The 115343-nt window shown below is 67.2% G+C and carries 95 protein-coding genes (2 of these 95 cut by a window edge); 61 read left to right on the forward strand and 34 right to left on the reverse strand.

All coding sequences use genetic code 11. The features are described 5' to 3' along the window. The 5 genes from mnmE to rpmH form a co-directional block, all read right to left on the reverse strand. A protein-coding gene (gene mnmE / locus ACUXVE_RS03190; protein WP_117311808.1) for a tRNA uridine-5-carboxymethylaminomethyl(34) synthesis GTPase MnmE crosses the window boundary here: on the reverse strand, positions 1 to 874 show its 5' portion. The gene continues 476 nt to the left of window position 1, outside the view; 874 of the gene's 1350 nt are visible here — the first part of the coding sequence; its start codon is at positions 872 to 874; the stop codon falls past the left edge of the window. Positions 875 to 877: 3 nt separating this feature from the next. Continuing rightward, a complete protein-coding gene (locus ACUXVE_RS03195; protein WP_445513814.1) occupies positions 878 to 3547 on the reverse strand; it encodes a polysaccharide deacetylase family protein in 2670 nt (889 codons plus the stop codon). A 129-nt stretch (positions 3548 to 3676) separates the two neighbouring features. Further along, positions 3677 to 5392, reverse strand: coding sequence for a membrane protein insertase YidC (yidC, locus tag ACUXVE_RS03200; RefSeq protein ID WP_093820380.1), 1716 nt, complete (start codon positions 5390 to 5392; stop codon positions 3677 to 3679). Beyond that, positions 5392 to 5886, reverse strand: a complete 495-nt coding sequence (gene rnpA, locus ACUXVE_RS03205) for a ribonuclease P protein component (RefSeq protein WP_445513815.1) — start codon at positions 5884 to 5886, stop codon at positions 5392 to 5394. Before rnpA ends, yidC begins: the two co-directional genes overlap by 1 nt. A gap of 5 nt (positions 5887 to 5891) precedes the next feature. Continuing rightward, positions 5892 to 6032 carry a 50S ribosomal protein L34 gene (rpmH, locus tag ACUXVE_RS03210; protein ID WP_006404565.1) on the reverse strand — a complete coding sequence of 47 codons (141 nt, stop codon included), beginning with the start codon at positions 6030 to 6032 and terminating at the stop codon, positions 5892 to 5894. Positions 6033 to 6286: 254 nt separating this feature from the next. Between rpmH and dnaA the strand changes: the two genes are divergently transcribed. The 15 genes from dnaA (at position 6287) to ACUXVE_RS03285 (ending at position 23349) form a co-directional block, all read left to right on the forward strand. Then, positions 6287 to 7618: a chromosomal replication initiator protein DnaA gene (gene dnaA / locus ACUXVE_RS03215; RefSeq protein WP_025875573.1), complete on the forward strand. Its 1332-nt coding sequence runs from the start codon at positions 6287 to 6289 to the stop codon at positions 7616 to 7618. A 276-nt stretch (positions 7619 to 7894) separates the two neighbouring features. After that, positions 7895 to 8995 carry a DNA polymerase III subunit beta gene (dnaN, locus tag ACUXVE_RS03220; protein ID WP_005411731.1) on the forward strand — a complete coding sequence of 367 codons (1101 nt, stop codon included), beginning with the start codon at positions 7895 to 7897 and terminating at the stop codon, positions 8993 to 8995. A gap of 931 nt (positions 8996 to 9926) precedes the next feature. Next, positions 9927 to 11021 (forward strand): DNA replication/repair protein RecF, encoded by a 1095-nt coding sequence (gene recF, locus ACUXVE_RS03225; RefSeq protein ID WP_222388073.1) that lies wholly within the window; start codon positions 9927 to 9929, stop codon positions 11019 to 11021. A 112-nt stretch (positions 11022 to 11133) separates the two neighbouring features. After that, entirely contained in the window at positions 11134 to 13593 is a 2460-nt protein-coding gene (gene gyrB, locus ACUXVE_RS03230) for a DNA topoisomerase (ATP-hydrolyzing) subunit B (protein WP_093820374.1), read from the forward strand. 67 nt (positions 13594 to 13660) lie between these two features. Next, positions 13661 to 14506, forward strand: coding sequence for a CPBP family intramembrane glutamic endopeptidase (locus ACUXVE_RS03235; RefSeq protein WP_032978482.1), 846 nt, complete (start codon positions 13661 to 13663; stop codon positions 14504 to 14506). A 71-nt stretch (positions 14507 to 14577) separates the two neighbouring features. Next, the gene (locus tag ACUXVE_RS03240) at positions 14578 to 15384 is read left to right on the forward strand and encodes a M48 family metallopeptidase (protein WP_025875555.1); all 807 of its coding nucleotides are present in this window, start codon (positions 14578 to 14580) and stop codon (positions 15382 to 15384) included. 131 nt (positions 15385 to 15515) lie between these two features. Next, entirely contained in the window at positions 15516 to 16703 is a 1188-nt protein-coding gene (locus tag ACUXVE_RS03245; protein ID WP_208083125.1) for a tetratricopeptide repeat protein, read from the forward strand. Positions 16704 to 16846: 143 nt separating this feature from the next. Then, positions 16847 to 17515 carry an energy transducer TonB gene (locus tag ACUXVE_RS03250; RefSeq protein ID WP_093820370.1) on the forward strand — a complete coding sequence of 223 codons (669 nt, stop codon included), beginning with the start codon at positions 16847 to 16849 and terminating at the stop codon, positions 17513 to 17515. A 94-nt stretch (positions 17516 to 17609) separates the two neighbouring features. Further along, positions 17610 to 18371, forward strand: a complete 762-nt coding sequence (gene exbB, locus ACUXVE_RS03255; protein ID WP_093820368.1) for a TonB-system energizer ExbB — start codon at positions 17610 to 17612, stop codon at positions 18369 to 18371. 56 nt (positions 18372 to 18427) lie between these two features. Next, entirely contained in the window at positions 18428 to 18853 is a 426-nt protein-coding gene (locus ACUXVE_RS03260) for an ExbD/TolR family protein (RefSeq protein WP_025875550.1), read from the forward strand. A 3-nt stretch (positions 18854 to 18856) separates the two neighbouring features. Continuing rightward, positions 18857 to 19270 (forward strand): ExbD/TolR family protein, encoded by a 414-nt coding sequence (locus ACUXVE_RS03265; RefSeq protein WP_025875547.1) that lies wholly within the window; start codon positions 18857 to 18859, stop codon positions 19268 to 19270. Between the two features lie 150 nt (positions 19271 to 19420). Then, positions 19421 to 20881, forward strand: a complete 1461-nt coding sequence (gene cls, locus ACUXVE_RS03270) for a cardiolipin synthase (RefSeq protein WP_093820366.1) — start codon at positions 19421 to 19423, stop codon at positions 20879 to 20881. Positions 20882 to 20921: 40 nt separating this feature from the next. Continuing rightward, the gene (locus tag ACUXVE_RS03275; RefSeq protein ID WP_093820363.1) at positions 20922 to 21182 is read left to right on the forward strand and encodes a hypothetical protein; all 261 of its coding nucleotides are present in this window, start codon (positions 20922 to 20924) and stop codon (positions 21180 to 21182) included. A gap of 9 nt (positions 21183 to 21191) precedes the next feature. Then, positions 21192 to 21935 (forward strand): pyridoxine 5'-phosphate synthase, encoded by a 744-nt coding sequence (locus ACUXVE_RS03280; RefSeq protein WP_222388071.1) that lies wholly within the window; start codon positions 21192 to 21194, stop codon positions 21933 to 21935. 301 nt (positions 21936 to 22236) lie between these two features. Further along, entirely contained in the window at positions 22237 to 23349 is a 1113-nt protein-coding gene (locus ACUXVE_RS03285; protein WP_445513816.1) for a PA0069 family radical SAM protein, read from the forward strand. A gap of 30 nt (positions 23350 to 23379) precedes the next feature. On the opposite strand, the gene ACUXVE_RS03290 is transcribed toward ACUXVE_RS03285, so the two are convergent. The 3 genes from ACUXVE_RS03290 to ACUXVE_RS03300 all read right to left on the reverse strand — a co-directional run bounded on the left by ACUXVE_RS03290 (position 23380) and on the right by ACUXVE_RS03300 (position 26698). Continuing rightward, entirely contained in the window at positions 23380 to 24090 is a 711-nt protein-coding gene (locus ACUXVE_RS03290; protein ID WP_222388069.1) for a 2OG-Fe(II) oxygenase, read from the reverse strand. 108 nt (positions 24091 to 24198) lie between these two features. Beyond that, complete coding sequence (locus ACUXVE_RS03295) at positions 24199 to 25215, reverse strand: class 1 fructose-bisphosphatase (RefSeq protein WP_093820351.1); 1017 nt, start codon at positions 25213 to 25215, stop codon at positions 24199 to 24201. 280 nt (positions 25216 to 25495) lie between these two features. Continuing rightward, positions 25496 to 26698, reverse strand: coding sequence for an amino acid aminotransferase (locus tag ACUXVE_RS03300; protein WP_445513817.1), 1203 nt, complete (start codon positions 26696 to 26698; stop codon positions 25496 to 25498). Positions 26699 to 26869: 171 nt separating this feature from the next. Between ACUXVE_RS03300 and ACUXVE_RS03305 the strand changes: the two genes are divergently transcribed. After that, positions 26870 to 28984, forward strand: coding sequence for a TonB-dependent receptor family protein (locus ACUXVE_RS03305; RefSeq protein WP_445513818.1), 2115 nt, complete (start codon positions 26870 to 26872; stop codon positions 28982 to 28984). An 85-nt stretch (positions 28985 to 29069) separates the two neighbouring features. Here the strand turns inward: ACUXVE_RS03305 and ACUXVE_RS03310 are convergent, their stop codons facing one another. Beyond that, a complete protein-coding gene (locus tag ACUXVE_RS03310; protein WP_222388066.1) occupies positions 29070 to 29396 on the reverse strand; it encodes a hypothetical protein in 327 nt (108 codons plus the stop codon). Positions 29397 to 29537: 141 nt separating this feature from the next. On the opposite strand from ACUXVE_RS03310, the gene ACUXVE_RS03315 reads away from it, so the two are divergent. The 3 genes from ACUXVE_RS03315 to ligD all read left to right on the forward strand — a co-directional run bounded on the left by ACUXVE_RS03315 (position 29538) and on the right by ligD (position 33489). After that, positions 29538 to 29936 (forward strand): hypothetical protein, encoded by a 399-nt coding sequence (locus tag ACUXVE_RS03315; protein WP_025875521.1) that lies wholly within the window; start codon positions 29538 to 29540, stop codon positions 29934 to 29936. 145 nt (positions 29937 to 30081) lie between these two features. Next, a complete protein-coding gene (ku, locus tag ACUXVE_RS03320; protein ID WP_445513819.1) occupies positions 30082 to 31008 on the forward strand; it encodes a non-homologous end joining protein Ku in 927 nt (308 codons plus the stop codon). A gap of 3 nt (positions 31009 to 31011) precedes the next feature. After that, positions 31012 to 33489: a DNA ligase D gene (gene ligD / locus ACUXVE_RS03325; RefSeq protein WP_445513820.1), complete on the forward strand. Its 2478-nt coding sequence runs from the start codon at positions 31012 to 31014 to the stop codon at positions 33487 to 33489. 78 nt (positions 33490 to 33567) lie between these two features. Here ligD and ACUXVE_RS03330 read toward each other — a convergent pair whose 3' ends face one another. The 3 genes from ACUXVE_RS03330 to adh form a co-directional block, all read right to left on the reverse strand. Further along, entirely contained in the window at positions 33568 to 33957 is a 390-nt protein-coding gene (locus ACUXVE_RS03330; protein WP_025875515.1) for a hypothetical protein, read from the reverse strand. 105 nt (positions 33958 to 34062) lie between these two features. After that, positions 34063 to 35091, reverse strand: coding sequence for an alcohol dehydrogenase AdhP (gene adhP / locus ACUXVE_RS03335; protein ID WP_093820343.1), 1029 nt, complete (start codon positions 35089 to 35091; stop codon positions 34063 to 34065). 74 nt (positions 35092 to 35165) lie between these two features. Then, on the reverse strand, positions 35166 to 36695 hold the full coding sequence (adh, locus tag ACUXVE_RS03340) for an aldehyde dehydrogenase (RefSeq protein ID WP_222388063.1): 1530 nt from the start codon (positions 36693 to 36695) through the stop codon (positions 35166 to 35168). 222 nt (positions 36696 to 36917) lie between these two features. Between adh and ACUXVE_RS03345 the strand changes: the two genes are divergently transcribed. Next, positions 36918 to 38768: a sigma-54-dependent Fis family transcriptional regulator gene (locus ACUXVE_RS03345; RefSeq protein WP_261311844.1), complete on the forward strand. Its 1851-nt coding sequence runs from the start codon at positions 36918 to 36920 to the stop codon at positions 38766 to 38768. A gap of 51 nt (positions 38769 to 38819) precedes the next feature. On the opposite strand, the gene eda is transcribed toward ACUXVE_RS03345, so the two are convergent. Together eda and ACUXVE_RS03355 are read right to left on the reverse strand one after the other, a co-directional pair. Next, a complete protein-coding gene (gene eda / locus ACUXVE_RS03350) occupies positions 38820 to 39458 on the reverse strand; it encodes a bifunctional 4-hydroxy-2-oxoglutarate aldolase/2-dehydro-3-deoxy-phosphogluconate aldolase (protein WP_445513821.1) in 639 nt (212 codons plus the stop codon). Further along, positions 39445 to 40464 carry a sugar kinase gene (locus tag ACUXVE_RS03355; RefSeq protein WP_099844521.1) on the reverse strand — a complete coding sequence of 340 codons (1020 nt, stop codon included), beginning with the start codon at positions 40462 to 40464 and terminating at the stop codon, positions 39445 to 39447. Before ACUXVE_RS03355 ends, eda begins: the two co-directional genes overlap by 14 nt. 285 nt (positions 40465 to 40749) lie before the next feature. On the opposite strand from ACUXVE_RS03355, the gene ACUXVE_RS03360 reads away from it, so the two are divergent. Together ACUXVE_RS03360 and ACUXVE_RS03365 are read left to right on the forward strand one after the other, a co-directional pair. After that, the gene (locus ACUXVE_RS03360) at positions 40750 to 43515 is read left to right on the forward strand and encodes a TonB-dependent receptor (protein WP_445513822.1); all 2766 of its coding nucleotides are present in this window, start codon (positions 40750 to 40752) and stop codon (positions 43513 to 43515) included. A 136-nt stretch (positions 43516 to 43651) separates the two neighbouring features. Further along, complete coding sequence (locus ACUXVE_RS03365) at positions 43652 to 47455, forward strand: LamG-like jellyroll fold domain-containing protein (RefSeq protein ID WP_445513823.1); 3804 nt, start codon at positions 43652 to 43654, stop codon at positions 47453 to 47455. Positions 47456 to 47621: 166 nt separating this feature from the next. On the opposite strand, the gene ACUXVE_RS03370 is transcribed toward ACUXVE_RS03365, so the two are convergent. The 3 genes from ACUXVE_RS03370 to ACUXVE_RS03380 are packed head-to-tail and all read right to left on the reverse strand — an operon-like array spanning position 47622 to position 50863. Next, on the reverse strand, positions 47622 to 48209 hold the full coding sequence (locus ACUXVE_RS03370; protein WP_222388058.1) for a cysteine dioxygenase family protein: 588 nt from the start codon (positions 48207 to 48209) through the stop codon (positions 47622 to 47624). A 51-nt stretch (positions 48210 to 48260) separates the two neighbouring features. Continuing rightward, the gene (locus tag ACUXVE_RS03375; RefSeq protein ID WP_445513824.1) at positions 48261 to 49883 is read right to left on the reverse strand and encodes a carboxylesterase/lipase family protein; all 1623 of its coding nucleotides are present in this window, start codon (positions 49881 to 49883) and stop codon (positions 48261 to 48263) included. Then, the gene (locus ACUXVE_RS03380) at positions 49880 to 50863 is read right to left on the reverse strand and encodes an alpha/beta hydrolase (protein WP_445513825.1); all 984 of its coding nucleotides are present in this window, start codon (positions 50861 to 50863) and stop codon (positions 49880 to 49882) included. The genes ACUXVE_RS03375 and ACUXVE_RS03380 overlap by 4 nt, the downstream gene beginning before the upstream one ends. Positions 50864 to 51020: 157 nt before the next feature. Between ACUXVE_RS03380 and ACUXVE_RS03385 the strand changes: the two genes are divergently transcribed. The 9 genes from ACUXVE_RS03385 (at position 51021) to ACUXVE_RS03425 (ending at position 60498) form a co-directional block, all read left to right on the forward strand. Then, entirely contained in the window at positions 51021 to 51848 is an 828-nt protein-coding gene (locus ACUXVE_RS03385) for a 2-keto-4-pentenoate hydratase (protein WP_445513826.1), read from the forward strand. Between the two features lie 39 nt (positions 51849 to 51887). Then, on the forward strand, positions 51888 to 52889 hold the full coding sequence (locus ACUXVE_RS03390; RefSeq protein WP_445513827.1) for a TRAP transporter substrate-binding protein: 1002 nt from the start codon (positions 51888 to 51890) through the stop codon (positions 52887 to 52889). A 10-nt stretch (positions 52890 to 52899) separates the two neighbouring features. After that, positions 52900 to 53433 carry a TRAP transporter small permease gene (locus ACUXVE_RS03395; RefSeq protein ID WP_445513828.1) on the forward strand — a complete coding sequence of 178 codons (534 nt, stop codon included), beginning with the start codon at positions 52900 to 52902 and terminating at the stop codon, positions 53431 to 53433. A 3-nt stretch (positions 53434 to 53436) separates the two neighbouring features. Beyond that, complete coding sequence (locus tag ACUXVE_RS03400) at positions 53437 to 54720, forward strand: TRAP transporter large permease (RefSeq protein WP_025875489.1); 1284 nt, start codon at positions 53437 to 53439, stop codon at positions 54718 to 54720. A gap of 17 nt (positions 54721 to 54737) precedes the next feature. Beyond that, positions 54738 to 56327 (forward strand): family 43 glycosylhydrolase, encoded by a 1590-nt coding sequence (locus ACUXVE_RS03405; RefSeq protein ID WP_445513829.1) that lies wholly within the window; start codon positions 54738 to 54740, stop codon positions 56325 to 56327. A gap of 38 nt (positions 56328 to 56365) precedes the next feature. Next, positions 56366 to 57424 carry a LacI family DNA-binding transcriptional regulator gene (locus ACUXVE_RS03410; protein ID WP_093820319.1) on the forward strand — a complete coding sequence of 353 codons (1059 nt, stop codon included), beginning with the start codon at positions 56366 to 56368 and terminating at the stop codon, positions 57422 to 57424. Between the two features lie 187 nt (positions 57425 to 57611). Then, entirely contained in the window at positions 57612 to 58460 is an 849-nt protein-coding gene (kduI, locus tag ACUXVE_RS03415) for a 5-dehydro-4-deoxy-D-glucuronate isomerase (RefSeq protein WP_445513830.1), read from the forward strand. An 82-nt stretch (positions 58461 to 58542) separates the two neighbouring features. Further along, positions 58543 to 59298 (forward strand): 2-dehydro-3-deoxy-D-gluconate 5-dehydrogenase KduD, encoded by a 756-nt coding sequence (gene kduD, locus ACUXVE_RS03420; RefSeq protein WP_033832661.1) that lies wholly within the window; start codon positions 58543 to 58545, stop codon positions 59296 to 59298. A 102-nt stretch (positions 59299 to 59400) separates the two neighbouring features. Next, positions 59401 to 60498 carry a GDSL-type esterase/lipase family protein gene (locus ACUXVE_RS03425; RefSeq protein WP_033832844.1) on the forward strand — a complete coding sequence of 366 codons (1098 nt, stop codon included), beginning with the start codon at positions 59401 to 59403 and terminating at the stop codon, positions 60496 to 60498. 29 nt (positions 60499 to 60527) lie between these two features. Here ACUXVE_RS03425 and ACUXVE_RS03430 read toward each other — a convergent pair whose 3' ends face one another. Beyond that, entirely contained in the window at positions 60528 to 61178 is a 651-nt protein-coding gene (locus ACUXVE_RS03430; protein ID WP_222388053.1) for a DMP19 family protein, read from the reverse strand. Positions 61179 to 61209: 31 nt separating this feature from the next. Next, positions 61210 to 62103, reverse strand: coding sequence for a phenylalanine 4-monooxygenase (phhA, locus tag ACUXVE_RS03435; RefSeq protein ID WP_059063088.1), 894 nt, complete (start codon positions 62101 to 62103; stop codon positions 61210 to 61212). A 125-nt stretch (positions 62104 to 62228) separates the two neighbouring features. Between phhA and ACUXVE_RS03440 the strand changes: the two genes are divergently transcribed. Both ACUXVE_RS03440 and ACUXVE_RS03445 read left to right on the forward strand, forming a co-directional pair. Continuing rightward, positions 62229 to 62711, forward strand: coding sequence for an Lrp/AsnC family transcriptional regulator (locus ACUXVE_RS03440; protein ID WP_025875473.1), 483 nt, complete (start codon positions 62229 to 62231; stop codon positions 62709 to 62711). A gap of 107 nt (positions 62712 to 62818) precedes the next feature. Further along, complete coding sequence (locus ACUXVE_RS03445; RefSeq protein ID WP_445513831.1) at positions 62819 to 64822, forward strand: hypothetical protein; 2004 nt, start codon at positions 62819 to 62821, stop codon at positions 64820 to 64822. A 27-nt stretch (positions 64823 to 64849) separates the two neighbouring features. Here ACUXVE_RS03445 and ACUXVE_RS03450 read toward each other — a convergent pair whose 3' ends face one another. Together ACUXVE_RS03450 and ACUXVE_RS03455 are read right to left on the reverse strand one after the other, a co-directional pair. Next, positions 64850 to 65842: a patatin-like phospholipase family protein gene (locus ACUXVE_RS03450; protein ID WP_025875469.1), complete on the reverse strand. Its 993-nt coding sequence runs from the start codon at positions 65840 to 65842 to the stop codon at positions 64850 to 64852. Positions 65843 to 66006: 164 nt separating this feature from the next. Beyond that, the gene (locus ACUXVE_RS03455) at positions 66007 to 67011 is read right to left on the reverse strand and encodes a TIGR00266 family protein (protein WP_222388051.1); all 1005 of its coding nucleotides are present in this window, start codon (positions 67009 to 67011) and stop codon (positions 66007 to 66009) included. A gap of 160 nt (positions 67012 to 67171) precedes the next feature. Between ACUXVE_RS03455 and ACUXVE_RS03460 the strand changes: the two genes are divergently transcribed. Continuing rightward, on the forward strand, positions 67172 to 69442 hold the full coding sequence (locus tag ACUXVE_RS03460; RefSeq protein WP_032978438.1) for a TonB-dependent receptor: 2271 nt from the start codon (positions 67172 to 67174) through the stop codon (positions 69440 to 69442). A gap of 145 nt (positions 69443 to 69587) precedes the next feature. Here ACUXVE_RS03460 and ACUXVE_RS03465 read toward each other — a convergent pair whose 3' ends face one another. Continuing rightward, positions 69588 to 70430 (reverse strand): acid phosphatase, encoded by an 843-nt coding sequence (locus ACUXVE_RS03465; RefSeq protein WP_445513832.1) that lies wholly within the window; start codon positions 70428 to 70430, stop codon positions 69588 to 69590. A 233-nt stretch (positions 70431 to 70663) separates the two neighbouring features. Here ACUXVE_RS03465 and ACUXVE_RS03470 point away from each other — a divergent pair, with 233 nt between their 5' ends. Together ACUXVE_RS03470 and ACUXVE_RS03475 are read left to right on the forward strand one after the other, a co-directional pair. Then, entirely contained in the window at positions 70664 to 71542 is an 879-nt protein-coding gene (locus tag ACUXVE_RS03470; RefSeq protein WP_445513833.1) for a hypothetical protein, read from the forward strand. A gap of 11 nt (positions 71543 to 71553) precedes the next feature. Further along, positions 71554 to 72753: a DUF4785 domain-containing protein gene (locus tag ACUXVE_RS03475; protein WP_445513834.1), complete on the forward strand. Its 1200-nt coding sequence runs from the start codon at positions 71554 to 71556 to the stop codon at positions 72751 to 72753. Between the two features lie 46 nt (positions 72754 to 72799). On the opposite strand, the gene ACUXVE_RS03480 is transcribed toward ACUXVE_RS03475, so the two are convergent. After that, complete coding sequence (locus ACUXVE_RS03480) at positions 72800 to 73558, reverse strand: ABC transporter ATP-binding protein (RefSeq protein ID WP_445513891.1); 759 nt, start codon at positions 73556 to 73558, stop codon at positions 72800 to 72802. A gap of 209 nt (positions 73559 to 73767) precedes the next feature. Between ACUXVE_RS03480 and ACUXVE_RS03485 the strand changes: the two genes are divergently transcribed. The 7 genes from ACUXVE_RS03485 to ACUXVE_RS03515 all read left to right on the forward strand — a co-directional run bounded on the left by ACUXVE_RS03485 (position 73768) and on the right by ACUXVE_RS03515 (position 81668). Then, the gene (locus ACUXVE_RS03485) at positions 73768 to 74970 is read left to right on the forward strand and encodes a DesA family fatty acid desaturase (protein WP_222388047.1); all 1203 of its coding nucleotides are present in this window, start codon (positions 73768 to 73770) and stop codon (positions 74968 to 74970) included. Then, entirely contained in the window at positions 74967 to 75302 is a 336-nt protein-coding gene (locus ACUXVE_RS03490; RefSeq protein ID WP_445513835.1) for a hypothetical protein, read from the forward strand. The genes ACUXVE_RS03485 and ACUXVE_RS03490 overlap by 4 nt, the downstream gene beginning before the upstream one ends. Before the next feature lie 43 nt (positions 75303 to 75345). Next, on the forward strand, positions 75346 to 75996 hold the full coding sequence (locus ACUXVE_RS03495; RefSeq protein WP_445513836.1) for a hypothetical protein: 651 nt from the start codon (positions 75346 to 75348) through the stop codon (positions 75994 to 75996). A gap of 85 nt (positions 75997 to 76081) precedes the next feature. Further along, on the forward strand, positions 76082 to 76894 hold the full coding sequence (mutM, locus tag ACUXVE_RS03500) for a bifunctional DNA-formamidopyrimidine glycosylase/DNA-(apurinic or apyrimidinic site) lyase (protein WP_222388045.1): 813 nt from the start codon (positions 76082 to 76084) through the stop codon (positions 76892 to 76894). A 69-nt stretch (positions 76895 to 76963) separates the two neighbouring features. Then, positions 76964 to 77530, forward strand: a complete 567-nt coding sequence (locus ACUXVE_RS03505; protein WP_222388044.1) for an ECF-type sigma factor — start codon at positions 76964 to 76966, stop codon at positions 77528 to 77530. 19 nt (positions 77531 to 77549) lie between these two features. Next, positions 77550 to 80015, forward strand: a complete 2466-nt coding sequence (locus tag ACUXVE_RS03510; RefSeq protein ID WP_445513837.1) for a protein kinase domain-containing protein — start codon at positions 77550 to 77552, stop codon at positions 80013 to 80015. A gap of 48 nt (positions 80016 to 80063) precedes the next feature. After that, positions 80064 to 81668, forward strand: a complete 1605-nt coding sequence (locus ACUXVE_RS03515; protein WP_222388042.1) for a glucan biosynthesis protein — start codon at positions 80064 to 80066, stop codon at positions 81666 to 81668. Positions 81669 to 81705: 37 nt separating this feature from the next. On the opposite strand, the gene ACUXVE_RS03520 is transcribed toward ACUXVE_RS03515, so the two are convergent. Both ACUXVE_RS03520 and ACUXVE_RS03525 read right to left on the reverse strand, forming a co-directional pair. Continuing rightward, positions 81706 to 82410 (reverse strand): sel1 repeat family protein, encoded by a 705-nt coding sequence (locus ACUXVE_RS03520; protein ID WP_093820291.1) that lies wholly within the window; start codon positions 82408 to 82410, stop codon positions 81706 to 81708. A 98-nt stretch (positions 82411 to 82508) separates the two neighbouring features. Further along, positions 82509 to 83129, reverse strand: a complete 621-nt coding sequence (locus ACUXVE_RS03525) for a thymidine kinase (protein ID WP_025875442.1) — start codon at positions 83127 to 83129, stop codon at positions 82509 to 82511. A 102-nt stretch (positions 83130 to 83231) separates the two neighbouring features. Here ACUXVE_RS03525 and ACUXVE_RS03530 point away from each other — a divergent pair, with 102 nt between their 5' ends. The 4 genes from ACUXVE_RS03530 (at position 83232) to ACUXVE_RS03545 (ending at position 87178) form a co-directional block, all read left to right on the forward strand. Next, positions 83232 to 85208 carry a UvrD-helicase domain-containing protein gene (locus tag ACUXVE_RS03530; protein ID WP_445513838.1) on the forward strand — a complete coding sequence of 659 codons (1977 nt, stop codon included), beginning with the start codon at positions 83232 to 83234 and terminating at the stop codon, positions 85206 to 85208. 107 nt (positions 85209 to 85315) lie between these two features. Next, on the forward strand, positions 85316 to 86056 hold the full coding sequence (locus ACUXVE_RS03535; RefSeq protein WP_222388040.1) for a DUF3592 domain-containing protein: 741 nt from the start codon (positions 85316 to 85318) through the stop codon (positions 86054 to 86056). A 38-nt stretch (positions 86057 to 86094) separates the two neighbouring features. Continuing rightward, complete coding sequence (locus ACUXVE_RS03540) at positions 86095 to 86562, forward strand: DUF3592 domain-containing protein (protein ID WP_445513839.1); 468 nt, start codon at positions 86095 to 86097, stop codon at positions 86560 to 86562. A 91-nt stretch (positions 86563 to 86653) separates the two neighbouring features. Continuing rightward, a complete protein-coding gene (locus ACUXVE_RS03545) occupies positions 86654 to 87178 on the forward strand; it encodes a GNAT family N-acetyltransferase (protein WP_445513840.1) in 525 nt (174 codons plus the stop codon). A 78-nt stretch (positions 87179 to 87256) separates the two neighbouring features. Here ACUXVE_RS03545 and ACUXVE_RS03550 read toward each other — a convergent pair whose 3' ends face one another. Next, positions 87257 to 87904: a YceH family protein gene (locus ACUXVE_RS03550; protein WP_445513841.1), complete on the reverse strand. Its 648-nt coding sequence runs from the start codon at positions 87902 to 87904 to the stop codon at positions 87257 to 87259. 100 nt (positions 87905 to 88004) lie between these two features. On the opposite strand from ACUXVE_RS03550, the gene ACUXVE_RS03555 reads away from it, so the two are divergent. The 6 genes from ACUXVE_RS03555 (at position 88005) to ACUXVE_RS03580 (ending at position 94950) form a co-directional block, all read left to right on the forward strand. Beyond that, the gene (locus tag ACUXVE_RS03555) at positions 88005 to 88925 is read left to right on the forward strand and encodes a 5'-nucleotidase, lipoprotein e(P4) family (RefSeq protein WP_445513842.1); all 921 of its coding nucleotides are present in this window, start codon (positions 88005 to 88007) and stop codon (positions 88923 to 88925) included. Then, the gene (gene pyrF / locus ACUXVE_RS03560; protein ID WP_025875430.1) at positions 88922 to 89647 is read left to right on the forward strand and encodes an orotidine-5'-phosphate decarboxylase; all 726 of its coding nucleotides are present in this window, start codon (positions 88922 to 88924) and stop codon (positions 89645 to 89647) included. The genes ACUXVE_RS03555 and pyrF overlap by 4 nt, the downstream gene beginning before the upstream one ends. Positions 89648 to 89866: 219 nt before the next feature. Beyond that, positions 89867 to 90691, forward strand: a complete 825-nt coding sequence (locus ACUXVE_RS03565; protein WP_222388036.1) for a S1 family peptidase — start codon at positions 89867 to 89869, stop codon at positions 90689 to 90691. A gap of 316 nt (positions 90692 to 91007) precedes the next feature. Further along, positions 91008 to 91961 (forward strand): hypothetical protein, encoded by a 954-nt coding sequence (locus ACUXVE_RS03570; protein ID WP_445513843.1) that lies wholly within the window; start codon positions 91008 to 91010, stop codon positions 91959 to 91961. After that, a complete protein-coding gene (gene plsB / locus ACUXVE_RS03575) occupies positions 91961 to 94597 on the forward strand; it encodes a glycerol-3-phosphate 1-O-acyltransferase PlsB (RefSeq protein ID WP_222388034.1) in 2637 nt (878 codons plus the stop codon). Before ACUXVE_RS03570 ends, plsB begins: the two co-directional genes overlap by 1 nt. Further along, a complete protein-coding gene (locus ACUXVE_RS03580; RefSeq protein ID WP_222388033.1) occupies positions 94594 to 94950 on the forward strand; it encodes a hypothetical protein in 357 nt (118 codons plus the stop codon). Before plsB ends, ACUXVE_RS03580 begins: the two co-directional genes overlap by 4 nt. A 140-nt stretch (positions 94951 to 95090) precedes the next feature. Here the strand turns inward: ACUXVE_RS03580 and ACUXVE_RS03585 are convergent, their stop codons facing one another. Further along, on the reverse strand, positions 95091 to 95294 hold the full coding sequence (locus tag ACUXVE_RS03585) for a YdcH family protein (RefSeq protein ID WP_093820272.1): 204 nt from the start codon (positions 95292 to 95294) through the stop codon (positions 95091 to 95093). A gap of 90 nt (positions 95295 to 95384) precedes the next feature. Here ACUXVE_RS03585 and ttcA point away from each other — a divergent pair, with 90 nt between their 5' ends. The 3 genes from ttcA to ACUXVE_RS03600 are packed head-to-tail and all read left to right on the forward strand — an operon-like array spanning position 95385 to position 98062. Beyond that, complete coding sequence (ttcA, locus tag ACUXVE_RS03590; protein ID WP_445513844.1) at positions 95385 to 96281, forward strand: tRNA 2-thiocytidine(32) synthetase TtcA; 897 nt, start codon at positions 95385 to 95387, stop codon at positions 96279 to 96281. Positions 96282 to 96317: 36 nt separating this feature from the next. After that, a complete protein-coding gene (locus tag ACUXVE_RS03595) occupies positions 96318 to 97223 on the forward strand; it encodes a recombination-associated protein RdgC (protein ID WP_025875418.1) in 906 nt (301 codons plus the stop codon). Between the two features lie 59 nt (positions 97224 to 97282). Beyond that, on the forward strand, positions 97283 to 98062 hold the full coding sequence (locus ACUXVE_RS03600; protein ID WP_059063103.1) for a M48 family metallopeptidase: 780 nt from the start codon (positions 97283 to 97285) through the stop codon (positions 98060 to 98062). Between the two features lie 442 nt (positions 98063 to 98504). Here ACUXVE_RS03600 and ACUXVE_RS03605 read toward each other — a convergent pair whose 3' ends face one another. After that, a complete protein-coding gene (locus tag ACUXVE_RS03605; RefSeq protein ID WP_093820268.1) occupies positions 98505 to 99374 on the reverse strand; it encodes a methylglyoxal synthase in 870 nt (289 codons plus the stop codon). A 163-nt stretch (positions 99375 to 99537) separates the two neighbouring features. Between ACUXVE_RS03605 and ACUXVE_RS03610 the strand changes: the two genes are divergently transcribed. Next, entirely contained in the window at positions 99538 to 101961 is a 2424-nt protein-coding gene (locus tag ACUXVE_RS03610; protein ID WP_445513845.1) for a response regulator, read from the forward strand. Here ACUXVE_RS03610 and ACUXVE_RS03615 read toward each other — a convergent pair. From ACUXVE_RS03615 to ACUXVE_RS03625, 3 genes are all read right to left on the reverse strand, one after another. Further along, a complete protein-coding gene (locus ACUXVE_RS03615) occupies positions 101947 to 103392 on the reverse strand; it encodes an FAD-dependent oxidoreductase (RefSeq protein WP_445513846.1) in 1446 nt (481 codons plus the stop codon). The two genes, ACUXVE_RS03610 and ACUXVE_RS03615, sit on opposite strands and share 15 nt — an antisense overlap. A 103-nt stretch (positions 103393 to 103495) precedes the next feature. Then, positions 103496 to 107950, reverse strand: coding sequence for a glutamate synthase large subunit (gltB, locus tag ACUXVE_RS03620; protein WP_445513847.1), 4455 nt, complete (start codon positions 107948 to 107950; stop codon positions 103496 to 103498). Between the two features lie 357 nt (positions 107951 to 108307). Then, on the reverse strand, positions 108308 to 108697 hold the full coding sequence (locus ACUXVE_RS03625; RefSeq protein WP_222388027.1) for an I78 family peptidase inhibitor: 390 nt from the start codon (positions 108695 to 108697) through the stop codon (positions 108308 to 108310). Positions 108698 to 108813: 116 nt separating this feature from the next. On the opposite strand from ACUXVE_RS03625, the gene ACUXVE_RS03630 reads away from it, so the two are divergent. Continuing rightward, positions 108814 to 109875: a DNA topoisomerase IB gene (locus ACUXVE_RS03630; protein WP_132826337.1), complete on the forward strand. Its 1062-nt coding sequence runs from the start codon at positions 108814 to 108816 to the stop codon at positions 109873 to 109875. Here ACUXVE_RS03630 and ACUXVE_RS03635 read toward each other — a convergent pair. Beyond that, a complete protein-coding gene (locus tag ACUXVE_RS03635) occupies positions 109863 to 110207 on the reverse strand; it encodes a hypothetical protein (protein WP_025876040.1) in 345 nt (114 codons plus the stop codon). The genes ACUXVE_RS03630 and ACUXVE_RS03635 overlap by 13 nt on opposite strands. A 196-nt stretch (positions 110208 to 110403) precedes the next feature. On the opposite strand from ACUXVE_RS03635, the gene ACUXVE_RS03640 reads away from it, so the two are divergent. Then, positions 110404 to 111519, forward strand: coding sequence for an SDR family oxidoreductase (locus ACUXVE_RS03640; RefSeq protein WP_445513848.1), 1116 nt, complete (start codon positions 110404 to 110406; stop codon positions 111517 to 111519). On the opposite strand, the gene ACUXVE_RS03645 is transcribed toward ACUXVE_RS03640, so the two are convergent. Beyond that, a complete protein-coding gene (locus tag ACUXVE_RS03645) occupies positions 111516 to 112574 on the reverse strand; it encodes a serine hydrolase domain-containing protein (RefSeq protein ID WP_445513849.1) in 1059 nt (352 codons plus the stop codon). The genes ACUXVE_RS03640 and ACUXVE_RS03645 overlap by 4 nt on opposite strands. Positions 112575 to 112803: 229 nt before the next feature. On the opposite strand from ACUXVE_RS03645, the gene ACUXVE_RS03650 reads away from it, so the two are divergent. Then, a complete protein-coding gene (locus ACUXVE_RS03650) occupies positions 112804 to 113190 on the forward strand; it encodes a BlaI/MecI/CopY family transcriptional regulator (protein ID WP_025876036.1) in 387 nt (128 codons plus the stop codon). A gap of 3 nt (positions 113191 to 113193) precedes the next feature. After that, positions 113194 to 115128 carry a M56 family metallopeptidase gene (locus ACUXVE_RS03655; protein ID WP_222388022.1) on the forward strand — a complete coding sequence of 645 codons (1935 nt, stop codon included), beginning with the start codon at positions 113194 to 113196 and terminating at the stop codon, positions 115126 to 115128. Positions 115129 to 115213: 85 nt separating this feature from the next. Here ACUXVE_RS03655 and ACUXVE_RS03660 read toward each other — a convergent pair whose 3' ends face one another. After that, a protein-coding gene (locus ACUXVE_RS03660; RefSeq protein WP_445513850.1) for an I78 family peptidase inhibitor crosses the window boundary here: on the reverse strand, positions 115214 to 115343 show its end. It continues 194 nt past the right edge of the window; the window shows 130 of its 324 coding nt (coding positions 195-324); its start codon lies beyond the right edge, outside the window; it ends in the stop codon at positions 115214 to 115216.

Consider the following 115343-nt stretch of genomic DNA (forward strand, 5'->3'; position numbering starts at 1 on the left):
GTGCGCGACGCATGCCTTCGCGTTCGATGGCATCGCCACCGTCGCGCAGGCCGGCGGTATCGACCAGGGTCAGTTCCAGCCCATCCAGGCGGATGGTCTCGCGCAGCGTGTCACGGGTCGTGCCGGCGATGTCGGTGACGATGGCACGCTCGCTGCCGGCCAGCGCGTTCAACAGCGAACTCTTGCCGGCATTCGGTGGGCCGATCAGCACCGCATGCAGGCCATCGCGCAGACGACGGCCACGCTCTGCGTCGCGACGCAGCAGGGCCAGATCGCTGCGCGCCTGTTCCAGGCCACGCCGCACCTGTGCACCGCCGAGTGTGTCCAGTGGCTCATCGGCGAAATCTATGGCCGCTTCCACGTGGATGCGCAGCAGCACCAGCTGTTCGACCACTGCCTCGATGCGGCGCGAGAACACACCATCCAGCGAACGGCGTGCAGCACGTGCCGCGCGGTTGTCCCCGGCCGCGATCAGATCGGCGATGGCTTCGGCCTGTGCCAGGTCCAGCTTGCCGTTGAGGAAAGCCCGTTCGCTGAACTCGCCGGGCCGCGCCTGCCGCGCGCCGAGCGCGATGCAGCGTGCGACCAGCTGCTGCAGCAGTACCGGGCTGCCATGGCCCTGCAGTTCCACCACTTCTTCGCCGGTGAAGCTGTTCGGCGCCGGGAACCACAGCACGATGCCATCATCGATCACCTCACCGTCTGCATCTCGCAGTCGCGCGTAGTGCGCGTGGCGCGGGCGCAACGTCGGTGCGCCGAGCGCGTTGGCAATCGCTGCGGCGCGCGGGCCTGACAGGCGCAGCAAGCCCACGCCGCCCGCGCCGGGCGCGCTGGCAATGGCCACGATGGTCTCGGTGCGCTTCATATTGTTCATCGCTCAGAGCTTCTCCAGCTGCGCGCGCGCCTGCGCCGCTCCACTACCCTGCGGCTGCAGCGCGAGGTAGGTGGTGTAGGCGTGCTTCGCCTTGGCCTTGTCGCCAACGTGGAAGTAGGCATCGCCCAGGTTGAGATGGGCCACCGCGCGCGACGGATCGATCTTCAGCGTGTTCTCCAGCCAGCGCGCCGCTTCGGCGTAGCGTTGCTGGCGGTAGTAGACGAAGCCGAGATTGTTGGCCGCCTGGGCAAAATCCGGGCGCAGCTTCAGTGCCTCGGCGAACTGCACGGCGGCTTCGTCGTAGCGCTTCTCGCGGTACAGCTGCAGGCCACGGTCGTTGGCCTGCTGCGAGCGCTGGCGGTCGGAGGCCGGTCCGGCCGTCGGCACCACCAGCTTGGCCTTGCCGCCCTGCAGGTCGGCCACGGTCACTGGCGCTTCATTGTTCTTGGCGTCCTGGGCAGCGTCGACCTTGTTGTTCAGGGCGATCGCATCGGCGGTCAGCTGGCGTGTATCGGCGTTGAGGTATTCCTGGCTGTCCGGCACCTGGAACACGAACTCGCCCCCCTGCGAGCCGGGCAGGCTGCCGAACGCCGGCGTCTGCTGCGACACCGCCGACACCGCTGGCGCCACATAGGCGGCCAGCTCGGTACCGGTGATCAGGCCATCGCCATTGAGATCGCCCTTGCCAGCCAATGCCTGCAGCAGCACCCAGGTGAACACCGAGTGGCCGTTCGGGCCGGCATCGGCCACCTGCTGGTCGGCACCGCCGGCGGTCAACATCTGCCGCGCGCTGCGGCGCGCGTTCTCGCGCAGGAACGACGACGACGACGGCCCGCCGCGGGTGAGGCCGAGACCGCTGTAGCAGGCATCCATCACGAACATCACATGCTTGGCCTGCATGCTCTCGGCAATGTTCTGGATGTCGGTCATCGCGATGGCATCGGTGGCGAATTCCTTCGGGTCCGAATCCACCGGGATGATGTAGCCGAGGTCGCGCCCGGAGGCAAGCTGGCGGGTGGCGCCGTGGCCGGCGAAGAACACGAACACGCGGTCGTTCTTTCCGGTGCGGTCGTCGGCCAGGCGGTCGTGGAAGGCGGCCAGGATGTTGTTGCGGGTGGCCTGCTCGTTCTTCAGCACGATCACCTGCGAGGACGGGAAGCCGAACTGTCCGGTGAGCGTATCGGCCACGGCCTGGGCATCGTGGCTGGCATATTCCAGCTTCGGCCACTTGGCGTAGTTGTCGATGCCGACCACGATCGCCCACGATTTTTCATAGCCGGTGGTGACGGTGGCATCGCGGTCGCTGCCCTTGCGCGGTCGGGCGACGCTGAAGTCGCGGCCATTCCAGCCGGCGAACTGGTAGCCGTCGGCGATCAGCCGATCGAGGATCTGCGGCAACGCCTTCACCGCGCGGTCGTGGATATCGTGGAACAGGATGATGCCGCGCTGCTCCTTGTTCACCTGGTCGAGCACGCGCTGCACGATCGATTCAGGCACCGGGTCGGCCCAGTCCATCGAATCGATGTTCCACATGATCGACTTCAGGCCCGCCTCGTTGAGCAGCTGCAGGCCTTCGGCGTTGCGTGCGCCATACGGGAAGCGGAACAGCGGCGCGCGCTTGCTGTCCACGTCCTTCAGCAGGGTGTCGGTGTCCAGCACCTGCTGTCGCAGCGCATCGCCGGTGGTGCGCGACAGCTGCGCATGGGTCAGGCTGTGGTTGCCGACGGCGTAGCCCTCTTCCATCAGGTTGCGGCTGATCTTGGCCATCGGCCCGAGGCTGACCTTGCCGTCGGTGTCGACCTTGCCCAGGTTGCGACCGACCTCGAAGAACACGCCCGGTACGTCATAGCGCTTGAGGATTGCCACCACTTCATCGGTATAGGCCTTGTGCGGGCCATCGTCGAAGGTCAGCACCACCGTCTTCGGTGGCAGGTCGCGGCCGAAGATCTCGCGGTCGCTGTCCTTCATCGACATCGGGTACGGCTCGATCACGCCGTAGTCGCGCAGGATCGCTTCGCGGCTGTAGTCCTTGTGCAGGTGCACGATGTAGTCGTCCCACTTCTCGCGCTTCAGGTCGATGGCACGGCTGCGCTCGAAGCGGCTGAAGATCCGGGTCAGCTCCTGGTTGTAGTTGCGCTCGATCTCGTCCAGCGCCTCCAGGTCTTCGCCGATGCGCTGGTGCAGCTTCACCGCCGGCAACGAGGAATCGGCGCCGATGCGTTCGTGCAGGTCACGCAGCACCTCGCGGAACGCCAGGCGATCGGCATCGAACAGTTCCGGTGCCGACTCGATGTAATCCAGCACCGTGCCCAGGGTAGCGAAGCGCTGCGGGCTGGTGCCGCGCAGCAGGGTGTCGAACTGCGTGGCAATGGCGCCGCGCTGCACCAGTCCGTCGTGGAACAGCTGCTGGCCGATGCGGGTGGAGGTGGTGCGATCGGCCGCGGACTGCTGTTCCTCATCGGCCAGCAGCACGATGATCCGGCGATAGCCGTCGAGCTGCTTCTGCAATGCGCCGAGCAACGGCGCGGCGGCCGGGTCGGCGGCAGCGGCAGCCTGTGCGCTCGGCTGGGTGACTGCCGTCGGTGCCTGCGCGTCCTTGTCGCCGCAGCCGGCTACGAGCAGGGTCAGCAGCAGGCTGGGCAGGAACAGGCGGAACGACGGCGCACGCGGCATGGCGGACTCGAACAAGGGGGAATGGTGTGCCGGCGATTCTAACGCCGCATGCGAAAAGCCCGCCTTGCGGCGGGCCTTTGCTGGGCCAGCCGGCCAGCGGCCGGCTCTACCCCTCGGCGCAGACGCGCCTTACTTCTTCTTGGCCGGAGCGGTGGCTGCCGTGGCCGGTACCGGGTCGCTGCCGTGGCGCTTGGTCATCCACCACTGCTGCAGCAGGCCCAGGCCACCGTTGACCACCCAGTACAGCACCAGGCCGGACGGCATGAAGGCCATCATGACACCGAACACCAGCGGCATGAACTGCATCATCTTCTGCTGCATCGGGTCCATGCCCGGTGCCGGCGTCAGCTTCTGGGTGAACCACATCACCGCCACGTTGATCACCGGCAGGATGAAGTACGGGTCACGGGCGGTGAGGTCCTGGATCCAGCCGAACCAGGGCGCCTGGCGCAGTTCGACCGATTCCACCAGCACCCAGTACAGGGCGAAGAAGATCGGCATCTGGATGAGGATCGGCAGGCAGCCGCCCATCGGATTGATCTTTTCCTTCTTGTACAGCTCCATCATCGCGGTCTGGAACTTCTGGCGGTCATCACCATAGCGTTCCTTCAGCTGTGCGATGCGCGGCTGGAAGCGACGCATCTTCGCGCCACTCTTGTACTGCGTCGCCGACAGCGGGTACAGCACGATCTTCAGCAGCACCACCAGGCCGACGATGGCCCAGCCCCAGTTGCCCACCAGCTTGTGCACCTGGTTGAGCACCCAGAACAGGCCCTGGCCGATCACCGCCATCATCGAGAAGCGGCTGTAGTCGACCACACGGTCCAGACCCGGCACGTCTTCCTTGGCGATCAGGTTGACCAGCTTCGGGCCGACCCACAGGCGGGCCTCGGTGCTGGTGGACTGGCCCGGGGCCACGGTGAAGGCCGGGCCACGCGCTTCGATCAGGTCACGACCGGCCACCTGCGACAGCACGTAGTGTGCGGTCTGGTCCTTCTGCGGGATCCACGCGGTGAAGAAGTGGTGCTGCAGCATCGCCAGCCAGCCGCCGGTGATGTTCTGGTTCAGCGCGCCATCGTCCAGGTAATCCTTGAACGCGCGACGCTGGTACTTCTTGTCGTTGTCGTACCAGGTGGCACCGTTGAAGCTGAACGAGTCCGGGTTGGTCATGCTCCGCGACAGGATCGTCGGGCTGCGGTCCAGGGTGCGGTAGACGTAGCCGTTCCACGGCGCGGCACCGGCATTGCTGACTTCATCCTTGAAGCGGATCGCATACTCGTTGCGGCCCACGATCAGGGTGCGCTTGATGGTCACGCCGTTGTCGGCGGTCCATACGAACGGAACCTGCAGTTCGTTCTGGCCCTTGGCCAGCACGAAGTCGCGGGTCTCACCAACCAGCTTGAAGCCGTCGGCACCCGGCACCGGGGTGTTCTTGTCCTCGCTGGCCCAGCCGCTGATCGCGCTGTAGGGATGGGCGGGATCTTCGGTCAGCAGGCGCACCGGCGGGCTGCCTTCGTCCTTGCTCTGCGGGAACTGCAGCAGTTCGGCGTCGAGCACGCGGCCGCCATCGAGCTTCAGGCGCAGCACGTCGGTGGTGATGGTCACGGTCTGTGCGGACGGGGCGGCGCTGGCCTGGGCCTGTGCAGCGGCCTGACCCGGGGCACCGGGAACCTGCGCGCTGGGGATGCTGCCCGGGGACGCACCGGGGACGCTCTGGGCGGCGGCCGGGGCCGAGCTGGTCGTCGGCGCCGGGGTCGGGGCGGACTTTTCACGGCTCCACTCCATCCACAGCAGCACGGCCACCATCAGCCAGGCAAAGATCAGGAAAACACGGGTCTGGTTCATCAGCAGGCAGGCTCAGCGGGGCCGGGACGCGGTGCCGGCTCGGTGACGGAGGGAATGGCAATGCCATCAGGCGGCGGCATTGTGCCGTCCACGCCCGGCGCGGGCAATGCGCGCAGGCGCCGCAGCAGGCGCAGGAAGGCCTGGCGGATATCTTCGTTGCTGGCATGACGCGCAGCAGTACGAGCCACGACGACGAAGTCGCCTGGCTGTATGTCGGTTCGTGTCTGACGCAGGGCGTCGCGCAGGACGCGCTTGATCCGGTTACGCCCAACGGCGTGAGGATCGACCTTGCGGGAAACCGCCAGACCCAGCCTGGCCGGCCGGTCAGCCGGTAGCCAGTGCAGGGTCATCAGCGGATCGGACACACGGCGGGCGCCGTTGAAGACCGTTGAATATTCGGCACGCGTGCGAACCCGCGCAGAGCGAGGGAATCGCTTGCGCGGGTCTGCAGTATTCACTGTCGAATGGATTGCGTATGCCGCTGGATGCGGCATGGCAATCAGGCGCTCAGGACTTTGCGGCCCTTGGCGCGGCGACGCGACAGGATCTTGCGGCCGTCAGCGGTCTTCATACGGGCACGGAAGCCGTGGTCGCGCTTACGCTTGAGGTTGCTGGGCTGGAAGGTGCGCTTGGTGGCCATGTGGGCCTCTCGTATGAATGGGACGGAAAGAACCGGAAATTTTAGAGAGGTGCACCCCCTCCCGTCAACCCCTGTCTGCTACGCCAATTCACCGGGCTGTGCAATAGCTGTGGATCTTTTTGTGAATAAGTAGGGGACAAGCATTCCGAAGGCGGGCGCTCGGTGGTAGGCTGAGCCATCCATTTCCCCCCTTTCAGGCCTGTGTTTGGGCGCCTTTTCGCGCCTATGCATCGGCCACCGGACAATTATTGCTGATGGATGCCTGGTCACGTAGTCTCGAGCGACTCGAGGCGGAGTTCCCGCCCGAGGATGTTCACACCTGGTTGAAGCCGCTGCAGGCAGATCTGCGCGCTGACAGCCTGGTGCTGTATGCACCGAATGCCTTCATTGTCGATCAGGTGCGCGAACTGTACCTGCCGCGGATCCGCGAGCTGGTCACCCACTTTGCCGGTTTCGGCGACGTATTTCTTGAAATCGGCTCGCGTCCGCGGCCCGTGGACGCGCAGATCGCGCCGGTTTCCAGCCATTCGGCGCAGGCGCCGGTGCAGCCGCAGGTTCCCTTCGCCGGCAACCTGGACAACCACTACACCTTCGCCAACTTCGTGGAAGGCCGCAGCAACCAGCTGGGCCTGGCCGCAGCATTCCAGGCGGCGCAGAAGCCGGGCGACCGCGCGCACAATCCGCTGCTGCTGTACGGGGGCACCGGCCTGGGCAAGACCCACCTGATGTTCGCCGCCGGCAACGCGATGCGTCAGGCCAATCCGGCCGCCAAGGTGCTGTACCTGCGTTCGGAACAGTTCTTCAGCGCGATGATCCGGGCCTTGCAGGAAAAGACCATGGATCAGTTCAAGCGCCAGTTCCAGCAGGTCGACGCGCTGCTGATCGATGACATCCAGTTCTTCGCAGGCAAGGATCGCACCCAGGAAGAGTTCTTCCACACCTTCAACGCGTTGTTCGATGGCAAGCAGCAGATCATCCTGACCTGCGACCGCTATCCGCGCGAGGTCGAAGGCCTGGAAGCGCGCCTGAAGTCGCGGCTTGCCTGGGGCCTGTCGGTCGCCATCGAGCCGCCGGACTTCGAGACCCGCGCTGCGATCGTGCTGGCCAAGGCCCGCGAGCGTGGTGCCGAGATTCCCGATGACGTTGCGTTCCTGATTGCCAAGAAGATGCGCTCCAATGTGCGCGACCTCGAGGGTGCGCTGAATACCCTGACCGCCCGCGCCAATTTCACCGGCCGTGCGATCACCACCGAATTCGCCCAGGAAACCCTGCGCGACCTGCTGCGCGCCCAGCAGCAGGCGATCAGCATTCCCAACATCCAGAAAACCGTTGCCGATTACTACGGGCTGCAGATCAAGGATCTGCTGTCCAAGCGTCGGACCCGGTCGCTGGCCCGTCCGCGCCAGGTTGCCATGGCGCTGACCAAGGAACTGACCGAACACAGCCTGCCCGAAATCGGCGACGCCTTTGCCGGTCGCGATCACACCACGGTGCTGCATGCCTGCCGGCAGATCCGCACCCTGATGGAAGCCGACGGCAAGCTCCGCGAGGACTGGGACAAGCTGATCCGGAAGCTGAGCGAATGATGCACGTACGCCGATGAGGCGTCACCGCATAAAACGGTGCAGAATCCGGTAGCAAGCGCGGGACAGGGTGTGGATAAAAATGCCGTTGGATTTCCCGGAAGATTTATCCACAGCTTTCCCCACCCCTTGGGGGCTGGTAATGCAGAGGGTTTCGAAGGCTTAATTCCTTTTGTTTACAAGGACTTAGCTGCGTTTTCCAGCGATTCTGGCTCTACCAGCACCACCAAGCTTTTGATTTATTCCACATTTTTTTAAAGCATAGGGGCACGGAACCACATGCGTTTCACACTGCAGCGCGAAGCCTTTCTCAAGCCGTTGGCACAGGTCGTCAACGTGGTCGAACGCCGCCAGACCCTTCCGGTTCTGGCCAATTTCCTGGTGCAGGTGCAGAACGGCCAGCTGTCGCTGACCGGTACCGACCTGGAAGTGGAGATGGTGTCGCGGATCGCGGTTGAAGATGCCCAGGACGGCGAAACCACCATTCCCGCCCGCAAGCTGTTCGAGATCATCCGCGCCCTGCCTGATGGCAGCCGGATCACCGTCTCGCAGACCGGTGACAAGATCACCGTGCAAGCAGGACGCAGCCGCTTCACCCTGGCCACCCTGCCCTCCAACGACTTCCCGTCGGTGGACGAAGTGGAAGCCACCGAGCGTGTCGCGATCGGCGAAGCCACGCTGAAGGAGCTGATCGAGCGAACTGCGTTCGCGATGGCCCAGCAGGACGTGCGTTATTACCTCAACGGCCTGCTGTTCGACCTGCGCGGCGACGCGCTGCGCACCGTCGCTACCGACGGTCATCGCCTGGCCCTGTGCGAAACCGATCTGGCCAAGCCCAGCGGTTCCAAGCGCCAGATCATCGTTCCGCGCAAGGGCGTGACCGAGTTGCAGCGCCTGCTGGAAAGCGGTGATCGCGAGATCGAACTGGAAGTCGGCCGTAGCCACGTTCGCGTGAAACGCGACGATGTCACCTTCACTTCGAAGCTGATCGACGGTCGCTTCCCGGATTACGAGGCAGTGATTCCGATTGGTGCCGACCGCGAGGTGAAGGTGGATCGCGAAGCACTGCGTGCCTCGCTGCAGCGTGCTGCGATCCTGTCCAACGAGAAGTACCGCGGCATCCGCGTGGAAGTTTCGCCGGGCAACCTGAAGATCAGCGCGCACAACCCGGAGCAGGAAGAAGCCCAGGAAGAGATCGAGGCCGACACCACGGTCAGCGACCTGGCCATCGGCTTCAACGTGAACTACCTGCTGGATGCCCTCTCCGCCTTGCGCGACGAAGAAGTGATCATTCAGTTGCGCGACTCCAACTCCTCGGCGCTGGTGCGTGAATCGAGCAGCGAGAAGTCGCGTCATGTGGTGATGCCGTTGCGTCTCTGACAGCTGCGCCGTTCCACGTGGAACACATGGACGCCCGGGATCTCCGGGCGTCTTTTTTTTTGTTCCACGTGGAGCATCGTTGCGAATGCTTACCGCCGCCCTTTGTGGCTCGTTCCGATGTGAGCATCCGCGTTGCCCTGATGGGTTGTCGGCGCAGGGAACCCACGGTCCCGGGAAGCCAGCGGTGGAATCCACATGCTGAGATGTCGAGACACGTTGGATATGAGCGCGCAGCGGGATCGGATCCAGCAGCTTCCGCCTGCGTGCTGACCTCTCTGTCCACAGGCCTCGTTCGTGGAATTTCGGCGCCTCCCTAGCTTCTAAATCTGGGTATAAATCAAAAGCTTGGTGGTGATGGTAGGGCCAGATTTCATGTAAAAGTAGGCTATGTATATGATTAAAAAAGCTTTTATAGGGCTGAAACCCCCTGTATATAGGCGATCAAGCCTGGGGGGGAACCTGTGGATAGTTTTACAGCCGAGGAAAAGTGCCTTTTTTATCCACAGTTCGCCCACACCTTGTGTATAAGTCATACAGGCCCGCTGTGGATGGCGTGGAACTGCCGCTTTGAATTTCTTGAAATCTGTGGAACCTAGCAGGGGCCTTGGTCGCAGATTTCAAGAAATCTGGGGAGCACTGACTGCAATCTCGGTGTGGAGTCAGGCCATGAGCCGGGGAAACCGTCTTCGGAATGGCGAAATCTGGACGCCTTGAGCCTTGGCTTCCTGCCGGATTTGAACGATTTCGGCCACTGTCTCCGGCCGCCTGCATGCCGGCAGGCCTCCGCCACGTGGAACCCGTGTTCTCCAAGGCTGCAACGCCCCGCTGATGCCGGTCCACGTCCGATCCACGCTGGCTGGCTTGACCAATGCAGTAAGCTGGGTGATTCCCCGCCCCTCTACCGCCCTGTGCGGATGGTCTGTCGCATCCCATGCAGATTTGTCGTCTTGCCCTCCACCACTTGCGTCGTTTCGATGCGGTGGAGCTGTCGCCCCAGCCAGGGGTGAATCTGCTGACCGGTGACAACGGCGCTGGCAAGACCAGCGTCCTGGAAGCGTTGCATCTGATGGCCTATGGGCGCAGTTTCCGCGGGCGGGTACGCGATGGCCTGGTGCGTCAGGGCCATGAAGCTCTGGAAGTCTTCGTGGAATGGGACGAGCAACGCGGTGATCTGTCCGTGCAGAGGCGAAAAGCCGGGCTGCGGCATAGCGGGCAGGAGTGGAAGGGGCGGCTGGATGGCGAAGACGTCGCCCAACTCGGAAACCTGTGTGCCGCCCTCGCTGTGGTGACCTTTGAACCGGGCAGTCACGCCTTGGTGAGTGGTGGTGGCGAGCCGCGACGGCGCTTTCTGGATTGGGGCCTGTTCCACGTGGAACCAGACTTCCTTTCCTTGTGGCGGCGCTATTCGCGCGCGTTGAAGCAGCGCAATGCCCTGCTCAAGCAGGGCGGGCCGTCGCGGATGCTCGATACCTGGGATCACGAGCTGGCCGAGGCGGGAGAACCGCTGACCAGTCGTCGGCAGCACTACCTGGAGCGACTGCAGTCCCGAACCATCGCCCTGGCCGAGGCACTGGCTCCGCAACTGGGAATCGTGGGCCTGAATCTGAGTCCCGGCTGGCGCCGGCACGAGGTTCCGCTGGCAGATGCCCTTCTGCTGGCGCGCGATCGCGACCGTCAGGCGGGTTACACCTCGCTGGGCCCACACCGGGCGGACTGGAGCGTGGCGTTCCAGAGCATCCCGGGGCGCGATGCGCTGTCACGCGGCCAGGCCAAGCTCACCGCCCTCGCCTGTCTACTGGCCCAGGCGGAGGATTACGCCGAGCAGCGTGGCGAGTGGCCCGTCATCGCGCTCGACGATCTGGCCTCGGAGCTGGATCGCACACACCAGGCCCGGGTACTGCACCGCCTGTTGGCGGCACCGGCGCAGATATTCATCACTGCAACAGAAACGCCTGCAGCACTGGAGACTCTGAGCAACATCACCCGGTTCCACGTGGAACATGCACAGATCGTGGCTGTGCCATAGTGGGCACGGCAAGGCCGCTCAGCCCCGGCTGGTATAATTCAGGCTGCTATCCCTTCATTCTCGGCACATCGCTCAAAGCGGTGTCCGACCTGCGGAGCCTACGGCAAGCGCAATGACCGACGAACAGAACACCCCGGCAAACAACGGCAACTACGACGCCAACAGCATTACGGCCCTGGAAGGCCTGGAGGCTGTCCGCAAGCGCCCAGGTATGTACATCGGCGACGTCCATGACGGCACCGGCCTGCATCACATGGTGTTCGAGGTCGTCGACAACTCGATCGACGAAGCCCTCGCCGGCCATGCCGACCACGTGTCAGTGACGATCCATGCCGACGGCTCGGTCGGAGTGTCCGACAACGGTCGCGGCATTCCGACGGGCAAGCACGAGCAGATGAGCAAGAAGCTCGACCGCGACGTGTCTGCAGCCGAAGTCGTGATGACGGTCCTGCACGCAGGCGGCAAGTTCGACGACAACAGCTACAAGGTTTCCGGCGGCCTGCATGGCGTGGGCGTCAGCGTGGTCAACGCGCTGTCGCAGAAGCTGGTCCTGGATATCCATCAGGGCGGTTTCCACTACCAGCAGGAATACGCCGACGGCGCAGCACTACATCCGCTCAAGCAGGTCGGCCCCAGCACCAAGCGCGGTACCACCCTGCGCTTCTGGCCGTCGGTAAAGGCTTTCCACGACAACGTGGAATTCCACTACGACATCCTGGCCCGTCGCCTGCGCGAACTGTCCTTCCTCAATTCCGGCGTCAAGATCGTGCTGGTGGACGAGCGTGGTGATGGCCGCCGCGACGACTTCCATTACGAGGGCGGCATCCGCAGCTTCGTGGAGCATCTGGCGCAGTTGAAGACGCCGTTGCACCCGAACGTGATCTCGGTAACCGGCGAATCCAACGGCATCACCGTGGAAGTGGCGCTGCAGTGGACCGACTCCTACCAGGAGACGATGTACTGCTTCACCAACAACATTCCGCAGAAGGACGGCGGTACCCACCTGGCCGGCTTCCGTGGCGCGTTGACCCGTGTGCTCAACAACTACATCGAGCAGAACGGCATCGCCAAGCAGGCCAAGATCAACCTGACCGGCGATGACATGCGCGAAGGCATGATCGCGGTGCTGTCGGTGAAGGTGCCGGACCCGAGCTTCTCCAGCCAGACCAAGGAAAAGCTGGTCAGCTCGGATGTGCGTCCGGCCGTGGAAAGTGCGTTCGGCCAGCGCCTGGAAGAGTTCCTGCAGGAAAACCCGAACGAAGCCAAGGCCATCGCCGGCAAGATCGTCGACGCTGCCCGTGCCCGCGAAGCCGCGCGCAAGGCCCGCGACCTGACCCGCCGCAAGGGTGCGCTGGATATCGCCGGCCTGCCGGGCAAGCTGGCCGACTGCCAGGAAAAGGATCCGGCACTGTCCGAACTGTTCATCGTCGAGGGTGACTCGGCAGGTGGCTCGGCCAAGCAGGGTCGCAACCGCAAGAACCAGGCGGTGCTGCCGCTGCGCGGCAAGATCCTCAACGTGGAACGTGCACGCTTCGACCGCATGCTGGCGTCCGACCAGGTGGGTACGCTGATCACCGCGCTGGGCACCGGCATCGGTCGCGACGAGTACAACCCGGACAAGCTGCGTTACCACAAGATCATCATCATGACCGACGCCGACGTCGACGGCGCGCACATCCGCACCCTGCTGCTGACGTTCTTCTACCGTCAGATGCCGGAGCTGATCGAGCGTGGTTATGTCTATATCGGCCTGCCGCCGCTGTACAAGATCAAGCAGGGCAAGCAGGAGCTGTACCTGAAGGACGATCCGGCGCTGGACAGCTATCTGGCCAGCAGCGCAGTGGAGAACGCCGGGCTGGTGCCGGCCAGCGGCGAGCCGCCTATCGATGGCGTGGCGCTGGAAAAGCTGCTGCTCGCCTACGCTGCCGCGCAGGACACGATCAACCGCAATACCCACCGTTACGACCGCAACCTGCTCGAAGCGCTGGTCGACTTCATGCCGCTGGAGCTGGAAAACCTGCGCAACGCAGGTCCCGGTGAGGGCCTGGACGCGCTGGCCAAGCACCTCAACCAGGGCAACCTCGGCAGCGCCCGTTTCACCCTGGAGCTGCAGGAACCCAACGAGCAGCGTCCGGCTGCGGTGCTGGTCACGCGCAGCCACATGGGCGAACAGCACATCCAGGTGCTGCCGCTGTCGGCGCTTGAAAGCGGCGAGCTGCGTGGCATCCACCAGGCAGCGCAGCTGCTGCACGGCCTGGTCCGCGAAGGCGCGGTAATCACCCGTGGCGCCAAGTCGATCGAGATCGACTCGTTCGCGCAGGCTCGCAACTGGCTGCTGGACGAAGCCAAGCGCGGCCGTCAGATCCAGCGATTCAAGGGTCTGGGCGAAATGAATCCGGAACAGCTGTGGGATACGACGGTGAACCCGGAGACCCGCCGCCTGCTGCAGGTGCGCATCGAAGATGCGGTCGCCGCTGACCAGATCTTCAGCACCCTGATGGGTGATGTGGTCGAACCGCGTCGTGACTTCATCGAAGACAACGCGCTGAAGGTCGCCAACCTGGATATCTGACACAATCGGATGGTGGCCGGCGCGCGGGGAGGCGCGCCGGCTTTTGTCCCTTGATCGCAGGTAATCGATGTCCGCTTCCGCCCCGGTTTCCGCTCCGCCGCCGGTTCCACCGGCTACTGTCACGCCCCGCGCCTCCTCGCCGCTGGCGGGCTTCTTCATCGATCTGGGAATCGCCGCCGTCACCCTGTTCGGGCTGAGCCTGGTGGGCGGGCTGATCTGGGGACTCTATCGCGGCATCGTTGTGGGATACGCCAGCGCCAAATCCGGCGGTGGCACGCCTGACCCGGCAGCGGTCACCCAGCAGCTCGGCCAGCCCGGTGCTCTTGGGCAGATCCTGATGGCACTGGTCGCTACCGGCGGCGCAGCACTGCTGGTGTACTTCTGGCGCCGACCGGCCAACGCTGCAGAACGCCAGCGTTCGCGCGACGCGCTCCGTCGCCCCTCCACCTGGGGTTGGACCCTGCTGGTGGCCAGCGCGATCGTGATCGGCAGCAACGGCATCGCCTTTGTGGCCAAGCAGATGGGTATCGAGCCGGTACCGACAAACCTCGAACTGATGCAGAACGCGGTTGCCCGCTTTCCGCTGTTCCTGACGTTGTTTGCCGTGGTGCTTGCACCCGCCTACGAGGAACTGCTGTTTCGCCGGGTCCTGTTCGGGCGCCTGTGGCAGGCCGGGCGGCCGTGGCTGGGGATGATCCTGAGCAGCCTGGCGTTCGCGCTCATCCATGAAATTCCCGGTACCAGCGCCAATGGCCCGGCCGAGATCGCCCAGCTATGGCTGGTCTATGGCGGCATGGGCGCCGCGTTCTGCTGGCTGTACCGCCGCACCGGCACCTTGTGGGCAGCGATCGCCGCCCATGCGCTGAACAATGCGGTGGCGCTTGCGGCGCTGGTGTTTTTCGGGGCAACGTAAGGCGCTGTCCGCTTGACGAAAGATTAAGCAGACCCGTTACACACTGGGCTTCTGAACACGGGGGTGGGTCCATGAAACAACTGCTGCTGGCCATCGTCATCACCACTCTGGTCAGCGCCTGCGCGACCACCACTTCACCCACCGGCCGTCGGCAGATGGTGGGCGGTGTGTCGCAGGCGCAGCTGGATCAGCTGGGTGCGCAGGCGTTCGCCGAAACCAAGCAGAAAGAGAAGATCAGCAGCGACGGCCGCCAGAACGGCTACGTGCAATGCGTGGTCAACGCGCTCGTCGCACAGCTGCCGCCTCAGTACCGTGGCGTACGGTGGGAAACGGCGGTGTTCGTCGACAAGGAACCCAACGCCTTCGCCCTGCCCGGCGGCAAGGTCGGGGTCAACACCGGCATCTTCAGCGTTGCCAAGAACCAGGATCAGCTGGCAGCGGTGATCGGCCATGAAATCGGCCACGTGATCGCCCGCCACCACGAAGAACGCATCACCCGGCAGATGGGCGCGCAGACCGGATTGGCGGTGCTGGGCGCGCTGGCCGGCGCCTATGGCGGCGAAGGTGCAGCCAGTACGGTCAACCAGCTGGGCGGGATGGGGGCGCAGACCGCGTTCCTGTTGCCCGGCTCACGCACCCAGGAAAGCGAGGCTGACGTGATCGGTCAGCGGCTGATGGCCGAGGCCGGATTCAACCCCGCCCAGGCCGTCGATCTGTGGCAGAACATGATGGCTGCCAGTGGCGGTCGCAGCCCGCAATGGTTGTCGACCCATCCCGATCCTGCCAATCGGATCAGGGAGTTGCAGCGCGATGTACCGGCGCTGGGCCCTGTCTACCAGCAGGCGCAGGCGGCCGGACGCCGTCCAAAGTGTGGCTGAGTGCGCAGATTCATGCTGTATTGCAGCACATAAAACGATTTCTCACGCCATCTGTTTCTGATACGTTTGGCGGCTCAGATTTTTCTGACAGTCCGACTTTGCCGCTACCGGCGGTTCGATCGAGGTGAACGATGATTTTCCGTAACCACAAAGCTGTGCTTTCCGTCCTCATCGCCACTGCCCTGACCGGCGCCGTGGTCACCGACGCGTTCGCGCAGTCCTCGCGTTCGTCCGAGCGTGGCAACCGCGGCGGCAAGCAGGCCAAGGCCGAAGTGCTGTTCCCGAACGCGACCCGCCAGGAACCGGCTGCGAAGTCGTCGGCCAAGCTGGGCAGCAAGCTGCAGAAAATGATTGACAGCTACAACAAGGAAAAGTTCCCGGAGACCCGCACGCTGGCCGACGAGATCCTGGCCACCGAGAGCGCCAACGAGTACGACAAGTCGCTGGCAGCACAGCTGGCGTCGCAGGCCGCCTACCAGACCGACGACACCGCCGCCGCCATCGCGTACCTCAAGCAGGTGCTGCAGTTCAACGGCCTGGACAACAACGGCCACTTCCAGTCGATGCTGATGCTGGGCCAGCTGCAGATCCAGGAGGATCAGACCGCTGAAGGCCTGGCAACCCTCGACAAGTACTTCGCCGAGAGCAAGTCGACCAAGCCGGAAGAGCTGATCATCAAGGGCCAGGCGCTGTACCAGCTGGAGCGCTACCAGGAAGCGATCCCGGTGCTGAAGCAGGCCATCGCCGGTGCTGCCGAGCCGAAGGACAACTGGAACCAGCTGCTGATGGCCGCGCTGGCCGAAGCCGGCCAGACCGGTGAGGCGGTGCAGGCCGCCGAGGCACTGGCGGCCAAGAACCCGAACGACAAGAAAGCGCAGCTGAACCTGGCCAACATGTACATGCAGGCCGACCAGATGCCGAAGGCCGCCGCGGTGATGGACAAGCTGCGCAGCAGCGGCCAGCTCACCGAAGAGCGCGAGTACAAGCAGCTGTACTCGATCTATGCCAACACCGAGAACAAGGAAAAGGACGTCATCGCGGTCATCAACGAAGGGTTGCAGAAGGGCATCCTGAAGCCGGACTACCAGGTCTACCTGGCGCTGGCCCAGTCCTACTACTACTCCGACCAGGTGCCGCAGGCGATCGAAGCGTGGCAGAAGGCCGCCCCGCTTTCCAAGGACGGTGAGACCTACCTGAATCTGGCACGTGTTTTGCACAGTGAAGGTCGTGTCCCGGAGGCCAAGCAGGCCGCCCAGCAGGCGCTGGCGAAGGGCGTGAAGAACCAGGCGGATGCCAAGAAAATCATCAACCTGAAGTAAGTAGGAATAACGCCTGAACGCCTGCGCAGTTGATGCGCAAGCGCTCAGGATTGGTATAAGCTTGGAGGTTCCTGCGGTGTCATGCACCGCTGATCAGGGATTCCGCCCCCGGGATTCCGGCCCCACTATTGAGCTCTTGGCGCATGACGGAACAACTAGTCGTTCACCGGTACGAACAACCCGATGACAAGGGGCTGAGCTGGCCTCGCATCGTCGGTATCGCGTTTGTAATCGCCCTGCATCTGGCCGCCTTCATGATGCTCCTGATTCCTGCCGTGGCTCCCAAGGCCGTTGCGGAGAAGGAGCGCAACGTCATGGTGACCATCGTCGACGCACCGCCGCCGCCGCCACCGCCGCCGCCGCCGCCGCCGCCGCAGGACACCCCGCCGCCGCCGGTGAAGAATCTGTCGCCGCCGAAGCCGTCGCCCGTCCCGCCGCCGCCGCAGGCGCCGGTCGTCGACGTGCCGGAACCGCGCCCGAACGATATCGTCACCCCGCCGTCGCCGCCGTCGCCGCCGGCACCGCCGACCTCGATCGAGGCCAGCGTGGACATCTCGTCGAAGGCCATGAATCCGCCGCGCTATCCGCCGGCTGCCTTCCGCGCTGGTATCCAGGGCGAAGTGATCCTGATCATTGATGTCGATGCCAGCGGCAACGTCACCAATGTCACGGTGGAAAAGTCCAGCCGTAACCGCGATCTGGACCGTGCTGCGATGGAAGCCGCCCGCAAGTGGCGTTTCAACGCCGCCGAATCTGGCGGTAAGAAGGCTGCTGGCCGCGTCCGCGTCCCGGTCAACTTTGCGCTGAACTGATGCGCCCGGGTGGCCGCTTGGCCACCCTCGCCTCCAGTTCGATTGTCTAGCTTAGCTACACCCTTTATCACCACACACAACAAAGGTAAGCGTCATGCTGCAGGAAATTTTCATCGCCGCTGCTGCCGGGGGCAATCCGTCCAACGCCCTGTCGCAGATGGGCTTCGAGCACCTGATCCACGAAATGACCACCAAGCCGGGTGATTTCGCGGTTTCCTGGGTCGTGCTGCTGACGCTGGTCGTCATGTCGGCCATGTCCTGGTACTGGACCGTCATCAACATCTTCCGTGCTACCCGCCTGAAGAGCGCCGCCGATCGCGTCGTCAGCCTGTTCTGGGATACCCCGAACGCGCAGGACGCCATCCGTGCAATGGAAGAACAGCCGGCTTCGGAGCCGTTCTCGAAGATCGCACTGGACGCTGCCCAGGCTGCTGCGCACCACCAGCGTGCTGAAGGCGGCGCCGCCGGTGGCGTGGGCGAGAACCTGAGCCGTTCGGAGTTTGTCGACCGCGCTCTGCGTCAGGCCGTGACCCGCGAAAGCAACAAGCTGCAGTCGGGCATGACCCTGCTGGCCACCGTCGGTGCAACCGCTCCGTTCGTCGGTCTGCTGGGTACCGTGTGGGGCATCTACGGCGCGCTGATCAAGATCGGTGCCACCGGCTCCGCTTCGATCGACGCCGTTGCCGGCCCGGTGGGTGAAGCACTGATCATGACCGCCATCGGTCTGTTCGTCGCGATCCCGGCCGTGTTCGCCTTCAACTTCTTCAGCAAGATCAACAGCGCGACCATCAGCAAGTTCGATACCTTCGCGCACGACCTGCACGACTTCTTCGCCACCGGTTCGCGCGTCCGCTAATTGCGACGCGCTGTACCCGCGAGAACGTAGTCACCAAGATCTAGACGGAGCCCGTTATGGCTTTCAGTAGTGGTAACAGCGGCGGCCCCATGGCCGACATCAACGTTACGCCCCTCGTGGACGTGATGCTGGTGCTGCTGATCATCTTCATCATCACGGCGCCGCTGATGTCCCACAAGGTCAAGGTGGATCTGCCGGAGGCCAATCTGGTCCAGAAGCCGGACGACACCAACGACCGCAAGGGTCCCATCACCCTGGCAGTCAAGGAAGACGGTTCGATCTACTGGAATGACGAAGAGATCGACAAGCAGACCCTCGAGTCGCGCTTGGCGACCGCCGCCCAGCAGACCCCGCAGCCGCCGTTGAACCTGCGTGGTGACCGCACCACCAAGATGCGTGTCATCAACGAGATGACCAAGGTCGCGCAGGAACAGGGCATGCTGGACGTCGGCTTCGTGGCGACCAAAGAGAAGGGGCAATAAGCCATGGCATTCAGTAGTGGTGGTGGCAAGGGCCCCATGGCAGACATCAACGTCACGCCCCTCGTGGACGTGATGCTGGTGCTGCTGATCATCTTCATCGTGACCGCGCCGATCATGACGTATCCGATCGCCGTGGACCTGCCGCAGCGCGTGCTCAACCCACCGCCGCAGCTGGTCGAACCGCCGCCGCCGATCGAGCTGAAGATCGACGCCAGCAACCAGGTCTCGTGGAACAACAGCCCGATCGGTACGCATGAACTGCAGCAGCGGATGGAGCAGGAGGTCCAGCGTGACCCGACCAACCAGCCGGAACTGCGGATCGATGCCAGCCCGGATTCGGAGTACGACGTGATGGCCAAGGTTCTGGCCGCCGCGAAGAATGCTCAGATGAAAAAGATCGGCTTCGTGCAGCAGTAAATCGCTACACCGCAATACATCAGTCATGACGCGACTGCAGGCGCCCCTGGAAACAGGGGCGTCTTTTTTTTGTGCGTGCAGGCGTCTTCCCGGCAACGCCGTTGGCAATGAATGCCTCTGGCCGGTGCCTGTCCCCGCTATGATCGGCGGATGCTCGCCCTCTTCGATTCCGTGCGCCATTGGCTTGATGGCATCGCCCACCTGGGAACGATCCTGGCGGTGGCCTACCTGCTGTATCTGCTGGCGTTGACGGGCTGGATCATGCTGCAGAAGCGCGAGCCGGTGGCCACGCTGAGCTGGATCCTGTCGCTGGCGCTGCTGCCCTACCTCGGCCTCTTCATCTACTACCTGCTGGGCCCACAGAAGGTGAAGCGGCAACGGCTGCGGCGCGGTCGCGCGCGCTCGGGCATGGAGCACTACAGCGATGTCTGCCCGCCCGATGCCGACTGCACCGAACTGGCCAAGATCGCGCAGGCGACCACCGGGCTGGCGCCAAGCACGGCCACCGAAGTGACCTGGCTGGTCGACGGCGCGGCCACCTACGCCGCGCTGCTGGAAGCGGTGGCACAGGCGCAGGACCATGTGCACCTGGAGTACTACATCTTCAATCCCGACCACGCCGGCACCGCGTTGCGGGATGCGTTGGTGGAACGGGCCAACGCCGGCGTGCAGGTGCGGCTGCTGCTGGATGCGGTAGGTTCTTCGGCCGTGCGCCAGCGCTTCCTGCAGCCCCTGCTGGATGCCGGCGCGGAAGTAGTCTGGTTCCATCCTCGGCAGCTGTTGAAACCATTCAAGCGACCCTGGTTGAACCTGCGTACGCACCGCAAGCTGGTGATCGTCGATGGCCGGCTGGCGTTCACCGGCGGCATCAACATCACCGACGACGAAGACGAAAGCCGCAACCCGGATGCTTACCGCGATCTGCACATGCGCCTGCGCGGGCACGTGGTGCGCAGCCTGCAGCTGGTGTTCGCCGAGGACTGGTTGTACGCCAGTGGCCAGGACCACTCGCGGTTCGATATCGCCCGGCTGTGGCCCAGCGACATGCCCCTGCGCGGCGACGGCGCGATCAACGCGCAGGTGCTGGTGTCCGGCCCGGATTCGGGATGGGAGACCATCCATCGCCTGCACGTGGCCGCCATCCAGGAAGCACGTGAGCGGGTCTGGCTGGTCACCCCCTACTTCGTACCCGGCGAGGCGGCGCGGATGGCGCTGACCTCGGCTGCACTCGGTGGCCTGGACGTGCGCCTGCTGGTGCCGAAGATGAGCGACTCCTGGTTCGTGACCCAGGCCGCGCGCTCCTATTTCGACGAGCTGCTGCATGCGGGGGTGAAGATCTACGAGTACGGTCCACGCATGCTGCATACCAAGGCGTTCATCGCCGACGACGATGTCTGCATCGTCGGCAGCGCCAACTTCGATCACCGCAGCTTCCGCCTGAATTTCGAGCTGTCGATGATGATCAGCGACCGTGGCCGGGTGGCGGAACTGTCCACGTTGCTGCAGTCCGAATTCGAGCGTGCCACCCGCGTGCACGACCAGGCAGGCCGCTCGCTGTGGCTGCACCGGCTGCCCGAAGCCTTCGCGCGATTGGCCTCGCCGCTGCTGTGAGGCAGCGCTACACTGCGGCGGTGGCCCGGGGAGACTGACAATGTACTGGCTGTACCTGCTGCTGGCGCTGGGCTGCTTCGCCTTTGCGCTGAAAACGCCGAACATGGGCCTGATGTCACTGGCCCTGCTGGGCACCCTCGCCTTCCTGCTGGCATGGGTGCGCGGTCGATACGCGGCACGCTTCGGCGACCTTCAGCGTGATCCGGCCACACTGGTGGACAGCGATGAACTCAGGCGTCTGCGCGAGCAGGCCAAGGTTGCTCCGGCCGACGGCAGCGACGCTCCCTCTCACTCCCCGTAGTCCCGTTCCATGACCCAGCTCAGCGTCAACGTCAACAAGATCGCCGTCCTGCGCAACTCGCGTGGCGGTGCCGAACCGGACGTGGTGCGTGCCGCCCAGGCTTGCCTGGATGCCGGCGCGCATGGCATTACCGTGCACCCGCGGCCCGACCGCCGGCACATCACCGCCGAGGACGTGCTGGCGCTGTCGGCGCTGACCCGTGCCCGTGGCGTGGAGTTCAACATCGAAGGCAACCCGTTCGCGCCGCCGCGTGAGGGCTACCCCGGGCTGCTGCCGCTGTGCGCGCAGGTGCGACCGGCGCAGGCCACGCTGGTTCCCGATGGCGATGGCCAGATCACCTCCGACCATGGCTTCGACTTCGAACGCGATGCGCAGCGCTTGCGCCCGCTGGTGGCCGAGCTGAAAGCGATGGGATGCCGGGTGAGCCTGTTCGTGGATGCCGGCAACCCGCTGCTGGAGCAGGCCGCCGATGTCGGCGCCGACCGCGTCGAGCTGTACACCGGCCCGTATGCCGAGGCCCATGCCGCCGGCGACGCCCGCGCCATGCTGGAACTGTTCGCCACGGCCGCGCGCCGTGCACAGGCCGTCGGCCTCGGTGTGAATGCCGGGCACGATCTGTCGCAGGACAACCTGCGTGACTTCCTGGCCGCCGTGCCGGCGGTGCTGGAGGTGTCGATCGGCCACGCGCTGATCGGCGAGGCGCTTTACGACGGCCTGGATGCCACGGTGAAGGGCTACCTGGCACTGCTGTAGCAGTGCATGGGACTTCCCCACGGGGTTGAAGCCCGAAGACGTGCGGCAGGTCCCCGTATTCCGGCCTGGCAAGCGCCCCTTAGCCGATCTTCCCATCGCAGCTGTTGAGATACCCGTGGCTCATGCTGGCCTGCCGCGGCGATGCCGCGCGCCCGGTCCCAAGCCAGAAGACCCTGTGGACAAGTCTGGGGTCAACATGTCGCCCAATGCGCCTGCGCGCCTACAGCTACGTGAATCCTGGCCGCTTGCGCTGCCTGTGGTTAGCAATAATACTAATAGCCCGTAACGGCCGGAGGGCAACATGCAGCCCCCCCCTCGCAACGCCCAGGCCGCCATCAAGGGCCGGGGTTCCACGTCCCATCTTGCGGGGCGTTTTGAAAGCACCGTCAGCGAAGCGGTGGACGACGGCTGGGCAGTGGACGACAGCGAGGAGTTCCTCGCCCCGAGGCTGCGTACCGAAGTACGCGCGGAGACCGCTCGCAGCATCATCAGCCGCAACACCTCCCCGGACGTCGGCTTCAGCCAATCGGTGAATCCGTATCGCGGCTGCGAGCATGGCTGCTCTTACTGCTTCGCCCGCCCCTCGCATGCCTATCTGAACCTGTCGCCTGGCCTGGACTTCGAGACCAAGCTGTTTGCCAAGACCAACGCGCCACAGCTGCTGCGCAAGGAACTGTCGAAGCCGGGCTACGTGCCGCAGCCGATCGCGCTGGGCATCAACACCGACGCCTACCAGCCGATTGAACGCAAGTTCAAGCTGACCCGCCAGCTGATCGAAGTGATGCTGGAGACGAAGCATCCGTTCTCGCTGATCACCAAGAACGCGTTGGTCGAGCGCGACATCGATCTGCTCGCACCACTGGCGGCGGAGAATCTGGTCAGCGTGCATTTCTCGGTGACATCGCTGGATCCGCGTCTGTCGGCGAAGCTGGAGCCGCGCGCCTCGGCACCCCATGCGCGGCTGCGTGCGATGAAACGCCTGCACGAAGCGGGCATTCCGGTGGGCGTGATGGTTGCGCCGGTGATTCCGTGGATCAACGACAGCGAACTGGAAGCCGTGCTGGAAGCCGCGCACGACGCCGGCGCCAGCACTGCAGGCTACGTGCTGCTGCGCTTGCCGCTGGAAGTGGCGCCGCTGTTCCGCGATTGGCTGGACACCCATCATCCCGATCGCGCCGCGCATGTGATGAGCACCATCCAGCAGCTGCGCGGCGGCAAGGATTACGACAGTCAGTTCGGCACGCGCATGCGCGGCCAGGGTGTTTACGCAGAGCTGCTGAACAACCGCTTCAAGCTGGCGCGCAAACGCCTGGGCTTCAACGCGCAGAACAGCCATTGGCCGAAGCTGGATTGCAGCCGGTTCGAGAAGCCGTTGCCGCCGAAGGTGGATACGCCGCAGGGGAGTTTGTTCTAGGTCGTCGCGGTCGCGCCGTGGTGCTGTGCCTCAACCCCCCCCAAACAACTTCTGCGCACTCTGGAACAGGATCCAGCTGGTGGCGATGAACTTGTCGCCGCCCTGCGGCCGGTTGCCGCGATGGGTATGGGTGAACGCAGTCGGCGCGATCAGCAGGCTGCCGGTGCGCGGTGCGATCTTCCGGCCCTGGAACAGGAACTCGGTTTCGCCTTCGTCGAAGTCGTCGTTGAGGTACAGCGTCCACAGCACATGCCGGTGCAGGGTCTCGGCCTGCGCGTCCTTCGGGTACAGCTCGCAGTGCCAGTACGGGTAACCGCCCTCGCCCGCCGCATACCACTGCAGGTTGATCGCGCCCGGGCGCAGGCAGGTGCGCGCCAGATCCGCCAGCTGCTCCGGCGCCATGTCGGGGAAATCCTCGGCCGACAGGCGTCGCGGCTGGCCGCTGCTGTCCTGGATCTGCAACATCAACGGCGCGATCAATGCCTGTGGATAACGGCGTAGATAAGTCTGCAGACCCGCAAATACCGCCTGTTGCAGCTGCTGGTCCACATCCTGCCAGCCATCCACGCCGCTGATCCGCAGATCCTTGCTGTGCTTGAGTTCCGGGAACACACCGCTGCCCACTGCGCCGGGTTTCAAGCCCTGGCTTGCACGCATGCGCGCGACGATCGCGGCGCACACGTCGCTGGGGACGGCGTTGTGGATGACCTCGATGAAATCGACAGGGCCCGGCTCGTGCATGCGTGCATTCCTTCGACGGCAAGGGCTTGATGGTGCCGTTTGCAGCTGCTGCTGTCACCCTGCGGTCATGTCACCAATCTGCCATGACCGCTGTAGGGATGGCCGCTGTCAGACGCTCTTCGCGTCATGCTCCTGGTGATAACGCACGGCCTCGGCGACCTCTTCGCGCGAACCGAGGAACACCGGCACGCGCTGGTGCAGCTGGTCGGGTTGCACGTCGATGATGCGCTCGCGACCGGTCCAGGCAGCGCCGCCCGCCTGCTCCACCAGCAGGCCCATCGGGTTGGCTTCGTACATCAGGCGCAGCTTGCCGGCCTTGCCCGGCTCCTTCTTGTCCCACGGGTAGATGAAGATGCCGCCGCGGGTCAGGATGCGATGCACGTCGGCGACCATGCTGGCGATCCAGCGCATGTTGAAGTTCTTGCCGCGCGGGCCTTCCTTGCCGGCCAGCAGATCTTCCACGTAGGCCTGCATCGGCGCTTCCCAGTGCCGCTGGTTGGACATGTTGATGGCGAACTCCTGGGTGGCCGCCGGGATCTGCATGTTCTCGGTGGTCAGCACGAACTCGCCGGTTTCGCGGTCGAGGGTGAAGGCGTGGGTACCGTGGCCGACGGTCAGCACCAGCTGCGTGCTGGGCCCGTAGATGCAGTAGCCGGCGGCGATCTGCTTGCTGCCCGGCTGCAGGAAGGCGTCATCGCCGGGCAGTTCGACGTTGGTCGGGCAACGCAGCACCGAGAAGATGGTGCCGACGGAGACGTTGACGTCGATGTTGGAGCTGCCATCGAGGGGATCGAACAGCAGCAGGAAATCGCCACGCGGGTAGATGTCCGGCACCGGCTGGCTGTGGTCCATCTCCTCCGATGCGCAGGCGGCGAGGTGGCCACCCCACGCGTTGGCCTCCAGCAGGATCTCGTTGCTGATGACATCCAGCTTCTTCTGCGCTTCGCCCTGCACGTTGCCGGTACCGGCCTCGCCGAGCACGCCACCGAGGGCGCCCTTGCTGACGGCGATGGAGATGCTGGTGCAGGCGCGGGCGACGACCGCGATCAGCTGGCGCAGGTCGGCGTTGATGCGGCCGGCGTGCTGCTGCTGGATCAGGAAGCGGGTCAACGAGGTACGGGACATGGGCGGGCAGGTCTCGGCAACGGGAAAACGCCTATTGTCGCTGGTCTGACTTGCGCGTGGGTGAGCGGGGGTAGGCGTAATCGTTTCCAGAGGCGTTGCGGTCGTGGCACCCTCACCCATGGGGGCTCGATCGGCGCATCCATGCGCCTCACGGTCCTGGCCACGGTGTCCCGCTCACTGCGCTTCAGGGTGTGCCGCGAGCGCGGAGGGTGTGGCAAGGCAGGAGCAAAAACAAAGGCGCCTTGCGGCGCCTTTGTCTTCAAACCACTGGAGTGGTGCTTCAGCCCTTGGCGACGGTGGCCACGGCCTTGGCGACGTATTCCAGGTTGTTCTGGTTCAGCGCGGCCACGCAGATGCGGCCGGTGCCGACGGCGTAGATGCCGAACTCGTCGCGCAGACGCTCGACCTGTCCGCGGCTCAGGCCGGAGTACGAGAACATGCCGGCCTGTTCGTTGATGAAGCCGAACTGCGGGGCACCAGCAGCGGCCAGCTTCTCGACCAGGCCCTGGCGCAGGGCGTGGATGCGCTCGCGCATCTCGGTCAGCTCCTGCTCCCACATCGCGCGCAGTTCCGGATTGTTCAGCACACCGGCAACCAGTGCAGCACCGTGGGTGGACGGGCTGGAGTAGATCGTGCGGATCACGCGCTTGACCTGCGACTGCACGGCCTTGGCGTCAGCGGCGGTCGGCGCGACCATCGACAGCGCGCCCACGCGCTCGCCATACAGCGAGAACGACTTGGAGTACGAGTTGGCGACGATGAAGCTGTCGATGCCCGCCTCGGCGATGATGCGCACCGCGGCACCGTCCTGCTCGATGCCCTTGTCGAAGCCCTGGTAGGCCATGTCGATGAAGGGGAACAGCTGGCGGTCCTTCAGCAGCTGTGCGACCTGCTTCCACTGGCTGACGGTGAGGTCGGCGCCGGTGGGGTTGTGGCAGCAGGCGTGCAGCAGCACCACGGTGCCCGCTTCCAGCTTGCCCAGGTCGGCCAGCAGGCCGTCGAAGTTGACGCCATGGGTGGTCGGGTCGAAGTAGGTGTAATCGACCACCTCGAAACCAGCGGCGCTGAACACGGCGCGGTGGTTTTCCCAGCTCGGGTTGCTGAGTGCGACGGTGGCGTGCGGCAGCAGCTTCTTCAGCACGTCGGCGCCGACGCGCAGCGCACCGCTGCCACCGACAGTCTGGGCGGTGGTGACACGGCCGGCGGCCAGCAGCGGCGAGTCCTTGCCGAACACCAGCTCACGGGTGGCCTGGGTGTACCCCGGCAGGCCATCGATCGGCAGGTAGCCGCGCGGTTTGGCTTCGTTGGCGAGCTGCTGCTCGATCTGCTTGACGGCGCGCAGCAGCGGAATGCGGCCGCTCTCGTCGTAGTAGATGCCCACACCCAGGTTGACCTTGGTCGGGCGGCTGTCGGCGTTGTACGCCTCGGTCAGGCCCAGGATCGGGTCGCCTGGGACCAGTTCCACGTTTGCAAAGAAGGACACGGCGGTACTCGTTCGGTAGACGGAAAGGGGGAGGAATTGCGCCACGCGGCTTGCGGCCTGTCGGCCGAAACCGACCCATCGTAACAAAGCCTGCCGGGGCTGGCCGCCGCCATCGTCATCCGCCTGCCCGTACCATGGCGTGCGTTGCCGCCCGATCCATCAACCTGAATCATGAATCCCAGCGCACGACGCCCATGCCTGCCGCTTTCCGCCCTGCTGCTGCTGCCTTTGGCGGTGACAGCCGAGTCATTGCCGACCGCCCTGCCGACGGTGCAGGTGCAGGCCGCGCGGGTGCCCGGCGTCGACCCCTTCGCCCTGCCCGCCAGCCTGGATACGGTGTGGATCGACGCCGACCGTACCGGCCCGGGCACGCAGCTGTCCGAGGCGCTGGGCGGGGTGCCGGGCCTGTTGGCCCGGGACCGGCAGAACTTCGCGCAGGACACCCAGCTGTCGATCCGTGGCTTCGGCGCCCGTTCGACCTTTGGCGTGCGCGGGGTGCGGGTGCTGATCGATGGGGTGCCGGCGACCATGCCCGATGGTCAGGGCCAGCTGTCGCACGCCAGCCTGCTCGGTGCCGAGCGCATCGAGGTGCTGCGCGGGCCGTTCTCGGCCCTGTATGGAAATTCGTCCGGGGGCGTGCTGCAGGTGTGGAGCGCGCAGGGCCAGGCCGGTGACCCGTGGCGGGTGCGGGTGAGTGCCGGTGCCGACAACACGCTCAGCGTCGGCGCTCAGCTGCGCGGGGCGGGCCCTGGCGTCGACTACAACGTGGCCGCCAACCATTTCAGCACCGATGGCTGGCGTGACCACAGCCGCGCGCGGCGTGAATCGCTCAACGCGCGCCTTGGCACCGAGCTCGCTGGCGGCCGCCTGGAGCTGCTGCTCAATGCGCTGCACGCGCCCAACGCGCAGGACCCGCTGGGCCTGACCCGCGCTCAGGTGGCGGCCGATCCGCGCCAGGCCACGGCGGTGGCTGAGCAGTACAACACCCGCAAATCGGTGCGCCAGCAGCAGGCAGGCCTGCGCTGGACCCGTGAAGCCGGTGCGCAGCGCTGGCAGCTGATGGGCTATGCCGGGCAGCGCGCGGTGACCCAGTACCTGCCGATTCCGCCGGGGCCGCAGGCCAACCCATTGCATGCCGGCGGCGTGATCGACCTGGATGGCGGTTATGGCGGGCTGGACGCGCGCTGGGGCTGGAACGGCGATCTGTGGGGGCGCCCGCTGGACCTGGTGGTGGGCGTGAATGCCGATCGCCAGCGCCAGCACCGCACCGGCTACGAGAACTTCGTCGGCACCGCCGTGGGGGTACGCGGCCGCCTGCGTCGCGACCAGATCGACATCGTGCAGAACGTGGACCAGTTCGCCCAGGCGTGGTGGCAATGGAGCCCGCGCTGGTCGCTGCTGGCCGGGGTGCGCCACAGCGCGGTGCGCTTCGAATCGGATGATCGCTACATCGTCGGGCGCAACCCGGACGACAGTGGCCGCCGTCGCTACCAGGCCACCACGCCAGTGGCGGGTGTCAGCTTCGAGGCAAGCCCGCAGTGGCGCCTGCACGCGGCGATCGGGCGTGGCCTTGAAACCCCGACGTTCAACGAGCTGGGCTACCGCGCCGACGGCCAGGCCGGGCTGGCGCTGGATCTGGCGGCCGCCCGCAGCCGCAGCCTGGAAGTGGGCAGCAAGTGGCACGCGCAGGATGGAAAGCAGCTCGATGTGAGCCTGTTCCGTGCAGATACCGACGATGAACTGGCCGTTGCCAGCAACACCAATGGTCGCAGCACGTACCGCAACATCGGCCGTACCCGCCGCCAGGGTGTGGAGCTGCAGTACCGGCAGCCGTTGGCCGAGCAGCTGGAGCTGCAGCTGGCCTGGACCTGGCTGCAGGCGCAGGTGCGTTCGCCCTATCTGGCCTGTGCGGCCAGCAACTGCGCAGTGCCAGACACCGTGGTTGCCGCTGGCAGCCGCCTGCCCGGCGTGCCCCGGCAGCAGGCGTATGCCCGCCTGCAGTGGTCGCCGGGACAGTGGCAGTGGGCGCTGGAAGCGGCCGCCAGCAGCGATGTGGTGGTGAACGACATCGCCACCGAGCGCGCACCGGGATACGCGCTGCTGAACCTGGAGGCCGGCCACAGCTGGACGCTGCAGGCCGGTGACCTGCGCGCATTCGCGCGGATCGACAATGTGCTGGACCAGCGCTACATCGGCTCGGTGATCGTCAATGACGGTAACGGCCGGTTCTTTGAACCGGGGCCGGACCGCCGCGCCAGCGTTGGCCTGCAGTGGTCATGGCGTTAGGCGGGCCCCGGTAGCGCCGGGCCATGCCCGGCGATCGCGCAGCGCGGACGTGACGGATCCGCCGGGCATGGCCCGGCGCTACCGATCAATCCGGGGCCTTGGCGGGCACGAACGGCGAGGTTGGATCGCTGGCCGGGAAGGTCTCTTCCAGCGCCTGGTCCTGGTTGTCGCTGGCGTGCTGCTTGCGCTCGCGCCGCTTCAGCGGACTTTCCTGGCCACCGCGATTGCGGTCACCGCAGTCCTTGCGGTCCTGGGCGGCCTGTTCAGGCCGGCGCACGACGGGCAGTACGCCCTCGTCCGGTGTCGACATGCCGGCGCCACGGTCCTCGGCGTCGGCCAGATCGTGTTTGCCGCGCTGCTCGCCCGGCTCGGGGGTGTGGTTCTCACGCAGGGGGTCACGGGTGGTGGTCATGGGTCGTTCCTCCGGTAGGCCTCCACTAGAGCGCGGATGAAGTAAAGCCACTGCGAACCTGGCGTCATGAACATCTTTGTCACGACTGGATAACGGCAGCGCGCGTATTCCTGCCCACCCGCCCTGCAGCAGGAGCCGGCCATGCCCCGTCTTGAACGCCCCGCCCCGTCCGTGTTCAACGCCCTGCTGGATCCGCTTGGCCAGCGCAGCACGCAGCGCCGGACGCGCCGCCTGGAGGATCCGCAGGCGGTGGCGCAGGACTATCTGCAGTACATGCTCAGCGACTACGAGGAACGCCGCGGACAGGGGCATCGCAACTGGCGCGATCTGTGCCCGGTGTATGCCTTCGCGCTGACCACCCATGCCGCTGACTGGCCGCGTGGCGGCGAGGCCGATACCAGTGGCGAACTGGCCGAGCACTGGGACCAGATGCGCGGACAGTCGCGCCTGAACTGGGCGCAGGCGCAGCCGGTGGTGGAAGATGCCTGGCGCGCGCTGGACCATATCCCCGCCGCTGCGGTGAGGCCGCTGCTGCAGTAGTGCCGGTCGCTGGCAGGGATCGCCGGGATTCAAGGAGCTGCCGGCCAGCGGCCGGCACTACCGCATGGTCTGCACGTGGCCGACACGGTTGTTTCACGGTAGCCGGCTGAAGCTGGCTACCCCTGCTGAAACACAGGTGCGCATCATGGCCCGCCCGATCTGGACCGGTACGCTTTCCTTCGGCCTGCTCAACGTACCGGTCTCGCTGATGTCCGGCGAGCGCAAGGTCGACCTGCACTTCCGCATGCTGGATTCGCGCGATCGCAAACCGATCCGCTTCGAACGGGTCAACGCCGACACCGGCGAGGAAGTGCCGTGGAAGGACATCGTCAAAGCCTACGAGTACGACAAGGGCAGCTACGTCGTGCTGGAGGAAGACGATATCCGTTCGGCGGCGCCGGAAAGCCATGAAACGGTGGAGGTGGAAACCTTTGTCGACGCCAGCCAGATCGACCCGCGTTACTACGAGAAGCCCTATCTGCTGGTGCCGGGTAAGAAGGCCGAGAAGGGCTACGTGCTGCTGCGGGAAACGCTGCGCAGCACTGGCAAGGTCGGTATCGCCCGGGTGGTGGTGCGCACGCGCGAGTACCTGTGCGCGGTGATGCCCAACGATGACGCGCTGGTGCTGATGATCCTGCGCTATCCGCAGGAACTGGTCGAGCCTGACGACTACAAGCTGCCCAGTGGAAAGCTTGCCGATTATCGCATCACCAGCAAGGAAACGGCGATGGCCGAGCAGTTGATCGAGTCGATGGCCGGTGACTGGGATCCTTCGCAGTACCACGATGAGTTCCGCGAACGCCTGCAGCAGGTGCTGAACAAGCGCATCAAGTCCAAGGGCGGCACCACCCAGGTGGAGGACGAGCCGGCACCGCGAGAGGATGCGACCACCAACGTGGTGGACTTCATGGCGCTGCTGCAGAAGAGCCTGGATGCCAACAAGCGCACGCCGGCGAAGAAGGCGGCCGCGCGCAAGGCTCCAGCCAAGAAGGCAGCGACGAAGAAGGCACCGGCAAAAAAGGTCGCAAAGAAGGCCGCCAGGAAGACCCCTGCGCGACGCAAGGCGGGATGAGCCATGTCGTTGCATCAGTACCGCCGCAAGCGTCGGCTGGGCGGGGGGAGCGGACAGACCCCGGAGCCGGACGATGCACCGGCACGAGGCAATCCGAAGCGGCGGCCGATCTTCGTGGTCCAACTGCACCACGCCAGCAGCCGCCACTACGATTTCCGCCTGGAAATGGATGGCGTGCTGAAAAGCTGGGCGGTGCCGAAGGGGCCGTCGCTGCGGGTGGGTGAGAAGCGCCTGGCGGTGGAGGTGGAAGACCACCCCCTTTCCTATGCCGGCTTCGAAGGTGATATTCCGCAAGGCCATTACGGCGCCGGCCACGTCGATGTGTTCGACCACGGCAGCTGGGCCTGCGAAGGTGATCCGCTGCAGGCACTGGCTGCGGGCAAGATCGACTTCGTGCTGCACGGGCAGCGCCTGGCCGGTGGCTGGAAACTGGTACGCACGGCGATGAAGGGCCGCCAGGTGCAGTGGCTGCTGATCAAGCGCGATGACGCGCAGGCACGGGATGCGGAGGCGGACGATCTGCTGCACACGCCAGCGCTGAAATCCGCGAAGACGTCCCGGGCTTCAGCGAAGAAGACGGCTCCAGCGCCACGTGCCGCACAGCCACGCAAGGCCGATGCACGCTGGCATGCGCGCGCGCTGCAGCTGGACGGGGCGCGCGACAGAACCTACCCGCACCAGTTCAAGCCACAGCTCACCGATCACCGCGACACCGCGCCCGATGGCGAGCGTTGGCTGCATGAGATCAAGTGGGATGGTTACCGGTTGCTGGCCGATGTGCACGAAGGTGAGGTGACGCTGCGCTCGCGCAATGGACTGGACTGGACTGCCGATTTTCCCGAAGTGGTGCAGGCGGTGCAGGCGCTGCCGGTGCGCGATGCGCGTCTGGACGGAGAACTGGTGGTGCTGGACGACAACGGCCGCAGCGACTTCGCCGCGCTGCAGCGGGTGATCGACGGCAGCTCGAAACAACCGCTGCGCTACATCGTGTTCGACCTGCCGGGCGTGGCCGGGGTCGACATCAGCCGCGCGCCGTTGCTGCAACGCAAGGCACTGCTGAAGGAGCTGATCGGCGATAAGCCGGGCACGCTGGCTTTCAGCGAGCACGTCATCGACCACGGACCTGACGTGTTCGAGGCCAGCGGCAAGGCGGGTTTCGAAGGCATCGTCAGCAAGCAGGTCGATGCGCCCTACGTGAACACCCGCGCACGCAGCTGGGTGAAAGTGAAGCACGAGGACACCGATGAATTCCTGATCATCGGCCACACCGCACCCAAAGGCTCGCGGGTGGGATTCGGTTCGCTGCTGCTGGCCACGCCGGACAAAGGCGGCCTGCGCTATGTCGGCCGCGTCGGTACCGGCTTCGACGATGAGGGGCTGCGCGCGCTGGCGGCCACGCTCGCGCCGCTGGCGGTGAAGGAGGCGGTGCTGGAGCTGCCGGCGCACGTGCCGTTGCGTGCGCCCAGCGTGCGCTGGGTCAAGCCGGTGACAGTGGCCGAGGTCGCGTTCCGCGGCTGGGGCAAGGAAGGGTTGCTGCGCCAGGCCAGCTTCAAGCGACTGCGCAGTGACAAGAAGAAGGAGGACTTGGCGATGGGCGAGACGGTTTCCGACGACGGCGGTGACGTCGCCATCACCCATCCCGAGCGCGTGGTGTTTGCGAAGAAGAAACTCAGCAAGGGTGATGTCGCCGACTACTACCGGCAGATGGCGCGCTGGATCCTGCCGGAAATCAGTGGGCGACCGCTGTCGCTGCTGCGCTGTCCCGACGGCGTAGGCAAGGCCTGTTTCTTCCAGAAGCACCATGGCCAGGGCCTGGGTGACGCCGTGCATGCGGTGCCGCTGCAGCAGAAGAGCGGGCGCGAGGACTACGTCTACATCGATGACGAACGCGGCCTGCTGCAGCTGGTGCAGATGAACACCCTGGAACTGCATCCGTGGGGGGCGACGGTGGCCGATCCCGAACATCCCGACCGGTTGGTGTTCGATCTTGATCCGGGTGAGGGCGTGAGCTGGGCCGACGTGAAGCGCGGCGCGCGCGATGTGCGCGATCGACTGCAGCAGACCGGGCTGCAGAGCTTCGTGCGGCTGTCGGGCGGCAAGGGCGTGCATGTGGTGGTGCCCCTGCAACCCGCAGCCGACTGGGACGACGCGAAAGCGTTCTGCGAAGCGTTCGCACAGGCGATGGCCGAACATGCGCCGGACCGTTACGTGGCGACGATGAGCAAGGCCAAGCGCAGCGGAGTGATCTTCATCGACTGGCTGCGTAATACACGGGGAGCGACCAGCGTGTGCTCATGGTCGCTGCGCGCGCGGGAGAGCGCGGGAGTCGCGGTGCCGCTGCGCTGGGAAGAGCTGGCGCGGGTGAGCGCGGCCGATGCGTTTCCGATGGACAAGGCGTTGGCACGGGCCAAGCGTTTGAAGGCGGATCCGTGGCAGGGCATCGACGCGCTGAAGCAGACGCTGCCGACGCTGCAGCGGTAGTGCCGGCCGCTGGCCGGCACCTGCAGGATCATCGAGGCTGCCGGCCAGCGGCCAGCGGCCAGCGCTACCGGTATCCGCTCAGCGCCGATCGCGCGATGCGCGGCGGCCGAACCACCAGCCCAGCAGCAACTGCACCGGCAGCGAAACCAGCAGGCCGATGACGAACCAGTGCGGGAAATCGCCGCCCATCACCCACAGGCCATAGCCCGCGCCGAGCACCAGCAGAGACCAGATGGAGGTGCCATGCGCGCGTGGCCAGCACGGCGCGTAATACGTGGCGAAGGCAATGGCGGCGATGCCACCCAGCACGGTGAATGCCAGGTCCCAGCCGAGCTGGGCCTCGCTTCCCGGCGTCATGCGCAGCAGCGATGGCAGCCAGCCCGCGGCACTGCTGACCAGGGCCAGCGCGAGCAGCGCGCCGATCAGCGCGAGCAGGGAGAGAAAGACGGTCTTGAGCGTGCCGGGCATGCGCGCATTGTAAGGCCGCCGGGGTGCGCGGCGCTGCCGGCAGATCGGCATGGCCGCCGTGCCCGTGGGAGAGGGAAACGGACACGGCAGCCATGCACAGGGGGGTCAGGCAGCGAAGTCGATCACCACGCGGCCTTCGATGGTGCCGGCGTGCATGCGCGCGAACACCTCGTTGACGTTCTCCAGGCGGTCGGTGCTGACCGTGGCGGCAACCTTGCCGTCGGCGGCGAACTGCAGCGATTCCTGCAGGTCCAGGCGGGTGCCGACGATCGAACCGCGTACGGTGACGCCGTTGAGCACCATGCCGAAGATGTCCAGCGGGAAGTTGCCCGGCGGCAGGCCGTTGAGCGAGACCGTGCCGCCGCGGCGGACCATGCCCAGTGCCTGTTCGAAGGCCTTGGGCGAAACCGCAGTGACCAGCGCACCATGCGCGCCACCGATCTCCTTCTTCAGGAACGCGGCCGGATCGGTGGTGCGCGCGTTGACGGTGACCTGTGCGCCCAAGCGCCTGGCCAGGGCCAGCTTGGCGTCGTCCACATCCACCGCTGCCACGTTCAGGCCCATCGCGCGGGCGTACTGCACGGCCATGTGGCCGAGGCCACCGATACCGGAAATGACCACCCAGTCACCGGGTTTGGTGTCGGTGACCTTCAGGCCCTTGTACACGGTGACGCCGGCGCACAGCACCGGCGCGATCTCCACAAAGCCCACTTCCTTCGGAAGCAGGCCGACATAGTTGGCATCGGCCAGTGCGTACTCGGCGAAGCCGCCGTTGACCGAGTAGCCGGTATTGCGCTGCGTTTCGCACAGCGTTTCCCAGCCACCCAGGCAGTGTTCGCAATGGCCACACGCCGAGTACAGCCAGGGGATGCCGACCCTGTCACCTTCCTTGATGTGCCCTACCCCGCCTCCCACGGCCACGACGTGCCCCACGCCCTCGTGGCCGGGGATGAACGGCGGGTTCGGTTTCACCGGCCAGTCGCCCTCGGCGGCGTGCAGGTCGGTGTGGCAGACGCCACAGGCCTCGATCTTGACCAGCACCTCGCCCGCCCCCGGGCGCGGTACCACGACTTCCTCGATGACCAGCGGCTTGCCGAACTCACGGACGACGGCGGCCTTCATGGTTCTGTTCATGCGTGCTTCTCCGTAGTGCGCTTGCAGACAGGATGGCGCCGGCCCCATGCCCGCGCCTTGATCCCGATCAATCCTCAGAAGAAGCCGAGCTTCTTCGGTGCGTAGCTGACCAGCAGGTTCTTGGTCTGCTGGTAATGGTCGAGCATCATCCGGTGGTTCTCGCGGCCGATGCCCGACTGCTTGTAGCCGCCGAACGCGGCGTGCGCCGGGTAGGCGTGATAGCAGTTGGTCCATACCCGCCCGGCCTGGATCGCGCGGCCCACCCGGTACAGGCGCGCGGCATCGCGGCTCCAGACGCCGGCACCCAGCCCGTACAGCGTGTCGTTGGCGATCTGCAGTGCTTCTTCTTCGGTCCTGAACGTGGTCACCGACACCACCGGCCCGAAGATCTCCTCCTGGAACACGCGCATGCCGTTGTGGCCCTTGAACACGGTCGGCTGCACATAGAAGCCGCCGGCCAGGTCGCCACCGAGCGCGGCTCTGTCACCGCCAATCAGCACCTCGGCGCCTTCCTCGCGGCCGATGGCGATGTAGGACAGGATCTTCTCCAGCTGTTCGCCCGATGCCTGCGCACCCACCATGGTGTTCGGGTCCAGCGGATTGCCCTGGCGGATCGCCGCCACGCGTTCGAGCACACGCTCCATGAAGCGTTCGTAGATCGATTCCTGCACCAGTGCGCGCGACGGGCAGGTGCAGACCTCGCCCTGGTTGAAGGCGAACATGACGAAGCCTTCCACCGCCTTGTCGAGGAAATCATCGTCTTCGGCCATCACGTCGGCGAAGAAGATGTTCGGCGATTTGCCGCCCAGTTCCAGCGTCACCGGGATCAGGTTCTGGCTGGCGTACTGCATGATCAGGCGGCCGGTGGAGGTTTCACCGGTGAAGGCGATCTTGGCGATGCGCGGGCTGCTGGCCAGCGGCTTGCCCGCCTCCAGGCCGAAGCCGTTGACCACGTTGAGCACGCCCGGCGGCAGCAGGTCGCCGATCACCTCCATCAGCACCAGGATCGACGCCGGGGTCTGCTCGGCAGGCTTGAGCACCACGCAGTTGCCGGCGGCCAGCGCCGGCGCCAGCTTCCAGGCCGCCATCAGCAGCGGGAAGTTCCACGGGATGATCTGCCCGACCACGCCCAGCGGTTCGTGGAAATGGTAGGCCACGGTGTCGTCGTCGATCTGCGACAGGCTGCCCTCCTGCGCACGCAGGCAACCGGCGAAGTAGCGGAAGTGGTCGGCCATCAACGGCACGTCGGCGTTGAGTGTCTCGCGGATCGGCTTGCCGTTGTCCCACGTCTCGGCGTGGGCCAGCAGTTCCAGGTTCTGTTCGATGCGATCGGCGATGCGGTTGAGCAGCAGCGCACGGTGGGCGGCCGATGTGCGGCCCCAGGCGTCCTTTGCGGCGTGGGCGGCATCGAGTGCGGCGTCGATGTCCTCGGCGTTGGAGCGGGCAACTTCAGTGAACACCTGGCCGTTCACCGGCGAGATGTTGTCGAAGTACTGGCCGCTGCGCGGGGCGATCCATTCGCCACCGATGTAGTTGCCATAGCGCGGCTTGAACAGGGAGCGCGGATCGGTGGCATGCGGGCGGGTGGACGGTACGGCGTTCATGGCGGCTCCTGTGGTGGGCATGGTGCATCCACAGGCGCAAAGACGATGCCAACATTGGCCTGCTGCGCTGCATCACGCCTTCATCGCCCGGCCGTCGGTCATCCTGTCGCGCACCCTGCGGCAGTGCAGCAGGCGTGGTCGTTGCAGGCCGACGCCGGGTGTGCTGTTAATCGGGACAGGTCCCGCAACAACTGTCGCAATGTGCGACACAGGAGGCTGTCGGTGTCCCCGCTTGCTCCCGATCCCCGCCTGGGAAGTGCCCGGCGCAGTTTCTTCGAGCGTGGCGCTGCCCCGGTCGGTGCCGTGCCCGAGGCGATCCTGCATTCCTGGCAACGTTGCCAACGGCACGGCCTGCTGGTGGATGCGCAGCCGGCCGCCGAACCACTGACCGACAACCGCCTGCGCGAACTGCGCCAGCGCCGCGAGCGCCTGTGGCGACAAGCGCGCCCGGAGCTGGATGGACTGGCGGCGGAAATGACCCATAGCGGCAGCATCGTGCTGCTGACCGATGAAGACGGCTGGATCCTCGACGCCGAAGGCAGTGCCGGTTTCCTCGACAAGGCCGGTCGTGTCGCGCTGATGCCGGGCATGCGCTGGGACGAGGGCACGGTCGGCACCAACGCGATCGGCACCGCGCTGGTCGACGGGCGCGCGCTGCAGGTGCGTGGCGGCGAGCACTACTTCGCCCCGCACGGCATCCTCACCTGTTCGGCCGTGCCGATCCTGGATCCCTACGGGCAATGCCTGGGGGTGCTCGATGTGTCCGGCGACGCGCGGCTGCCACACGTGCACGCGCTGGCGCTGGTGCGGCAGGCGGTAGCGCAGATCGAGCACCGCGGTTTCGCCGACGGCCTGGCCGACTGCGAGCTGCTGCGCGTGCATCATCAACCCGCGCTGCTGGGCAGTGCGCGCGAAGGCGTGCTCGGCTTCCGCGGTGGTCGCCTGGTGGCGGCCAATCGTGCCGGCCTTGCCTTGTTCGGGCTGGATCGTCAGGACATCGGCCGCACGCCGTACGAAGCCCTGTTCGAACAACCGCTGTCGCGACTGGCCGATGACGGCGTGCTGCTTGATCGTCAGGGCCGTCGTCTGTACGGCGTGCGCGAGGCCCGTGCGCCGCGACGCAGTGCAGCTGCGCCTGGGCCGACCGCGCCGCTGCCGGCCCGTGCGCAGGACCCACTTTTCGATGCTGGACAGCAACAGCAGCTGGCCACCGCAGGACGCGTGCTGCAGGCCGGGCTGCCAGTGCTGCTGCAGGGCGAGACCGGCACCGGCAAGGAAGTCTTCGCGCGGGAACTGCACGCACGCAGCATGCGTGCGGGAAAGCCCTTCGTCGCGGTGAACTGCGCGGCGCTGCCGGAAGGCCTGATCGAAGCAGAGCTGTTCGGCTACGAGGAGGGTGCCTTTACCGGCGCGCGCCGGCAGGGCAGCCCGGGCCTGCTGCGGCAGGCCGAGGGCGGTACCTTGTTCCTCGATGAGATCGGCGACATGCCGCTGGCGCTGCAACCGCGCCTGCTGCGCGTGCTGCAGGAACGCGAGCTGTCACCGCTGGGCGGCGGCAAGCCGGTGAAACTGGATTTCGCACTGGTCTGCGCCAGCCACTGCGAACTGCCGCAGGCGGTGGATGCCGGTCGCTTCCGTGCGGATCTGTATTACCGCATCGCCGACCACGTGGTGACCCTGGCACCGTTGCGGCAGCACCCCGATCGCGCTGCCGTGGTGGATGCCCTGTGGCAGCAGCTGGGACAGGGCCATGCGTTGTCGGCGCAGGCCCGCGCGGCGCTGGCCGCCCATGCCTGGCCCGGCAACCTGCGCCAGCTGAGTGCCTGCCTGCGCACGCTGGCCGCACTGGCTGAGCCGGGGCAACCGGTGGGCCCGCAGCTGCTGCCCGCGGACGTGCGTGCTGGCAGCTCCACCGCGCCCGCAGTGCCTGCCAGCGGGGCATTGGAGGAGATCGCCGAGGCGGCCATGCGCCAGGCGCTGGCCGAGTGCCAGGGCAACGTCAGCGCGGCCGCCAGGCGGCTGGGGATCAACCGCAGCACCCTGTACCGCCGGCTGGGTACGCCACGCGGCTGAACGGATGCGCTGGCGCCGGGTCTGTGCCCGGCCCCAGCAGGGGCCGAGGGATCAGCCCGCCAGCACCGCGGCCTCGCGTGCCAGGCGCTCGACGCTTTCCCAGTCGCGGGTCTGCATCAGCGCGGCGGTGGTCAGCCACGAACCGCCCACGCACAGCACGTTGGGCAGATGCAGGAACTGGCTGGCGGTCTGCGCACTGATGCCGCCGGTCGGGCAGAAGCGCACATCGCCGAACGGGCCGTGCCACGCCGACAGCATCGCGGCACCACCGGCCTGCACCGCCGGGAAGAACTTGAAGGTATCCAGGCCGTGTTCCAGGCCGACGATCAGCTCCGAACCGGTGGCCACGCCAGGCAGGTAGGGCAGATCGGCATCGCGCGCGGCGGCATACAGCCGTGGGGTCGCCCCGGGCGACACCGCGAAGCGGCCGCCGGCCTGTTTCACCGCCTGCATCTGCGCGGCATCGAGCACGGTGCCGGCACCAATCACCGCATCCGGCACGGCCTCGACCATCGCCTGGATGGCTTCCAGCGCGCGCGGCGTGCGCAGGGTCACCTCGATCACCGGCAGGCCGCCACGGAACAGCGCCTGCGCGACCTGTACCGCATCGTCGATGTCATCGGGGGTGAACACCGGAATCACCGGTGCCAGTTTCAGTACCGCACGAACGCGTGGATCAGCGCCGGACATCGAATCGCTCCTCGCCCACCAGGGCCAACACATCAGCTTCGCTGACGGGATTGAAATCGCCGGGAATGGAATGCTTCAGGCCCCCGGCGGCCAGGCCGAAGCGCACGGTGGCGTCGGCATCGAAGGCCGACAGGATGCCATGCAGGATGCCTGCCGCGAAGGCATCACCGCCGCCGATGCGGTCGACGATGCCCTGCAGCTGGCGTACCGGGGCCTGTGCGCGGGTGCCATCGCGGCCCAGCAGCAGCGCGCCCAGCGCATGGTGGTCCACGCTCAGCGTCTGGCGCTGGGTGCAGGCCATCCACTGCAGCTGCGGGAACGCTTCGAACGCGGCCGCGGCCGCCGCTTCCACGCGCGCGACCACGTCGGCCTGTTCGAAACGCTGGCCGAGGATGACCTCGATATCGCGGTAGTCGGCAAAGACGATGTCGGCCTGCGCGAACAGTTCGTGCAGGATCGACCGCGCATCGCCACCCCAGCGCTGCCACAGCTTCGGCCGGAAGTTGCCATCGAAGGACACGCGCACGCCCAGTGCACGCGCAGCGCGCGCTGCGGCCAGGGTGGCCTGCGCCACGTCCGCGCCCAGCGCCGGGCTGACCCCGGACAGGTGCAGCCACTGCGCGCCCTGCAGCAATGCGGGCCAGTCGTAGTCGGCGGCGGTGCTGTTGGCGAATGCCGAATCGGCACGGTCGTAGACCACTTCGCTGGCCCGTTGCACCGCGCCGGTGGTCAGGAAATACAGACCCATGCGGCCTTCGGCATCTTCGCGCACGCCGCGCGTATCGACCCCATGCCGGCGCAGTTCGGCCAGCGCATGCGCGCCGAGCGCGTTGCCGGCGACGGTGCTGACCATGGCCACGTCATGTCCAAAGCGGGACAGCGAGACAGCCACGTTCGCCTCGGCACCGCCGACATGCACCTGCAGCTGCGGCGACTGCAGCAGCAGTTCGCGACCGGGCGCACCCAGGCGCAGCAGCAGTTCCCCGAAACACACGATACGACCCATTTCTGCTCCTTCACGCGTGCCGCCCGCATGTGACACTGGGCGGCGTGGTAGTGGACCACGCGTGGGGCGTGGAATTGGCTAGCGGTGTCATTTCAATCCCGCCCATCCTTGCCCTTAGCCTACCAAACTGTTGGAAGCATTGTCCTGCAAGCGTCTTGGAGACATTTCAGATCTGTTGCGGTGCAAGATGCCGGATCGGGAACGTGCTGTTAACGTCCGGCCTGACCAGCGGTGTCATCCCGCTGAAACAGCCGCGATACCAGACCTTTGGGAGAGGGGAAAGGCATGCATTCTCGGAACCATGAAAAAAAGACACCGGTTACCTTGCTCGCGTTGGCCGTCGCACTGGCCCTGGCAGGCAACGCCGGCGCGCAGCAGCAGCAGAGCGCCAACCCGAACGCCACCGACCTGGATACGGTCACCGTCACCGGCTACCGCGCCAGCGTGGAGAAGGCGCTGGACATCAAGCGCGGCGAAGCCGGCGTGGTCGATGCCATCGTTGCCGAGGACATCGGCAAGTTCCCCGACCTGAACCTGGCCGAGTCGCTGCAGCGCATCCCGGGCGTGGTCATCACCCGCGAGGCCGGCGAAGGCCGCAACATCTCGGTGCGTGGCCTCGGCCCGGAATTCACCCGCGTGCGCATCAATGGCATGGAAGCGCTGACCACGGTCGGCGCCGGTGACCAGAGCGGCGGCACCAACCGCGGCCGTGGCTTCGACTTCAACGTGTTCGCCTCGGACCTGTTCTCGCAGCTGCTGGTGCGCAAGACCGCCTCGGCCGATGTCGAGGAAGGCTCGCTGGGCGCCACCGTCGATCTGCGCACCGCGCGTCCGTTCGACTACGACGGGTTCACCTTCGCCGCCAGTGGCCAGGCCAGCTACAACGCGATGGCCGAGAAGGCCGATCCGCGCATTGCCGCGCTGGTCTCCAACACCTTCGCCGATGGCACCTTCGGCGCGCTGCTGTCGGTGGCCTATTCCGAGCGCCAGGCGCTGGAGGAAGGCTCCAACACCGGTCGCTGGGCCAACGGCCCGAGCAACGGCAACTTCGCCGCGTCCTCGCCGTTCGCCGCCGCGCGTGGCGCCGATGTGTTCCATCCGCGCTTCCCGCGCTACGTGCAGATGGAGCATGAGCAGAAGCGTCTGGGCGTGACCGGTTCGTTGCAGTGGAAGCCGAACGACGCCACCGAGATCTCGCTGGATGCGCTGTACTCGAAGATCGACGCAACGCGCGACGAGCACTACATCGAGGCGATTTCCTTCAGCCGTGGCGCCAATGCGAGCGCACGCCTGTCGGGCAAGCCGACCACCATCGTCAAGAACGGCGAGATCCGCGACAACGCACTGCTCTACGGCGAATTCGACAACGTCGACATCCGCACCGAGAACCGCCACGACGAGTGGAGCACCGAGTTCAAGCAGATCGCGCTGAACGGCCAGCACCGCTTCGGTGATGACTTCACCCTGTCCGGCAAGATCGGCATCTCGCGGTCCAAGCACGAGAACCCGATGCAGACCACCGTCATCATGGACAAGTACGACGTCAAGGGCTACAGCTACGACTACCGCGGCAACAGCCGTGCGCCGATCCTCAACTACGGCATCGACCCGACCAATCCCAACGGCTGGGAACTGGCCGAGATCCGCCTGCGTCCGCAGTACGTGGACAACGACTTCGACACCGGCCAGATCGACTTCAACTGGAACATCAGCCCGGGCTTCCGCCTGAAGGGCGGCGTGCTGGCCAAGGACTACACGTTCAAGACCGTCGAACTGCGCCGCGCCAGCGAACTGGCCGTGCCCAACTTCGCCGGCGGCACAAAGATCGTGCCGGTGAACCTGACCGAGCAGGCCGGACTGAAGGGCATCAACGGCAGTCCGTCGAACTGGGTCGTGCCGGACCTGGATGCGATCGCCGAACAGCTCGACATCTACAGCAACAGCGGCACCTTCGCCGTCGCCCCGCGCGCCAACAATGTGCGCAGCGTCGAAGAGAAGGACCGAGGCGCCTACCTGATGGGCGAGTTCTCCACCGAACTGGGCTCGCTGCCGTTGTCGGGCAATTTCGGTGTGCGCTACGTGCGCACCAAGCAGTCGTCCACCGGGCAGTCGACGCTGGCCAACGGCACCGTCGAAACCACGGTCAGCCGTACCTACGATGACACCCTGCCCTCGTTCAACCTGGTGGCCGAAGTCACCCCGGACTTCCTGATCCGGCTGGGTGCGGCCAAGGTGATGAGCCGTCCGGGGCTGGGCAGCCTGACCCCGGGCGCGACGGTGGCCGTGGCCGGTGGTGCACGCACCATCTCCAGCGGCAACCCGGTGCTGGATCCGATCCGCGCAACCAATGTCGACCTTGGTTTCGAGTGGTACTTCGCCGAGGGCGCAATGGCCGGCATCGGCCTGTTCTACAAGGACATCGAGAGCTTCGTACAGACCACCCGCGAAGTGCGTCCGTACAGTGACAGCGGCCTGCCGGCTTCGCTGCTGGTCGGCACCGGCGCCTCGGCCACCGATGACTTCACCTACAGCAAGCCGGTCAACACCCCGGGCGGCGAACTGCACGGCGTGGAGGCCAACTACACCCAGCCCTTCACCTTCCTGCCGGGCAAGTGGGCCAACCTGGGCATGCAGTTGAACTACACCTGGGTGGAATCGAAGATCCAGTACATCAACGCGGCCGGGCAGCCGGTGATGAAGACCGACCTGACCGGCCTGTCGAAGTCGTCGTGGAACGCCACGCTGTTCTATGAAGGCGAGAAGTTCGCCGGGCGCATCTCGGCCACCAACCGCGATGACTACCTGACCCAGGCACCGGGCCAGGAAACCGGCTTCAACCTCGATGGCTACCACGGCATGACCGGTACCACGGTGTTCGATGCATCCATCCGCTACAAGATCAGCGACCAGCTGGAACTGAGCCTGGAAGGCATCAACCTGACCAACGAAGCGTCCGACGAGTGGGTGTACTCGCCGCTGACCGGTCGCCTGCCGCTGCAGTACACCGAGACCGGCCGCCAGTACCTGCTGGGGCTGCGCTACAAGTTCTGAGCAACGCCGACGGCGTGCCATCCGGCACGCCGTCGTTCGCCACGACCGCTGCTGCGCCGCAAGGTGCCGTCGCGGCGTGGCCTTGCTACGGTCCGGCGGCCCTCGCCGGCCGTCGCCCGTTGAAAGGAAACGCCTGATGCCGCACCGCTCGACCCTGTCCCGCTGCCTGTTGCTGGCGGTGGCCCTGGCTGCCGGCCCCGCGATGGCCGCCGCCGATGCGCCCACGCTGCTGTTCCATGTCGATGCCGGCAAAGGCCTTGAGGCCGTGGTGGCGCAGGGTGAGGCGGTGCCGAACTTCCGCGACAAGGTCGACATCGTCGACGACGGAGCGCGCGGCAAGGCCATCCAGTGGCAGGACGACGGCGTGCTGGCCTGGGATGCACCCGGCAACATCCTCGCCCAGCGGGGCACCCTCGCCTTCGACTGGCGCGCGCGCTACGCGGTGGGCGAAGCGCCGTTCGTGATCTTCCGCGTCGGCTATGCCGACCACAGCAGCTGGGACATGGCCTGGCTGCGGATCGACTGGAACGGGCATGGTTTCGATGCGTTCGTCACCGATGCCAACCTCGCCCGCACGCGCGTGTCGTTCCGCATGGACACGCCGCCACGTGCGGACCAGTGGCTGCACCTGGCCTTCGCCTGGGACGAAGACCAGGGTGTACGCCTGTTCGTCGATGGCCGCGAGGTGGCGCGGGTGCAGGCCAGCGGTGACTACGATGCCGCGCTGGACCAGCTCGGCCTGGCCGGGCGGGTGATGGCGCCCTACCAGGTGCAGAGCCGCTACAACTTCCTGCGTGGCAGCGATTTCCAGCACATCCGCGTGTATGACCGCATGCTCGATGCTGCGGCCGTCAGTGCGCTCGCGCGCGGCAAGGCCGCCGAAAGCGCCGTTGCCAGCGCTGCCGATGACCGTGCCTGGCGCCATCGCTTCGGCTGGGAAGGCGCGCCGCCGCCGCCGTTGACCGCAGCCAGCACGCGCATCCGCAAGATCGAATTCGACGATGCCCGCGACCTCAAGGCGTGGATGTGGAAGGCCACCGACGGCATCGCCGAGACCACCTGGCCCGGTGTCTACAACCGCTCGCGCCTGCCCGGCCGCAACGACTACTTCCAGTTGCCGGACTGGAACACGTATGTGGAAAGCGGCCAGCATCTGGACCTGACCGTGCCGGCCGGCGAGACCGTCAACCGGGTGGAGATCCGCGGCGCGGCCTTCGGCACGCTGGCCCATGGCCGTGACGCCGCGCACGCCACCCAGGTGCTGGCGACGCGTCCGCAGGGTGTGGTGCGCAGCGTGGACGACATCCCGGCACGGACCGGTGGCGTGCTGCGCTTCAGCAACGTTGAACAGGAAACGCCGATCCAGGAGATCTGGGCGTATGGCGTGAGCGAAGGTGCCGAACCCGATGGCACGGTCAAGCAGACCTATGTCATCGACAGCCAGGCACTGCCGGACTACACCAACCTGGACACACTGCGCCGCTACATCGAAGGCCGCTACCCGGCGGCCGAACGCAGCACGGTGATGGCGCTGCCCAAGGGGGCGGGCTCGCGCCGGCGCCCGGCCGATTCGTTGCCAGCGCAGCCCAAGCCCATCGTGCACGTGCTGATTCCCTCCGGCGTGGGCGATGCGCCGGCCAACCAGCCGTTGATCCGCAGCTGGGCCTACAGCTGGGAGAACATGCATGACGGTCTGGATGGCCTGGCCATCGATATTCCCGCGCTGCACCTGCCGGCCACGCACGATGGCCTGATCCCGCTGAACGTCCGCATCAAGGATCCGATCTGGCCGGCGCGCGACATGATCGATGTATCGGTCTCGGTGCTACCGGGGCAGAAGCGCACGCTGTGGCTGGACTTGCGCGACCGCATCCTCACCGCCGACAGCCTGTGGTTGAGCATCGCTTCGGCTGCGCCCGGCTTCGACGCCAAGGCACTGGACGGTGCGCAGGTGCGGCTGGTGTTCAAGCCACGCGCCGATGCGCTCAAGGAGCACGTGGCCGACCGCTTCAACCAGGTGCGCGACAACTGGGGTTTCCTCGTGGAGGAACACACCACCTCCAAGCGCCAGCGCCTGTATGCGCGCGTCTACGCGGACCTGAGCGATCTGCTGCGGGTCGACCCGGACCATGAGCTGGGCCGGTTGTACTGGAACTACATCAGCTACAACAGCCAGGGCCGCCCGCCGTACACCGCGCCGGAGGTGCCCAGGGGCGTACCGGCGTGGGCCTTCCACCAGGTGCAGGACCTGGCGCAGGTGCGGCAGTTCGTCGACTGGTGGATCGATCAGCGGCAGGTGGCCTACGGCGATTTCGGTGGTGGCATCTCCGATGATTCCGACCTGACCCAGCAGTGGCCCGGCCTTGCCCTGATGGGCGTGCAGCCGGACCGCCTGAATGCCTCGCTGACCGCATTGTCCGACGCGGTGTACCGCAACGGCATGTTCAGCAATGGCCTGAGCACCATCGAGACCGACGAGCTGCATGCCTACGAGGAAGGCATCAACACCAACAGCGCGATGCTGTACCTCAACTGGGGCGATCCGCTGACCCTGGAACGGCTGATGGAAACGGTGAAGGCGTTCGACGAGCGCATCATCCTGCGCAACCCGCAGGGCCATGTGCTGTTCTCCAGCAACTGGTTCGGTGGCAACAAGGTCTACCGCGAACCCAACTGGCAGTGGCAGAAGCCGTACTCGTTCCCGGTGCTGCACCCGGCGTTCCTGCTGGGCCGGTACAACGCCGACCCGACCGGGCGCCGGCTGGTGATCGGCCTGGCCGATGGCTATCTGGCCCACGCCGGCACCGACGACAAGGGCCGCTTCACCCTGCCCAACGAGATCAACTGGGCCACGGGTGAGACCCGTGGCGGCGAACTCAACAACGGCTCCGGCAGCGGTGACACGATGCACACCTTCTGGGCGGCATGGCGCTGGACCGGTGATGCGAAGTACCTGCAGGCACTGGACTATCGCGTGCAGCGCGGCGGCCCCGGGGCGCTGGCCAACCTTGGCGAGAACTATGTAGAGGCACTTGGCCGGCAGCAGGACTGGTACCCGCTGCTGACCGCCGAGGCCGACGCCGGAAAGACCGGTTTCGCCAGCCTGATGGCATGGCAGGCCAGCGGCGAGCGGAAGTACATCGACGCGCTGCATGCCGAGGGCCTGCAGGCCAAGGCACAACGCGCGTACATGAACACCGAGGGCCATTGGTGGTCCGACCGGGTGGAAGCACCGAGCGAGTTCCTGCAGCGTGCGCGGCTGGGCGGCATCGCCCTGAAGCGCAACCAGAGCTGGCCCGGGCACACCGTCAGCTGGCGCTTCGATCGTGAGGGCGCTGCGGAACAGGTGGCACTGCTGGTGCATGCGCCCTCGCGTGAGCGCTTCACGATCACCAGCCACAACCTCGGCGCGCGCGTGATCGCCGCCGACATGACCGGCTGGAACGTGGGCAGCGGTTCCTGGCGCGTGCGCAGTGGCGTGGATGCCGATGGCGATGGCCGCATTGACGGTAGGCCGCGCGAGCGCACGGTACAGCTGGAGACGAGTGTGTCGGTACCGATGCAGTTCCAGCCCGGTCGCACCGAGGTCTTCGAATTCGAGCGTGTGTCTGCGGGCACGCCGGTGGAAATGCGTCCGGACCTGGGCGTGGGCCGTGGCGATGTGCGGGTGGACGGGCGCCAGGTACACGTGACCGTGCATGGCCTTGGGCATGTGGCCAGCGGTGTGGGCGTGGCGATACTGGAAGATGCGCGGGGCCGCGAGATCGCACGTACCGAGGTGCCGGCGATGGCGGCACCGACCGACCTGCTGCCGAAGACGGCGGTGGTGTCGTTGCCGTTGCCGGCAGGGGATCGCGGCGGCCTGCGCGTGCGTGTTGCGCTGGTCGATGGCGGAGAGGAAGTCACCCGGCTCAACAATGTGGTGGATGTGCCGCGATGAGTTCCGCATTGCGCCGGGCATGGTCCGGTGCTACCGATGAATCGGTGGGCCACAAGCCCTGATAGATAGCGCCGGGCCACGCCCGGCGGAACGCAATCAGGACGCCTCGGTTGAATCGGTTGGGCACAAGCCCTGGTAGCGCCGGGCCATGCCCGGCGGAACGCAATCAGGACGCCTCGGTCTCCATTACCTTCACCCGGCGCTGGTACCAGCCGTCATCCAGCGGATCGAACACCGCGCTGCGCTCCATCACGCCTTGGTAGACGTGCACGGACACTGCCACGTCCTCGTCGCTGGCGTTGCGCAGTGTGTGGTACTCGTGCGGCGGAATCAGGCTGCCGGCGCTGCCACGGTGCCCGTACAGCGTGTCCTGCGCAGCGAAGCGGTGACGCTCGCCACGCTGTTCCAGCAGCGCGTATGGGGTCACGATCAGCTCGCCCTGCCAGACGCCCTCCACGCACCACATCGCATCGTGGTCGTGCAGTGGCGTGCCCTGCCCCGGGCCCCAGCACATCGCGATCACGCTGTAGCCCAGCGTGGCGCTTCGGTACAGTTCACGGCGTGCGTAATGGCCGTCCACGGGGCGACGTACGCAGGGCGGCAGCTCGATCAGCGGATCGACGATGGCTTCACGCAGCACCCGCTGCAGCGCACCGGTGATCGCCTGCGGATCGACCAGGCAGACGGCGGCATCAATCCGTGCAATCAAGCGCTCGCGGCCGGTGAACGGCGGTGGCGTGAACATCGCTTCCATGAACCGACTCTAGCCGAGGCGGGTTAACAGAATGTTTGCACCGCGGTGTCATCACTGCGTGCCGCGCTGCACGAACGGCACTTTTGCGTAGAGCGCACGCTCGCCGGCACGTGGATCGTCAACCACGCGGCTGTGCCGATCGAACACCATCGTCTGCCGTTGTGGCACGCCATAGGGAGCCCACTGCGACATTCCCGCGTGATTGGGATCGCCGGTACGCGCAAAGGCGATCAGCGCATCGCTCATCGTCGCTGCCAGTGCCCGGGCGTCTTCACCACCGCCGGTACGCGCGCCCGGCAGGCCGGCGTTGTCGAACACCAGCGGAATATCCAGCGTATGGAAGGCACGCAGGCGTCCGTCTTCCACCGGTGATGGCCAATCGAGCTGGTAGGCCCAGGTGGGTGCGGCCCCGGTTGTCTGTCGGGCGCGTGCTTCCAGTTCCTCCACCGCACCGCGCCACGAGCGGCCGGCGGTGGTGGCCGCGAAGAACACCTCTGAAGGCGTGTAGTGCGGATACAGGCGTCGATATTCTGCGATCACCACCGAGGGCAGCAGATCGACGAACTGCTGCTGCTCCAGTTGCGCCGGCAGACGCTCCCAGGTCAGCGTGAAATTGGCCGGGTCGTTGCCAAGGAACGCGCGCGTCTCATCGCGGGTGTTGCCGATCACCATCGGAATCGACGCGGACTGCGCCGGTGCCTGTGGCCAGAACGGGTGCACCGGCAGCACCACCTCATCCAGTACCGGGCCGAAGTACAGCGCGCTGCTTTCCACCCGCGAGGGATCGCGTGCGCGGGTGGCGGCCAGCAGCTCGGTCGCCGGCAGTCGCAGCAACGCCTGCAGGTCGCGCGCGGCCACGGCTTCCATCGCAATCGAAGCCCGTTGCGCCGCCGCACGTGGACCGGCGGCGGTCACCTGCTGCCCGCTCATCGTCCACGCGCGCTGGAACAGGCCTTTCGCTGCGGGCATAGCCATCAGCGTGGCGATCTTGGCGCCGCCACCGGATTGCCCGAACACGGTGATGTTGCCGGCGTCGCCGCCGAACACCGCCGCATGCTCCCACACCCACTGCAGCGCCTGCACCAGGTCGAGCTGGCCCACGTTGCCGGAGGCCGCATAGCGCGGATCGCCGAGCGCGCCCAGGTACAGGTAGCCGAAGGTGTTCAGGCGATGATTGACGGTGACCACCACCACGTCGCCGCGTCTGCACAATGCGCTGCCGTCGTACAGCGGATCGCTGCCGGAGCCGTTGTTGAAGCCACCGCCATGGATGTAGACCAGGATCGGCCGCTTGCCGCCGTCGCCCAATGCTGGCGTCCAGACATTGAGGAACAGGCAATCTTCGCTGCCCGGTCCGTCCGCTCCGGTCTGTGGCGCAGACGCGGCGTATTCCAGGGCGTCGGCGATACCACGCCATCCCGGCTCGCGCCGTGGCGGCTGGAAACGGTAGGCGGAGGTGTCAGCGCCATAACGCAGGCCACGGAACACGTGCACGCCGTGCTCGCGCTGGCCACGCACGCGGCCGCCACGCAGGCGTGCCACCACCTGTGTGTCATCACGTGGCCCAGGCACCGCGGCGGCAGGAAGTGCCACGAGCGTGGCCGTGGCCAGCGCCCAGCGTGCACTGTCGCGCAGGAAACGGCGGCGCTGCAGGTTGGCATCCCCCTGGTTCACTGTGCTGCCTCCGTCGCCTGCAGCCAGCGTTGTGCCAGCAGCGGCCACACGGCCAGCGTTGAATCAGGCGGCATGCGCATGCCGAAGCCATGGCCGCCATGGGCGAACAGGTGCAGTTCGTGTTCGACACCCGCCTTGGCCAGTGCCTGCGCCATCATCTCGCTGTTGTGCACGTTGACCACCCGATCATCGTTGGCATGGATCAACAGCGTCGGCGGCATGTCCGTGCGTACGTGCTGCTGCATCGAATACTGCGCAGCCAGCGTCGCATCGGGCTGCTCGCCCAGCAGGCGTCCGCGTGAGCCGCTGTGTGCATGCGCGCCCATGTCGATCACCGGATACACCAGCACCGCGCGTGCAGGACGCGCGCTGAGGCGATCGATGGCATCGCGTGGCGGGTAGACCGGGGCATCGAAACCGGTGGCCAGCCGTGCGGCCACATGGCCGCCAGCGGAGAAGCCCATCACCGACACGCTGTCGGCATCCAGCCTGCGCCGTGCGGCCTGGTCGCGCACCACGCGCAGTGCGCGCTGCGCGTCGGCCAGTGCCGCCTGGCGGTCGCGGCCGGCCTGCGGCAGGCGGTAGCGCAGCACGAACAGGGTGTAGCCGGCACGGTCCACCCACTCCGGCACCAGTGCGCTGTCCTCCTTGTCGATCACCACGCGTTGGTAGCCGCCACCGGGAATCACCAGCAACGCGCGGCCGTTGGCACGGGCCGGCGTGTGCACCAGCAGGTAGGGCGCATCAACCTGGTCGATGAAGCGATCGGGGTGGGCTGGATCATCGCTGCGCTCGACCACGCGCGCCGGCCGCGCCGTGCCCGTTTCACCGGGGACCTGCCCCGCCGGCCACAGCGGCAGCTGCTCGCCGGCAAGCTCCTGGCCCAGGCGTTCGCCTGCGCGCAACGGCATATCGGCCGCGGATGCGGGGACGGTCAGCAGCAGGCCTGACAGCAACAACAGCACACGGGAAAAACGCATGGTGGAAAGGGCTCCAACGGGGAGACAACAGAGTGGCCGAGGTCACCGGCAAGCGCTCGTGATGCGCTGCGGCTTGCACGATGACACCGGTTTACCATATACACCTCCTGCAGACGCTGTCGATGGGCAGTGCAACAACGCCAGAGGGAGACCGTTCTTGAGCAACGAACACGGCATACATGGGCAGACGCCGGCGCCGGACGATGCGGCCGCGATCGCCCGCGCTTTCACCACCGCGCGCCGCGGCGGCCAGGCCCTGCCCGGCTTCCCGGGCGTTGTCCCGCCTGACCTGGTGGCTGCCTACCAGGTGCAGGATCTGGCCATTGCCAGCTGGGATGACCAGGTGGTGGGCTGGAAGGTCGGCTACATCGCCGCCGAGCGCCGCGATGCGTCCGGGGACGACCGCCTGCTGGGCCCGGTTTTCTCACGTCAGCTGAAAAATGCTACCGGTGGAACAGTGGACATTCCGGTGTTCGTCGGCGGCTTCGGCGCGGTCGAGGCGGAGTACGTGCTGGAGCTGTTGGAGGACGCTCCCGCCGCACAGCTGCACTGGACGCCCGAGCAGGCTGAAGCGCTGCCGGCGCGCCTGTACATCGGCGTGGAAGTGGCCAGCAGCCCGCTGGCGACGATCAACGAACTCGGCCCGCGCGTGGTGGTGTCCGACTTCGGCAACAACAACGGCCTGGTACTGGGGCCGGAGATCGCCGACTGGACTGCCCGCGACGAAACCGACCTGCGCGCCGAAACCCTGATCGAGGGCGAGGTGGTCGGCGCCGGTGGTGCCACCCGGCTGCCCGGCGGCCTGCGCGCGGCGTATGCGTTCGCGTTGTCGCGTTCGGCGCTGCGCGGCCGGCCGTTGCGACGGGGCGACCTGATCGCCACCGGCAACGCCACCGGCATCCATGACATCACCGTGGGGCAGACGGCGCTGGTGCGGTTTGCCGGCTTCGGCGAAATTGCCTGCAGGGCCGTGCCGGCCGGGTAACCGCCGCACGATCCGGTGAACACGCGCGGGAGGGCGCAGATGATCACACGACGACATTTCCTGGCCGGCGGCGCTGCTGCGCTGGCCACCCCGATGCTCGCGGCCTGTGGCCGCGGGCCCGCCGATGCCATCGACGGCGGCCAGCTGCTGACGGCCACCGACGTGCACGTGGCCGACTATCCCACCGTGACCGCGGTGAAGTGGATCGGCGAAACCCTGCAGCGCGAAAGCAACGGTCGCCTGCGCCTGCGGCAATACCATTCGGGCCAGCTCGGCCGCGAATCGGAAGCGATCGACATGGCCCGTTTCGGTGCCATCGACATCACCCGCGTGTATGCCGGTGCATTGAACAACGCCTTCCCGCTCACCCAGGCGCTGTGCCTGCCGTACGTGTTCGAGTCGGTGGCGCACCAGCGCGCCGCACTGGATGGCGGCATTGCCGATGCGGTGCTGCGTGGCTTCGAGAGCCGCGACCTGGTCGGCCTGGCCATCTATGATTCCGGCGCACGCTGCTTCTACAACACCAAGCATCCGATCGTGCAGCCCAGTGATCTGCACGGGCTGAAACTGCGTGTGGCGTCCTCGGACATCTTCATCCAGCTGATGCGCCTGCTCGGCGCCAACTCGACGCCGATGTCGCTGGGCGATACGTTCTCCGGCATGGAGACGCACATGATCGATGGCGCCGAGAACAACATGCGCAGCTTCCATTCCAGCCGCCACTTCGAGGCCGCGCACTACTGGTCGCAGAGCGATCACTCGTATGCGCCGGACGTGCTGTTGATGTCGCGCGCCAGTTTCGAGCACCTGCAGCCGGCCGACCGCCAGCTGCTGCTGGAGACCGCGCGCGCCTCGGTGAAGGTGATGCGCGCGCAATGGGATACGTCCGAAGATGCCGCGCGCCGCGCGGTGCTGGCCTCGGGCGTGAAAGCCAACGAGGTGGACCTGCCCGCCTTCCGCGCCGCCGCCCAGCCGCTGCTGCAGCAGTACCTGCAGCAACCGGAGCTGGCTGCGCTGGTCGCCCGCATCCGTGCCGCCTGAGGACTCTGCCATGACCGAGACGACGATTTCCACCGGCCCCGGCCCCGGCCAACGCCTGCTGGACCGCATCGCCGACATCGCCATCCATGTTGCCGTGGTCGCGCTGCTGGGGCTGGTGGTGGTGCAGGGCTGGCAGGTGTTCGCCCGCTACGTGATCAACGATTCGCCCAGCTGGACCGAGCCGGTGACCCTGCTGCTGCTGGCCACCGCCATGAGCCTGGGCGCGGCCTGCGGCGTGCACACCAATCGCCACTTCGGCTTCTTCCTGCTGCACGCCTACATGGGCGCCGGCCTGCGCCGGGCGGTGGATGTGTTCATCCAGCTGGTGGTGGCCGTGCTGGGCGGCTTCATCGCGTTCTGGTCGGCCGACCTGCTGCTCGATGGAATGGACATCAAGACCGCAGGCGCCAACCTGCCGCAGAGCATCAATTACCTGCCGCTGGCCGTGGGCGGTGCGCTGATGCTGCTGTTCGCGCTGAACCGTGCGTGGAAAGCGCTGCATGCCACGGCAGCCGATGCCGACGACGCTGAAGGAGATCGTTGATCCATGGGCATCACCATCCTGTTCTCTGTTTTTGCCGCGCTGCTGCTGTTGGGCGTGCCGGTGGCCTACGCGCTGGCCGCCGCCGCGCTGGCCACCCTGCTCTACCTGGACATTCCCAGCATCGTGCTGGTCCAGCAGATCTCCGCCGGTACCGGTTCGGCCTCGCTGATCGCCATTCCACTTTTCATCTTCGCTGGCGAGATCATGATGCGCGGCGGCATCTCCGAACGCCTGATCGCCCTGGCGTCATCGCTGGTCGGGCGCATGCGCGGCGGCCTGGGCCAGGTCTCGATCCTGTCCTCGCTGTTCTTCGGCGGTGTATCCGGTTCGGCCATCGCCGATGTGTCGGCGGTGGGCGGTACGATGATTCCGCAGATGGTCAAGCGTGGCTACGACCGCGATTTCGCGGTCAACGTCAGCATCACCGCTGCGCTGGTGGCGCTGCTGGTGCCGCCGTCGCACAACCTGATCCTGTTCTCGGCCGCCGCCGGTGGTGGCCTGTCGATCGCCGACCTGTTCGCTGCCGGCATCGTACCGGCGCTGCTGATGACCTTGGCGTTGATGATCACCGGCTACGTGGTCGCGCGTCGCCGTGGCTATGGCGTGGAAGTGTTTCCGGGCTGGCGCGCGGTACTGCTGCGCATCGTCTCCGCCCTGCCCGGCCTGGGCCTGGTGGCGCTGATCTTCGTGGGTATCCGCGCCGGCATCTTCACTGCGGTGGAAAGCGCGGCCATCGCCGTGGTCTACGCCCTGCTGGTCACCACCGTGCTGTACCGGCAGCTGCGCTGGCGTGAGTTCTTCGACACCGTCATCCATGCCGCGCGCAGCACCGGCGTGATCCTGTTCGTGATCGCCACCGCGGCGGTGTTCGGCTGGCTGCTGGCCTACCTGCAGGTGCCTGCGGCGGCGGTGGACTTCCTGCAGTCGTTCGCGCACAGCCAGTTCATGGTGCTGCTGATGATCGTGGTGATGCTGCTGCTGCTGGGCACCTTCATGGACCTGGCACCGATGATCCTGATCTGCACGCCGATCTTCCTGCCGGTGGCCAAGGCCTATGGCATCGATCCGATCCACTTCGGCCTGGTGCTGGTGCTGACCGGTGGCCTCGGCCTGGTCACACCGCCGGTGGGCTCGGTGCTGTTCATCGGTACCGCCATCGGCAAGATCAGCGTCGGCCAGAGCATGCGCACGATCTGGCCGTTCTGGTTTGCCGCGCTGGGCGTGCTGCTGATCGTCACCTTCTTCCCGTCGCTGTCGCTGTGGCTGCCCGCCGCGCTGCGCGCCTGATGACCGGAGGAAATCCCATGACACCGACGCTGCACCGCACTGCTGCAACCGTCCTGCTCGGCCTGCTGCTGGCCGCGCTGCCTGCCCTGGCTGCCGAGCCCGCGCCCGCGCAGTGGAAGCGCGGCATCGAGCACCAGCGCCAGGGCGACCTTGGCAACGGTACCTTCCTCAACCCGGTGCTGGCCGGTGACAGGCCCGATCCGTCGGTGCTGAAGGACGGCGAGGATTACTACCTCACCCTGTCTTCGTTCGACGCCTACCCCGGCCTGCCGATCTGGCACTCGCGCGACCTGGTCAACTGGCAGCCGCTCGGCCATGCGATCACGCAGAACGTAGGTGCGATCTGGGCGCCGGACATCGTCAAGCACCAGGGCCGCTACTTCATCTACTTCCCGGCGCGCACCGGTGAGCGCCGCAGCAACTTCGTGGTCTGGGCCGATGACATCAAGGGCCCGTGGAGTGCGCCGATCGACATCGGCCTGGGCGGCTACATCGACCCCGGCCACGCGGTAGGCGAGGACGGCAAGCGCTACCTGTTCCTCAGCGGCGGCGACTACGTGCAACTGGCCGATGACGGCCTGAGCGTGGCGGGTACGCCCAAGCATGTGTACGACGGCTGGCGCTACCCGGAAAGCTGGGACGTGGAGGCCTACGCGCAGGAAGGCCCGAAGATCCACTTCCGCGATGGCTGGTACTACATGACCACTGCGGTGGGCGGCACCGCCGGCCCGCCGACCGGGCACATGGTGATCACCGCGCGCTCGCGCTCGATCCACGGCCCGTGGGTGAACGCGCCGAACAACCCGATCATGCGCACCCGGTCGGCCGCTGAACCATGGTGGTCGCGTGGCCACGCCACGGTGATCGAAGGCACCGACGGCCGCTGGTGGATGATGTACCACGGCTACGAGAACGGCTTCTGGACGCTGGGCCGGCAGGCGCTGCTGGAACCGATCGAATGGACCGCCGATGGCTGGTTCGTGGCCAAGGGCGGTGATCTCGGGCAGCCGCTGCGCAAGCCATCGGGCAGCGCGCTGGCGCCGCACGGCATGGCCCTGTCCGATGCTTTCACCGGCCGTACGCTGGGCCCGCAGTGGGCGTTCTTCAACCCGGCGCTGGATGAATACCGGCGCCTGCGCTTCAGCGGCGACGGCCTGGTGCTGCAGGGCAAGGGCAGCACGCCGCGCGACGCCTCGCCGCTGACCACCATTGCCGGTGACCCGGCCTACCAGTTCGAGGTGCAGATGGAGATCGCCCCCGGCGCGGTGGGCGGTGCCCTGCTGTTCTACAGCGACCGCCTGTATGTGGGCGTGGGCAGCAACGGCGAGCAGTTCGTCATGCACCGCTACGGCGAGGAACGCCCCACCCGGCTGGCGGCCAGCGCCAAGGGCGGCCGGCTCTGGCTGCGGGTGACCAACAACCGCCACATCGTCACCATCCATTCCAGTGCCGATGGCCAGACCTGGCAGAAGTATCCGGTTCAGATGGAAGTGTCCGGTTACCATCACAATGTGGCCGGCAAGTTCCTGGCACTGAAACCGGCCCTGTATGCGGCCGGCAACGGTGCGGTAACCTTCCGCAGCTTCCGCTATCGCGCGCTGGACTGAGCGCGCGCTGGAATCCCCAGGCTTATCGGGTTCACTACATGTCAGTGCGCAACAAGAACGATGCCGCTACGCCGGCATTGGCAAAGGGCAAGGCAGCCACGATCAACGACATCGCGCGACTGTCGGGTGTATCCAAGAAAACGGTTTCAAGGATCATCAACAACTCGCCGCTGGTGCGCAAGGACACGCGCGACAAGGTGGAAGCGTTGATGCGCGAAGTCGGCTACAGCCCCGACCCGCTGGCCCGTGGCCTGGCCTTCCGCCGCTCGTTCCTGATCGGCATGGTCTACGACAACCCCACCGCGCAGTACATCGTGGACATGCAGTACGGCGCGCTGGATGCGCTGCGTGGCTCCAGCTTCGAACTGGTGGTGCACCCCTGCGACAGCCGCAGCCCGGGCTACATCGATGGCGTGCGCCGCTTCGCCCAGCAGCAGAAGCTGCATGGGGTGATCCTGGTGCCGCGTGCATCCGAGGACCAGGCGCTGGCGGACATGCTGGACGAGATCGGCTGCCGCTTCACCCGCGTGGCTGCGCTGCCGCTGGATGAAACCTCGCAGATGGTGGTCACCCACGACCGCGATGGCGCCGCCGAAGCGGCCGACTACTTGCTTTCGCTGGGCCACCGTGACATCGCCCTGGTGACCGGCCCCAGTGCATACCGCTCGGCGCACGAACGCACCGCCGGCTTCATCGAGGCGCTGTCGCAGCGCGGCATCGAGCTGCCGAAGGATCGCATCATCGAGGCCGGCTACACCTTCGAATCGGGTGTGGCCGCCGCCGAGAAACTGCTGCTGGGCAAGCGCCGGCCGACGGCGATCTTCACCGGCAACGATGAAATGGCCGCCGGCATCTACAAGGTCGCGCTGCGTGCGGGCATCAACATTCCGCGCCAGCTGTCGATCGTCGGCTACGACGACAGCCCGCTGGCCTCGCGCCTGTGGCCGTCGCTGACCTCGGTGCGGCGGCATACCCGCGACACCGGCCGCACCGCTGCGGCCATGCTGATCCAGCCCGAAGGCCAGCCGGCGCTGCAGATCGCCAGCGTGCGCCCGCACCTGATCGTGCGCGATTCCTGCCAACCTCCCGAGGATTGATCCCGCAGGGATCAATCCTGTAGGTCACGACCATTGGTCGTGACACCTTTCACGTTGCCCCCCCTGCCGATGCCGTCCGACCCGCATCGTGCAGCGCAAAATGACACCGGTTTCCTGTCTGGCTAGAATCGACCGTGAACCGTGCCGGGGCCGAACCCATCGGCCCGCCCCCTGCTCTGGAGAAGCCATGTACTGCAAGACCCATTACGCCACCCATCCCGACGCCATCAAGGGCGCCAGCAACGATCAGCTGCGCGAGCTGTACCTGCTCGATGGCCTGTTCAACGCCGATGCGGTGACCCTGAAGTACACCCACTACGAGCGCTTCGTGCTGGGCGGTGCGGCGCCGGTCAATGGCCCGCTGTCGCTGCCGGCGCAGACCGAACCGGCGTCGGCCGCAGGCCATCCGTTCCTGGAGCGTCGCGAGCTGGGCATCATCAACGTCGGCAGCGGCACCGGTACGGTCACCGTCGATGGCACCGTGTACACGCTGGGGCCGAAGGATGGCCTGTACGTGGCGATGGGCAGCAAGGACGTCGTCTTCGCTTCGCAGGACGCCTCCAACCCGGCGCAGTTCTACCTGGCCTCGACCCCGGCGCATGCGCGCTTTGAAACCAGGCAGCTGTCGATCAAGGACGCGGTGGCACTGGATCGCGGCGCGCTGGAAACCAGCAACGAGCGCACCATCTACCAGTACATCGTGCCGGCCACCTGCCAGTCCTCGCAGCTGCTGCTGGGCCTGACCGTGCTCAAGCCGGGCAGCGTCTGGAACACCATGCCGCCGCACCTGCACGACCGCCGCAGCGAGGTCTATTTCTACTTCGACCTGGGCGACAGCGACCGCGTCTACCACTTCATGGGCGAGCCGGACGCACAGCGCCACATCGTCATCCAGAACAACGAAGCGGTGGTGTCGCCGCCATGGTCGATCCACATGGGCGCGGGCACCAGCAACTACGCCTTCATCTGGGCGATGGGTGGCGAGAACCTGGATTACACCGACATGCACGTGCTGGACATCTGCCAGCTCAAGTAAGCGCCGGGCGGCCACCGCGCACGCCGTGCCGGTGGCCACCTGCCCCGCATCACGCACGCCTCTACCAAGGAACGCATACGCAATGACCAATCCCTTCAGCCTGGAAGGAAAAGTCGCTCTGGTAACCGGTGGCAATACCGGCCTGGGCCAGGGCATCGCAGTGGCGCTGGCTGCCGCAGGCGCCGATGTCGCCGTGGCCGGCATCGCCCCGCCCACCGAAACCATCGAGAAGATCACCGCGCTGGGCCGCCGCTGCCTGGCGGTGGAAGCCAACCTGATCAGCATCGAGCCGGTCGAGCGCGTGGTGCGCGAAACCCTTGAGGGCCTGGGCGGGCTGGACATCCTGGTCAACAACGCCGGCCTGATCCGCCGCGCCGACGCGGTGGACTTCAGCGAGCAGGACTGGGACGACGTGATGAACGTCAACATCAAGTCGGCCTTCTTCATCTCGCAGGCCGCCGGCCGCCATTTCATCGCCCAAGGCAGCGGCAAGATCATCAACATCGCCTCGATGCTGTCGTTCCAAGGCGGCATCCGCGTACCGTCGTACACCGCCAGCAAGAGCGGCATCGCCGGCATCACCCGCCTGCTGGCCAACGAGTGGGCGGGCAAGGGCGTGAACATCAACGCGATCGCACCGGGCTACATGGCCACCGACAACACCGCCGCGCTGCGCGCCGACCAGGACCGCAACAAGGCGATCCTCGAGCGCATTCCGGCCGGCCGTTGGGGTACGCCGGAAGATCTGGCCGGCGCGGCGGTGTTCCTGGCCTCGTCGGCGTCGGATTACATCAACGGTGCGGTGCTGCCGGTCGATGGTGGCTGGCTGGCGCGGTAATGCTTGGTTTTCGGTAGTGCCGGCCACTGGCCGGCATTTCCACCGACGCTCAACGCATCCATGAAGTTGCCGGCCAGCGGCCGGCACTACCGGGGCCCGGCCATGCGCAAGCTGTTGTTGCTGTTGCTGCTGTCGAGCGCCGCCGCGCATGCGGCGCCGGTGCGATTGTTCATTGCCGGTGACTCCACTGCGGCCGAATACGGGCCCGAGCGTGCGCCGCAGGCCGGGTGGGGCCAGGCGCTGCAGAGCTACCTGGATCCGGCGCGCTTCGAAGTGCGGAACCACGCCAAGGGGGGGCGCAGCACGCGCAGCTTCATCGACGAAGGACGCCTGGATGCCATTGGGCGCGAACTGCGTCGTGGCGATGTGCTGCTGATCCAGTTCGGCCATAACGATGCGAAGTTCGAAGATCGAACGCGCTACACCGATCCGGACAGTGACTACCCGCGGATGCTGATGCGCTACGTGCAGGTGGCGCGTGACAAGGGTGCCACGCCGGTGCTGGTCACGCCGGTGGCACGGCTGCTGTACGACTTCGGTTCGCTGCTGGATACGCACGCGCGTTACACGTTGGCGATGCAGCAGCTGGCCACACGCGAGCACGTTGCACTGATCGATCTCAATGACCGCAGCATGCGCTGGATCCGGGCGCTGGGAGAGCAGGGTGCACGCCCGTACTTCCTGTTCGTGCCGGAACAGCACAAGGCCGACGGCACCCACTTCAGCGTGGCCGGCGCCAACGCGGTGGCGTGCCTGGTGCTGCGCGAGGCGGTGCAGGTTCTGCCGGCGCTGCAGCCTGCACTGGTGCGCGATATCGACTGTGATGTGATGGGGGTGGGGCAGGGCGGCGATCCTGCGCGTGCCTCGCAGGTGGTGCACGAAGACACGCTGGCGCGCGCGCAACCGGGCCCACATGGCGGCGCCGGGCCGACCACGGCGTACCCGTTCTTCGCCGATGCGCAGGGCCTGCCGTTCGTGCTGCGCAAGCGCGTGCTGCACAAGGGCGCGGGCATCGGCCTGCATCCGCAGCACAAGGATGAGATCTACTACATCGTGAGCGGGCAGGGCAGCTATGTGCTGGATGGAAAACAGCACGACGTGCGTGCGGGGCATGCGCTGCTGACGCGCAAGGGCAGCAGCCATGCGCTGCAGCAGGTGGGTGATGAGGATCTGGTGGTGCTGCTGGCGTATCCGCGGTAACTGAAACGCAGCCGAGCGTGCGCTCGGCTCTACAACGGCTCCGGGCCGAAATGCTTCAAACCCAGTCGGGCCAGATCTTCCGGGCGGGCGTAATAGTCGTCATCGAACGCCTCCAGCGCCTGCTGCTCGTCCTCACTCATCGCGCCATACAGGTCGGTCAGTTCCTTGATCGCCGGGTCGTCTTCCAGTCGATCGAGCAGCCCGCGCATGCCGGCCAGGATCGCGTGCGTCTGCACTGCCCCCATCGCCTGCAATGCACGCAGTGCCAGCTGGCAGGTGGGGTCGCCCCAGTTGCACAGGAACTGCATGAAGCCGCCGTTGTTGATGTCCGCTTCCATCCGCCACAGCGCCACCAGCTGCTGGTCTTCATCGGACAGTGCATCGAGCGACCATGCGGCCGCCTTCAGGCGCGCCAGCGCGGCTTCATAGCGGTCATCCCACACCTGGTTCGGAACATCGACCACGCCGCGTTCCTGCGCCGGCAGCAGCGCGGGCCAGTTCACGCCCAGCCCATCGGTCGTGAGCACCCACTGCGCGCGCTGTTCAGCCGTGGCCTCGAACAGCGCAGGCGCCCAGCGCAACGGCTGCCGGGTGCGGCGGCCGTCGGCCAGGGTCAACAGGATGAAGTCGTCATCGAAGCTGATGTCGATGACACGCAGGGAAGCGAAAGCGTCGGTCATGCGGGTCAGGATAGCGGACCCGCCTGTGGGCTCACACGTCGCCGCCGTCGGCCCAGCCCTCGCCCGTGCCGGCCTGGAACACGCGATCCTCAGCCTGCACATCGCCCGCCGGCAGGTGCGCCTGGTCGGCCAGCGCGGCATAGATCGGGGTGAAGTCCGGCGACGTCGCCTGCATCAGCTGCTCGAAACTGTCGATGACGAAGTAGGTCTTCTGGAAGGTGTCGATGCGGTAGCGCGTGCGCATGATCCGCTGCAGGTCGAAACCGATGCGGTTCGGTGCGGCGGACTCAAGCGAGTACAGCGATTCGCCCTTCGACGAGACGATGCCGGCACCGTAGATGCGCATGCCTTCGGGCGTGTCGATCAGGCCGAACTCCACCGTGTACCAGTACAGGCGGGTCAGGTTCTGCAGCGCCTCCGGGCCGATCGCATGTGCTTTGACGCCGCCGCGGCCGTAGGCCTCCATGTAGTTGGCGAACACCGGGTTCATCAGCAGCGGCACGTGGCCGAACAGGTCGTGGAACAGGTCCGGTTCGGCGATGTAGTCGATCTGGTCGGGGCGGCGGATCCACCACGTCACCGGGAAGCGGCGGTTGGCCAGGTGGTCGAAGAAATCCAGTTCCGGCAGCAGGCCTTCCACGCCGACCAGGGTCCAGCCAGTGGCCGCGCCCAACACTTCATTGAGCTGGTCGAAGCGCGGGATCATGTGCGCGCTCATGCCCATCTCGTCCTGCGCATCCAGGAACTCCTGGCAGGCGCGGCCGACCAGCAGTTCGCGCTGGCGCTGGTACAGCGTGCTCCAGGTGGCGTGGTCGTCGGCGGTATAGGTGTCCCACGGCTGCTCGACGAGCGCGGTGGTATACACCGGCACGTAGCCCTTGTCGGTCTGCTGGTGTTCGACGCGGCGGGGCTGGGCGAGGTCCATGGAAGACTCCTTGACGGGATACCCACGATGCTAGGGCAGGGGGCGCGCAACAGGGTTGCAAAAGTTGCGCGGATTGACCTTGTTGGCGCAATATCCTTGCGTACTCACCATGTTGCGGGGCAACAATGGCCGGAGAAGTCCAGTTCGATCGCACGGATATACGTCTGCTGGCTGAAATCCAGCGTGATGGTCGCGCCACCAACGCGGAGCTGGCGACGCGGGTGAACCTGTCGCCGTCGGCCTGCCTGCGCCGCCTGCAGCGGCTGGAAAGCGAAGGAGTGATCGTCGGCTATGGCGCGCGCCTGGAGCCACGCCGGCTCGGTCTGGGGCTGCAGGCGTTCGTGCGCGTCCAGCTGGAAAAGCATGACCAGGCTGCGATCGGGCACTTCGTCGACAGCGTGCAGGCCTGGGATGAAGTGGTGGCCTGCCACGCCCTGACCGGCGACATGGACTATCTGCTGCATGTGTATGTGCGCGATCTGGAGCACTTCTCGCGTTTCCTGCTGGACAGGCTGCTCAACGCCGGTGGCGTGGCCGATGCCAATTCCAGCTTCGTGCTGCGCACGGTGAAGGGTTTCCAGGCATTGCCGTTGTCGCAGCTGGAATGAACCGGCGGCCGCGGTGATGTTTGACGGCGCGCGTGCGCTGGCCGAGCATCGTGGCCCGCGGCGGCCGTGCACATGCAGGCCGCGCAGTGATTCCCTCTGGCTCCGGCATGTCTGATACCCCATTCCCGACGTCTTCCCCGTTGTTCCTTCCGCTGCGCGAGCAGAGCCTGCTGCGGCACCTGAGCGAAGGCACGCCGCCGGACACACCGCTGGAGCAGGCCGGCCTGCTGGTGGCCATGCTGTGCCGCCGGCAAAGGCCACCGGCCACCCAGCTGCAGCGGTTGCTGCACGACGCCTGTGCGCTGTTCGCCGCCGATGATGGCCCTGCTGCGCAGGCGCAGCTGGCGGCCAGCGCTGGACAGGACGCGCGGGCGCTGGAGGCGTGGCTGGGCGTGCTGGCCGCGCAGGACGTGCTGCTGGCACCGGACGAGGTGATGGAGGCGGTGCTGGCTGTATCGCCGGATGCGTATCCCGGCGCGGACTTCCAGGCGGCGTGCAGGATCACCCTGGAAGAGCACACGATCCACTTTCCGGCGACATCGCTGGCCGAAGGCGATGACGAAGACGCCGGCGATGACGAACAGACAACGCATGCAACCCAGCACAACGGCCTGTTCACTTCCGAACAGGCACGCGTGCTGCGTGCGATCGCGGCCAATCCCGATGAATTGATCGACCTGCAGGCCTATGCCGGCACCGGCAAGGGCCATCTGGTGCTGGCGCTGCTGCAGGCTCGCCCGGGCCGTTATACCTACGTGGCGCCCACGCGTGGCCAGGTCGAGGCATTCCGCGCGCGGCTGCCGGCCGACGCCGGCACGCGCCTGCTGACCCAGATCGAGTTCGCCAATTCGATCGCCCGTCATGCCGCCGCCAACGGCCTGACCGGTGGCTTCGTACCGACCTACCGGCAGAGCACGCTGACCCTGCGCGAGGCGGCCGCCCGCCTCGGCCTGCCGGCCATCGGTGCACGCCGGCCGGACCAGGTCCTGATGATCGCCCTGGACGCCATCAACCGGTGGTGCGCGTCGTCAGCGCCGAGCCTGCAGGCCTGGCATTTCCAGCGCTCGCTGGGCGCAGCGCAGCTGGAAGCCACGCCGTTCATCGCGGCCGCGGAGTTCGTCTGGCGTTGCATGTTCGATCCGGTGGTGCAGAAGGGTGGCTGCCTGCGCCTGGATGCCGGACACATCGGCAAATGGCTGGCCCTGCGTGCCGTGCCGCTGCCAGCGTCGCTGGGCATGGTGCTGGTCGATGAGGCGCACGATCTCAGCCCTGCATGGAAACAGCTGCTGGCCACCCACGCGCCCGGCGTGGTCAGCCTGGGCGATCCGCATCAACGGCTGAGCGGACGCGTACAGCGCTGGTCATCGGCGAAAACGCTGGAGATGCACCAGTCGGTGCGGCAAGGGCGGCAGGTCGATGCGCTGGTCAACCAGTCACTGGCGCTGGACGATCTCGGCGAGCCGGCGCCTTTCGTGGGCGCCAGCGACCGCGCCACCGGCCTGCGCCGCTATGACGACTGGTCGGCGGTGCCCAGCACCGGCGCCCGCCTGTACGGCAGCCTGTGGCGGATGCTGCTGGAAGCCAACGCGCTGGTCGCGCGCGGCGCGCGCGTGCATCTGCATCCTGCGTCGCGGCAGGCGCTGTTGAAAGAGGTGGACGGCCCGATCGACGCCTGGCGCAGCGCCGCCGCTGGCGGCCCCGGACAACGCTGGGAAAGCTTCGTGCAGGTCTGTGCCAAGCGTGGACAGGCGGACATCCCCGCGCTGTTTGCCGGTGGCTTCGATGCTGCGGCGTTGCAGCGCCTGCTCGGGCAACTGGTCGATGCGGACGAGGCCAGCGTCGTGCTGTGCCTGGCCCAGCACGCCAAGAACCTGCAGTTCGCTACCGTGTCCATGGCGCCGTGCTGCTTCGACAGCGGCCATGATGCGCGCGCGCTGCACAGCCCGGTGCGCGCGGCCTACGTGGCGATCACCCGTGCCCGGCAACAGCTGTGGCTGCCGGGGGACGCGATGGAGCAGTTGCAGCTGAGCGCACAGCGGCATGACCGGGCGGTGGATGAGCGGCGCCGGCAGCGACGCCTGGCCAGTGGTTACCCACCACCGCGGCGCTGACCGCGGCGGCCGTTCAAGCGCCGCGCGTCAGCACTTTTCCTTGCGGCCCATCAGCTTGCCCAGGCGCGAAGGCTCGTCGCACTTGGGCGCAGCCACCGGTGCCGGTGCCAATGCGGCGGCGCGGGCCTTCTGCAGCTGCTGGATCTTGGCGCGGATCTGCGGCATCGCCGCCATCGCGGCCTTCTCGCCTTCCAGGATTGCCGTGCCACGCTGGCTGAAATCGGCAGCACCGATGTCCAGCACCTTCGGCCGGATCACGATGTCGGCGCGTGCCAGTTCCTGCTCGCCCAAGCGCTGGCCCATGATCGAGATCGACTGGTTGACGATGCCGAGCATGCCGGTCGGTGCCTTGCCGCTGGCCTTGCTGGAGATGTCCACGGCGATCACGAACTCGGCACCGAGCTGCCGTGCGGCATCCACCGGCACCGGGCTGACCACGCCGCCGTCGATGTAGTTGCGGCCACCGATCTTCACCGGCTCGAACACGCCGGGGATGCTGCTGGAAGCGCGTACCGCCTGGCCGACGTTGCCGCGCACGAAGATCGAACGCTCGCCTGTTTCCAGCTGGGTGGCGACGGCGGCGAACGGCTTTTTCAGGCGCTCGGCCGGGCGGTTGGCCACCTGTTCGTTGACGTAGTCCTGCAGCTTCTGGCCCTGCACCAGGCCACCGGAGAACAGGCGCACGTCGCGGATGCTGGCTTCGTCCAGCGCCACCGCCTTGCTCTGCATCTGGAAGGCGTCCATGCCGCTGGCATACAGGGCGCCGACCACGCTGCCGGCACTGGTGCCGGACACCACCACCGGTTCGAAGCCATTGGCCTCGAGCATCTTGATCACGCCGATGTGCGCAAAGCCCTTGGCCGCGCCGCCGCCGAGCGCGATGCCGATCTTCACCGGCTTGGCCTGCGGAACCACGGTGGGCTGCGCGGGCGGGGTGGGGCGGACCTCTTCACCACCGCAACCGGCCAGCAGGCCGAGCAGGGCGACGGACAGCAGCACGCGGGGGCGGAACAGGCTCATCGGCAGTGCGCTCGCGGCGCCGGATTCAGGAAAGGGCGCCAGCATACCGAACGCACAAAATTCGTGGGTAGCGCCGGGCCATGCCCGGCGGATGGTTCAGCTGCCGCTGTGCTCGCCGTGCATGGCCCGGCGCTACCGATGCGATGTGGGATACCGACGGCTGGTCAGCCCAGCAGCGAACTCTCGCCGCGGCTCTTGCCGCCGCCCTGCGGCGCGGCCATCCACATGCGGCCGGCCAGGCGCGAGAACGGCAGCGACTGCAGCCAGACCTTGCCTGGCCCGGTCAGGGTGGCCAGGAACACGCCCTCGCCACCGAACAGCACGCTTCGGATGCCTTTGACCCGGCGCACGTCCATGTCCACGGTCGGGTGGTAGGCGACGATGCAGCCGGTATCGACGTCCAGGCGTTCGCCGGCGGCCAGCTCACGCTCGACCACGCAGCCGCCGGCATGGATGAACACCCAGCCATCGCCTTCAAGCTTCTGCATGATGAAGCCCTCGCCGCCGAACAGGCCGGTCATGATCTTGCGCTGGAACTGCACGCCGATCTGCACGCCGCGCGCGCCCGCCAGGAAGCTGTCCTTCTGGCAGATCAGGCGCCCGCCGTGCTGGTCCAGCTTCATCGCCAGCACGGTGCCGGGATAGGGCGCGGCGAAAGCGACCTTGCCGCGGCCCTGGCCGGTCTGCGTGTAGACGGTGGCAAACAGGCTTTCACCGGTCAGCACGCGCTTGCCGGCCGCCATCACCTTGTCCATGAAACCGCCACTCTGGCCGCTGCGCGCGCCGCCGCCGAAGACGGTGTCCATCTGCACCGAGGCATCCTTGAACATCAGCGCGCCGGCCTCGGCCACCGCGCCTTCGCCGGGATCCAGCTCGATTTCCACGAACTGCATTTCATGGCCGACGATGCGGAAGTCGATGCGGTCGGCGCGGCCACCGGTTGACGCTGCTGCGGCTGCAGGGGTGACTGCAGGCATCGGCGGCGGAGCCGCGGTGCCGGTGCCGGCCTGCTGCATCGCGGCGATTTCGGACACCGATGTCCACCCTGTCATGCCCTGGCACCACGCCAGCGCGCGCGGATTGGCCTGGGCGAAGCGGCGCGCAGCCTCCTCGTCGAACGGACCTACACGGTCGGCCTGGCCGGGAGCATGGAAGTACCACTGGGTCATCGCAGCAGGTCCGTTGCGGGGGGAAAACCCCGAGTCTAGCGGCAGCGTCCGGCGGCGCGCGAGGCGGCCATGAACGATCGGCATTTGCGAGGGAGGTGCTGTATTGCAACAATTATCTGGTAGCGCCGTTTTACCACCCCTCCAAACACAGCCTACCGCCATGTCTCCGACCCGTACTTCCCGTGGCCGCTCTCCGGTCGCGCGCCCGCTCGTTGTCGCTCTTTCCGCCCTGCTGCCGCTGGTAGCAGCCGCCCAGGAAACCCCCGCCGCCAAGGATCCGGTCGCCCTCGATGCGCTGCAGGTGACGGCACAACGTCGTGTCGAGAACGCCAAGGACGTGCCGGTTGCGATCAGCGCGATCCAGGGCGAAAAGCTCGACGTGCTCGGTTCGGCGGGCGATGACATCCGCTTCCTTGCTGCGCGCGTGCCGAGCCTCAACATCGAGTCGTCCTACGGCCGTGCCTTCCCGCGCTTCTACATCCGCGGCCTGGGCAACACCGATTTCGACCTCAATGCATCGCAGCCGGTCTCGCTGGTGTACGACGATGTGGTGCAGGAAAGCCCGCTGCTGAAGGGCTTCCCGCTGTTCGACCTGGCCGGCGTGGAAGTGCTGCGCGGCCCGCAGGGCACCCTGTTCGGGCGCAACACCCCGGCCGGCGTGGTCAAGTTCGATTCGGCGCGGCCGTCGCAGGATGCCGATGGCTACGTGCGCGTGGGCTACGGCAGCTACAACAGCTGGAACGTGCAGGGCGCCTACGGCGGCCCGCTGACCGACCGCTGGTCCGCACGCGTGTCGGCCATCTACCAGCGTCGAGACGACTGGGTCGACAACACCCGTGCCGGTGCGCCCAACAGCGGTTTCGAAGGCTATGACGAAGCTGCCGGCCGCGTGCAGTTCCTGTACGAAGGCGATGACTTCGAAGCGCTGTTCAACCTGCACAAGCGCAAGCTCAACGGCACCGCGCGCCTGTTCCGCGCCAACATCATCGAGAAGGGCGGCAACGCGCTGGTCGAGAACTTCGACCGCGACAAGGTCGCCAACGACGGCGTCAATTTCTCCGACCTGGAAACCTGGGGCGGCAGCGCGCGCCTGCAGTGGAACCTCGGTTCGGTGACCCTGCATTCGATCACCGGCTACGAGACCGCCGAATCGCTCAACCGCGGCGACATCGACGGTGGCTACGGCGCCGCGTTCCTGGGTGCAGGCAACTCCGGCCCGGGCCTGATTCCGTTCTCGTCCGAGTCGGCCGACGGCCTGCCGCACCACCGCCAGTGGACCCAGGAATTCCGCGTGGAATCCAACGAATGGGGCCGCTTCGACTGGCAGGCCGGCGTCTTCTACTTCGATGAAGACGTCACCATCAACAACTTCAACTACGACTCGCTGACCCCGGGCAACCCGCAGACCGGCCACGTCGTGCAGCAGCAGCGCAACAAGGCATGGGCGGTGTTCGCCTCGGGCGACTTCGATGTCACCGACCGCTTCAAGCTGCGTGCCGGCGTGCGCTATACGCAGGACAAGAAGGACTTCAGCGCCAGCGTGCTGCAGGCCGTGCCGTTCGGCACCCCGGTCAGCGGTCCGTACCTGGCCAACACCGACGTCAACGACGTCAGCTGGGATGTCAGCGGCGTGTACAAGCTGACCGACAACGTCAATGCCTACGCACGCGTGGCCAAGGGCTTCCGCGCACCGTCGATCCAGGGTCGCCTGGCGTTCGCACCGGGCCTGTCGCAGGCCGATTCGGAGAAGGTGATTTCGTACGAAGCCGGCATCAAGGCCGACCTGTTTGAACGTCGTGCGCGCCTGGGCTTCAGCGTGTTCCGCTATGACGTGGACGGCCAGCAGCTGATCGCCGTCGGTGGCACCAACAACACCGCCACCCTGCTCAACGCCGACAAGACCATCGGCCAGGGCGTGGAGCTGGACCTGGAAGCCTACCTGGCCGACAACGTGCTGCTGACCTTCGGCAGCAGCTACAACGACACCGAGATCAAGGACAAGAACCTGGCGGTGGCGGTCTGTGGCGGCGGCTGCACCATCACCGACCCGACCACGGTCATCAATGGCGGCACCTACGCGCTGGTCAACGGCAATCCGCTGCCGCAGGCACCGAAGTGGATCCACAACGCGACCCTGCGCGTGGGCTTCCCGCTCAGCGATGGCAGCGAGCTGTATGCCTACACCGACTGGGCCTACCGCAGTGCGGTCAACTTCTTCATCTACGAGTCGCCGGAATTCCGCGGCCGCAGTTCGCTGGAAGGTGGCCTGCGCCTGGGTTACAACTGGGATTACGGCCAGTACGACGTGGCCGTGTTCGGCCGCAACCTGACCAACCAGACCCGGGTGGTCGGCGCGATCGACTTCAACAACCTGACCGGCTTCCTCAACGAGCCCCGTACCTGGGGCGTGGAGTTCACCGCGAAGTTCTGATGCGGTTGCAGCAGTAATGCAATGACGAAGGGCCGGCGCAATGCCGGCCCTTCTGTATTTCGCGTCCGCCGGGCATGGCCCGGCGCTACCCATGCGTCGCGCCCGGTAGCGCCGGGCCATGCCCGGCGAGCGCAGCGGCGGTGGATTACAAGGCGCTCTGCGGGCGCACCTTCAGCACGGCGTTCTCGGTGGCGCAGTCGTGGCTGGAATGCAGGCCGGCCTTGCGCGCAGCAGCGATCTCCCTGCGCGCGGCAAGCAGGTCGCTGTTGAACGCCGCGTTGTCATGCAGGCGGGCCACGGCGGCGGCGCCCATGAAGCGGCCTTCGAGGATGTCGCTCTGCCAGTGCACGTTGCACACCAGGCGGCTCTCGCCGTAGTTGCGGCCGCGCGCCTGGATGGCATCGGCGCGGTCCGGTGCGATCTCCGACAGGATCAATGCCCATGCCCAGCCGATCGAGGTGTGGCCGGACGGATAGGAGCCGTTGCTGCGCAGCCCCTCCTCATCCTTCGGCGAGCAGGTCGGCTCACCGTTGACCATGAACGGACGCGGGCGCTGGTACGTGTTCTTGGCAGCCTTGGTGGCAGCACTGGCGTCGATCCGGCTGCGCTCCAGCAGGCGATACAGGGCCGGGGTCTTCACTGCATCCACGTCGATGTCGGCGGCGCAGGAAAAATGGTTGGCACCTTCCGGAAAGCCAAGTTCGGCATCGACGCCGGCCTGGGCGAAACGCGGGCTGCCGCGCAGCGCACGTGCCTCGCGGCTGACCTGCTCGTCCAGCGCAAAGGCCGCCGAGCCAGCGGCCGGTGGTGCCGGCACCAGATCGATGCTGGCCGGCACTGCGGTCTTGTCCAGGTAGCCCACGGCCTTGGTGGTGACGTTGGCTTCGACGGCGGTCGGTTTGCTGGTGGTGGTGGCGGCGCAGCCGGCCAGCGACAACGCGATGGCCAGGCCCAGCAGCGGCCGGGCAGGGGGGAGGATCGACGACATGGGCAGACTCGGGCAGGGAACTCGCCGGCCATGATCGCAGCCTCGATTGCCGGCCGCAGCGTCCATCGGTCATACGGCCAGACCCGGCATGGTCCCGCTGCACTGGATGAAAACGGTCATCAATTGTCGGCAATCTGCTGAATCCGGGCGCAGCGCACGGACTTTCACGCGCTGCCGCCATGAGCATCAGGTCACAGCCGGGCCGGGGGGATCCGCTGAAAGGGAGAGACGCGATGCGCAGCACCGCAACAGGAAGTACCGTTCTGGCCCTGCTCCTTGGGGTGGCGACCGTACCGGCGCAGGCCGCCGATGTGTACGGCGTCGCCTTCGTCCACGGCACCGGCGCGCAGACCAATGCCACGCAGGACTACTGGCAGCCGGCGATCATCGACACCGTCCGCCAGGGCCTGCCGAACAGCAGCAACTACGTGGTCATCAACTGCGACTTCACCCAGTACATGTGGAAGCCGGAAGCGGCCGGCTGCCTGGCCAACCAGCTCACCGGCTTCATCGACAGCCGGGGCATCACCCAGCTGGTGGTGATCACCCATTCCAACGGCGGCAACGTGATGCGCTGGATCCTGTCCAATCCCACCTACGACAGCCGCTACCCGAAGATCATCAACCGGCTGCGCAAGGTCACTGCGCTGGCGCCCTCCTCGGCAGGTACGCCGCTGGCCGACGCCGTGCTCAACGGCAACACCTTCGAGACCTCGCTGGGCTGGCTGCTGGGCTACAAGAACGATGCCGTGCGCATGCAGCAGGTGGGACACATGGCCACCTACAACGCGCAGAACCTGTACGGCACCGCCGGCCGCCCGGCCCTGCCCAGGCCGTTCCGCGCAGTGGTCGGCAGCGATGTCGAATCGGCGGTGTGGGACAGCAACAGCTACTGCGGCGGCTACTCCGCCAATGTCGGCCTGGAGTTCACCCAGAACTGGCTGTCGTCGTGCTCGGACGGTTTCCTGGAGTGCAGCAGCCAGAAGGCGGCCGGCACGCTGTGGTTCACCGACAAGGCGCGTACCCAGGGCGCCGAGCCGCTCAGCCACAACCAGAGCCGCCGTGAGTGCTTCGGCCTCGGCAGCCTCCTGCGCAACGACCTGACCCAGTGAGGGAGATGACCATGACGATCCATTCCACCTTGCTGGCTGCCGCCGTGCTGGCGGTCCTTTCCACTGCATCGGCGCAGGCCGCGCAGCCGCTGCGTGTTGCCGCTGGCGACCAGATTCCCGCCGGCCTGGTTGCCGCGCCGCTGCCTGCCGATGAAAGCGAGCACGCGCCGCTGGCCTTCGCCTGGGCACTGGACCCGGCACAGCCACTGCAAACTCCCGGTCCCCAGGCTGCGATCAGCCGCAGCTACTGGCAGCAGGTCGACGCTGCCGAACTGCAGCGCGGCCTGGAGCTGCCCCTGAGCGCACCGGATGCGGTGATCCAGCTCAGCCCGGCGCCGGGCGCGCGCGCGCTGCCGGCAAGCTCGCTGCAGGTACGTGACCCGGCGGGGCGCAGCAGCGTCGCGCGCAGTGTCGATGCACGCCAGCTGCAGGATGCGGGCATGCCGGTCGGCGATGGCAGCAGCATGCTGCGCACCGGTACCACCAGCGCGGCCGGTGTTTACCGCCTGCAGAGCGCGCAGGCGCAGGGCCGCTATGTGGTGCAGGTGCTGGAGCCCAACAGCCCGCTGCGGTTGGAAGTGCAGGCCAGCCAGACGCAGGTGCTGGCCGGAGGCAACGTCCAGCTGCAGGCGCGTCTGCTGGAAGACGGTGCCAGCGCGGCGACGTTGCGCACACGGCGTGACAGCCTCGGCGGCGAAGCGCTGCTGGTTGCACCCGATGGCCGCAGCTGGCCGCAGCGGTTGCTGCGCACCACCGATGGCAGCCTGCGTGCACAGGTAAGGATTCCGGCCGAGGCCAGCAACTCGCAGGGTTTGTGGGAACTGCAGGTGTTCGCCCAGGCTGACGGCGTGCTGCGCGATGGCAAGGTCGCCTTCGCAGTGGCCAGGCCGACTGCCCGCTTCGTCGGCCAGGCCATGCCCGATCCCTCCAGCCGCCAGGTCAGCCTGCCGTTGCAGGTGGCCGCCGCCGGCCGCTACGAGGCGCGCGGCACCCTGTATGCCACCGCAGCCAACGGCCAGTTGCAGCCGGTGGCGCAGGCGCATGCCGCAGCGTGGTTCGATGGCCCGGGCCGCGGCGCGCTGGTACTGCCCTTCGACCAGGCCGCGTTGCCTGCCGGCTTCGGTGCGCCCTATGAACTGCGCGACCTGCAGCTGCAGGACCAGAGCCGGATGGCGCCCATCGAGTCGCGCGCGCTGGCGTTGCGGTTCTGAAGCAGGGCGTGGCGGGCCGGACGTCCGGCCCGCCACAGACGCGGTGTCACCCCGCGTACGCGGTCAGCCGTCCTTCCTGTTCCACCACCGTGATCGCGCCGCCGAACACGGCCGACAGCGGTTCGTCGCGCAGCAGCTCGGCGCGCGCTCCATCGGCCACCACGCGGCCGTCGCGCAGCAGCACCACGCGCTCGATCTCGGGAATCACTTCCTCGATGTGGTGGGTGACCAGCACCAGGGTGATGCCCTGCTGCGCAAGCACGCGCATGGTGGCGATCAACTGCTGGCGGGCTACCAGGTCCAGCCCGGTGGAGGGTTCATCCAGCAGCAGCGCCTGCGGCCGGTTGACCAGCGCGCGGGCGATCAGCACGCGGCGGGTCTCGCCGGCCGACAGTTCGGCGTAGGCACGTTCGCGCAGGCCCGACGCACCGGTCATCGCCAGCGTCTCGTCCACCCGCGTGCGCATATCGGCGGTGACTTCGCGGAAGGCCGGCACCACGTAGCTGGCGAAGAACCCCGACAGCACCGCCTGCTCCACCGTCAGCCCCGGCATGTCGGCCAGGTTGCTGCTGAGGTCGCCGGTGACGATGCCCAGCTGCGAACGCAGCCGGTCGACCTGCCAGCGGTTCTGCCCCAGCACCTTCACCGCCACCGTGCCGTCGGCCTGCGCCAGCGGGTACAGCTCGCGGGTGATCAGCTTGATGAAGGTGGACTTGCCACAGCCATTGGGGCCGAGCAGGGCGGTGTGCTGGCCCTGCGCGATGCGCAGGCTCAGCCCGTGCAGGACTTTCACCTGCCCGCGCATCACGCTGGCGCGGTCCAGTTCGATCAAGGGTGGCAGGTCCCCGGCGGACGGGGCTGCGGCGCGGGTGCGCGGATCAAGGCTCGACAACACGGGTCCCCAACTGTGAACGAAGCCACGGAATGGCGCTGCCAATCCAGCGGTGCGAGGTGCAGTTTGCAACGCAAGCGCCCATGATGTCTTCCATACCCGTGTTGCTCTGGAGCGCCGCCATGCCTGATGCCCTGATGTCCTTGCTGACCGGTGGCGTACTGGGCCTGGGCTGGTGGCAGCTGGCCCTGGTGCTGCTGGTCTTCACCCAGCTCACGATCTTCTCGGTCACCCTCTACCTGCACCGCAGCCAGGCGCACCGGGGCGTGGACTTCCACCCGGTGGTCGCGCACTTCTTCCGCTTCTGGACCTGGCTGACCACCTCGATGATCACCAAGGAGTGGGTGGCGATCCATCGCAAGCACCACGCCAAGGTGGAAACCGAGGACGACCCGCACAGCCCGGTTACCCGCGGGATCGGCCAGGTGTTCTGGCGCGGCGTGGAGCTGTACCGCCAAGCACGCGGCATGCGCGAGGACATCGAACAGTACGGTCGCGGCACTCCGGACGACGCGATCGAGCGCCGCCTCTACACCCCGTATGCAACCCTCGGCCCGGTGCTGCTGTTTGCCATCAACACGGTGCTGTTCGGCCTGCCGGGCGTCGCCCTGTGGGCGATCCAGATGGCGTGGATCCCGTTCTGGGCCGCCGGCGTGGTCAATGGCCTGGGCCACTGGTGGGGCTATCGCAACTACGAGTCGGCCGACACCTCCACCAACCTGACGCCGTGGGCGTTCTGGATTGGTGGCGAGGAACTGCACAACAACCACCATGCGTTCCCCAGCTCGGCGCGCTTTGCGATGCGGCGCTGGGAATTCGACATCGGCTGGAGTGCGATCCGCCTGCTGCAGGCATTGCGCCTGGCCAAGGTCCTGCGTGTCGCGCCGGCCATGGACGTGCGCCCGAACATCGCCGTGCCCGACGCCGATACCCTGAAGGCACTGCTGTCGCATCGCTTCCAGGCGATGACCGACTACCAGCGCAACGTGTTCATGCCCGCACTGCGCGAAGAAGCGCGATACGCGGGTGCCAAGCTGCGCCGGTTGCTGCCGCGCCGGCTGCGCCGTGGCCTGGTCAACGACGGCCGCTGGTTGAAGCCGGACAGCCGCGCCCAGCTCAGCGAATGGGTCGCCCAGCGCCCGCGCATCCGCACCCTGGTGGACTACCGCGCACGCCTGGCGACGCTGCTGGAAGCACGCGGCCACGATGCCGCCGAGCGCCTGCGTCAACTGCAGGCCTGGTGCCGCGAGGCCGAGGAAAGCGGCATTGCCGCGCTGCAGGCCTATGCCGCGCGACTGAAGGGCTACACCCTGGTGGGCGGATGAGGGCTGCGCTGACGGCATTGCTGCTGGCCGCCGTGTGCGCACCTGCCGTGCAGGCCCAGGTCAGCGACACTGCCAGCTACCTGCAGCGCATGGACAGCGATGGCGACGGCAGGGTCAGTGAAGCCGAGTACCTGCAGTGGATGCTGTACGCCTTCGATCGCATGGACCGCAATGGCGATGGCGTGCTGACCGCCGACGAACTGCCCGGCGGCAAGGGCAGGGCCATCACCCGCCAGCAGCAGCGGCAGGTGATCATGCAGCGCTTCCACAAGCAGGACGCCAACGGTGACGGGTTCCTGGATGCACGGGAACTGGCTGCACCGCCGCGCTGAGCGGCGATCATGACGGTCGTACCGCTGCAAGGAAAACCCCGCCATGGATGACCGCATCGACGATGAACTGATGGAGGAGTGGGCGGCATTCTGCGCTGGACGCAGCGAGCAGGAGGACTGGTATTTCTCCGGCCTGCTGCAGGGTGTGACCGGGCCGGAGATGCTGGCCGCGGTGTTCGCAACGTTCCCGCATGCCGATGAACTGCGTGCGCGCGCACTGGACGTGCTCGGTGCCGGTCACTGGGGCGACCACCTGTACCTGCAGCCGGCCCACGTGGGCGATACGCAGGCGTTGGCCCGCGCCGCGCGCGCCTGGCTGGATGAGCTGGCCAGGGTGGCGGGTGCTGCCGGCGAGCCCGCGCTGCAGGCGACGTTGCGCGATGTGCCGGTGGTCGAAGCCCCCGCCGACCGTCTGCAGGCGGCCTGGAGCGGGTCGGGGCCAGCGGCCTACCTGCACGATGTCATCTGCGATGAGGTGCGCCAGGCGCGTACGCTCGACGGCCCGCAGATGAACGCACTGGACGAGGCGCTGTACCACCTTGCCTCCGATCTCTACCTGGGCTGGTACATCGCCCAGCCGCTGGCCCCGGCCTCGGTCGACTTCGGGCCCTATCTGGCGTTCTGGCGGCTGGGTGGGCGTGGTGCATTGGTGGAAGGTGCCTTCCTGGTCGAAGCGCCCGCCGCGGACGTGTAGGGCGCCTCAGCCGCTGCCCAGCGCATCGCCCTGTAGCGCCGGGCCATGCCCGGCGGCGTCGCGTGGTGGGGCGTAGAATCGTCCCATGCCCGAACTGCCCGAAGTAGAAACCACCCGCCGTGGCCTGGCGCCACACCTGCAGGGCCGCCGCGTGCACGGGGTGATCCTGCGCCGTGCCGACCTGCGTTGGCCGATTCCAGCGGAAGTGGCCGAGCTGCTGCCCGGCCAGCGCATCGAAGAGGTGCGCCGCCGCGCAAAGTACCTGCTGCTGGATACCGCCATCGGCAGCGCCGTGCTGCACCTGGGCATGTCCGGCAGCCTGCGCGTGCTGCCCGGCGACACCCCGTTGCGCGCGCATGATCATGTGGACATCAGCCTGGACAACGGCCGCCTGCTGCGCTTCAACGACCCGCGCCGCTTCGGCAGCCTGCTCTGGCAGCCGGCCGGCGAGATCCACCCGCTGCTGCAGGGGCTGGGCCCGGAGCCGCTGGACGATGCCTTCGACGGCGACTACCTGTTTGCCCGCAGCCGCGGCCGCAGCGCACCGGTGAAGACTTTCCTGATGGACCAGGCGGTGGTGGTCGGGGTGGGCAACATCTATGCCGCCGAGAGCCTGTACAAGGCGGGGATCAGCCCGCTGCGCGAGGCCGGCAAGGTCACCCGCGAGCGCTATCGGCGGCTGGCCACGGCAGTGAAGCAAACGCTGGACTACGCCATCACCCGCGGCGGCACCACCCTGCGCGATTTCATCAGCCCCGACGGCGCGCCGGGCTACTTCGAGCAGGAACTGCTGGTCTATGGCCGCGATGGCCTGCCGTGCCCCGGCTGCGGCCGCCCGCTCAAGCACGCCATGATCGGCCAGCGGGCAAGCGTGTGGTGCAGCCGCTGCCAGCGCTGAACGTCTTCATGCGCTGCACACGCGCAGCGCTATAGTCCAGCCGACATCCGCTGCGGGGGAGCGTTGGCGATGGACGAAGGCCCGGATATCACCGTATGGCTGGATGCTGCGCGCGGTGGCGACCGCGCCGCGCTCGACCGCGTGCTGACCACCCTGTACCAGGAACTGCACAGCATGGCCCGGCGCCAGCTGGCCGGGCAGCAGGGACGCACCCTGGATGCGACCTCGCTGGTCCACGAGTCCTACCTGAAACTGCTGGGCAGCCGCGGTGCGGCGCGCTTCGAGGACCGTGCGCACTTCTTCGCCTATGCGGCGTCGGCGATGCGCAGCGTGGTCGTCGATTACGCGCGCAACCGGCTGGCGCGCAAGCGCGGTGGCGACCTCAAGCGGGTGGCCGAGATTCCCGAGAACAGCAGCAGCGGCGTGCGCCTGGACGAGGATCTGCTGGCCCTCGATGTTGCATTGGAACGCCTGCAGGCCGTCGATGCGCACCTGGCCAGGGTGGTGGAGCTGCGCTACTTCGCCGGCTTGTCCGAACTGGAGATCGCCGAACTGAGCCAGCGCTCGGAGCGCAGCATCCGTCGCGACTGGCAGAAAGCGCGGCTGTTCCTGCTGGCCGCGATGCGCAGCGACTGACCCCAGGCCGAACCCACCGATGGACGCCGCCCGCTGGCAGCAATTGTCGTCCTGGCTGGACCAGCTGCTCGAGCTGGCACCCGCCGCCCGCCAGCTGCGCCTGCAGCGCGTGAGCGCGCAGGACCCGACGCTGGGCCGCGAGCTGGAATACCTGCTGCAGCAGGAGGCCGACAGCCACGAGTTCATGGCCCAGCCCTTGTGGACCGCTACACCGCCAGGCCGCGCCGGAAGCGAGGTCGGGCCGTATCGGCTGCTGCATCCGCTCGGCGAAGGCGGCATGGGCGAGGTCTGGCTGGCCGAGCGCTGCGATGGCCTGTACCAGCGCCAGGTTGCGCTGAAGCTGCTGCGCAGTGGCGTGGCCGATCCGGGCCTGCGCCAGCGCTTCGGCCGCGAGCGGCAGATCCTGGCCCGCCTGCAGCACCCACACCTGGCACAGCTGCTGGACGCCGGGGTGGACCAGCACGGGCAGCCCTACCTGGCGCTGGACTACGTGGAAGGCGAGCCGATCAGCGACTACTGCCGGCGCCTGCAACCGCCGCTGGAAACACGGCTGCAGCTGATGCTGCAGGTCTGCGCGGTGGTCAGCCATGCGCATGCCAACCTGGTGGTGCACCGCGACCTCAAGCCCTCCAACATCCTGGTACGCGCCGATGGCACGGTGAAACTGCTCGACTTCGGCATCGCCAAGCTGCTCGACCACGACGATCCGAACGCGGCCCATCCGGCTACCGAAATCCGCGCGTTCACCCTGCACTACGCCGCGCCGGAGCAGGTGCGTGGCGAGGCGGTGACGACCCTGACCGATGTCTATTCGCTGGGCGTGGTGCTGTTCGAGGTGGTCACCGGGCACAAGCCCTATCGCCTGCGCCGGCACAGCGATGCGGAATGGGAGCGCTCGATCCTGGATGTGCAGGCACCGCGTGCCTCGGCGCTGCTGCAACGGCTGGCCGCCGAGCCGGGGGCACCGAGACGGGCGCTGCTGCGGCAGGCAAAGCGACTGCGTGGCGATCTGGACCTGCTGCTGGAAAAGGCCCTGCAGAAAGACCCGGAGCAGCGCTACAGCTCGGCCGAAGCACTGGCCGGCGACCTGCGCCGCTACCTGCAGGGGCAGCCGATCCAGGCGCGACCGCCGGGCGTGGGTTACCGGGTGCACAAGTACATCGGCCGCCATCGCTGGGGCGTGGCGCTGGCCGGGCTGGCTGCCCTGGCCCTGCTGGGGACCACGTCCTTCGCACTGTGGCAGTTGCGCCAGGCGCGGGCGGAAATGGCGCGTGCGCAGGCCATGCAGGATTTCACCGTCGGCCTGTTCGACAAGGCGGCCAGCCAGCGCCACGGTCATTTTGACGTGCCGCAGCTGCTGGCCACCGGCCAGCAACGGGGCGAAGCCGAACTGGCTGACCAGCCGCTGGCGCTGGCCGAGCTGCAAGGGGTGATTGGCCGCCTGCGCATCGGCCTGGGCGACTACCAGCTGGCGCTGCAGACCCTGGACCAGCAGCGCCAGCTGCTGCAGGAGGTGGGCGAGGTGCCGCCGGCGCTGCAGATCGAGGCGGTGACCCAGCGCGGGCGCGCACTGCGCATGCTCGGGCGCGGACGCGAGTGCCTGGCGCACCTGCAGCCACTGCAACCGCTGGCGGCCAGCCAGGCGGCGGTATTGCCGGCGGCCGTTGCCGAATTCCACAGCCAGCTTGGGCGTTGCCAGGCCCAGCTGGGTGACGCCGATGCGGCGCGACGTTCGTTCCAGCAGGCGCTGGCGCTGCGCCACCAGGGAATGGTCGAGCGCTTCGGGCGTGCTGAGTCACTGGCCGATCTGGCCGCCTTGGACGCTACTGCCGGGCGCCTGCCGGCCGCGCTGGCCGGGTACCGGCAGGCGCTGGCCCTGCTCGGCCAACGCGCCGATGCCAGCAGCCCGCAGGTGATCAGCCTGCATCGCCAGCTGGGCGATGTGCTGGCCCGGCAGGGCGACACGCAGGCGGCAGCGGCCGAGCTGGAGCTGGCCTGGCAGGCGGCACAGGATGCATGGGGGCCGCGCCACCCGGAGGCACTGGTGGTCCGCCGCGCACGCGCGCTGCTGGCCCTGCAGCGCGGCCAGCACGCGCTGGCCGGCCAGGAACTGCGGCAGGTGCAGGCACAGCTCCTCGGCGTCCTGGGCCCGGATCATCGCGAGATCGGCTACGGCGAGTTCGCCCTGGGGAAGTGGGCCAGCGCCAGCGGCAATCCCTCGGCAGCAGCAGCGCACTATGCCCGCGCGGTGGCGATCTGGCGCCAACCGGATCACGTCGCCCTGCTGCCGCAGGCGCTGCTGGCACAGGGGCAGGTCCTGCAGCAGGCCGGCCAGATCGCGCAGGCCCGCACCGTGCTGACCGAGGCACGGCAGTTGCTGCTGGCCCAGCGTGGTCCGCAGGCACCGGCCCTGCAGGAGCTTGATGCCCGCCTTGCGGCATTGGCGCAGGCTGAACAAGGTATCGAGTCCACCGCTGCCCGTTAACGTTTGTCTGCCTATGATGGCCGACCTTCCCTTTGCTCCCGCGCCTGCATGCAACGACGCGACTTCATCCGCAATGCCTCCCTGGCCCTGGCCGCCTTCGGCCTGCCGTCACTGCCGGCCTGCGCGGCCAGCAAGAGTGGCCAGCTTGGGCTGCGCCGGCTTGGCCAGCCGCAGCCGTTCGATTTCGCCACCCTGAAGGGCCAGGCGCGCGCGCTGGCACAGGCGCCCTACCAGAGCCACAAGCGGGTGCTGCCGGGCAAGCTGGAGGCGCTGGACTGGGATCAGTACCAGTCGATCGGCTACCGCCAGGACCATGCCCTGTGGGCCGACCAGCCGGGAAAATTCCAGGCAAAGTTCTTCCACCTGGGCCTGTATTTCCATTCGCCGGTGCGCATGTTCGACGTGGTCGACGGCAAGGCGCAGGAGCTGGCCTACGACGGTGCCGCGTTCAACTACGGCAAGAGCGGGTTGAAGAATGGTGAGCTGCCGGCCGACCTCGGCTTTGCCGGGTTCCGGCTGAACACGCGCAAGGACACCGACCGCGATTTCGCCGCGTTCCTGGGTGCCAGCTACTTCCGCGCAGTGGGCAAGGAAGGCCAGTACGGCCAGTCCGCGCGTGGCCTGGCCATCGACACCGGCATGGGCAAGCCGGAGGAATTCCCCGACTTCATCGCCTATTACCTGGAACAGCCTGCGGCCGACTCGGACACCATCATCGTCTATGCGCTGCTGGATTCGCCCAGCGTGGCCGGCGCCTATCGCTTCGCCGTCACCAACGGCGATGTGCTGCTGATGGACATCGACAGCGCGTTGTACCCGCGCAAGACCATCGAGCGGCTGGGCATCGCCCCCTGCACCAGCATGTACCAGGTGGGCGAAAACGACCGCCGCATGGGTTGGGACTGGCGCCCGGAAATCCACGATACCGACGGCCTGTCGCTGTGGACCGGCGCTGGCGAATGGATCTGGCGGCCGCTGGTGAACCCGCGCAACCTGCGCTTCAACATGTTCGTCGACCGCAATCCGCGTGGCTTCGGCCTTCTGCAGCGTGACCGCAACTTCGACCATTACCAGGACGACGGCGTGTTCTACGAGAAGCGTCCGTGCCTGTGGGTGGAACCGAAGGGCGACTGGGGCGAGGGCTCGGTGCAGCTGGTGGAGATTCCCACCGTCGACGAAACCTTCGACAACATCGTGGCCTTCTGGAATCCGAAGGACAAGCCGCAGCCGGGCCAGGAACTGCTGGTCGGCTACCGCCTGTACTGGGGCGCGCAGCCGCCGGCGCACACGCCGCTGGCCCACTGCGTGGCAAGCCGCACCGGCCTGGGCGGGGTGATCGGCAAGAAGCGCGAGTACTTCTCGTGGCGCTTTGCGGTTGATTTCGAAGGCGGCGAACTGGCCAGCCTGATCGACAAGGCCGACGTCGAAGCGGTTGTCGAAACCAGCCGTGGCCGGGTGGAGATCGTCTCGGCGCGGCCGCTGCGCGAGATCAAGGGTTACCGCGCGATGTTCGACCTGGTGCCGCCGGAGGGCAGCAGCGAGCAGATCGACATCCGCCTGTACCTGCGCAGTGGCGGCAAGACCCTCACCGAAACCTGGCTGTACCAGTACAGCCCGCCGCCGGCTGGTGCGCCGGAGCGCACGCTGTACTGACGCAGAGCGGTGCCGGACAAGCGCCGGCACCCTTGATTCAGGGCTTGCTGTCGGTCGCGTGCGACTGGGTCGGCACGCCCACTTCCACCGTGCCACGGCGGATCTTCATCCAGGTTTCGTCCTGCCAGCGCTCGTACTGCTTCGGATCCCAGTACTTTGGGTCATACAGGCGGTCGGCCTTGATCGTGCGGGAGATGCCGCCGTCCATGTAGACGATGTCCACGTTGTTGGACATCGAGCCTACGCGGCTGCCGGTCATCTCGCGCCGTCCCTTCCTCAACACTTCGGCCATGCGCGGGCGGGCGACCTCATCGCCATACTCTGCACGCAGCGCGCTCACCTGCGCCCGTGCGGCGTCGTGCTGTTCCAGCGGCAGGGTCGCCCAGTACTCGTTGCGCAGGTCCACGAACAGCGGGTAGCCGCGCTCGGCTGCCACTTCCATCCACGCATAGGCCATGACCGGATTGCGCGGCTGTTCAACGCCATACCAGTACATCTCGCCCAGGTAGCCCTGCGCGGGTTTGTCGGCATAGCGTGCGGCCAGCCGGAAGTTGTCCATCGCGCCATTGACGTCGTTGCGGCGCAGGGCGTTGACGCCCCACTGCCGGTACATCATGTCCGGATGGCTGTCCATGAAACCGGCGCCGATCACGGCCGCATCCTCTTCACCGGACGGGCGCTCGGCCGCAGTGGCCAACAGGGGCAGGAACAACACGGAAAGCAACAGCAGGGCGGGGCGCATGACGGACATCCAGTTCGGCAGCAGGTAGTGCCGCAGCCTAGGCCCGACCACGCGGCCTTGTAAACCGCAGGACGTCATGGCCCGTGAAGGGCCATGCCCTACAGCGGCAGCGGTGCCTGCGCCGGATCGATCCGCCCCTCGCCACGGGTGATCTTCTTGAACTCGGCGCGGCTGACCGACACGTAGCGCTCGTTGCCGCCGATCTCCACCTGCGGGCCGTCCTGCACCGCATGGCCATGTTCGTCCACGCGCACGGTCATGGTCGCCTTCTTGCCACTGTGGCAGATCGTCTTGATCTCCTGCATCTCGTCGGCCCAGGCCAGCAGGTACTGGCTGCCCTCGAACAGCTCGCCGCGGAAATCGGTGCGCAGGCCGTAGCACAGCACCGGGATGCGCAGCTGGTCGACTACCTCGCTGAGCTGCCAGACCTGGCTGCGGCTGAGGAACTGCGCCTCGTCCACCAGCACGCAGCCCAGCGGCCCGTTGGCCTGCAGATCCTGGCTGACCCACTGCTGCAGGTCGGTGTCGCGTTCGAAGGCCATGCCGTCGGCGCGCAGGCCGATCCGCGAAGCGACCACGCCCGCGCCGGCACGGTCGTCCAGGCGCGGGGTCAGGATCGCCACGCGCATGCCGCGCTCGCGGTAGTTGTGCGCGCTCTGCAGCAGGGTGGTGGTCTTGCCGGCGTTCATCGCCGAATAGTAGAAATAGAGCTTGGCCATCGGCCGATTGTACGACGCCACCCGGCGCCGGCCGAAGCCGTTCAGCAAGCCCACCGGCCGGCGGCTGTGGCCGCCACCAACGCCCGCTACAATCGCACCCCAATGCACGGTCTCAATCCCCCCCAAGCTGCCGCCGTCCTCCACATTGAAGGACCGCTGCTGGTGCTCGCCGGCGCCGGCAGCGGCAAGACACGCGTGATCGTGGAAAAGATCGCCCACCTGATCAGCTGTGGCCGCTACCCGGCCAAGCGCATCGCCGCGATCACCTTCACCAACAAGTCGGCCAAGGAAATGCGCGAGCGCGTGGCCAAGCGCCTGCGCGAGCAGGATGCCGATGAAGTGACCATCTGCACCTTCCATGCGCTGGGCCTGAAGTTCCTGCAGATCGAGCATGCCGCCGTCGGGCTCAAGCGCGGTTTCTCGATCTTCGATGCCGATGACGCGGCCGCGCAGATCAAGGACCTGATGTACGGCGCCAAACCGGACGACATCGAGGACATGAAGAACCTGGTGTCGCGCGCCAAGAACGCCGGCCTGTCGCCGGAGCAGGCGATGGCCGCTGCGCGCAGCAACCGCGAGAAGGAAGCGGCCGGCATCTACGAGCGCTACCAGTTGCGCCTGAGCGCGTTCAACGCAGTGGACTTCGACGACCTGATCCGGTTGCCGGTACAGATCCTGGAAGAGAACCCGGAGATCGCGCTGGCCTGGCGCGAGCGCATCGGCTACCTGCTGGTCGACGAATGCCAGGACACCAACGATGCGCAGTACCGCCTGCTCAAGCAGCTGGCCGGTGACAAGGGCAACTTCACGTGCGTGGGCGATGACGACCAGTCGATCTACGCCTGGCGCGGTGCCAACCCGGAAAACCTGCAGCAGATGGGGCGCGATTACCCGACGCTGGAAATCATCAAGCTGGAGCAGAACTACCGGTGTTCCAACCGCGTGCTGCGCGCGGCCAACGCGCTGATCGCCAACAATCCGCACGAACACCTGAAGAAGCTGTGGAGCGACCAGGCCGACGGCGAGCGCATCCGTGTGTGGGAGTGCCGCAACAGCGAACACGAGGCCGAGAAGGTCGCCGCCGAGATCGCGTTCGTGGCGCAGACGCGCAACGTGCCGTGGAGCGATTTCTGCATCCTGTTCCGCGGCAACTTCCAGTCGCGTCCGCTGGAAAAGGCGATGCAGCTGCTGCGCATCCCCTACCACCTGACCGGCGGCACCATGTTCCTGGAGCGCCAGGAAGTGAAGGACACGCTGGCCTGGCTGCGGCTGCTGGTGAACCCGGACGACGACACCGCGTTCCTGCGTGCGGTGCAGTCGCCCAAGCGCGAGGTCGGCGCCGGCACCCTGGCCAAGCTGGCCGAACTGGCCTCGGAAAAGGGCATGCCGATGGCGCAGGCTGCCGAAGCGATCGGCGCGCTGCAGCAGCTGCCACCGCGCGCGGCCAACAGCCTGGCGCGCTTCACCGACATCCTGCGTGACCTGCGCGCGCAGACGCGGCAGATCAGCTCCGGCGACATGATCCGCAAGGTCGCCAAGGAATCGGGCCTGCTCAGCGAGCTGCGGCAGCAGGCCAAGGAAGAAGCCAGCTACCAGCGTCGCGCCAACAACATCGAAGAACTGGCGCAGTGGTTCGAGGGTGGCCCGCGTGGTGCCACCGCGGCCGATCTGGCCGGCCAGCTGGCGCTGTTGTCGCGCAGCGACAAGGACGAAGGCGGCAACCAGGTGCGGATGATGACCATGCACGCCTCCAAGGGCCTGGAATTCCCCTATGTGTTCATCGTCGGCTGCGAGGATGGCGTGCTGCCGCACCAGGTCAGCCTGGACGAGGGCAATCTGCAGGAAGAGCGGCGCCTGCTGTACGTGGGCATCACCCGCGCCAAGATCCAGTTGTGGATGAGCTACAGCAAGCTGACCCGAAAGTTCGGCGAGCACGTGCGGCTGAAGCCGAGCCGCTTCTTCGAGGAGATCCCGGCCGAGGAGATCCAGCGCGATGGCGCCGATCCGGTGGCGGATGCGGCGCGCAAGAAGGAGCGGGCGACGGCGGGGTTGGCCGCGATCGAGGCGCTGTTCGATTGAGGATCGAAAAGCCACTAAAGCGGTATTCCAATCCGTCCGATTGACGCTTCTGGCCTTGAGCCTGCATCGGGTTAAGGCCTAGTGTGAGCGCACCCGAAGTGCGCGCCGTGTCCTTCATCGTGTCCAACGACATCCCTGCTGTTCTCACTCATACCTTCCTCGGGCTGGGCCTGGTCCTGCTTGTTTCAGCGCTTCTGGCCTACGTTGGTGCCAGGCGCTTCCTCGATGGGGCGGTCATTGCCGATGGCAGGATCACCCATGTGGATGCCGTCAGCGTTGATCGCGGTGGTTCGCGCACTTCAGGGGTGAAGTTCCTGTACTGGGTGGACTTCACTACCAGCAGCGGGCAAGTGATGCGGTTCTTCGCAGGTCGTACCCGCCATCGTGCCTACATGACGGGCGATCATGTAGATGTGCTGTACCTGCCGGACCGCCCGGACAAGGCCCTGGTGCGTTCGCTCTCATCACCCTGGGGCCTGAGCGTCATACTGGGAGTGACCGGCGGCCCATTCTTGCTGGGGGTGGGAATTCTGCACCTGCCGCAGGCGGCGAGGGCATGGCGGCGCAGGCAGCTCCTTCGCCACGGGACACGGGTGCAAGCCAAGGTCCGGGCGATCAAGCGCGATCGCGGAGTATTCTCGGGGGGAAGGCATCCGTTCGTCATCGTCTGCGCCTGGCGCGATCCTGAAACCACTCGATGGCATGTCTTCCACAGCGCGTATCTCTGGGCCGATCCCCGTGCACAGGTGAGTGGGCGTGAACTGGATGTCCATGTCATGCCGGGCAATCCGCGCTACTACCATGTCGATATCTCCTTCATTCGATCAGCGCCGGCACCTGCACGCTGATCGATCAACCCGGCCAGCACCATGCCCACCCTCCTCAGATGTTTTTTGCTGTTTTCTTTGCCGTGGGCCTGCTGATCCTTCTGGCCGCCGCCTGGCTGTTCGTGGACGTCCACCGTTTCGCGCGCAAGGCCGTTTCCGTAACCGGAACGGTGGTGGCCGTCCAGGCAGAGGATGCCCGGTCGGAAATGGAGGGGATGCCCGCACGTGACATCACCCTGCATCGCCCGGTGGTGAGGTTCCAGACCGCACAGGGGCAGATGATTCAGTTCACTGCGTCCTTTGCTACCGGGGCACCACTGTACGTGGTCGGCGAACAGGTACAGGTGCTATATCCCGGCGGCATGCCTTCCAAGGCTCGTATCCAGCACCCGGGATTGCGCTGGGGCGCACCGCTGCTGTTGGCGCTGATGGGCATGGGGTTCTGCCTGATCGCCGCATGCGTCCATCGCCTGCGCGTGCGCTACTGGCCGATCCTGTTCGGCCAGCGAGACGGGGCATGTGGCTAGGCTGGGCATCGTAGTGGCCCACTTGGCCTGAGCGTGCTGCACGGCGGGCGCTGGCGTTGCAAAATCGAGGTATTCCTTCCGGAGCCCACCCATGCATCCCATCGAAAGCGAACGCCTGCGGCTGCGCCGCCTGGAACCAGACCGGGATGCTGCGCCGATGCTGGCATTGCTCAATGATCCAGGCTTCGTGCGCTTCATCGGCGACCGCAACGTGCACAGCGAGGAACAGGCGCGGGAGTACATCGCGCTGCGCGTGCTGCACAGCTATGCCTTGAACGGGTTCGGCATGTACGCCATCGAGCGGCTGTCCGATGGCGCCTGGCTGGGCAATGCCGGCCTGGTGCGGCGTGATGGCCTGCCGGCACCGGATATCGGCTACGCGGTGCTGTCCGCATACGCGGGGCAGGGCTATGCCAGCGAGGCGGCACGGGCGGTGTTCGCGCATGCACGCGGAGCGCTGGGCCTGCACGATCTGTATGGCATCACCGACCTGGACAACGTGGTGTCCGGGAAGATCCTGCTGGGCCTGGGCATGCAGGAGCGCGGGGTGATCCAGTTGCCGGGCATCGAAAGCGCCAGCCGCTTGTATGCCACGCCGGGGGCGGCGCAGGTCTGACCCCTGATGTTGGCAGGTGCCGACCGTTGGTCGGCACGATTCAGATGCAGTGCCGACCAACGGTCGGCACCCACCCCCTCAGCTGCGCAGTTCGGCCAGCTGGGCCTGCAGCTGGGCCACCGCCGCTTCCAGTTGCGCCACGCGCTCGGCCAGGCCGGGGTCGGCCGGCTCGCCGCTGCCACTGCTGGCGTACTTCGCCGCCAATGCCGCGCCGTCCACTTCACCGCACAGCAGGTGCATGTAGCGGTCTTCGCGCTGGCCGCTGGCGCGCGGCAGCACCACCAGCAGGGCACGCTGCTGCAGGCGCTCGACGGCGTGGCGGGCTTCGTCGGCATCGGCGAAGCGGTGCAGGCGCTCGGCGCGGGTGACCAGTTCACCCAGGGTCTGTGGCCCGCGCAGCAGCAGCAGGGCCAGCAGCACGGTCTGCTGCCGGGTCAGGTCCAGCGCGCTCTGCAGGCGGTGCTCGTAACGGTCGGCGCGCGAGGAGAAGTGCTGGCGCGCCAGGCCCAGGGTCTCCAGCTGGCGCAGCGCATGCTCCACCCCGCCGGCGCTCACGTTCATCACCGGCTCGCGGGCGGTCTTCTGGTTGGCCGCCGATTGTGCGGCGTTGACGGTCAGCGGGTAGGTATCCGGGGTGGTGGCTTCTTTCTCCACCAGGCAGCCCAGCAGGCGCGCCTGTACGGCATCCAGCAGCGGAACGTCGGGGGTCTGGGCAGGGTCGGTCATGGCGGCTTCCGGAAGACAACGTGTCAACCGCCAAGCATAGCCGTCCCTGCGGCGCCTTTGCCGGTAAAATGGGGCGGTATATCTGATTGCCGGTGAATCCATGCGTCGTCCCGTTTCCCTGTCCCTGACCCTGCTCGCCACCGCGGTGCTGGGCCTGTCCGCCTGCAAGCGCGTGGAAGCGCCTGCCGAAGCCGCCACACCGCAAGCCCCGACCGCCGCCGCCAAGGCCGACGGTGCCCTCGACGCGACCGCCAACGACAACCTCAATGCCGTGCTGTGGATGCAGCGCGCGCAGGAATACAGGGCGATCACCGAGCAGACCTACCGTGCCGCCGCCGACCATCTGGACGTTGCGCTGAAGGAAGCCCACTGGGACGCGCTGGTACCGGAAGAGCGCGGCAACGAAGCCAAGGGCCTGAAGCCGGCCGTGGTGCTGGACGTGGACGAGACCGTGCTGGACAACTCGCCCTACCAGGCCCGCCTGGTGCGTGATGGCAAGGAATACGACGAACTCAGCTGGGACCAGTGGGTCGCCGAAAAGAAGGCCAAGGCCATTCCCGGCGTAGTCGATTTCGCCAAGGCTGCCAATGCCAAGGGCGTGACCCTGGTGTACATCTCCAACCGCGCCGTGCACCTGAAGGACGCGACCCTGGCCAACCTGCGCGAGCAGGGCCTGCCGGTCGCCGATGACAGCGTGTTCCTCGGCCTGGGCACCGTGGTTGAAGGGTGCGAGCAGGCCGGCAGCGAGAAGAACTGCCGCCGCCGCCTGGCCGGGCAGAAGTACCGCGTGCTGATGCAGTTCGGCGACCAGCTGGGTGACTTCGTCGAAGTGACCGCCAACACCAACGATGGCCGCGACGCGCTGCTGCAGCAGTATCACGACTGGTTCGGCGAGCGCTGGTGGATGCTGCCGAACCCGACCTACGGCGGCTTCGAGCCGGCGCAGTTCAACAACGATTACGCGCAGTCGCGGCAGGCCCGTCATGACGCCAAGCGTGCCGCGCTGGACTACGCGCCGTGAGCCGCGCCCCGCTGCCGCTGCGTGACGACGAGCGCCTGATCTTCGCGCTGGACGTGCCTGACCGTGTGCAGGCGCTGGCATGGGTCGACCGCCTTGGCGACAGCGTGGCGTTCTACAAGATCGGCATGGAACTGCTAGCCTCCGGTGAGTACTTCCAGGTGCTGGACGAACTGGCCCGCCGCGACAAGCGCGTGTTCGTCGACCTGAAGTTCTTCGACATCCCGGCCACCGCCGCGGCGGTGATCAAGCGCCTGGCGCAGTGGCCGGTCAGCTACGCGACCATCCACGGCTGGCACCCGGCGATGATGGAGGCCTGCGCGGCCGCCAACAGCGGCGACATGCGCCTGCTGGCGGTGACCGTGCTGACCTCGATGGGTCGCCCGGACCTGGCGCAGATGGGCATCGACCGCGAGCCGGTGGAGGTCGTCGTCGAACGCGCGCTGGCCGCACAGGCTGCTGGCATCGACGGCGTGATCGCCTCTGGCCAGGAAGCCGGTCCGATCCGCGCCGCGACCGGGGCCGGTTTCTCGATTGTCTGCCCGGGCATCCGCCCCGGCGGTCCGGTCGGCGATGACCAGAAGCGCACCGTGGGTGTGGCGCAGGCGTTCGCCGATGGTGCCGATGCCATCGTGGTCGGTCGTCCGATCCGCCATGCGTCCGATCCGCAGGCTGCAGCACGGGCGATCCAGCAGGAAATCGCGACGGCTCTGGCCGCGCGCTGAGCCCCGCCCCGACGGCGGTCACGCCGGCACCACGAACGCCATCCCGTCGCATGCGGGATGGCGTTCGCATTTGTGCCTGCTGCTCTGACGCACCCGACCCCAGCCGGGAAAACTGTGCGCCGCATCGCGCTGTGCGCGTGGAGCGCCCTCTATCAATCGATGCACCAGCACGGACCGCGGCCGTGCCGGTTCCAACCATCGATAGAGGAATACACGGATATGTATCGCAGCACCTCTTTGTTGTTCGGCGGCCTGTTGGCGGCTGCCATCGTCTTTCCCGCCACGGCTGCACCCCAACCCCGCGAAGCACCGCGCATCATTGGCGGCGAGGATGCCAAGCCGGGCGACTACCCGTTCATGGTCAGCATCCAGCGCCTGTCCTACGGTGACAGTGACCACGGTCGCCACTGGTGTGGCGCCACGCTGATTTCGCCCTCCTGGGTGCTGACCGCCTCGCACTGCGTCGAAGGTGATCGCCCGGATGATCTGGCCGTGCTGGGGGGCGCCACCGTGCTGTCCACCGAGCCGTCGGCGCGGTCCTCCAACATCAAGGCCATCCACATGCATCCGGCGTTCAACAGCGGCAACTCGCTGGAGCATGATGTTGCCCTGATCCAGCTCAGCGCACCGTTGGCTGACGCGCAGCCGGTCGCGCTGCGGCTGCGGCCCGATGCCAGCTATCTCAAGCCAGGCCGGGAGTTCACGGTGATCGGCTGGGGCGACACCGACATCAGTGACGGACGGCTCTATCCCACCCAGCTGCAGACGGTGCAGACCCCGTTCGTGCCCTTCGCCGAGTGCCAGCAGGCGTATGCGGGTGCGCTGTCGCGCGGCAAGGTCATCTGCGCCGGCCGCGAAGGGATCGACAGCTGCCAGGGGGATTCCGGTGGTCCGCTGCTGCTGCGTCTGCGCGAGGGCTGGACCCAGTTCGGTGTCGTCAGCTGGGGCGAAGGCTGCGCGTTGGCCGGCTACCCCGGCATTTATGCCCGAATCGCCGAAAAACATGCCGTAGATTTCATTGAAGCAGTCTGGCAACGCGATTGATCCAATAAAATCAATGATTTGAATGACATTTCATCATGTGTTGCGTTAACTTTGCGGGCAGCGTAGGATCGCCGCCATCCGGTCTTCGGGCCGGACATGCGCCACAACACTGTCCACCGGCCTTGCGCCGGTTTGAAGAGCCTGCGATCCCTGTGGTCCGGGCTCTTTTTTTGTCCGCCGGGTGCGGCAAGAGTCCATCGGCGCGGGGCGTGGATGCGCCGCGTAGTGCGTGCCATGGCAGAAACCGTGACGCCCCGGCTTGCCGCTGTCACGTCGCAGGCCGCAAGATGCGGACCGGTCCGGGGAGTCCGATTGCATGAGCGTGGTAATGCGAGGAAGGTCTGCGCGGGGATGGGGGCTGGCGGCCATGCTGCTGCTGGCCATCGCCGCGTGCCGTGAATCCGGCAGTGATCCGGCCGCCGCGCCGGCCGAACCTGTCGCTGCAGTACAGGCGATGGCGCAACGGCTGGCCGAGGACGACCTGGTCGGCTATGCAAAGCTGTCGGTGCCTCCCAGCCAGTACCAGCGCCTGCAGCAGGCCTGGGCCGACGGCCGCAGCCAGTGGCCGCTGACCGGATTGCCGCTGGGCGACCAGCTGCTGCCCATGCTGGCGGCGCTGCGTGAGCCCGGCGCCAACGTGCAGCTGCAGCGCAGTTTCGACCGCCAGCTGGCCGGCCAGGCCAGCGCCGTGCGCCAGGCCGCGCAGTCGATGGGCAACTTCGGTGTGCAGTACCTGCGGCACCAGAAGGGCTATACGCCCGGCCAGCAGGCGCACTACATCCAGCTGGTGCAGACCCTGGCCGCCTGGGCGCAGGATGCCCCGATCAGCGACCGCGCCAGAGCCCGCAGCAGCATCGCCGCCCTCGTCGGCGCCGCCGCCCAGGTGGGTTTCCAGGACGATGCCGGTCTGCAGGCCGCAGGCATGGAAGGCAGCCTGCAGCAGCTGGCGCCGTTCATCCATACGCTGAAGGCGGTGCTGGCCAGCTATGGCCTTGGCGTGGACGAGGCGCTGCGCAGCGTGCGCGGTGAGCTGCTGTCGGTGGAGGGCGACAACGCCCTGGTGCGCCTGCAGTACGAACTCGCCGGCCGCGCGATGACCGTGCAGGTGCCGCTGAGCCGGCGCGAGGGCCACTGGTACCTGACCCGAACCCTGGCCGATACCGATGCCCTGTTGCGGCAGGCCGATGCGTCGCGCGCCGCCGCTGCTCCGGACCCTGTGCCTGCCCCGACAACCGATGGGGAAGCGGCAACGCCATCGGCTAAGCCATAATGACGTCGATGTCGAAACAGAACCCGCTGCCGTTCCCCGGCGAAGAATCCCAGCCGACGCCCGCCGACACGGCGCTGGCGTCCCCCTCGACCGACGCCGGCACGACGCCGGCGGCGACGCCTGTGCACGCGCGTCCTGCCGGCCGCCGCCCGCTGTGGGCGCGACTGCTCGGGCGCCTGGTGGAACCCTGGCTGTCGCTGAAGATCGAGCCGGAAGACCCGGGCCAATACAACGATGGCCGTCCGGTCATGTACGTGCTGGAAGACTACGGCCTGTCCAACGCGCTGATCCTGGACAAGGCCTGCCGCCAGGCTGGCCTGCCCTCGCCGCTGGTACCGCTGGCCGGTGACCCCACCGGCCGCAAGCGCGCCTACCTGGCCCTGTCGCGGCGCAGCTCCAGCAACTCGCTGATTCCCGAGCAGCGCGGCGCCAAGACCCATTCCGATTCGCTGGCCAAGGTCCTGCAGGCCCATCGCGTGCGCGACGACCTGGATGTGCACCTGGTGCCGGTGTCGATCTTCGTCGGCCGCGCCCCGGACAAGCAGAGCGGCTGGTTCGCCGTGCTGTTCTCGGAAAACTGGGCGCTGGTCGGCCGCTTCCGCCGGCTGCTTGGCCTGCTGCTGAACGGCCGCAACACCATCGTCCGCTTCGCACCGCCGATCTCGCTGCGCAGCACCGTCGACGAGGGCCTGGAGCCCGAGCGTACCGTGCGCAAGCTGCAGCGCGTGCTGCGTACCCATTTCCGCCGCATCCGCGAGTCGGTGATCGGTCCTGACCTGTCGACCCGGCGCCTGCTGGTGGACCAGGTGCTGGCCGCCGAGACGGTGCGCGAGGCGATCGCCTCGCAGGCCAAGCGTGACAACAGCAAAACCAGCGATGCCTGGAAGAAGGCGCACGCCTACGCCTGGGAAATCGCCGCGGACTATTCCAGCCCGGTGGTGCGCTCGGCCAGCTTCATGCTCAGCCATGTGTGGAACCGCATCTACGCCGGCGTGCTGGTGCACCACCTGGACAAGTTCAAGGCCGCAGCGCCAGGCCACGAAGTGGTCTACGTGCCCAGCCACCGCAGCCACATGGACTACCTGCTGCTGTCCTACCTGCTGTACGACCGCGGCATCGTGCCGCCGCACATCGTGGCCGGCATCAACCTGAACCTGCCGGTGGTGGGCACGCTGCTGCGCAAGGGCGGTGCGTTCTTCATCCGCCGCTCGATCCGCGGCAACGCGCTGTATTCGGCGGTGCTGAGCGAGTACGTGGCGCAGCTGGTCGCCGGCGGCTATTCCATCGAGTACTTCGTCGAGGGCGGGCGCTCGCGTACCGGCCGGCTGCTGCAGCCCAAGGGCGGCATGATCTCGATGACCCTGCGCGCGTTCCTGCGCCAGCCGCGCAAGCCGGTGCTGTTCCAGCCCATCTACATCGGCTACGAGAAGCTGATGGAGGGCGGCAGCTACCTGGATGAACTGTCCGGGCGGCCCAAGGAGAAGGAATCGATCTGGCAGCTGCTGTGGGGCATCCCCAAGGTGCTCAAGCAGAATTACGGCCAGGTGGTGGTGAACTTCGGCGAACCCATCGCGCTGAACGATGTGCTGGCCGAGAAGGCTCCGGAGTGGGGGGGCGAGGCGGTGTCCGAGGACGAGAAGCCCTCGTGGCTGTCGACCACCGTCGACACCCTGGCCGAGCGCATCCAGGTGCGCATCAACGGCGCGGCCGACGTCAATCCGATCAACCTGCTGGCGCTGGCCCTGCTGTCCACGCCCAAGCATGCGATGGGCGAGGCCGACCTGATCGCGCAGATCGAGCTGTGCAAGACCCTGCTGGTGGAGATGCCGTATTCGGGCCGGGTGACGGTGACCCCGCACTCGCCGGAGCGGATCATCGCCCACGCCGAAGAGATCAACGTCCTCACCCGCATCAAGCACCCGCTGGGCGACGTGCTCAGCGTCAGCGGCGATACCGCGGTGTTGCTGAGCTACTTCCGCAACAACGTGGTGCACCTGTTCACCGCATCGTCGTGGGTGGCCTGCTGCTTCCAGAACAACCGCCGCATGAGCCGCACCGGCCTGGTGCAGCTGGGCCGCACGGTGTACCCGTTCCTGCAGGCCGAACTGTTCCTGCCGTGGACCGAGGATGAGTTCGCCCAGCGCATCGACCAGACCATCGACGTGTTCGTGCGTGAGGGCCTGCTGCAGAACGTCAACGAAGACGACGGCGGCATCCTCGCCCGCAACACCGGGCAGACCGACGAAGTATTCCGCCTGCGTGCGATCGGCCACTCGCTGCAGCAGGCATTCGAGCGCTACTACATCGCCATTTCGGTGCTGGTGAAGAACGGCCCGGGCACGCTCGGCGCCGCCGAGCTGGAAAGCCTGTGCCAGCAGGCCGCACAGCGCCTGAGCCTGCTCTATGCACCGGCCGCGCCGGAGTTCTTCGACAAGTCGCTGTTCCGCGGCTTCATCCAGAAGCTGCGCGAGCTGCGCCTGGTGTGGCCGGACGAGAACAGCAAGCTGCTGTTCGACGAGCGCCTGGACGCCTGGGCCAAGGATGCCAAGTTCATCCTCGGCCGCGAACTGCGCCACACCATCGAACGGGTCAGCCCGGAAGCGGCGCGCCCGGACGAACCGGCACCGCAGGATTGAACCTGCGGCGCCTGTCGGGCCTGGCCACGTTGATCGCGGTCGGAGGCCTTGCGGCTACTTCGGTGCAGGCTGCAGAAGCCTGCGTGGACGACACCCTGCCCGGGCGCCTGGCTGATGCGCCGGTGCGCCTGTGCCTGCAGGCAGAGACCGGGCAACCGGCGCACTACCGCCTGTGGTTGGCCGGCGAGGTGCGCATCAGCGGTGACGAATCCGCCGCTCGCCAGGGTCTTGCCGGTGACTGGTACGGGCACCCGCTGGGTCTGCGCTGTTCCGGTGCCGACAACGTGCGCCGCTGCGACCTGACCGTGGACGGTGAGGCGGCCTGGAGTGCGGAGCTGGCGCTGCCGCGTTGATGCGGGGCCCCATCCACGCATGGCGTGGATCTACCGGGACTTTCCGGCATGGCGTGGATCCAAAGGTTGCCGGGCTGTGCCATCGGCGTTCGGGGCGGCGTGGGCCAGTAGATCCACGCCATGCGTGGATGGGCCACCGGTTACGCCGGTTCGTCCGGAATCTGCAGGCTTTCCAGCTTGGTGATGCAGTCCTTCAGCTGCAGCTTGCGCCGCTTCAGGCGCTTGAACTCCAGCTCATCTTCGCCGTTGGCGGCCATGCGCGCGATCTGTTCATCCAGCGACCGGTGTTCGGCGCGGAGGGCGACGAGGCGTTCGACGATTTCGGCGGGGTTGTAGGTGTCCACGGTCTCCGAGCATACACAGCGACGATGACTGCCGGGAGAGGGGAATCCCGACCCCGGGTCCGGGCTGCCACAAGCCGGTAGAATGGCGCCATGTCCGCCGTGATCTCCCTGCCCGATCCCCCGCAGCGCGTTCCGCGCGACCCGCGCGTGGACGGGCTCGGGGCGGACAAGCTGGGCAAGCGCCTGCGGCGCCAGGTGGGCCAGGCCATCGCCGACTTCGGCATGATCGAAGCGGGCGACAAGGTCATGGTCTGCCTGTCCGGCGGCAAGGACAGCTACACCCTGCTGGACCTGCTGCTGCAGCTGCAGAAAAAGGCGCCGGTGCCGTTCGAACTGGTAGCGGTGAACCTGGACCAGAAACAGCCCGGGTTCCCCGCGCACGTCCTGCCGGAGTACCTGGCCGGGCTGGGCGTGCCGTACCAGATCATCGAGCAGGACACGTATTCGGTGGTCAGCCGGGTCATCCCGGAGGGCCGCACGATGTGTTCGCTGTGCTCGCGCCTGCGCCGTGGCGCGCTGTACCACCATGCCAAGGCGCACGGCTTCAGCAAGATCGCACTGGGCCACCATTGCGATGACGTGGTGGCCACGTTCTTCCTGAACCTGTTCCACCATGCCAAGCTGGCCGCCATGCCACCGAAGCTGCTCAGCGATGATGGCCAGCACGTGGTGATCCGCCCGTTGGCGTACGTGCGCGAGCACGACATCGCCCAGTACGCGCAGGCGCGCCGTTTCCCGATCATTCCCTGCACCCTGTGTGGCAGCCAGGAAAACCTGCAGCGTCGGCAGGTCGGCCTGATGCTCAAGCAGTGGGACCAGGACCATCCGGGGCGCATTGAACAGATCGCACGTGCAATGGCCGACGTGCGGCCTGCGCAGCTGGCCGATGCCGCCCTGTTCGATTTCATGGCCCTGGGCCGCCGTGGCGATGCGGTGCATGCCGATGCCTGGCCGGCCGACGCAGTTCCCGAGACGCCTGCCGTTTAAGGTCGGGCGCCCTTCTTCTTCAGACACCGGAATTCCATGTTCTTTCGCAACCTGACGTTCTTCCGCTTCCCGACTGCCACTGATTTTTCCGAAGTCGACACCCTGCTGCCGCACGCCCTGCTCAAGCCGGTGGGCGCACTGGAAATGAACTCGCGTGGTTTCATCTCGCCATTCGGCCGCGAAGAGAAGGAAGTGCTCTCGCACCGCATTGCCGAACACCTGTGGCTGACCGTCGGTGGCGAGGACAAGATCCTGCCCGGCGCGGTGGTCAACGACCTGCTCGAGCGCAAGCTGGAGGAGATCGAAGAGAAGGAAGGCCGCCGCCCCGGTGGCCGCGAGCGCAAGCGCATGAAGGACGACCTGCTGCATGAACTGCTGCCGCGCGCCTTCGTGAAGTCCTCGCGCAACGATGCCTTCATCGACCAGCTGCACGGCTATGTGGCGGTGGACACCTCCAGCCGCAAGACCGGCGAATATTTCATGTCCGACATCCGCGGCCTGCTTGGCAGCTTCCCCGCGATGCCGCTGAACGCCGAAGTCGCGCCGCGTTCGATCCTGACCGGCTGGATCGCCGGCGAGCCCCTGCCCACCGGCTTCAGCCTGGGCGAGGAGTGCGAGATGAAGGATCCGGTGGAAGGCGGCGCCGTGGTCAAGTGCCAGCACCAGGAACTGCGCTGCGACGAGATCGACAAGCATCTGGATGCCGGCAAGCAGGTGACCAAGCTGGCCCTGGTGTTCGAGGACAACCTGTCCTTCGTGCTGGGCGACGACCTGATCGTGCGCAAGCTGAAGTTCCTGGACGGTGCGCTGGACCAGCTGGAACATGCCGACGAAGACGGCCGCCGTGCCGAGTTCGACGCCCGCTTCGCCCTGCAGAGTGCGGAGATCCGCCGCCTGTTCCTGCTGCTCGAAGAAGCCTTCAAGCTCAGCAAGGCTGACTGAACAGGCAGGCCGTCGGCCGCCGGTCATCCGGCGGCCTCGCACGGCGCTATGCTGGGACCATGAGCCGTCTGCTGCGCCGCCTGATCTCGCCGGTCCCACCCGCCACCGTGCAGCGCGATACCGTTCGCCTGCGCCTGGAGGATGTCGAGATCGAGATACTGCGCGTGCGTGATCCGCGCGCGCGCCGGATCAAGCTCAGCGTCGATGAGCGCGGCGCACGACTGACGTTGCCGCCGCGTGCCAGCCTGGTGATGGGCGAGCGCTTCCTCGAACTGCATCGCGAATGGCTGGGGCTGCAGCTGCGCCACTACCAGGGGCATGGTCTGCCCGCCGCGTTGCAGCCCGGCGTTGAAGGGGTGCTGCCGCTGCGCGGCGAGTTGTTGCCACTGCGCTGGCAGGAAGGCCGCTATGCGCGTCTGGAAATCGACGGACACGGCGCCTGTGTGCAATGGCCGAGCCGTGGCGGCGATGCGACCCTGCGCCGCCTGCTGCGCGAATTCTACGAAGCACAGACTCGCGCCGATGTCGGCCGCTGGTTGCCGAAGTACCTGCCCGGCCTGCCGCGCGCGCCCAGCCGCCTGCGGTTGAAGGTGATGTCCTCGCAATGGGGCTCGCTGGCTCCCGATGGCAGCATGGCGCTAGATCTGGCACTGGTACTGGGCCGTCCCGCCGCCTTCGAGTACGTGCTGGTGCACGAACTCTGCCACCTGATCCAGGCCAACCACTCGCCCGCGTTCTGGCACGAAGTGGAACAACGCTTCCCCGACTGGCGCGAGCAGCGCGACTACTTCCAGCTGGAAGGGCGCAGATTGAAAGCAATGCTTCGGCAGCTGCTGTAGCGCTGGCGCTACAGCAGCTGCCCCCGCATTCCTCCTCTACCCCCGCCTTCGGCGCGCCCCTTCAACAGAAGGGGCTCCACTCCAGAGAGGCGGCGGCGCAGTCGAGCAAAATCGGCTCTACTGAAGCGCGCACAGCGCGCGACCCGCTTTGCTCCTGCTTTTCCTTTTCTCTTCCGTGGTCAGCACGGAAACCATCCGTGGCCGGGCGGGGTGGGTTGCGCAGGGGCGTGAGCCGCATGGGCCCGAGGCACGCCTCGGGCGGGTTGGGCAGGACGCCCAACCCCGGTCTTGCCGTGTGCGCAGGAAAGCGCACACGAGCAAGCGGCGACCGAGCTTACATGGACGTACTTGCAGCGACCCCTGCGCAATCCACCCCGCCCGGCCAAGCGCGGCTTTTGATCTGCACGGCCGCCACGAGGGGCTCAGCCGTCGGCCGCAGACCTCATCGACCCGCGCGCAAGGCCGCCGCCTCCGCCCACCGCGCCGCCACGCGCGGCGCAGTGATACACACCGCCTGATCGGTCACCGTGGTCACCGCCCGCTCCAGCAGCTGGATGTCCGCCTCGTGCTGGCGCGCCACGTGCGGATCCTCGAAGAAGATCGCGCGCTGGCAACGGCCTTCCAGCACGCGGTCGGCAATCTGCGCATCGCCACCCATCGGGCCGCTCTGGTAGCGCGTCACCCACGCCGTATCCGCTGGCCAGCCGCGGCTCCAGGCCAGCTCGTTCAAGCGCTGGCCGGTGGTACCGGTGGCGACGCGTTCGCCGAAGCGCGCCAGTACGTCGAAGTGTTCATCGGCGAAGGCGAGCATCGCCGGCTTCATCGCATCGTGCGCGATCAACGCCAGCGTCTGCTCCTCGAACGCATGCAGGTCGTCGGTGCCGGCATCGGCGGCCAAGCCCGCATGGATGCGCTCCACCTCGATCCAGTCGCGGGCGGTGGCCACGGTGGAAATGAACGGCTTGCCGTGGATCACGCACTGGCGCTTGAGCGCGGTCGCCTCGGGGAAAACCGAGGAAGGGTCGACCGGATCCATCAGATAGACCGCACCGTCCAGCGTACGCTCGGCGCCCATGCCCACCACTTCGGCCACCAGTTTCATCAAGCCGCCTTCGCGACCGTAGGGATAGCGCTGCAGGCCGTCGTAACCGGCAAGGAACCCGTTGCGCTGGATCGCGTCGTGGGTGCGGCCAACCGCACACAGTGTCACGCCCAGTTCGCGCAGCCCGGGTTCGCTGGCGCGCAGCCAGCGGAACAGTGCCGCGCGCGCGTCGTGGTGATGGAGACGGTTGGCGGCCAGGCCGATGCGCATCGAAAGCTCCGGGATCGGTAGAAGCGGCAGTGTATGTCGCTATTGGCGGTTTCGGAGGGTTTTACAAATTTCCTCATTGTTGCTGGGAAGCGCGTCGCTAGCGTGGCAGGAGGTCATACCGGGATGTGGCCATGCCCCCGCCCGCGACATGAGGATGTCCACCATGAATGTCGCTGGCCGCCTGGCCCGCATCGTCGCGTTGTCGCTGCTGTCGGCGCCGGCCTGGGCCGGGCAGTGCGAAGGCCCCATCCTGCTTGCCTATCCCGCTGACCGTGCGCCGTTGTCGTCCAGTCTGGACGGCACGCCACAGGGGCTGGCGGCCGCCTACCTGGACCTGTTGCAGGAACAGGTGCCCACGCTGCGCGCCACACCGGTCGCAGCGACGGCGCTGGCCGCTGCCGCGCTGCCTGCCGGGACCCACGCCGTGCTTGGCTGGCCACGCGCGCAGACGCCGGAAGGCTGGGTGGCCAGCGTGCCCTACCTGCAGGTGCCGCAGGTGATCGTGCGACGCCCCGATGCGCGGCCGATCATCGGCCTGGAGGGGTTGCACGGCCACGGCGTGGCCAGCCCGGACATCGTGCCACTCGCTGCCGTGCTGGAAGAGTCGAGCGCGCATGTACCGCTGCTGCAGGTGGCGGCGCTGGACAAGGCGCTGCAGCTGCTGATCAGCGGCCAGATCGATGCAGTGGTGGGCAACCTGGTGGAAGTGGAAGCGGCGCTGCGCGATCAGCCTGGCGGCGCGCTGGACGTGGCGGCGCCGGCCGGCTTCAGCGACGTACTGGTACTGGCTGCGCTACCGGCGTGCGCGCACCTGGTGGATCGCTTCAACCGACTGCAGGCAGGCATGACGGAGGAGCAGCGCCAGGCACTGCGGGCGCACTGGGTGTCGACATCCCCTCGGCGCGGTCACGTGCCGCCGGTGTCGCCCGTGCGCGGCTTGATCGCGGTGCTGCTGATGCTGCTGACAATGGGCCTGGTGCATGCCTTCGGTTACTGGCGACTGCATCGCGAGGGCCTGCGCAGGCTGGCGCTGGAGCAGCGCCTGCAGGAGGTCACCGCCAACCTGCCGGCGGTGGTGTACCAGGCGCGACGCAGCAATACCGGCCAATACAGCGTTCCCCATATTGCAGGCGATGTGCATGCCCTGTTCGGGATCAGCGTGGATACCGCGCGGGTCGACCATGGCAGCCTGCTGGCGGCGGTCCACCCGCAGGACCGCCGCTCGGTGCTGGCCTGCGTTGACGCGGCCGCGCTGGTGCGTGGACCCATCGACATCACCTTCCGTACGCGCGGCCCGAACGGCTGGCGCTGGGTACGTTCGCATGGGCGACCGATTGCCTGCAGCGACAGCGGCGTGGAATGGAGCGGATACTGGATGGATGTCACCGAAGCGCGCGCACGCACGCAGGCGCTGAACGATGCCCGGCGCAACGCCGAGCAGGATGCCGCCGCCAAGAGCCATTTCCTGGCCACCATGAGCCACGAGATCCGCACGCCGATGAGCACCATGCTGGGAATGCTGGAGCGCTTCGGCAGCGGCGCGCTGGATGCGCGCCAGCGCCAGGTACTGGCGACCATCGATGATGCCGCGCAGATGCTGCGACAGATCCTCGATGACGTGCTGCACAGCCAACGCCTGCAGTCCGGCCCACAGCCACCGCAGTGCCTGCCCACCGACCTGGCCGGGCTGCTGCGGGCGGTGCAGCGCCTGCTGGTGCCGGTGGCGGCCAGCAAGGGGCTGCATCTGCGCTGCGAGGTGGATCCTGCGCTGCAGCGTGGATCGTTGGCCGATACGCTGCGCCTGCGCCAGATCCTGTTCAACCTGGCAGGCAATGCGCTGAAGTTCACCCTGCACGGTGGGGTGGACCTGCAGGTACGTGTGCTGCAGAAGCGCGCGCACGGCCAGCAACTGCGGCTGCAGGTGACCGATACCGGCGTGGGCATCAGCCGGGAGCGCCAGCGGGCGGTATTTGCAGCCTTTACCCAGGCCGACGCCTCCACCACCCGGCGCTTCGGTGGCAGCGGCCTGGGCCTGGCGATCTGCCGGGAGCTGGCGGCATCGATGGGCGGGCAACTGCACCTGTGCAGTACGCCGGGCGTGGGCACCACGGTGTGGCTGGACCTGTACCTGCCGGCCTGCGAGGCGCCATCGGTGGAACATCGTGATGATGCGGCTGGCCTGCACGAATTGCCGCCGGTGCGGGTCCTGGTTGCCGAAGACCATCCCACCAACCTGCAGCTGCTGGTGCGGCAGCTGCGGGATCTGGGCATGAAGGTGCATGCCGCAGCCAATGGCGAGCAGGCCTGGCAGGCGTGGCAGACGCAACGGTTCGCGCTGGTCATCACCGACTGCCACATGCCGGGCATGGACGGCTTTGCCCTGGCCCGCGCGATCCGCGCCGATCCCCGTGCCGACGCGGCAAAGGTGCCGATCATCGCGTTGACTGCCAGCGTGCTCGACAGTACCCGCCAGGCCTGCCACGACGCTGGCATCGATCACTTCATCGCCAAGCCGGTCGACCGCCACGCACTGCATGCCGCTCTGGCCGCAGTGCTGGTGCCGCTCGGCCCGTCAGTGCGCCAGTAGCCGGGCGATGCTGGCGGCGGCGTCGCGGCCTTCGGCCACGGCGGTCACCACCAGGTCGGCACCGCGCACCGCGTCACCCCCGGCGAACAGGCGCGGATGGGCGGTCTGGAAGGGCAGCCTGCCCTTGCCGCCGGCGAGGATGCGGCCATTGGCCTGGCCTTCCACACCGTGCTCGGCCAGCCACGAGGGCACGCTGGGCGAGAAGCCGAACGCGATGATCACCACGTCCGCTTCCAGCAGCGACTCGCTGCCCTCGATCGGCACGGCGTTCTGGCGGCCATTGGCATCGGGCTCGCCCAACCGCGTTTCGACCACCGTCACTCCGATCACTTCGTCATCGGCGCCGGCTTCGATCGACAGCGGTTGGCGGTTGAACAGGAAGCGCACGCCCTCCTCGCGCGCGTTGGCCACTTCGCGCGCGCTGCCCGGCATGTTGGCTTCGTCGCGGCGGTAGGCGCAGGTGACCTTGGCCGCACCCAGTCGCACCGCGCTGCGCACGCAGTCCATGCCGGTGTCGCCACCGCCGAGGACCACCACGCGCTTGCCATTGAGGTCGGGCAGGGCGATCTGGTCTTCCCAGCCGGCGATCGGCCGGCCCTTCGGATCATCGCCGCCGACGATGCGGCTGTTCTGCACCAGGAACGGCAGTGCCGGCAGCACGCCCTTCAGGTCCTGGCCATCGAGGCCACCGTCGGTGTAGCGATACGCGCCGGTACCGACGAACACCGCATCGTGGATGTCCAGCAGCTGCTGCAGGCTGATGTCGCGGCCGATCTCCACGCCGAGGCGGAACTGAACGCCCATGCCTTCGAGCACGTCGCGACGCCGACGGATCACGTCCTTGTCCAGCTTGAAACTGGGGATGCCGAACTGCAGCAGGCCACCGACCTGTTCGTAACGGTCGTAGACCACTGCGGTGATGCCGGCATGCGCCAGGCGGTCGGCACAGGCCAGCCCCGCGGGGCCGGCACCGATCACCGCCACCGTGTGGCCGGTGGGCTGCACGGCGGCCATGTCCGGCCGCCAGCCGGTGGCCAGCGCGGTATCGACGATGTACTTCTCCACTGCACCGATGGTGACCGCACCAAACTCTTCCAGCGTGCAGCTGCCCTCGCACAGGCGATCCTGCGGGCACACCCGGCCGCACACTTCCGGCAACGGGTTGGTGCTGTGGCACAGCGTGGCCGCTTCGTGGATGCGGTTTTCCTGCACCAGCTGCAGCCATTGCGGAATGGCGTTGTGCACCGGGCACTTCCAGCTGCAGTACGGGTTGCCGCAGTCCAGGCAACGGCCGGCCTGGTACTGCGCATCCTCCTTGCCGAATTTTCCGTACAGCTCGCCCCAGTCACCGGAGGTGCGCAGTTCAACCGGGATGCGCTGCGGCATGGTCCGGGGCAGGTCGAGGAACTGGAAGGCGTGCTTGCGGCTCATGGCGGACTCTGTGGGTTTCCGGATGCCGGCCAGCGGCCGGCACTACAGCGGTGGGGAAGCCGGTGCGCCCAGTGCATGCGGCGCATCGCTCACGTGCGGTGTGTCACGCCGCGCGGCGCAGGGTTTCGGTCAGCGACTCGATGCTGGCGGCCTTGGGTTTGACCAGCCAGAACTTGCCGATGTAATCGCGGAACTCGTCCATGATCTGCTGCGCCCAGATGCTGCCGGTCAGTTCGCGATGACGGCCGATCAGGCGGTGCAGATGCTGGCGGTAGTTCTCGAACCCTTCGGCGGAGACGCGATGGATGTCGATCAGCTCGTGGTTGTAGCGGTCGACGAAATCGCGGTCCACGTCCAGCACGTAGGCCAGGCCACCGGTGAAGCCGGCACCGAAGTTGAGGCCGACCTTGCCCAGCACCAGCACCACGCCGTCGGTCATGTACTCACAGCAGTGATCGCCCGCGCCTTCCACTACCGCCAGTGCGCCGGAGTTGCGCACGGCGAATCGTTCACCGGCACGGCCGGCGGCGAACAGCTCGCCACCGGTTGCGCCATACAGGCAGGTGTTGCCGATGATGGCAGTGCTGCGTGCCTCGAAGCGTGCGCCACGCGGCGGGCGCACCACCAGACGGCCACCGGCCATGCCCTTGCCGACGTAGTCGTTGGCTTCACCCTCCACTTCCAGGTGCAGGCCGCCGACGTTGAAGGCGCCGAAGCTCTGCCCGGCGCTGCCGCGGAAGCGCAGTTCCAGCGGCGATTCGGCCATGCCCTGGTTGCCGTGCGCGCGCGCCACGGCGCCGGCCAGGCGGGTGCCGATGCTGCGGTCGGTGTTGTGGATCAGGAAGCGATGCTCGCCACCGCGCTTGTGTTCGATGGCCTCGGCCAGCAGGCCGTCCATCTGCGTGGCCAGGCTGTCAGGTGATTCATACAGGCGCTGTGCGGCACAGTGGCTGCCCGGGTAACTGGCGTCGGCCAGCAGCCGCGACAGGTCCACGCGCACGTCCTCGCGCGGTGACACCTGAAGCTGGCGCAGCAGGTCGGTGCGGCCGACGATTTCCTGCAGCGAACGTGCGCCCAGCACCGACAGCCAGCCGCGTACTTCCTCGGCCAGCAGGCGGAAGAAGTTCTCCACGCGCTCGGGCTGGCCGGTGAAGTGGTTCTCGCGCAGGCGTTCGTCCTGGGTGGCCACGCCGGTGGCGCAGTTGTTGAGGTGGCAGATGCGCAGGTACTTGCAGCCCAGCACGATCATCGGCGCGGTGCCGAAGCCGAAGCTGTCCGCACCCAGCAGCGCTGCCTTGACCACGTCCAGGCCGGTCTTCAGGCCGCCATCGGTCTGCAGCAGGGTGCGCCCGCGCAGGTCGTTGGCCACCAGCGCCTGGTGCGCCTCGGCGATGCCCAGTTCCCACGGCACGCCGACGTAGCGGATCGAGCTGACCGGCGAAGCACCGGTACCGCCGTCATGGCCGGAAATGGTGATCAGGTCAGCACCGGCCTTGACCACGCCCGCCGCAATCGTGCCGACGCCGGCATGGCTGACCAGCTTCACCGACACCAGCGCGGTCGGGTTGACCTGCTTGAGGTCGTAGATCAGCTGCGCCAGGTCTTCGATGGAGTAGATGTCGTGGTGCGGCGGCGGCGAGATCAGGCCGATGCCCGGCCTGGCATAGCGCAGGCGTGCGATCAGTTCATTGACCTTGTGCCCGGGCAGCTGGCCGCCTTCGCCGGGCTTGGCGCCCTGGGCAACCTTGATCTGCAGCACTTCGGCATTGACCAGGTATTCGGCGGTGACGCCGAAGCGGCCCGAGGCCACCTGCTTGATCTTGCTGCGCTTGTCGGTGCCATAGCGCGCCGGGTCTTCGCCACCTTCGCCGGAATTGCTGCGGCCGCCGAGGCGGTTCATCGCAATGGCCAGCGCTTCATGCGCCTCGGGCGAGAGCGCACCAAGGCTGATCGCGGCGGTATCGAAACGCGGGAACAGATCGCTGGCCGGTGCCACTTCGTCCAGCGGCGTCGGCGTTGCCGCCGGCACCAGCTGCAGCAGATCGCGCAGCGCCGACGGCGGGCGCGCATGCACGGCATCGCAGTACTGCTGCCACGCACGCGGGTCACCGCTGCGCGCCGCGCGCTGCAGGGTGGTCACCACGTCCGGGTTGTACATGTGGTACTCGCCGCCGTGCACGTACTTCAGCAGGCCGCCGACATCCACGCCCTGCTGCGCGTCCCAGGCCTGCGCGCACAGTTCGCGCGCGTCGGCATCCAGGCGCGCGAAGCCGGCGCCACCGATGCGCGAGGCGGTATCGGGGAAGCACAGGTCCACCACCTCCGGCTCCAGGCCGATGATCTCGAACAGCTGCGCACCGCGGTAGCTGGCCACGGTACAGATGCCCATCTTCGAGATGATCTTGGACAGGCCCTTGTAGATGCCCTTGCGGTAGCGGCGGCCGATCTGCGATTGCTCGCCGCCCTTGCTGAGCTTGAGGATGCCGCGACGGCCCAGATCGAACAGGGTCTGGTAGGCCAGGTACGGATACACCGCCGTGGCACCGAAGCCTAGCAGGCAGGCCATGTGGTGCGCGTCGCGCGCGGTGCCGGTCTCGACGATCAGGTTGACGTCGCAGCGCAGGCCCAGCCGTGACAGGTGGTGGTGGATGGCGCTGGTGGCCAGCAGCGCATGCACCATCGGCCGCCCGGCCACCGGGTAGCGGTCGGACAGCAGCAGCATCACCATGCCGTCGCGCGCAGCCTGTTCGGCTTCGACGCAGATGCGTTCGATGCCCGCACGCAGGCCCTCCTCTTCGCTGTAGGACAGGTCGAGCAGGCGGTTGGCCTGCACGTACTGGTCCATCTTCAGCAGCTGGCGCAGCTTGCGTTGGCTCAGCACCGGCGAGTTGAGGATGACGTGGTTCACGGTCTCCGGGCCGGCATGGAAGATGTTGGTCTCCTTGCCGAGCTGGGTGGACAGGGACATCGCGCAGTCTTCGCGCAGCGGGTCGATCGGCGGGTTGGTGACCTGCGCGAAGGCCTGGCGGAAATAGTCGTACAGCGGACGGCTGCGCTGGCTGAGTACGGCCATCGGCGTGTCATCGCCCATCGAGCCGGTGGCTTCCTGCTCGGTCTCGGCCAGCGGCCGCAGCACCTGTTCCACTTCCTCGCTGCTGAGCTGGTACAGCTTGTGGTAGCTGCGCAGCGTGCCTTCGTCGAACGGCTCTTCCACCAGCGACGGGTCGATCAGTTCGGTCTGCAGGTAGGTGACGCCCTGCTGCAGCCACTGCTTGTACGGTGCACGACCGCGGTTGATGCGGTCGATGGCCTCCGAATCGAGCAGGTCACCGCGCTTGAGGTCGATGGCGATCATCTCGCCGGGGCCGAGCTTGCCCTTGCGCACCACGCGCTCGGTCGGTATTTCCCAGACGCCTGCTTCGGAGGCGACCAGGAAGTGGCGATCGGCGGTCAGCATCCAGCGCGCCGGGCGCAGGCCGTTGCGGTCGAGGGTGCACACCGCGTAGCGGCTGTCGCAGGCGACGATGCCGGCCGGGCCGTCCCACGGTTCGCTGTTGAGGCCGTGGAACTCGTAGAACGCCGCCAGGTCCGGGTCCTTGAATTCCAGCGACTGCGTTGCCGGCGGCACCAGGATGCGCAGCGCCTGGATCAGCTCCATGCCGGCGGACACCATCAGTTCCAGCATGTTGTCCAGGCTCTGCGAATCGGAGCCGTGCATGGAGATGACCGGGTCGAACTCGCCGATGTCGAAACGGGGCGTCTTCCACACCTTGCTGCGCGCCTGCGCCCAGCGCCGGTTGCCTTCGATGGTGTTGATCTCGCCGTTGTGGGCGAGCATCCGGAACGGGTGCGCCAGCGGCCAGCGCGGCAGCGTATTGGTGGAGAAGCGCTGGTGGAACACGATGGCGCTGGAGGCCAGTTCGCGGCGTTGCAGGTCCGGGAAGAAGCGGCTGAGCTTGTCCGGCAGCACCATGCCCTTGTAGCTGATGGCGTTGGGGCTGAGCGTGGTGACGTAGTAGTCGGCGTGCGCGCGCAGCTGCTGTTCGCTCCGGCGGCGGGCCAGGAACAGGGCCAGGCCGAAGCCGGCGTCATCCTGGCCGACGCCGGCATCGACGAACACCTGCTCGATGCGCGGCAGGGTGTCGCGTGCCAGTTGGCCACAGACGCTGTCGTCGGTCGGTACCTCGCGCCAGCCGGCCACCTTGCAGCCGACAGCCTCGATCTGCTGCTGCAGCTGCGTGCGGCAGGCCTGTGCGGCGTCGGCATCGTGCGGCAGGAACACCAGGCCCGCAGTGAAGCGCGTGCCGACGGCGATGCCGGCTTCACTGGCCAGCAGTTTCAGGAAGGCATCGGGGCGGCGCAGCAACAGGCCGCAACCATCGCCGGTGAGGCCATCGGCGGCGACACCACCACGGTGGGTCATGCGCGAGAGCGCTGCGATGGCGGTATCCACCAGCAGGCGCGAAGGCTGGTCGTCGAGCTGGGCGACCATGCCAAATCCACAGGCATCGCGCTCGGAGCGCGGGTCGTAAAGCCCTTGGCGGTTGCGGGGGGCCATCTCTACCTCGATGCAGATTGAAATGAACGGGGACACCCCTGCCCGCTCTGCAGAGCACGCCCTGGACGTCATGGTGGAGTGTGCCGCGCATGGCGCGGCCCGTCGGGAAGCCGCTTGGCGCACGCCCATGCGGCGTTGCTCACCTTGCGCAGGCACTCGCCTGCGCGGCGGCGCGCGCCTTGTCTGGCCGCACGCCAAGTGTCTTCACACTCACCCTGACGCACACGCCGTGCTCTTCCTGGAGCGCATCATGAGGCCACCGGATGCCTCGACTAGATCACAGGTTGCTGCAACGCCGCAATACACGGTTGCAGGCGCAACCAAAGCGCCGGCAAACGCTTGCCGGCGCAGGCTTGCTCAGCCGCAGCGGACGCCGCTTACCACGTCCTTTGCGTCCACTTCGATGTTCAGGCGGTCACCCAGGAACTCCATCGTGGTGACGTCATTGGGGTGCAGCACGCGCAGCTGCTTGGCTGCGGCATCATCCTGGGCCTGCTTGCCGAGCGTTTCGGTATAGGGCTGGCCGACCAGGCTCTGCACCTGGCTGGCGTCGCAGTTGCCGACCGGCGGTGCTTCGGTGGCCTTGCCGGCTTCGTCGGCCGGCGCCTTGGCGGCCTCGGCGGCCTGCTGTGCGTGGGCGGTGGCCGAATCCTGCTCATCCAGCGACGGCGCCTGGCAGGCGGTCAGGGCCAGCACGGCCGGCAGCAGCAGGGCGGAGAGGGAACGGGCGCGGATCGGGAACGACATCATGACTCCGTAATGGAAGGGACGGTGAAAGGCCGAGCATAGCGGCGAACCCGCCCTCACGTGTTTGTCTTGCGTTATTGACGTGGCCACGCCGCGCCGATCGGCAGACTGCAGGCATGCCAGCGACCCCCACACCCGAACGCCAGGCCGCGCGCGCCGCCGGCCTGCGCTACGTCGATGACACCCAGCCTGGCATCAGCCGGCGACGCGCAGGCAAGGGCTTTGCCTATCGCGATGCCGATGGCCATGCCGTGCGCGATGCCGCCACCCTGCAGCGCATCCGCGCGCTGGCCATTCCACCGGCCTATACCGCCGTGTGGATCTGTGCCCGCGCCGATGGCCACCTGCAGGCCACCGGCCGCGACGCGCGCGGGCGCAAGCAGTACCGCTACCACGCCGACTGGGCTGCCGTTCGCGACGCCGGCAAGTTCGACCGCACCATCGCCTTCGGCCAGGCGTTGCCAGCGCTGCGGCGGCGCCTGGGCCGCGACCTCAAGCGCAGCGGGTTCCCGCGCGAGAAGGTGCTGGCGGTTGTGGTCGCGCTGCTGGCCGACACGCTGGTGCGGGTGGGCAATGAAACCTATGCGCAGGAGAACAAGTCATACGGCCTGACAACGTTGCGCAACCGTCACTTGGACCTGCTTCGGGGTGGCCGGGTGCGCATGCGCTTCCGCGGCAAGTCCGGGCAGTTGCAGGAGGTGGTGGTCGGTGACCGTCGGCTGGGCGCGCTGGTGCGCAGCGTGCAGCAGCTGCCGGGTCAGGCCCTGTTCCAGTACCGCGACGACGCGGGCGAGGTGCAGCCGGTGGATTCGGGCGCGGTGAACGACTACCTGCGCGAGGTGATGGGCGAGGACTTCACCGCCAAGGACTTCCGCACCTGGGGCGGCACGATGGCGGCGGTGCAGGCCTTCGCCGCCACCGAGCTGCCCGAGCCGGCCAGCCAACGCGCGTTGGCCAAGGCGCAACGCGAGGTGGTGTGCCAGGTGGCTGCGCGCTTGGGTAATACGCCAGCGGTATGCCGCAAGGCCTACATCGATCCCTGCGTGTTTGCCGGTTGGGAACGCGGCGAGCTGACCGCACTGGCGGGCCTGCGCGGCCCGCGGCAGTGGGAACAGGCGACACTGAAGGTGCTGCGCCGGGCCCGGCGGCTCAGCCGCAAGGCAGGTCAGCCGCAGTAGATGGCGGTGATGTTGTTGGTGCGGCCAGTTTCGATGGTCAGGCGATCCCCGCCTTCCGTGGCTGCGCCGGCGGCCGGATCGGCAGCACCGCTGGCGGTGTTGCCGCTGCGCTCGCGGCTGCCGCGGGTTACCTGCACGTGCAGGCTGTCGCTGTCCACGCGCGCACGTTCGATGGTCATGCCCGAAGCGGCGAGGCCGACCGCGCCGCGCACCTTGTCGGTGTGGCACTGGCCTGAAATCACCCCATCGATCGGCTGGACCTGGGCGACCGGGCTGCTGCTGCAGGCGGCGAGAGCGAAGCAGACGGCGGCGGTGGCAATGGCATGTTTCATGGGGGACGTTCCTCGTGTTGTGGCCTGCAGGGTGCGACGACACGCGTGGTGGCGGAATGAATGCCGTGCACGCGATGGACACAGTGCGCTCACTGCCGCCAACAGCCTGCGTGGAGACACTGCACGAGCGGCGCACGCCGCCCCCGGTAGTGCCGGCCGCTGGCCGGCAGCCCCTTTCCCTCCCGAGGAGACCTGCATGGCCACCACCAAGAAGACCCCCGCCCGCCGCAAGGCATCGCCGAAGGTACGCAAAGGCACCCAGGCAGCGCCCGCCGCCGCCGAAGCCACCACGTCCGATCGCCCGCGCGTGGTGAAGACCGCCACCCGCAAGGCCGCCGCCGCTGATCCGCGCGCGGCGCGCGTCGCCGCGCGGCAGCGACGGCTGCAGGACCAGGAAAAAGCGAAGGATGTACGCGCGGCAAAGAAGGCGACAAAGAAGACCGCCACCCAGGCTGGCCCACGCCGTCAGCCGGAGAAGATGCCGGCGCAACATCTGGCCAAGCCCGGCCATGAGCATGCACTGGAGCTGGCCCCGCGCTTCCTCGCGCCGGTTTACGTCGGCAGCGGCAAGCTGCAGGGCATGCGGGCCATCGTCACCGGTGGTGATTCCGGCATCGGCCGTGCGGTGGCGGTGCTGTTCGCCCGCGAAGGCGCCGACGTTGCCGTGCTGCATCTGGATGAAGCCAAGGACGCCGAGCTGACGCGTCAGCACGTGGAAAAAGAGGGCGGCCGCTGCGTGGTGATCGCCGGCAACGTGCGCGACCCGCGCTTCTGCGACAAGGCCGTCAAGCAGGTGGCCAAGGCGTTTGGTGGCATCGACATCCTGGTCAACAATGCGGCGTTCCAGCTGCACTGCGAGCGCCTGGAAGACCTGGAAGATGCGCACCTGCAGGAAACCCTGCAGACCAACATCGGCGGCTATATCCAGATGGCACGCGCAGTGCTGCCACACCTGGGCGAAGGCGCCAGCATCATCAACACCGGCTCGGAAACCGGCCTGTTCGGCAGCAAGGCACTGATCGATTACTCGGCCACCAAGGGCGCGATCCATGCGTTCACCAAGGCGCTGGCCAGCCAGTTGCTGCCGCGCGGCATCCGGGTCAACTGCGTGGCGCCGGGCCCGGTGTGGACGCCGTTGAATCCGGCCGACAAGCAGGCCAAGGACGTGGCCGAGTTCGGCAAGGACAGTGACATGGGCCGGCCGGCACAGCCCGAAGAACTGTCGCCGGCCTATGTGTTCCTGGCCTCGCCGGCCTGCGCCAGCTACATCAGCGGGGTGATCCTGCCGGTGATGGGCGGGCCGCGCGGCTAGCGCGCGGCGGAGTAGAAGCCGGCGATGCGCGGTATGAACTGCTGCGGATTGGCGCCGACCAGGTTGGTCAGCACGACAACGGCGAGGCCGCGCTCGGGATAGACGATGAAGGCCGAGCGCGCACCGCCCATGCCGCCCACCTGCAGGTCGGGTGCGGTGTTGAACACCGGCCAGCCTGCGGCCCAGTCACCGGCGCTGCCGTCGTTGAGGCGCTCGGCCGTCCACATCTGCTGCACCGCACGCTGCTCCAGCAGGCGTCCCTCCTGCAACGCAGCCAACCAGCGCGCGGTGTCATCGGCCGTGGTGAGGATGCCGCCGCCGGCCCACAGGCTGGGCGGCATGTCGTAGAACCAGTGCGACAGGCGTGGCGTCGCATCCTTTGCATCGGTGGCGCGTGGCAGGTAGCTGTACATCGTCGCCGCATCCGGGATCAGGTCGTAGCTGTCGCCGAACGTGGTGCGTGCCATGCGCGCGGTGGAGAACTGGCTGGTGGCCAGGAAGCGTTCGTAGGGCATGCCGGATTGCCGCGCGATGATCCGCGCCAGCAGCAGGTAGTTGGTCTGGTTGTACTGGAAGCGATCGCCGGCCCTGGCCTCTGCCGGCAGCGCGCGGACCGCCTGCCATGCATCCTGTTCCGAGCCACTGCCCAGCAATCCCTCTGCATCGAGGATGTCGGGCAGGCCGGAGGTGTGGGCGAGCAGCTGGCGCACCCGCACCGCCCGCCAGCTTTCGGGCAGGTCGTCGAGATAGCGCGCGATGGGTGCGTCCAGATCCACCCGCCCGTCCTGTGCCAGCTGCGCCAGAGCGACGCCGGTGAAGGATTTGGTGGCCGAGTTGAGCGGGAACCGGGTGTTGCGGGTGGCGACCACGCCGTTCTCGACGTTGGCCAGCCCATAGGTTTCCGACAGCACCACCTGACCATCCTTGACCACCGCGACCTGCAGGCCCGGGATGCGCTGTTCCTGCATGGTCTGGCGGATGAAACGGCGGGTCTGGTCGTTGGCCTGGTCCTGGCTGGCGGAGACGGCGGCGAAGGGCAGCAGGCTGATGATCATGAGCAGGGTTCGTAGCGTCTGGCGAGGCATGCGGGTTCCCGGAGGTCGGAAAGATCGGCGGCGATGACGGCTGCCGCAGGCGACAGGCCATGGGTCGGATGCGCGCCTGGCGGAAAAGGTTTAAGCCGGCTGCGCGCCCTACCGTTCGTCGGCCCATGACTTCCGGGGGGTTGACTACAGGTGTCGTCATGGCAACAGTAGCGACACGTGTAGTCAAGGGAGTGTTGTCATGCGTGGCAAGACCATCGGGGACCAGGAACTGGCCCTGCTGCAGTATGTGGATGAGCAGGCACCGGCCAGCGTCGGCGAGGTCGCCAGCGGCTATGGCGAACCGCGCGGACTGGCCCGGTCCACCGTGTTGACGATGATGGAGCGCCTGCGCGCCAAGGGTTACCTGCAGCGCAGGCAGCAGCAGGGTGTCTACCGTTACCAGCCCACCCGTGGCCCGGAGAGCGTGCTGCAGGGCGCCGTTGCCCAGTTCGTCGACAACACGCTGCAGGGCTCGGTGTCGCCATTCGTGGCGTACCTGTCGCAGCGGCAGAAGGTCAGCGACAACGAACTGGCCGAACTGGAAGCGCTGGTGGCCGAACTGCAATCGCGTCGCCAGGAGGACTGAGCCATGGATACCTCGATGTTGATTCCGATGCTGGAACGGCTGGGCTGGACGAGCCTGCAGACCGTGCTGCTGGTGGCACTGGTGTACCTGCTGTGCCGCACGCTGCCAGCACTGTCGGCGGCCACCCGCTGCCGGTTGTGGTGGCTGGTGTCGCTGCAGGCGGTGGTCGGTCTGTTGTGGAGCCAACCGCTGCAGCTGGCCTGGTTGCCCGCACCCGATGCGGTGGCCATGACGACCGTGGATCTTGCTGCGGATGCGGTGTATCCGCTGGCACCGGAGGCCGCCGCGCAACTGCTGGCGAACGTGCCGATGAGCGATGCCGGCAGCGCGCAGGTGGCCTGGTGGGCAGTGACCCTGGCCGCGCTGTGGATGTCCGGCGTACTGCTGATGGCGCTGCGGACCTTTGGCGAATGGCGCCGGTGCCGTGCGCTGCTGGCCGCGTCGTATCCGTGCGAGGACCAGGCGCTGGTGCAGGCACTGCAGCTGGCTTCGGATGCGCATGGCCTGCGCCGCGCGCCACGCCTGTGGATGAGCGACCAGGTGGACGCGCCGCAGCTGGTCGGGCCGTTCCGTCCGGTGCTGCTGCTGCCGGCGGGCATGAACGCGCTGCAGGGCGATGCGCTGGACCTGGCACTGACCCACGAGCTGCAACACCTGCAGCGTCGTGACCTGCAGTGGGGGCTGCTGCCTGCCCTGGCCCAGCACCTGTTCTTCTTCCATCCGCTGCTGCGCCTGGCCGTGCGCGAATACGCCCAGGCCCGCGAGGAAGCCGTGGATGCGGCGGTGGTCGGCCAGCACGGTGCCAGCCGCCATGCCTATGGACGGTTGCTGCTGCAGCTGGGTGTGGCGCCGCAGCCACACCTCGGCGTGGCCAGCGCAGCGCCCAGCACCACCAGCCTCAAGCGCCGCCTGCTGTCGCTGCAGTCGCACCGGGCGTGCCCACGCCTGCTGGCCGTCGGCTTGACGCTGGTTGTATTGGCCGTGGGTGTGGCGCCGATGCGGCTGGTGGCCGCCCCGGTCCCGCCTGCACCGCCGGCACCGCCGCGCGCTGTGCCCGCGCCGCCGCCGCCGCCCGCAGCACCCCCAGCACCGGCAGCGCCGCCTGCCGCAGCAGTACCGGCAGAGCCGGCCGACTGGGCCGAGCCGGCAGAGCCTGAGGAGCCTGCCGACGTCAATGAAGACGAGGAGCAGGACGCAGGCACCCATGCGCACTCGCAGACCACCATCGTCACCCATGGCCAGCTGGATCTGGGTACGCCGCCACAGCAGGCCTTCGTCCTCGTCGATCACGGCCAGGCGTTCGCCAATGCCGGCATGGACGATGTGATGCAGGCGCGCAGCCGGCTTGGTGACGGCCCGGCACTGTGGTTCCGCCAGGGCGACAAGCGCTACGTGGTGCGCGATCCGATGCTGATCCAGTCGTTGCAGCGTGCCTATGCCGGCGCCGTCGACCTGAGCCGCCAGCAGAGTGAACTGGGGCGCCAGCAGAGCGTGCTGGGGCGGCAGCAGGGGCAGCTCGGTCGTGAACAGGGTGAGCTGGGCAGGCTGCAGAGTGAAGAGGCGCGTGAGATCGCTCTCGCCGCCGCACGGGCCGCACGCAGTGCGATCAACGATCGCGACATCAACCGCGAAGCGGCAGCCGAAGCGGCGCGGGCCACACGCAGCGCGGTGGATGATGCGGCGATTGCACGCAAGGCTGCGGCCGAAGCACAGCGCGCGTCACAGGTGGCCCGCAACCAGGCGCTGCAGTCCGAACGCAGCCGCGAGATGAGCCGTCTCGCCAGCCAGCAGGCTGCGCTGGGAAGCCAGCAGGCCGTGCTGGGCAGCCAACAGGCGGCATTGGGTGAACGCCAGGCGCGGCTGCAGGCGCAGGCAGCGAAGCAGGCGCAGCAGGTCATCGCGCGTGCGCTGGCCAGCGGCAAGGCCGAGCGGCTCTGACAGAGCGGAGCGCCGGGCCATGCCCGGCGCCCGCAGCGGCGCGTATGCGAATGGAATCCGCCGGGCAGGGCCCGGCGCTACCCCATCAGCCGCAGCTGGCGCGCTCGATACGGTTCTGTGCGTCCACCTGCACGGTCACCCGGTCCTGGCGGAAGTCCATGGTCACCGCCATCCCCGGTTTGACCACGCGTGCGTTGCGCGCGCCACTGTCGGCC

It is taken from the genome of Stenotrophomonas sp. 3(2025), from assembly GCF_052665395.1.

Coding starts and splice junctions, on each gene's coding strand:
- ACUXVE_RS03525 (WP_025875442.1), bottom strand. CDS start 83,129: ATGGCCAAGCTCTATTTCTACTATTCGGCGATGAACGCCGGCAAGACC.
- eda (WP_445513821.1), bottom strand. CDS start 39,458: ATGTCCGGCGCTGATCCACGCGTTCGTGCGGTACTGAAACTGGCACCG.
- ACUXVE_RS03615 (WP_445513846.1), bottom strand. CDS start 103,392: ATGAGCCGCAAGCACGCCTTCCAGTTCCTCGACCTGCCCCGGACCATG.
- ACUXVE_RS03370 (WP_222388058.1), bottom strand. CDS start 48,209: ATGGAAGCGATGTTCACGCCACCGCCGTTCACCGGCCGCGAGCGCTTG.
- ACUXVE_RS03455 (WP_222388051.1), bottom strand. CDS start 67,011: ATGACCCAGTGGTACTTCCATGCTCCCGGCCAGGCCGACCGTGTAGGT.
- ACUXVE_RS03280 (WP_222388071.1), top strand. CDS start 21,192: ATGACCCAGCTCAGCGTCAACGTCAACAAGATCGCCGTCCTGCGCAAC.
- exbB (WP_093820368.1), top strand. CDS start 17,610: ATGCTGCAGGAAATTTTCATCGCCGCTGCTGCCGGGGGCAATCCGTCC.
- ACUXVE_RS03390 (WP_445513827.1), top strand. CDS start 51,888: ATGATCACACGACGACATTTCCTGGCCGGCGGCGCTGCTGCGCTGGCC.
- ACUXVE_RS03330 (WP_025875515.1), bottom strand. CDS start 33,957: ATGCCCGGCACGCTCAAGACCGTCTTTCTCTCCCTGCTCGCGCTGATC.
- ACUXVE_RS03235 (WP_032978482.1), top strand. CDS start 13,661: ATGTCCGCTTCCGCCCCGGTTTCCGCTCCGCCGCCGGTTCCACCGGCT.
- ACUXVE_RS03545 (WP_445513840.1), top strand. CDS start 86,654: ATGCATCCCATCGAAAGCGAACGCCTGCGGCTGCGCCGCCTGGAACCA.
- ACUXVE_RS03485 (WP_222388047.1), top strand. CDS start 73,768: ATGCCTGATGCCCTGATGTCCTTGCTGACCGGTGGCGTACTGGGCCTG.
- dnaA (WP_025875573.1), top strand. CDS start 6,287: ATGGATGCCTGGTCACGTAGTCTCGAGCGACTCGAGGCGGAGTTCCCG.
- ACUXVE_RS03430 (WP_222388053.1), bottom strand. CDS start 61,178: ATGACCGACGCTTTCGCTTCCCTGCGTGTCATCGACATCAGCTTCGAT.
- ACUXVE_RS03315 (WP_025875521.1), top strand. CDS start 29,538: ATGCCCCGTCTTGAACGCCCCGCCCCGTCCGTGTTCAACGCCCTGCTG.
- ACUXVE_RS03425 (WP_033832844.1), top strand. CDS start 59,401: ATGCGCAAGCTGTTGTTGCTGTTGCTGCTGTCGAGCGCCGCCGCGCAT.
- ACUXVE_RS03360 (WP_445513822.1), top strand. CDS start 40,750: ATGCATTCTCGGAACCATGAAAAAAAGACACCGGTTACCTTGCTCGCG.
- ACUXVE_RS03470 (WP_445513833.1), top strand. CDS start 70,664: ATGCGCAGCACCGCAACAGGAAGTACCGTTCTGGCCCTGCTCCTTGGG.
- ACUXVE_RS03555 (WP_445513842.1), top strand. CDS start 88,005: ATGCGTCGTCCCGTTTCCCTGTCCCTGACCCTGCTCGCCACCGCGGTG.
- ACUXVE_RS03250 (WP_093820370.1), top strand. CDS start 16,847: ATGACGGAACAACTAGTCGTTCACCGGTACGAACAACCCGATGACAAG.
- ACUXVE_RS03465 (WP_445513832.1), bottom strand. CDS start 70,430: ATGTCGTCGATCCTCCCCCCTGCCCGGCCGCTGCTGGGCCTGGCCATC.
- adh (WP_222388063.1), bottom strand. CDS start 36,695: ATGAACGCCGTACCGTCCACCCGCCCGCATGCCACCGATCCGCGCTCC.
- ACUXVE_RS03365 (WP_445513823.1), top strand. CDS start 43,652: ATGCCGCACCGCTCGACCCTGTCCCGCTGCCTGTTGCTGGCGGTGGCC.
- ACUXVE_RS03510 (WP_445513837.1), top strand. CDS start 77,550: ATGGACGCCGCCCGCTGGCAGCAATTGTCGTCCTGGCTGGACCAGCTG.
- ACUXVE_RS03570 (WP_445513843.1), top strand. CDS start 91,008: ATGAGCGTGGTAATGCGAGGAAGGTCTGCGCGGGGATGGGGGCTGGCG.
- rpmH (WP_006404565.1), bottom strand. CDS start 6,032: ATGGCCACCAAGCGCACCTTCCAGCCCAGCAACCTCAAGCGTAAGCGC.
- ACUXVE_RS03655 (WP_222388022.1), top strand. CDS start 113,194: ATGGATACCTCGATGTTGATTCCGATGCTGGAACGGCTGGGCTGGACG.
- ACUXVE_RS03400 (WP_025875489.1), top strand. CDS start 53,437: ATGGGCATCACCATCCTGTTCTCTGTTTTTGCCGCGCTGCTGCTGTTG.
- dnaN (WP_005411731.1), top strand. CDS start 7,895: ATGCGTTTCACACTGCAGCGCGAAGCCTTTCTCAAGCCGTTGGCACAG.
- ku (WP_445513819.1), top strand. CDS start 30,082: ATGGCCCGCCCGATCTGGACCGGTACGCTTTCCTTCGGCCTGCTCAAC.
- gyrB (WP_093820374.1), top strand. CDS start 11,134: ATGACCGACGAACAGAACACCCCGGCAAACAACGGCAACTACGACGCC.
- adhP (WP_093820343.1), bottom strand. CDS start 35,091: ATGAACAGAACCATGAAGGCCGCCGTCGTCCGTGAGTTCGGCAAGCCG.
- ACUXVE_RS03240 (WP_025875555.1), top strand. CDS start 14,578: ATGAAACAACTGCTGCTGGCCATCGTCATCACCACTCTGGTCAGCGCC.
- ACUXVE_RS03530 (WP_445513838.1), top strand. CDS start 83,232: ATGCACGGTCTCAATCCCCCCCAAGCTGCCGCCGTCCTCCACATTGAA.
- ACUXVE_RS03285 (WP_445513816.1), top strand. CDS start 22,237: ATGCAGCCCCCCCCTCGCAACGCCCAGGCCGCCATCAAGGGCCGGGGT.
- ACUXVE_RS03520 (WP_093820291.1), bottom strand. CDS start 82,410: ATGCGCCCCGCCCTGCTGTTGCTTTCCGTGTTGTTCCTGCCCCTGTTG.
- ACUXVE_RS03310 (WP_222388066.1), bottom strand. CDS start 29,396: ATGACCACCACCCGTGACCCCCTGCGTGAGAACCACACCCCCGAGCCG.
- ACUXVE_RS03600 (WP_059063103.1), top strand. CDS start 97,283: ATGAGCCGTCTGCTGCGCCGCCTGATCTCGCCGGTCCCACCCGCCACC.
- ACUXVE_RS03490 (WP_445513835.1), top strand. CDS start 74,967: ATGAGGGCTGCGCTGACGGCATTGCTGCTGGCCGCCGTGTGCGCACCT.
- gltB (WP_445513847.1), bottom strand. CDS start 107,950: ATGGCCCCCCGCAACCGCCAAGGGCTTTACGACCCGCGCTCCGAGCGC.
- ttcA (WP_445513844.1), top strand. CDS start 95,385: ATGTCCGCCGTGATCTCCCTGCCCGATCCCCCGCAGCGCGTTCCGCGC.
- mutM (WP_222388045.1), top strand. CDS start 76,082: ATGCCCGAACTGCCCGAAGTAGAAACCACCCGCCGTGGCCTGGCGCCA.
- ACUXVE_RS03245 (WP_208083125.1), top strand. CDS start 15,516: ATGATTTTCCGTAACCACAAAGCTGTGCTTTCCGTCCTCATCGCCACT.
- ACUXVE_RS03380 (WP_445513825.1), bottom strand. CDS start 50,863: ATGCGTTTTTCCCGTGTGCTGTTGTTGCTGTCAGGCCTGCTGCTGACC.
- ACUXVE_RS03605 (WP_093820268.1), bottom strand. CDS start 99,374: ATGCGCATCGGCCTGGCCGCCAACCGTCTCCATCACCACGACGCGCGC.
- ACUXVE_RS03355 (WP_099844521.1), bottom strand. CDS start 40,464: ATGGGTCGTATCGTGTGTTTCGGGGAACTGCTGCTGCGCCTGGGTGCG.
- rnpA (WP_445513815.1), bottom strand. CDS start 5,886: ATGCCGCATCCAGCGGCATACGCAATCCATTCGACAGTGAATACTGCA.
- ACUXVE_RS03450 (WP_025875469.1), bottom strand. CDS start 65,842: ATGAGCCTGTTCCGCCCCCGCGTGCTGCTGTCCGTCGCCCTGCTCGGC.
- ACUXVE_RS03195 (WP_445513814.1), bottom strand. CDS start 3,547: ATGCCGCGTGCGCCGTCGTTCCGCCTGTTCCTGCCCAGCCTGCTGCTG.
- ACUXVE_RS03395 (WP_445513828.1), top strand. CDS start 52,900: ATGACCGAGACGACGATTTCCACCGGCCCCGGCCCCGGCCAACGCCTG.
- ACUXVE_RS03460 (WP_032978438.1), top strand. CDS start 67,172: ATGTCTCCGACCCGTACTTCCCGTGGCCGCTCTCCGGTCGCGCGCCCG.
- ACUXVE_RS03410 (WP_093820319.1), top strand. CDS start 56,366: ATGTCAGTGCGCAACAAGAACGATGCCGCTACGCCGGCATTGGCAAAG.
- cls (WP_093820366.1), top strand. CDS start 19,421: ATGCTCGCCCTCTTCGATTCCGTGCGCCATTGGCTTGATGGCATCGCC.
- ACUXVE_RS03295 (WP_093820351.1), bottom strand. CDS start 25,215: ATGTCCCGTACCTCGTTGACCCGCTTCCTGATCCAGCAGCAGCACGCC.
- kduD (WP_033832661.1), top strand. CDS start 58,543: ATGACCAATCCCTTCAGCCTGGAAGGAAAAGTCGCTCTGGTAACCGGT.
- ACUXVE_RS03650 (WP_025876036.1), top strand. CDS start 112,804: ATGCGTGGCAAGACCATCGGGGACCAGGAACTGGCCCTGCTGCAGTAT.
- ACUXVE_RS03515 (WP_222388042.1), top strand. CDS start 80,064: ATGCAACGACGCGACTTCATCCGCAATGCCTCCCTGGCCCTGGCCGCC.
- ACUXVE_RS03540 (WP_445513839.1), top strand. CDS start 86,095: ATGTTTTTTGCTGTTTTCTTTGCCGTGGGCCTGCTGATCCTTCTGGCC.
- yidC (WP_093820380.1), bottom strand. CDS start 5,392: ATGAACCAGACCCGTGTTTTCCTGATCTTTGCCTGGCTGATGGTGGCC.
- ACUXVE_RS03405 (WP_445513829.1), top strand. CDS start 54,738: ATGACACCGACGCTGCACCGCACTGCTGCAACCGTCCTGCTCGGCCTG.
- ACUXVE_RS03265 (WP_025875547.1), top strand. CDS start 18,857: ATGGCATTCAGTAGTGGTGGTGGCAAGGGCCCCATGGCAGACATCAAC.
- ACUXVE_RS03625 (WP_222388027.1), bottom strand. CDS start 108,697: ATGTCGTTCCCGATCCGCGCCCGTTCCCTCTCCGCCCTGCTGCTGCCG.
- ACUXVE_RS03635 (WP_025876040.1), bottom strand. CDS start 110,207: ATGAAACATGCCATTGCCACCGCCGCCGTCTGCTTCGCTCTCGCCGCC.
- ACUXVE_RS03290 (WP_222388069.1), bottom strand. CDS start 24,090: ATGCACGAGCCGGGCCCTGTCGATTTCATCGAGGTCATCCACAACGCC.
- ACUXVE_RS03305 (WP_445513818.1), top strand. CDS start 26,870: ATGAATCCCAGCGCACGACGCCCATGCCTGCCGCTTTCCGCCCTGCTG.
- kduI (WP_445513830.1), top strand. CDS start 57,612: ATGTACTGCAAGACCCATTACGCCACCCATCCCGACGCCATCAAGGGC.
- plsB (WP_222388034.1), top strand. CDS start 91,961: ATGACGTCGATGTCGAAACAGAACCCGCTGCCGTTCCCCGGCGAAGAA.
- ACUXVE_RS03610 (WP_445513845.1), top strand. CDS start 99,538: ATGAATGTCGCTGGCCGCCTGGCCCGCATCGTCGCGTTGTCGCTGCTG.
- phhA (WP_059063088.1), bottom strand. CDS start 62,103: ATGGACCTCGCCCAGCCCCGCCGCGTCGAACACCAGCAGACCGACAAG.
- ACUXVE_RS03275 (WP_093820363.1), top strand. CDS start 20,922: ATGTACTGGCTGTACCTGCTGCTGGCGCTGGGCTGCTTCGCCTTTGCG.
- ACUXVE_RS03445 (WP_445513831.1), top strand. CDS start 62,819: ATGTCTGATACCCCATTCCCGACGTCTTCCCCGTTGTTCCTTCCGCTG.
- ACUXVE_RS03480 (WP_445513891.1), bottom strand. CDS start 73,558: ATGCGCGGGCAGGTGAAAGTCCTGCACGGGCTGAGCCTGCGCATCGCG.
- ACUXVE_RS03565 (WP_222388036.1), top strand. CDS start 89,867: ATGTATCGCAGCACCTCTTTGTTGTTCGGCGGCCTGTTGGCGGCTGCC.
- ACUXVE_RS03440 (WP_025875473.1), top strand. CDS start 62,229: ATGGCCGGAGAAGTCCAGTTCGATCGCACGGATATACGTCTGCTGGCT.
- ACUXVE_RS03495 (WP_445513836.1), top strand. CDS start 75,346: ATGGATGACCGCATCGACGATGAACTGATGGAGGAGTGGGCGGCATTC.
- ACUXVE_RS03640 (WP_445513848.1), top strand. CDS start 110,404: ATGGCCACCACCAAGAAGACCCCCGCCCGCCGCAAGGCATCGCCGAAG.
- ACUXVE_RS03550 (WP_445513841.1), bottom strand. CDS start 87,904: ATGACCGACCCTGCCCAGACCCCCGACGTTCCGCTGCTGGATGCCGTA.
- ACUXVE_RS03260 (WP_025875550.1), top strand. CDS start 18,428: ATGGCTTTCAGTAGTGGTAACAGCGGCGGCCCCATGGCCGACATCAAC.
- ACUXVE_RS03475 (WP_445513834.1), top strand. CDS start 71,554: ATGACGATCCATTCCACCTTGCTGGCTGCCGCCGTGCTGGCGGTCCTT.
- ligD (WP_445513820.1), top strand. CDS start 31,012: ATGTCGTTGCATCAGTACCGCCGCAAGCGTCGGCTGGGCGGGGGGAGC.
- ACUXVE_RS03630 (WP_132826337.1), top strand. CDS start 108,814: ATGCCAGCGACCCCCACACCCGAACGCCAGGCCGCGCGCGCCGCCGGC.
- ACUXVE_RS03645 (WP_445513849.1), bottom strand. CDS start 112,574: ATGATCATCAGCCTGCTGCCCTTCGCCGCCGTCTCCGCCAGCCAGGAC.
- recF (WP_222388073.1), top strand. CDS start 9,927: ATGCAGATTTGTCGTCTTGCCCTCCACCACTTGCGTCGTTTCGATGCG.
- ACUXVE_RS03595 (WP_025875418.1), top strand. CDS start 96,318: ATGTTCTTTCGCAACCTGACGTTCTTCCGCTTCCCGACTGCCACTGAT.
- ACUXVE_RS03505 (WP_222388044.1), top strand. CDS start 76,964: ATGGACGAAGGCCCGGATATCACCGTATGGCTGGATGCTGCGCGCGGT.